Source organism: Pseudomonas sp. PA-7-1E, assembly GCF_021605325.1.
Taxonomy (GTDB): domain Bacteria; phylum Pseudomonadota; class Gammaproteobacteria; order Pseudomonadales; family Pseudomonadaceae; genus Aquipseudomonas; species Aquipseudomonas fluorescens_BV.
The window spans coordinates 1-112903 of sequence record NZ_WKFA01000002.1; the positions used below are offsets into that span (position 1 = coordinate 1).

The window sequence follows — 112903 nt, forward strand, 5'->3', positions numbered from 1 at the left end:
ACGTAAAAAGACGGAAGAAGAAGCGGCATCGTGACCGATGCGGTTAGAATTTAGACCCCGCGCAATCGGGTGGAGAAACCGGTCACGTTGTTAGCGAAATGACCGGTCACGATGAGCGAAATACGCACATTAGTCCGCATCCGTCGATCAGATGCAATTTTCAAATAATGAGACTCAAGCTCCCGGCGAGTCATCCCGTTACCATCGTCGCGTATAACAATAGGGCCATTGGTCAATGGCTCAGGTAGTTCGATAACCACCTCTTCTGCATCCGCATCCCATGCGTTATCAACCAACTCTTTAAGAGCTTTTTCTGTCGTCGAGTAATCTTGGCTGAGCAACGTTGCCAGTCGGGAGTCAACCTGAAAATTTGCTTGCTGCATCTCGCATTCCATCATGGAAGGTTGTCGGCCCCGAGCACATCAACGATTTGCACGAATGGCTGTTTCGGCTCATTCTACACGGGGATGGCCTAATAATGGCTCGCCGCGTAGGGAAAGAAGTCCCTGCAATGTCGCCCCCTCCCGAGCCCCTCCCCCCGCCCGATGCATATCAACGCTGAAAGCGATTGAATTACTACGCTGCCGGCCTTCATGCTTTGCGCTGTAAAGGCGTCTGCGTTGGTTTAGAACTGAATGACCCGTTGATTCAGAAACGAGGAAGGAACCTACCCGAGGCAGGAGCCGTATGCGGTAGTTCCGCATGTACGGATCTGTGCGGGGGGCGGCAGGTAACTGCCGTCCCTACCGCGACCAACAATGTGCACGGACGAGGCGTACTTCAGATGGCAAAAATCAGGCGGGATGCTACTCGGCTGCGTCGTAGTCAAAGGCACATGCGAATAGGGCCTCTGTAGCCGCATAGTTCCCATAGCGACCTTGGGGACGTCCGCTCTCAGAAATCAGGTGTAGATGTTTGCGGGCACGGGAACCTACGACGTAGAGCAGTTTGTTAGCGGAATCCAAGCTTGCTGCCTCAGTGAAATGAGGCACCATCCCCTCAAGAAGGCCGAACGCGATGACCACATCGTACTCGGCACCTTTTACACCGTGGATCGTCGAAACGGTGATACCTGTCCGCTCGCGAAATACCTTCCTGAAGAAAGAGATGTCGTTGATGTACGGGGCTCCGTCCTTTTGGAGCCTGTCGATCCGAGATTGTGAGCTGCGAAAGAACGCATCGCGATGCTCCACCAATGCGGGGAAACTATTCAAGGCTACACCGAGTCGTTCAAGCAGTGCGGTGAAGGCTTGGTCAAGGTAGGCAATCCCATCCATCTCGGAGATTGAAATTGCGTTGCATTCCCTCAACAGGAGCCGCTGCGTCAGACGCGATGTATCAACGCCAAGATCAACCAAGTCGCTGATCACATCTCTTGCCCATCGCATGCGGCGAACAAGCATCTTCGGCGATGACTCAGTCAGGATGATTTTCGAAACTTTGAACCAGAAATTGTCTATATCGTTGCTAAAGGGGACTAAACCAGGGCCGTCAAACTGTTGATCCGGAAGCATCCGTACTAATTGACGCGTCGTCGATGCCAATAAAATCCACCATGGGGCTAGCACGCAGATCTCCTCAGGTGGATACCCTGCAGCGAGGCTTGCCTGGATCAGTCGTACTAGCTCGTCATGCAAATCGGGGAGTGTTACGTGCTGGTTGTACGAAACCTTGCTCGGAAACGACGCATTCGATCCTGCGCTCTCGATTGATGTCGGATAAACGTTGAAATTCAAGAAATGGGAAATGATCCTCTTGCTCGAACGGTAATTTCGGGTAAGTGCCATTTCTCTTATCGGGATGCCAGCTTTAGCACGAAAATCAGCCACCGGAATTGCGTAGCCACCGAGCGAGCCGTAGATAGCTTGGTTCGGATCGCCGACGATGAAGGTCTTCGTTCGCCCTGCTCCGGCACGCAAAATAGCAGTAAGAAGACCATACTGAATTTGCTTCGTGTCCTGATACTCGTCTACCAGAACATATGAGAAGACCGAAGCGAGAATCGATGCAATTTGCTTTTGATCGCGCATTAGTATCTGCGCATACCAAAGGATCAGCTCGAAATCGATCTGACGCGCGTCCGTGAGTTCGCGAAAATACTCGCCAAGAATTTTATGGAGTGTCTCATGCTTCCAAACATCTTTGCAGCCTAGGTGATAGCCCGTTTCGCTGAAGTAGTAATCGCAATCCCAGTGGGTGATCTTTGCGTAGGGCGCGCATAGCCGATCAAGCATGAGTTCGCGGTCGTGCTTGTCTAAAACTCGATAGCCGCGGGAAAGTTCTGGAAGGTAGATGCCATATGGCTTAATGATCCACTCGAGGCAAAATGAGTGAATGGTCCCGATCCACAGCTTTGACGTGTCAACGCCGAGATCTTCTATGCGCTCCTGGATTTCATCTGCAGCGCGGTGCGTATAAGTAATCGCCACGACAATCCGCTTGTCCATGCTCCGCGAAAGCTCATAAGCGATCTTATAGGTCAAAGTCCGAGTTTTTCCGCTACCAGGACATGCGATGAGGAATACGCTCGAAGGTTCTTCCACTGCGGCTGACTGCTCCGCGTTCAATTCACGGGGATCCCAGGCAAACATTAGGCAATGCCCGCCATGAACGAATTAATGGCATCGCCTGGTAACGCAAGGGCGACCGCAGCTTTTAGGAACATCAGATCGATTTCGCCGCGTTGGAAGCGCTCAACCTGCCCCCCGAGGAGTGCTAGTCGTGGTTGCCCTGAGGGATCGGCATGGATTTGGCGGGCAACTCGATAGTGTAGGATTCTGGTGAGCAGCAGAGGGGATATGTGCCCATGTGCGAAGTGAATGGCCTGCAGGATGTAGGGAGGGATCGCTACCTGATGGTCCAGTTCTTCGGCGAGCATGATTGCAAACCAGCCTTTCCCTTCATGCTCAGCCATCAACAGTGCACGAAAACCTACCAGATGAGGCTGACCTGATCGAAGGGCCTCCACCGCTTCATTGATAGTGTGCGGCGCTTTATAGATCTTACTCACTGCTCGAACAAACGCTTCCTCGTTGCCCGCTGACACGAGGTCAACTTCAAAGGTGTGTGGTGCATAGTAGACCGAGATCCAAGGGTTTCCAGCGACAAAGGCATCGAGGCCAACCTTGCGTTCGGCGCCAGCTTTTTGGGAACCTATCGCCTTGCGCTTCTTGCTTGCCAGAAATTCAAGGTCAGTTGGCTGCGGCGTCACATCAAAGAAGGTGGTATCAAGGTCAGTGACTATCGCACAGCGCTTGCGGATTCGGAGGTCGTGAAAAAGGACCGCGACGTTTTTGAACCCCGTGCTGCGTATGTTGATGACGCTAATACCCAACTCATCAACGCTCAGCCCTAGCAGCTTCTTCACCAAGACTGGGATCAGTATCTCCTCCGCATCGCCTTCAACGAGCAGCACGCTTTTAGCGAACAGCAAATTGCTACGAACGGCATCCAGATATCTCTGGATGCTTCTCACCTCTGATGGCTCGAGCCCCGTAGCGGGTTGATAAGCCTCGCAATATGAGCCTTGCCGTCCCAGAATGTTGACGTTACTCACATTGCTCACTTCGGAGATGTGGGCCGAATGCGTCGTGTAGATGATCTGGGCATCGCTGTAGGAAATACGGTCGAACAGAGTTTTCTGGATGTGGGTGTGGATGTGCGCTTCGGGCTCCTCTATTAGCAGAAAATTGGCAATGGCAAGCTTCTCGCGCTGATACTTGAACTCAAGGAGTTTCAGCGTCAGGTAGATAAGGTTCGCTCCGCCCAAGCTCAGCTCATGGATACCACCCTCATACCCGTCATCGGTCTCGCCGACGAAGAGGCGCAGCGACTGAAATAATTTTTCTGCTTCGTCTGGTAGGTCAGATTTGATCGAAAGCGAAGCAGGCGAATAGGTTTCTCCGGCCGCATCCTTGATGGTTTCCCGAATGTGGTTACGAACCGACTGCACGTCTTCGAGGCCTTCGATAGAGGCATTCAGGTTCCTGACCATCTCGGTTATGGGAAGCATCGACACTGGATCGATCTCGCCGCTCTTGCTTTTAAGAAGCGTAAACAACGGGTTCGTTCGGTTGTTGTGAAACTCGGCCACGACATCCCGAAGGGCCTGGATGAAGGTCAGTGACACTTCTTTCGTAACCGAGAGAAATCCGGGGACTTTAGCCCCTATCTCAGGAAATTCAGTCTCGGCACTGAAAATACACGTATCGAAATCGCCCACGATCGATTGGTAGACGGAGGGGTCACTGAAATCGGCACCGCTTCTTCCTGTGAACACAGTTTCGTAGTCGTCAATCGTGATGGCATTACGTATTCTCGTAAGCTCTTCATCATCAAAAACATCGAGAGCAGCCAGCTTGAGCCGGATCTCCTTTTTCGGACGGAAGATGAGGTTATAGGTGGCCTTCGCCAGCGGTCCGCCTTCGAGCGCAGCCGTGCCATGAAGGAATAGCGCCTGCACGGCTTCGTCAGCGCTGATCTCTTCGAACTCAACACTGATGATGATCCAGTGGCCTCGCCATTCGCCGAGCGATCGGCAGAAGTCCGATTCCTCCAGTCGATAGGCGGCACGCACCATGGTGTCATCCAGTAGTAGACGGATTGCGCGTAGGATATTGGACTTACCTGCGCCATTCTCGCCGATGATGGTGTTGACGCCCCGCTGAAACTTCAGCGTTGTATTGCTGAAGTTTCGGTAGTTGACCAAAGTCATTTTGGAAATGTGCATAATTCTCCAGAGCGCCAACACTCATAAACAGCCTTGTTCGTTTGTGAGCGATGGTAGCGTGAGGGGGAATGATTTTCCCACAGAAACCGCTTGCAGGCGCCAGCAGTAGGCGCAGCGATTGCGCTGCTTCGCAATAGCTTTATCACATGATTGCAAGTGTTGGGGCGCAGGCCAAAACGTGCTCCAGCTGACGTCATCGTATTCGTCAGGGTTGACGGACATGAAGATTTCCACCGACTCGCCTAGCCCTTGCAAGTGTTTTTCTATTTCCTAAAGAAATTTGCTCGTCCCACAGGAGAAGCTTAATTAGGGCCTCCTGGATAACATTGGGCGGCCATAAAGCCAGGACGCTGACTACTGCAACTCGCATCTTTATATACGCACTGATGTCATCTGCCGAACACTCAACGCTCTGTTCAGTTCCATGGTCATTCTGGCTAGACACCATATAGGTTCTTTGATTCGGTGATGGAACTTGCGAAAAGAAAACTGATGATGCTCGAAAAGCCAGACAGGCCAGGCTAATCTTGAGTTCCTCCAGATTGCGGATCAAGAATGTCGAGTAGCATATTGTCGTGCGATGCGCGTGTTGCCCTGTAGAACATGCACCGAGCTAGAAGGATCCTTTTCATGCTTCGGGCGGAGGCAAGGTGCCTGGGCTCCACAGAGATTGTCGCGGTACTGCCACTCCTGATATCGGTCACCTTTAGGTGGTAGCGCCCAATCAAGCCGTCCTCACGCATGGTGTGGCCTAGGCATTTGAAAGTGAGAGAGGTTTCTGACAAGTTGGTCTCCGATAGCCTAGGCATGGCTAGGGTAGTAGCGGGTACACAGGGCCTTAGTTGATCGAAAAATCTTCAGGGTTACAGCTGTTGTCTACCTGACATTTATTGGCCGGTACCCAAGGACCCTTTGGCTCTACTGCGTCAAGGCGATGTATTGTCAGAACGCCGGCGTAATAACTGCCGGGTACTCCCGGGAAGCCAGCTTTCTCACCGTCTTTGAAGTGGCCTTCATAAATTGGAACGATCTGGCCGTTTTGTGGAGCAAGGCTTACCGAAACACGCCCCGAGGGACTGCAATGAATGATCATTACGGCGTTCGTGCGATGAGCGTTTGCTGACTCGTCAAATACGCGAACGATGTCATGTCCACCAGACTTGCGACAGCTTCTTCCTGGGATGGACGCTGAGACGCCTTCAGCGCTGGTTTCACTGCCCAGGGTCGAAGGCATGTAGAAGTCCAAACTTAGTCCGATCAACGCGTGTTCTGGAAGGGGCGAGAGTCGATCCTCAAAGCTGTTTCGTACGCTGATCAACGCGGGCTCGAGGTTTTTCTTGATTATGTCGGTAGTGGCTTCAAGGCAGGCGCCACCAACTGAGGCGATTACGGCTATGAGGCTTTTCGAAAGACTTTTCTTGAGCACGGGCATTGCTCGCATCCTTGCGTATGTGTGAAAAAGCTCGGTGGGTCAGCCTTAGTACATATCACTCGTGGACGGGGCAATTCGTCGAGTCAACAGTGAGCTTGTTGGTCGCTGAGTTGAACTGAAAGGTACGCCCCTCAACGTAAAGGCCGTTCTTGATAGCATCAATTTCTTCTGCCTGACGCGGCTTCAAGGTGAGGGTCGTAACCTCCCCTTGGTAACCAATCTCTAGGCGAATGTTGTCCAGAAGTAGATTGAGTTCGTCGGCAGTCATGGTTTCGCTCATCGTAATAATTCCTTATGAAAAGGCTGGCGTACTGGGCTCTTAGCTACCTATGAATGGGCATGTTACGGAAGTATTCGCCGATAGCGCTGACAGATCCGGGCTTCAGACCTACATCATCAGTCCAAAAAGATGCCTTCAATGGGATGTCCACATCAAATAGGCAGACGAATTGTTCCTCATCCAAGTCGTAGATGACCTGCTCAACAGATGGAGCAAGCTCCGAGCCAGTCATCGTTTCCCACAACGTGCAACTGGTTCCTTGCTCAAAACGAAGGCCTGGGAACGGTGCGAAGGGAAGGGTGAGTTGATGGCTGTAATAGCCGAACACATCACCTTTCTGGATGGCTCTGACGGCAAGCAAAACCTTGTGCATTGACTCTCCTGTTGAAGTGCATCGTCGAAAAAAACTACGGTACCGAGCTTAACTGAATTGAAGAAAAATAGTCGATTGGCTGGCAGCCTCATTCGGATGTATATCTTATTGATACTGCATGCTTGCAGCAGCCGCTGGTCATGGGGCGTGAAGCCGCCACTTCCCAATCAACTAGCTTGATGCTTGAGGCTGTATTTGACGTTTGAGATTTTGCTTTTCCCGCCAAACCCTCCGATCCAGCGATCTTTGATCGCGCCGGTTGGAGGGTTCAGCCGTTTTTTTCGAGCCACTTCGTTCCACAATCTCATTTTGAATTTCAATAAGCATCAAGCCTTCGTTACCCATCAGTAATCACTTTTCGAGTGCCGCCACATTGTAAGAACGGATCTTGCCGTGGTCATGGCTAGAGCAGTGGCGACACCGGCGACACCGGCGACAACCCACGTCGGACATGCCCTGCAGCGTGGCGACAAAAGTGGCGACAGTCGCCACTTTTTGCACGCTTTGGCCGTGACGCTTGACCGTCTTTTCGAGTGGGTATAAAAATTGGCGCATGGATCGCTGTCGTTGACAGCACCTGCCCAGGTAGCCAGAACCTTCAAGGCTACGCCACTTGCGTGATGGTTCTTCCCCAAGTGCGATTAGCGTCCGGCGGTTCGCACGGTCACTCCCCAAGAGTGATGGATGCCTACTCGACTGATCTGTCCACTGCGGCAGACGATGGACCTACCTCGCTGCGCTGCAGCAACCTCACCTCTCTGCACACCTCGCTGCGCCAGACTGCGCCCGTCTCTTTCTCCTGGAAAGAGACGGGCGCTCGTACCACTGCTGCAAGCCACGTCGTACAAGGCATTGCCGCAACTCTCCTCGTGACAATCGGCCTGACAAATCCGATTCGTCGCCATCCACAACGACACAGCCACTGGTGCCGCAACCTATGGAAAGGCTGCACCTGACTGACAGTCAGGCATGCGCCAGATGTCGATGTTGTTGCCTTCTCTCACCCAGGATCTCTAGGTGCCGAACTCGTCAGTCGGCACAGCCTCCACCCGCCCGCATCTTCGGATGCGTCTAAGGAGGCCAGATTCATGGGTTTATGCCCTCGCTCCCGGTCGTAAGGAGCCGTGCGTTCCGCGTCAGTGAACACCTCACAGGCCGCAGGGGCCTTGATCCCTGATAACACTCAACATCCGTGGCGGGACTACGTGAGGGCAACCAGCAATGAACGAGGAGAGGGCCCATGCAGCAGTTAGATCCGAAGCTTGAACAACCACGACGACCTCGACCGCTGATTGAGTCGAATCCCGTCGCCCAGGCTTATCCGGTGCAGGCACTGGGTGGAATTCTTGGGCCTGCGGTAGAGCGCATGGCCGAGGTCATCGGCGTGCCCCAAGCACTGGCCGCACAATCGATGTTGGCTGCCTCGGCTCTGGCCACTCAAGGTCATGCGGGCTTACAGCTCGACGGGCGCAGTTATCCGCTGTCGCTGTACCTGATCACGGTGGCCGCGTCAGGGGATCGTAAAACGGCGGCAGATCGATGTGCATTGCTGCCAGCACGGCAATGGGAGCGTGAGCAGTGGCAGCGCTATCGCGAACAACTTACCCGGTACCGTGCCGCACAGCGACAGGCGCAGCGTATCAAGCCTGCCGATCCTGAGTCCGCGAACGGAATGTCACTCGAAGCGGAGCCCTCAGCCCCTCGGCTGATCACCACGGACCCGACTATCGAGGCCCTAGTGAAGGGGCTTTGTCATGACCTGCCTAGCATGGGGCTGTTCTGTGATGAGGGTGGACAATTCCTCGGTAGCAGCACCATGAGTCGGGATAACCGCTTGAAAGCGGTAACAACCTTGTCGTCACTCTGGGATGGCAGTCCGATAGATCGCGCGCGCTCCATGGCAGGTGAAAGCCTGCGAGCCTATGACCGACGCGTGAGCCTGCACCTGATGTTGCAACCGTACTTGGCCATACAGTTACTAAGTGATCCGTTGCTCCAGGGGCAAGGCATCCTCGGACGCTGCCTGATGACCTGGCCCACCAGCCTGGCTGGACAACGTAGCTATCAGGCTGTCGACTTGTCGAAAGACGCCGTCCTAAAGCGATATCACCACCGCCTTTCGGCCCTGTTTCATAAGCCTTGGTCACTTTCCGCTGACGGTGCTCTGCAGCTGTCACCGCTGACCCTCAGTCCGTTGGCCCGCCGTCGCTGGATTGATTTGCATGATGCTATCGAAGCTCAGCTGGGGGAGTTTGGCGAGCTGGCCAGCGTACGGCCCAGCGGATCAAAGGCCGCCGATAACCTGCTGCGCGTCGCCGGCATTCTTGCAGTTGTGGAGGAGAGCAGCGCCGTGGAGGTCGACCATATCCAGCGTGCCTCCGCTTTAGTCGGCTACTACCTCACCGAGATCCAGCGCCTGACTGAGCAGGAGCCAGTGTGTCGAGTAAAAGAGGAGGCAGACCGGCTGCTGCGATGGCTACAGGTCAAAGATTGGAAGCGTTTCAGTATTCGTGAATTGAATCGCAACGGTCCCCGCTTTGCCCGCAAGAGCAGTCGTCATGCCGCCAAGCTGCTGGTCGAGTTGATTGATCATCAGTGGCTCATCACCGACGGCCACACCTTCGAGGTGCGCCATGTTCAATCTTGATGAAGCGCTGCGCAACCATCTGGCTCAGCGCGAAAAGGAGCCGAAAGCGCAATTTGTCGCCGCTACTGTCGCCACTTTGTCGCCACGCTCAAAGCCAAGCAGGGCAAGGGATGTCGCCGCTGTCGCCGGTGTCGCCACCACCCGTAAAACTATCACCTCGACGACAGCCATCATTCAGTTGTTGAAAGAGCAGGGCGTGCATCTCTACGTCACTGACAACACGCTGTGTTTTCGCCCGACTGATTGGGCTCAGTTCGCGATTGTAAGTGCGCACTGGCGAGCCCTTTTGCATGATCTCGCGGCAGTCGATCAGGAACAGAAAAATGGCTCGGGTCGGTAAGCGAGCGGGGCGCAATTTCGGCTTCGGTCGCCAGCTTAGCTATGCTGGACCGCAAGCACTGAAAGACCTGTTTGGCGACGGCCATTTTGCTACCGTCAAAGCCCATAGTGATCGCTGGCAGGCGTTCGTGCATTGGTGTCGATCCGATGAAGGGCCGAGGGTCAACGACGCGCGCCAGATAGACCGCGAGATCCTCATGCGGTACGCCGTCCACGTGCGGGAGCAGGTTGATCAGGGCAACGTCGGCATTGCCACCGCGCAGAACCGACTGTCCAGCGTGAACCGAACGATGGCCGCGCTGCGCGGTGATCAGTACGTCAAAATCCCGAGTCCGAGTAAGGCGCTTGGCTTGCAGCGCTCAAGCGTGCGTAGTGAGGCTCCGCAAGGCCAAGACCGTGCGCAGGTCGAGTTGATCGCGCGGACTCTGTCAGATCGTCAGCAATCGAGGGTGAGTGCCATTGTGCTCCTCGCCCGTGAGACTGGTATGCGCCTGCGCGAAGCGATCCTGGCCGATCTGCCCCGACTGCAACGTGAGGGTCGGCAACTGGGCAAGATCAACATCCAGGATGGCACCAAAGGCGGTCGATCAGGCGCATCGGCACCGCGCTGGATTACGGTAACGGATCAAGTTCGCGATGCCCTGGATTGGGCCAGCGCGAACTCACCCAATGGCAGCCGGAATTTGTTGGCGCCCGACGAAAGCTACAAAGACTTTATGCAGGTAGTTGTGCGACCGGCACGGGACATTCTGCATGAGCATGGATTGAAAGGTTTTCATGAGCTGCGGGCGGCTTACGCCTGTGAGCGCTATGAGCAACTGACCGGCTTCTCCGCGCCCATCAATGGCGGTCGTTGTCATCGAGAGGATCGAGCACTCGATCAGTGTGCACGCCAGCAGATCAGCCACGAGTTGGGGCATAACCGCATCGACGTTGTGAGTGCCTACATCGGAGGTCATCGATGAAGTCCGAGTTCGATATGGAGTTGTTTTTGAGCCCTCTGCTTAAAGGTGCGCATGCCACGCGGCAGCGGCACATCAGGCAAGCAGAAAGGATGCACGAGGCGATTCGTGAGCGTTGGGGTTGCGCGACGCCCTGGTCCTGGAGAGAAAAGCACGTGAGATGGTTTCTGAAGCACTACCTGCGATGCTCAGCTCCAGCTACCGTCTACTATTACGAGTTAACAACAGCGCTAATTCGTAGGCGGTGTGAAAGTATTAAAGCTGACAGTCAGCTCAATTTGGATAAATGCTCACCAAGCTGTGGCATCCCGCAACCTAAATGGTCGACTTCAAGCTAAGCCTATCAGGACGCTCTGCGGACTCTCTTCACTGGGCAAGAAGCTAAGAGGCCGTAGTTTTATACGGCTCTGATATTTCCTGTTCAAGCCCGTCAAGATAATCGGCGTACCACTGCATCATTGTCGTACGTTGCTCCAGGTACTGAGCCTTGTTATAGATCCCTCGGACACCTGACGGCTTGTGACTGAGCTGGGCTTCAATGTGGTCCGCTGGAAAACCGTGCTCGTTGAGTACGGTGCTTGCAATATGACGGAAGCCATGTCCGGTCTGTCGTCCTTCGTAACCAAGGCGCCTTAGCGCCATCAGAAAAACGGTATCGCTGCGAGGCTTGGTTCGATCACTTCGACCAGGGAACAGCAATGGGTACGCTCCCGTGATTTTCCTTAGTTCAGTAAGAGCGCTTAGTGCCTGCTTGCAGAGTGGTACAAGGTGTTCACGCCCTTTTTTACGGCCTTTGCGTTCAACGGGGATGGTCCAAAGCCGTTTGTCAAAGTCGAACTCAGCCCAGTATGCCTCTCGAAGCTCGCTGGGGCGGACAGCCATGAGAGTAAGCAGTTGGAGGCCAAGCTGGATATCCCTGGCGTGTGGGTATGATCGTATTGCTCTGAGCAGTGCGGGAAGTTCTTCCAGGGAGACATGGGCGTAGTTCTCGGCCTTTCCCGATGACAGAAATTTATGAACCCCCTCTAAGGGGTTGTTCATCGCCCTGCCGGTTACGCGAGCCAGGTCGTAGATGTCTTTGCAGTAAGCCCTCACGCGACTCATCTGCTCGAGGATTCCCTGACGTTCGAGCCCTCTCAAAAGCTCCATCCATTCCATCGACATGATGGAGACATAAGGACGTTTTCCGACAAGAGGGAACACGTGGCGTTCCAAGGCTCCAAGGACTCTTTTTGCTGTGCCGACATCCCAGCCAGCCAAGCGAGACGTATGCCATTCACGAGCCAAGACTTCAAAGGTTTCGTTTGTTGCTGCTATCTCCGCAGCTTTTCTAGCTTTCTTGGAGGCTATCGGATTTTTGCCTTCTGCTGCATCCGATCTCAATTCAGCAGCTTTTTGCCGAGCAAGGGCGCCGCTGACTTCTGGGTAACCGCCAAGCCCGAGCCACGACCATTTGCCGTCGGGCTTCTTATAGCGCAACTCCCACGACTTCTGCCCGTTAGGCTTTACTCTGAAATACAGCCCCGAGCTGTCTAGCTCACGGTAGGCCCCCGCTTCGGGAGCGAGATTGACTAGTGCGGTATCGGAGAGAGGACGGCGTTTAATATCGCTGCGTTTCACTCGTGTATGCCTCCAGTTCAATTTTTATTGAAGCATACATGGAGGCATACAAGATGTGAAGGATGTAGGTGGACCAGCTTGGACGTCCAGATACAAGAAAGCCCGCACGAGGCGGGCTTCTTGAGGTAATTTATAGACATCCTTGGATCTCTATAAATCGGTACTTGGTGGCTACACAGGGACTTGAACCCCGGACCCCAGCATTATGAATGCTATGCTCTAACCAACTGAGCTATGTAGCCAAGTGGCGCGCATTATTCGCTTGGAACGGCAATGCGTCAAGCGTTTTTGTAGAATTTTTTTCTACGCTTTCAACTGTTTAAGCCAAAGCGCTGGTTTTGGCGACGGGCGGTGACGAATGCGTTGTGGATGAGGGGAGTGGAAGCGCTTGGCGTCTTCGAAGGTTTACTCGCAGGCCATGTCCGACAATGTTGGGCAGATATCCCTGTCGCCCAACACGTGACTGGCTAACTCAACTTACCGATGCAGTGGGGGGTGGGTGACGCGCTTGAGCTGTTCGCGGGCCCGTGACAAGCGCGAGCGCACGGTGCCGATAGGAATGTCCAGTACATCGGCGGTGTCCTGGTAACTGCCGTCGGTTTCCAGCGAGGCGTACAGTGTTCTGCGCATCTCGGTCGGCAAGTGGTCAATCGCACTCAGGGTATTTTCCAAGCGCCGGTTGACTTCGAACTCCCAGTCCAGGCTGTGGTTTTCTTCATGGCCATGCCACAGCGACTCGTCGAATTCGCAATGTGCAGGCTTGGCATACAGGCGCCGGAAGTGATTGCGGATCAGGTTCTGCGCGATGCCGCACATCCAGGTACTGAGTGTCGCGGTACCACTGAAACGTTCGCGATTGCGCCAGGCCTCCAGGTAAGTCAATTGCAAAAGATCATCCGCGTCTTCCGGGTTCAGGACCCGTTTGTGAATGAAACGGCGAAGTTTTTTCTGTTGATCGTCTGTCAGATGGAGCATGAATTGAGGCGAACTGCCACCAAGGTGAACGAGGGCTTCAATAGGGATATTCATGATTTTTCCTTAAGGTAGACGCAGTCGAAATAGTTTCGGCGGTTACCTCTTTTGCACTGCCTGTGCCAAAGGAGAATCATTGTGTAACCATATGATTTATATAAATAAATACGTTATGGTCGTGGTGGTTTTGTGCAGTAATTTGCAAAAGGCACCAGGGACCTGTGCGGGTTTTTTCATCTTGTTGGATGAGTGAGTTTCAGTGGAACCATCTGGGCGGGCCTGACCACATATGGACACTCTCTTCCTGTACTGGCCTGCCCATGAAAGTCGAATCTACCAACGAAGTGCCAATGACCCCGCGGGTGGAACTCCCCACCGCTAGCCCGGCCGCCAAACCTGAGCCAGGCCAAGGTGTCGATGATCTTTCTCTGCACTTCAGTCAGGAGGTGGAATCCAGCAGTCGTACGTTGGATAAGCGTGTAATTGACGTGCGTGTGCCTCCTGTCCAGGTGCTCGCGCAGCTCTATGAGCAGTTGGGGCATCCGGCCCAGGAAAGCTTTGCCGCGGTAGTACGTCGAATCAGGCAGAAATTACTCACGCAACCCAGCATCGATACATTGCTGGAGCTCACTGGCGGTGATCCGGCGCGCACCTTCGTGGTACTCAAGGCGGTGTGCGGGCAGGCCGAGGCCGACGTGCGCAACTCCGAAGCCGACCTGGCGCGGGATGCAATTGCCAAGCTGGAGATCCGCTTCAAAGGGGAGATCCAGGCGGGCCTGAATATTGCCATGGCCTTGCATAAGAAGAGTGGCGATCCAGAAGAGCTCCAGGCGCTGCGCGCGCTCTATTACGCCAGTGTGGTGACACGGCAATCCCTGGCGACCATGATGCACGCGCTGCTCGGCATCTACAGTGACGACCGTTTTGCACATGGGTTGAAAATGATGTCCAGCGCCCTGACGGCCGACATTGCCGCCCATGTGTCCTCCGTCCCTACGGCAATGTTGCGCACCTTGCTGACAGGACTGGGCAAATGTGGCGCATTGAGCGGGGTGTTATGCAGCTGTCGTGAGCTGATTCAGAACCTTGCAATCGAAATGCATGCGGTAAGCCTGCTGCGACGCATGCTGGGTTATGCAGACACCGGCATCGTGACAAATGAAGTCATGCGCCTGGCTGAAGATATGGGGGCCAGCACATCAAAACTCGTGTCTCTCAATGCGCTTTATAAGCTGTTTCAAAAGTTGCCCGAGGCCTTGTGGCCGGATAGCAAATCACGCCAAGAGGCGCTGCACAATTTTCTGCTGGTGATGGACGAGCTTGCTCGCCTCGAACGCATACGCCCTGGTTTTCCTAATTCGACTATCCTGGCGTGAGCGTGCTGTCCACCCTCAACGGTGTACTGCTCAAGGTGGCGCAGCGTGCCGAGGTCTTGGGCGCGGTGGTGATCATGGCCATTGTGTTCATTTTCATCGTGCCGCTGCCTACCTGGCTGGTGGACATTCTGATTGCGCTGAATATCTGTATTGCCTGCCTGCTGATCATGCTGGCGCTTTACTTGCCCGGGCCTTTGGCGTTCTCTTCCTTCCCGTCGATTTTGTTGCTGACCACCATGTTCCGCCTGGCGTTGTCGATCGCAACGACGCGCTTGATCCTGCTCGAACAGGACGCCGGCGATATCGTTGAGGCCTTCGGTAATTTCGTAGTGGGCGGCAACCTGGCTGTTGGGATGGTGATCTTTCTGATCCTGACTCTGGTCAACTTTCTGGTGATCACCAAGGGCTCTGAGCGGGTTGCCGAAGTGGCGGCGCGCTTCAGCCTGGACGCAATGCCGGGCAAGCAGATGTCCATCGACAGTGACTTGCGTGCCGGCTTGATTGACGGCGTGCAAGCGCGGGACAAGCGTGAGCAGTTGTCCCGCGAGAGTCAGCTGTTCGGGGCCATGGATGGTGCCATGAAATTCGTCAAGGGGGATGCCATCGCGGGGTTGATCATCGTTGTGGTCAACCTGTTGGGCGGCTTCTCCACAGGTATGTTCCAGCACGGCTTGAGCGCCGCCGATTCAATGGCGCTGTATTCGGTGCTGACGATTGGCGATGGTCTGATTGCGCAGATACCGGCGCTGTTGATCTCTCTCACCGCCGGCATGATCATTACCCGCGTGGCGCCGGAAGGGCGCAAGGGCATCACGAACATGGGCGCCGAGATCGCACGCCAGATGACCAGTGAGCCCAAGAGCTGGATGATCGCCTCGGTGGCCATGCTGGTGTTTGCGATCGTGCCTGGTATGCCGACCCTGGTGTTTATTCTGCTGGCGATGATGACCGGCGCCTTGGGTTATTACCTCGACCGTCGGCGCCGACGTGAAGCGCAGCCAGAAGCCGAAGCCGTCGAAGCCGTGCGGCCTGAAGAAAATGGCAAAGAGGATCTGCGCGGGTTTGATCCGTCCCGGCCCTATCTGCTGCAATTTCCCTCGGCTTTGCGCGGTACGCCTGAGGTGACCGATCTTATTCACGGAATCCGTCAGGTTCGAAACTCCCTGGTTGCCAATATTGGCCTGACGTTGCCGCCGTTTGAAGTCGAGATCGATGACTCGCTGGACGATGATGAAATGCGCTTCTGCGTCCATGAGGTACCCATGGTCAAGGCGTCGGTGGTCCAGCACGTTGCCGTGGAGCGCAGCGCCCTGACGGTTGAGCCTGAGCATGGCGTACCGGGATTGGCCGAGCGCAATGAACAGGATTGGCTCTGGCTGCCACCCGACGACCCACTGCTCAATGACACGCAGTTGGAGCGCTTCACGGCGACGAGCCTGATCGTCGACCGCATGAAGAAGGCGATGATGCTCAGCGGGCCGCAGTTCCTGGGGATTCAAGAGAGCAAGTCGATCCTCAGTTGGCTTGAGAACAACCAACCCGAGCTGGTGCAGGAACTGCAACGCATCATGCCGATCTCGCGCTTTTCGGCGGTGCTGCAACGCCTGGCCAGCGAAGGGGTTCCGCTGCGCGCCGTGAGGTTGATTGTCGAATCGCTGATCGAATACGGCCAGCACGAACGCGAGCCGGAAGCACTGGCTGACTATGCGCGCATTGCCCTCAAGTCGCAGATCTACCACCAGTACAGCGAGGCCGATGGGCTGCATGCCTGGCTGTTGTCACCGCATACCGAAAACATCCTGCGCGAGGCGCTGCGCCAGACCCAGACCGGGGTGTTCTTTGCACTCGACGGCGATAATAGCGCTGCGCTGGTCAACCTGCTCAACCAGGCCTTCAGCGCACGGGCAAAAATAAAAAGTGTGTTGTTGGTGGCGCAGGATTTGCGCAGCCCCTTGCGCACCTTGTTGCTTGAGGAGTTCAACCATGTGCCGGTGTTGTCTTTCGCCGAGCTGGGGAGCACTTCCAAGGTCAAGGTGCTGGGGCGTTTTGACCTTGGCCAGGATGAGTTGATGCACGGGACATTGGCATGAACACAGCGCTACTTGCAGAGTACGGGGGGACGTACTGATGTTCGAACTCCGAGTGTTGGATGGTTTGCATCAAGGGGCCGCGCTGCCTCTGTTTGGTGAGCAGTGGAGCCTTGGCGCCAACGCGGACGCTGATCTCTTGCTGGATGATCCCGGTATCGCCGAGCACCACGCGCGCCTGCTATTGCTCGAAGGGCGCTGGTCGGTGCAGGCTGAAGCGGGGCTGCTGAAAAACGGCGATGGGCAAATGTTGGCGCAGATCGGCGATCTGGCACTCAACACGCCGTTTATGATTGGCCCCGTCAGCTTGTGTGTATGCCCTGCCGATCATCCTTGGCGGCAGGCATCGGTGCTCAAGCCGCCCCGGCCGGCAACGGAGCCCTTGCCCCAGGCGCCATTGCCGCTGACGCTGTCTTCCATTCCCTTGTTGCAGCAAAAACGCTTGGTCAGCCTGGTTCTGCTATGCGCCGTGATCATCGCTGCGGTCGGCATTATCTTCAGCGGTGAGCGTGAGGCCCAGGCATCGCTGATGCCGGCGGTCATTCAGAAACCCGGGTTGGACTCACCCGTTGAGGTGCGTCAGCAACTCATGAAGATGCTCAACGAACGTGAATTGCTCCAGCGCGTCAGCTTGCAGATCGTCAATGGTCAGATTGCCCTCAATGGTGTTGTTTCCCAGGATGAAGTGGAACTGATTGCGCGCATGCTCGACCGTTTTGCCGAGCAATTCGACACTGTGGTGCCGGTGCTCAGTCGCGTACGGGTACGCGAAGGCAGGCTACCGTTCAAGATCTCGCAGATAGTGGGTGGCCCGAATGGCCACGTGGTGCTGGAGGAAGGAAGCCGCTTATTCGTGGGTGATGAAGTGGATGGCCTGCGCCTGGTTCTGATCGATAACAGCAAAGTGGTTTTTGACGGCGAGCAACGCTATGAGGTGGGCTGGTGAAGGGGTCGCTGCAGGAGCGTCTGGAGGCCTGGCAACTGAACCAGTCACAGGCGTTGAGCAGTTTCGCGCCGGTGACAATGCTCGGTCGTATCCAGCGCGTGAACGGCATGCTGCTGCAGTGCCGGTTGCCGCAGGCACGTATTGGTGACCTATGCAAAGTCGAAAAAGGGCCGGGCGACTACATGCTCGCCGAGATCATCGGGTTCGATCAGCGCGATGCGGTGCTCAGTGCCCTGGGCAACCTTGAAGGCGTGCGCGTAGGCGCCAGCGTCGAGCGGTTGGGGGTTCCGCATCAGGTCCGGGTCGGTGATGAGTTGTTGGGGCAGGTGCTGGATGGTTTTGGCCGCCCGATTGCGGGCGATGGTGTGAGCGCGTTCGTGGAAGCGGACACCCCTGGGGCGACCACAGTGTTATGCGAGGCGCCTCTTCCTACCGAACGGCCGCGGATCAACCGCGCACTGGCTACGGGGGTGCGCTCGATTGATGGCCTGATGACTCTGGGGGAGGGCCAGCGTGTCGGGCTGTTTGCCGGAGCCGGTTGTGGCAAGACCACCTTGTTGGCCGAAATCGCCCGTAACGTGGAGTGCGATGTGATCGTATTCGGTCTCATCGGGGAGCGGGGCCGGGAACTGCGCGAGTTTCTCGATCATGAACTGGATGAGCAGTTGCGTGCCAAGGCCGTGTTGGTGTGTGCAACCTCCGACCGCTCAAGCATGGAGCGCGCGCGTGCTGCGTTCACGGCAACTGCGCTGGCCGAAGGTTTCCGGCGCAAGGGCCAGAGGGTGCTGTTGCTGATCGACTCTCTGACCCGTTTTGCCAGGGCCCAACGTGAAATCGGCTTGGCTGCCGGTGAACCCTTGGGGCGCGGTGGTCTGCCGCCGTCGGTCTACAGTTTGCTGCCACGTCTGGTGGAGCGTGCCGGCTTGACCCGTGAAGGCGTGATCACGGCCATCTATACAGTGTTGATCGAACAGGACTCCATGAACGATCCGGTAGCGGATGAGGTGCGCTCTCTGCTCGACGGTCATATCGTCCTGTCGCGCAAGCTGGCCGAGCGCGGCCATTACCCGGCGGTCGATGTCCTGGCCAGCCTTTCGCGGATTCTAAGCAATGTTGCCGAGCCCGTGCATATCCGTGCCGGCACGGCGCTACGACGCTTGCTGTCGGCTTACCAGCAGATCGAGCTGATGCTCAAGTTGGGGGAATATCAGCCCGGCAACGATGCACTCACCGACCTGGCTGTTGACAGTCGGCAGGCGGTAGATGGCTTTCTGCGCCAGGACTTGCGCGAACCTTCGCCGCTTGCCGCCACCATGGACCAATTGGCTGAGCTGACCGCCCATGTCCCATTCTGAAGTGTTACCGGCTGAAATCGATACCCTGCGACGTTTGCGCCGACACCGTGCAGACCGCGCCGAGCGTGCGCTGCGTGAGGCAAAAAGGGCGCAGCAAGCGCTGGTCGCGCATATCCGGGAAGCGCAGGAAATCCTCGAGCAAACCCGCCTGGAAGAGGCCCGGCAATGCGCGCAGCTGTTGAGTCAGCACCAGGGGCAGGTGGTGACGTTCAAGGCGCTGAAAAACTGGAGTGCCAAGGAGCGGCAATTATCGGCGGGTACCCGGCGTGAAGAAGGCCAATTGTTGCAACTCCAAGAGCAGCAGCAAGAGCGGGCTGCACGGGTCGGCCAGGCGCAGAAACACGTCACCTTGTGCTTGCGCCAGGTAGAAAAAATACAAGAGTTATCTGAGTTACTGAGGCAGGAGCCGATATGAAACAGGTTTCAGTTAGTCCGCCTGAACGTCAGCGTCCGCGCGAGTCTCGCGATGATCGTGCACCTGAATTCGGTACCCTGGTGCCTTGGGAGCAAGGGCGATTGTTCGCCCGGTTGTTTGACGATGGGGGCCAGGACAGCGGGGGATATGGAGCGTCTCTGAATGGAATCAAAGCCTCGGGCGATGTCGCCATGATCGGGGCACTGACCGAGCAGTTGGCGCCGCGAATGCTCGTTGGTTCGCAATGGCCGTTGATGGCTGTTTTTCACCTGGGCCGCCTGGGGCGGATCAACGCCAGTATCCGCCGGGAGCAGGGGGGCTGGAACGTCGAGCTGCATGCAGAGCAAGACAATACGGTGCACTGGCTCAGTGGTGTACGCCAACAATGTGAGCAACGGTTGGCGCAGAGCCTGCGCCAGCCTGTCAGTTTGTATCTGGCAAAATCGACGTAGGCATGATGCTGCCACCTTTGATACTTCCCAGATTCAAAACCGATATTGCGGTTGCCCGGCAGCGCTTGGGGCAAGGGTTGTGTATGCCGTTCGAGGTCGCTGGGTCGAGTGGCGAGTTGAGAATGGAGCCTGGTACTGCTCCTGTGGGCATCCAGCCGCTCTGCTTCGAAACCGCCTGTGGCGTCTTGGCCTTCAGTGAGCCAGGACCACAGTTCAGCTTGATGGGTGAATGCCCCGTGACGCTCGAGCCGGCCGGGAATGATCCGGACGCCTGGTTCTGGGAGTTGTTCCAGCATCATCTGAGCCCTGAGGTGCAGGCGTTGTTTGGGTACCTGCGTTTGCTGCCAGGCGCTCGCCCCATGAACTTTGGTTGTCGACTCTGCGTGACGCTTGGGGCCTCTCGCGTGGCGGGCTATCTGTGGCTGTCTGTCGAGAGCTTTCTGGCGCTATGCAAGGCGGGGCCGTGGCGATCCAGGGCTGAGCCGATGCCGGCGCAGTTTCGGCTGGCGGTTGACGTAACGCTTGGGCACCTGCGGTTGTCCATGCACCAGCTGCGCGGCTTGCGGGCTGGTGACGTGCTGGTGCTTGAGCGAGCCTTTTTCAGTGCGTCGGGAACCGGCCACGTGCAGGTTGGCAAACAGCGCCTGGTGGGCTGGATCGACGCTGAATCCGGGCCGATGCGTCTGACCCTTACTTCTATCGAGGATATGTTTGTGGATGAGGATTTTGCAACACAGCCCTACTCAGAGCATGAGGATGAAACAGCGGTGATGGATGTGTTCGGGCATGAACCATTCGACGAGCTGAGCATGGCGCTCAATGTACGGTGCGGTACGCTGAACCTGACCCTCGGCGAATTACGCAACCTTGCGCCCGGCGCGGTGTTGGGGGTTGCCGGCTATGCCCCCGGCACTGCCGGTCTCTATTACGGCGACCGCCCCCTCGGCCTGGGCCAGTTGGTTGAAGTGGACGGGCGACTGGGGCTGCAGATGTCTCGCGTGATCTTTTCTCGATGAATAGTTTCCAGGGAATAGATCCGGTCGTCCTGGCAATATTTCTTGGGGCACTGTCGTTGATGCCCATGCTGTTGGTCGTCTGCACGGCGTTCCTGAAGATCGTGATTGTGCTGATGATCACCCGCAATGCCATCGGTGTGCAGCAGGTGCCTCCGGGCATGGCCATCAATGGTATTGCCCTGGCGGCAACCCTGTTCATCATGGCGCCTGTAGGCTATGAGATGGCCGAGATCGTCAAGGTGTCGCCCCTGGACCTGACCAGCGTAGGCGCACTCCAACAGACGGGAATGGAGGCGATCAAACCATTGCGCACCTTCATGCTGCGCAACAGTGACCCGGATATTCTTACCCACCTGTTGGAAAATGCCATGCGCATGTGGCCGGCGCAGATGGCGCAGGAGGTCCAACGTGAGGACCTGATCCTGCTGGCGCCGGCCTTTGTGCTGTCACAGTTGCAGGCGGGGTTCGAAATCGGCTTCCTGATCTATATCCCTTTCATCGTGATTGACCTGATCGTTTCCAATCTCCTCTTGGCTTTGGGTATGCAAATGGTCTCGCCCATGACCATTTCCCTGCCGCTCAAATTGCTCTTGTTCGTGATGGTCTCCGGGTGGTCGCGGTTGCTCGACAGCCTGTTCTTTTCCTATCTCTGAGTGACCTATGGAACCCATCGTACTGTTCAAGCAGGGCATGTTGCTGGTAGTCATGCTGACGGCGCCGCCGCTGATCGTGGCGGTGGTGGTGGGGGTCATGACCTCCCTGGTGCAGGCGCTGATGCAGGTACAGGACCAGACGTTGCCCTTCGGTATCAAGCTGGTGGCAGTGGGGATCACCCTGATCATGACCGGTCGCTGGATCGGTGTGGAGTTGATCCAGTTGATGAACTTGACCTTTGACATGATCGGTCGATCGGCCCTGCACTGAGGTCTGCCTGTGCTGTTATATCTTGAGTATTTGCCCTCCCTGCTGGTCGCCATGGCGCGTATCTACCCCTGCGCTTTCCTCGTGGCGGCATTCTGTTTTCAACATATACGCGGCATGCTGCGGCATACCATTGTGGTGGTCATGGCACTGCTGCCTGCACCTGCCATTCATGTCATGCTGGAGGGCCAGGAACACTCGGCGCTGATGCTCGGAGGGCTGGTCCTCAAAGAGTTGGCCCTGGGGTTATTGCTGGGCGTGTTGCTGTCGATGCCGTTCTGGCTGTTCGAGTCGGTCGGGGCGTTGTTGGATAACCAGCGGGGAGCTTTGGCCGGTGGTCAGCTCAACCCCTCGCTTGGGCCAGACGCGACGCCGGCCGGGCATCTGTTCAAACAATTGGCGATTTTTTTGCTGATGGCCAGTATGGGCCTCGGAGCGTTGACGCAGGTGATCTGGGACAGCTATCTGCTCTGGCCACCGACGGTGTGGTTTCCACTGCCCGCTGCCGATGGGTTCGATGTATTTGTCGGCCTGCTTGGCGATACCTTCACGCACATGATGCTCTACGCTGCCCCCTTTATTGCGGTGCTGCTGTTGCTGGAGTTCGGCATCGCGCTGCTGGGGGTCTACAGTCAGCAATTGCAAGTGAGTACGCTGGCGCCGCCCCTCAAGAGCCTGGCGGGTATCGGTGTGCTGTTGTTGTATTTTGCGTTGCTGCAGGATCTGATCGTCGGGCGCATGGGCTTGCTTAAAGACCTCAAGCACTCCCTGGGCGTGTTCTTCAAGGTCTCGCTGTCATGAGTGATTCGGGGGAAAAGAAGCACCCCGCATCAGCCAAGAAGCTGCGTGATCAGCGTAAGAAAGGCCAAGTCGCCCAAAGCCAGGATGTGGGTAAGCTACTGGTGCTGACAGCCATCAGCGAAATCGCCTTGTTCACCGCCGAGAGCAGCCTGCAACGTTTCCAGCAGTTGATGCTGCTGCCGATCACGCGTCTGTCCTTGCCTTTCCCGCAGGCGCTGGAAGAAGTGATGGTCGAAGGTTTGATGTTGTTTTTCTCCTTCGCCCTGTTGATGGCCGCGGTGGCGATTATCACGAAGCTGGTCAGCAGTTGGATGCAGTTCGGGATTCTGTTCGCGCCGGACGCCTTGAAGCTCGACTTCAATCGTCTCAACCCGCTCAGCCAACTCAAGCAAATGTTTTCTGCCCAGTCGGTAATGAACCTGTTGATGAGCATCGTCAAGGCCACACTGCTGGGCCTGATCCTGTACGTGGTGATCTGGCCTTCCCTGGGGGCGTTGATCAATATGGCCACCAGCGATCTGCAAAGCTACCTCCTGGGATTGATCGCCCTGTTCCGCTATCTGCTGCATGCCTGTCTCGGGTTATTGCTGGTGCTGGCGCTTATCGACCTGGCGATGCAGAAATACTTCTTTGCCAAGCGCATGCGCATGACCCAGGTCGAGGTCATGAAAGAGTACAAGGACATGGAGGGCGATCCCCACGTGAAGGGGCAGCGCCGCGCCCTGGCGCAGCAATTGGCCCAGGAGGAGCCGAAGGTCAAGCTGCCCAAGCTGGAGGAGTCCGATATGCTGGTGGTCAACCCGACGCACTTTGCCGTGGCCTTGTATTACCGCCCCGGCAAAACGCCGCTGCCCCTGCTGGTGAGCAAAGGGACTGATGATGACGCCCGTGCGTTGATCGCTCGCGCCAAAGCGGCTGATGTACCGGTGATCCAGTGCGTGTGGCTGGCCCGTACGCTGTATACGAACAAGCTGGGGGCGACAATTCCTCGTGAAACCCTGCAGGCCGTGGCATTGATCTACCGCACCCTGCGCGAGCTTGATGATGAGGCCAAGCGTGAAACCCTGGAATTGCCGGAGCTTGATCTGCGTTGATCAGCGCCGGGTACGCGCATCCAGGGTTTCAAGGTTGGCCAACGACAACATTCGGCTGAGGAGCCTGTCGAGCAGGTTGGGCTGTGGGGGCAGTGCATGCCAGATCACCAGCGCGTCCTGGGCGTCAATGTAGATAAAGCAGCCATCGAATGCCACGGCCTGCTCGAAACGCCGCTCCAGCGCGTTCTGCAATTGTGAAGCTTGCAGCGCCTCGCGAGCCACGTGCAGGGCCAGACCCTGACGGGTTCCGGCTTGCATGTTGCTGGCTGTTACCCCCGGGCCAAGCGTCAGGTGGGCGGCAGAGCCGCCCACCAGGCTGTCGAGGAAGACCTGGCGTTCATCGGCCGGGGTTCCCTGGGCGCTCATCGTTCCAGCGACACCGTCTGATAGTCCGGACGCTCTCCGGCAGGGCCGGGTTCGACGCGCGTTTGTGAAGGCCACCAAATCACCAGCTTGTCCTTGGACGATTGCGGACGTGAGCAGGAGTCGCCCTTGCAGGTGGGCGTACAACCGGCGACGAGCAGCGCCGCGCCGATCAGGGTGACGTACAGCGAGCGATGTTTCATGGCTTGGCCTTTTGAGTTGGAGTGATCAGGGAGGGACGGGGCACGCTGATGTGTTCATCCTTGACCACCGGGCGCATGGCGATAAACACTTCTGCTTCCTCGCCCGGCTTGAGCCAGGCGCGGGGCCAGACACTCACGGCCAGGGTTTGCGAAGTACTGCATTCCTTTTCGTCGATGCGCACATTGCGATTGAACTGGTTGCGCAGCACCACCACGGCTACGTTGTACTGCGGGCCGGCGTACCACTGGCTGCGCTCGGTGTTCAGCGCCAGCAAGTTGCGGGTACTGCACAAGGTGTTCAGCCCCAGGGGCATCGGCGCTACCTTGAAGGCTTTGGGCACTTGCCCGGTGACCAGGTGCGCCAGGGTACTGATAATGTCGCTGCGCTTGATCACTGGCTGGTGAGGGTCGTAGCGCCTGGCCAGGGGGGTGAGAGCGGCTTGCAATTCGACCTGGTCTGCCTGGGGCAGGTAGCGTGACGGGTCGGTCTGGTCGCCGATAACGCGTGGCGTGAGGATAAATAGACGTTCGCGCCGATTGTTCTGTCGTTCAGTGGAGGAAAACAACGCCTTGCCCAACAGCGGAATATCCCCCAGCAGGGGTACTTTGCTGTGCTTGTCGGTGCTTTCGGTGACGTGGAAACCACCGACCACGAGCGAACGTTTTTCGGCCATGATGGCTTGGGTGCTGACTTTGCCTCGGCGTACATCGAAGCTACCGGGAGTAGGGTTGGCCTCTTCGAAGTTACCGTCCTCGATATCTACCAACAGCTGAATCTGATGGCCACCACGGCTCGTGATGACGCGGGGCACGACCTGGAAGCTGGTACCCACGGTGATCGGTAAAATCGTAGCGTTCTGCCGACCGCGAGTCAGGTATTGGGTCCGGTTGAAATCAATTACCGCTGGCTGGTTTTCCAGTGTCAGGACTGACGGATTGGACACCATGGTTGCCAGGCCCTTGGCTTCCAGCGCGCGTATCTCCGCGTCGAAACGACCGCGGTTTTCAATTGTCAGCTGAGCGTTGCCGGAAATCATGTTGGCTGCGCCACTGAAGCGACTGTTCTGAAAGCCCCATCTCACCCCGAATTCGCGCAGTTGCGTGCGCTCGATGTCGAGGATGATGGCATCGATTTCCACCAGTTTGCGTGCCACGTCGAGCTGGGTGATCAGTTCGCGATACATTGCCTGCCGTTCCGGCACGTCATAAATCAGGATGGCGTTATTGCGCAAGTCGGCTTCGACGCGGATACGGGCAGGGCTGAGGGGGACCCGCCGGGTGATTGACATGCCCGTATCGGTCGAGTCGTTCAACCCGGTTGTCGGCGTGGAGCCGAGCATTTGCCCCAGCAACGGGTTGCTCAAGCGTGGCACCACCGGTGTGATGAACGGGGGCTGGGTGATGGAGCGTTGAGACTGCGCCGAAGACGATGAGGGTGAGCGCGGTTCCAGGAGCCCTCTTAGCATGGTGGCTACACCGGGGATGATGATTTTTTCGTTGCGATATTCCATTTGGCGATCCGCCGCGCTGGCGAATTTCAGTGGATAGCTCAGCACGCTCTGTTTTTCATCCGTAGAACGGCGCTGGCTGCTGAAGCGCTTGATCTGTTCGATATAAACCTTCGGGCCGGAGACCAGCACAACACCGTCTTCCGGCAACTCGCCCCAGCCGAAACGACTGTCGAGCAAGCCTATATCGGTCAGCGCTTGTTTGAGGTCCGCGATGGTCTCGGAGGAGACTTCCAGGCGCGCGGATTCTTGCTGGTCCAGGGTGCTGATATAGAGGGTGTTGTTATACATATACCATTGGAAACGGTGTTCGACCCCCAACCGGTCGAGCAATGATTGCGGCGTATTTGCGCGTATCTTGCCGTTGACGTTACCTTCGAGCAGGCCCTCGACCTGGAGCTGAGTACCAAATGTCTGGGCAAAATCCTCCAGCACTTCGCGCACTGGCTTGTGCTGGGCTTCATAAGCGTAGGCCGTGTTCTTCCACTCAGGAGGTATTGCGGCCAGCGCGCTATCCAGTGGTAGCAGCCACCCAGGCAGCATAATGAGCCAACACCAGGCGGCGCGGGGAGTAAAAGCAGGTACGTGAGGGCGCAAGCGTTTGTGCTTGTCGTTTTTATCAGGCATGGGAAAGTCTCTGGTTAGTACGGTGTCGAGCGCAGCGACGTGGATATGAATGTGCGTACAGGCCGCGCCTGGCGCGCGACGACGGCGCGCCAGGTGTCGCGTTGGTTGAGGAGGGACTCGAGACACTTCGCCAGTGCTTCGCCGTGCCCCCTCTCCACGCATTGAATAAGCCAAAGCGCACCGGTGGTCGGCGCCAATGCAACTGCACCGTGAAAATAGCTCAGGCTAGGGCCTCCCAAGCGCATCCAGGTGCGCAACTGGGCTTTGTGGTCACCCGCCTGGGTCAACTGGACCTTTACCAGCAGTCTGTTCGAAACGCGTTGAAAGATGATTTCGTCGTCGCTCTCAAACAAGGTGAGCTGCTCTTCGTGGCCATTCAGCCAACCGGCAAGGAGTGCTTGCAACTTATTGCACGCCATCCAGCGCTGTTTTGAGCAGTGTATGTCTGGAGCGCGTGTGTTCGTTGAACGCGATGACAGAGAGCTTCTGTTGTTTCATGAGGTTGCTGAAGTAATCGATATCTGCATCGAGCGCTTCCGGATCTTTATAGGCCGTATTCACCCGCTTGATATCAGCCTGAACTTGCCTCAATAGATGGTTTTTCAGGTTTCCGTGAAAGTCCATGATTTTTACTCCAGATGTGTCTGAACTGTGTGGCGGGTTGATTGCCACCAGTTCCATCGGAAGAAATTTTTTTAAAGATATCGCCTGCCTCTACCGCTATGTTCCTACACGTTTGTAAACAATATTTCTCGCATCGAGGCCCAGTCGATCCGAAAATCGCCTTCATCTGTTTCCAGTAACAGCGATTGAGGTTTGACCTGGTCATCGGGGCGAAGCTTCCAAGGTGTAGAGCCCAGCTGGACCAAGGCTTGGGCTATCTGCTCATGCTCGAGCGGGTTGCAAACCAGGGTGGCCTTCATAGGTGGAATTTGCGTCGTTACCAACTGTTTGACCAATGCCGAAAGGCGCTTTGGGGGAGGCACTTCCTCCAACAGGCAGTGGAAGGCTCGGTTGGCGATGGATGTTGCGTAGTGTTCGAGGTTGTCACACATCGCCTTGCGTTGGCGCTCCCACGCACTGAGTTGCGCGTGGGCGCGTGACCAGAAGTCGAGGCGGGCCTGCTCAAGCATTTCTTCACGATGCTCAACCGCCTGGCGCAGCAGCTCTTCAGCTTGGGCCCGTGCGCTATCTAGCAACTGCGCGGACTGAAAGCAATCGGCGAGCATCTCCCGGGTAATCAGTACTTTTGGCTGCCCGGAAGCGCCGTCGTGCAATTCGATTTTGCGTTGGGTCAACATAGACAATGCTCTGGTGTGTTGCCGTTAACGACGAGTTGTTTCACTACCCGTTGCGTCGATACGCCAGACAATCGCCTGCCACAGCGTATTGAGCCGGCCATGCGCATCGTCAAATGGCAGGTGTGTGGTTTCAAGTGCCTGCACCCGGTCAGGCGGCAAGCGCAGACGAAGGCGTTGCCAGACAGCAGGCTCGACCCAGGCCCTCAGCAATTGCATTGGATCATCCTCCGGCTGCAACAGGGCGTCAGGGTGTAGCGCCTTGGCAAGGCGCTCACACCACTTGCGGTGTTCATCGCACAAGGGGCTGTCGAGGTTGGGATGGCACGTAAGCTCCAGCAGTGCTATCGCCAGATCGAACTGCTCCCGTGAAGCCAGGGCCAAACCAAGCACCGTTGCACAGGGAGGGGGAGGCAGGCATGGCTCGATGCCCAACGCTGCGCACGCCAGCGCGGGTTGGCTGCGGCACAAGGCGGGTACTGCGTGGTAGGCGTGAGCGCTGGTCGCGTCCGGGTGCGAAAACTGCCACGGACTGGCCCACCATTGGGCCCAGGCCAGATGATCACTCATTCGCTAGAGGCGCTGGGGCGACAGGTTCCTGCCTGGATCGTTGGCTTCGTATGCGCCAGAACAGCGCCAAGGCGAGTGTCAGTATCGCGCCGATAACCAGAGCGCTCATAGCGGTACGCCAAAAACCGACGTCTTCCTCAGGGATCAGGAACGGACCGAAGTAGCTCAGGCGTTGTTGTTCCTGGTAAGCCGTTGCCGGTACAAAAACCACCGTGAGCTTCTGCGCGTTATCCAGTGCAGTGGTCATGCCAGGAATACTACTGGATACCATCCTGCGTACGCGCGCGCGGATGCTGTCGGGCTCCAGTCGTGGGTCATGTTTGATGAACACTGAGGCGGAGGCGGGTTGGACGGGCTCACCGGGAGCCACGCGTTCGGGCAGCACCACGTGCACACGAGCGACGATGACCCCATCGATGTTTGACAGGGTCGCCTCCAACTCCTGGGACAGGGCATAGATATACCGGGCACGCTCTTCCAGTGGCGTAGAGATGACGCCCTCCTTGCGGAAGGTGTCCCCCATCGTGGCACGGGCGACCTTGGGCAATCCGACCGCTTCCAGTGTGCGAACGGCGCGGCTGATATCGGCTGCATTGACACGCACCACGACGCCGTCCTTGGCAGGCACTTTTTGTGCGCGTATGTGTTTGTCAGCCAGTTCCGCGATGACCTCATTGGCATCCTGCTCGGAGAGTTGGCGATGCAGTTCGACACTTTCGCCGCAGCCGCCCAGCATCAGCGCCAGCGAGAAAACTAATCCGACGGATAGAAAACGAGTCATTTTTTCCTACTGCAGGTTGCTGATTTTTTCTAGGCATTGCGCGCCCTTGCCGACGCACTTCACCAGGGTTTGGGTCAGTAGAATGGAGTCTGAAAGATTGGGGGTGTAGTTGAGCCGATTTTTTTCTTTGAACTCATTGTTGAAGTCCTTGAGACCTCGACTCATACCACTTTTAGCCTTGTCCAAATACTGCAAAGCGTCGGTCAGTGCGTTCGCGGATGGCGTGGCGGTAACCCGTTGCATCGAGGGGGCCAATAACGCGCTGAAAAAGCTCGCATCTTCGCTGTGGTGCGTAGGTTGGGTAGGGGACCTGTGGGCTGTAAGGCCGTTTTGATATTCGCGTAATACGTCGACTTCTTCTATTTGCATATGGACCTCTAAGGGGAAACCCGCCCTTTGATGACCAAGGGCGGTGAAGCTATTTAACGCAGCGCGTCGTTGTTCTTTTTCTGCTCACTGATCCTGAACGCCTCATTGCTTTCTTTCATGGATTCGCGAAGCAGTTGCTTCCTTTCTGCCTTAAGGTCTGCGTTCTCGCCACCGGTGACCGGGGGGTGGTAGCTTTGCGGGTTGATGCCAGAAATACTCATAGTGATGCTCCGCTATCTAAGAAATGACATTTGAGCCTTGATGCGTAGTTGCAATAGTGTTGCTGCCGATAGGCACTAAATATATCAGGCTCATCCTTGTGTGGTTCAGGCTCGAATATGGTTCCCGCTTTTACTTAAAGGGTGTGTCTGAAGGTGTCTTCGGTGTGGGCTGAGCAGCGGGCTACTGTATATCTAGTTGTTTCATTCGGTAGTAAAGCGTTCTCTTTGCCATGCCCAACTCTACAGCCACCTCGTCCACACAGTAGGTATGACGCCGCAGCGACTCTTCAATCAGAGCTTTCTCGATTTGTTGCAGGCGTTCTTTCAGGTTGGTGGGTTGGTTTGTAGCGTTCGAGGGCGAGCTTGATAATGGCGCCAGACCCAGCACGAAACGTTTGGCAGTCGAGCGCAGTTCACGCACATTCCCCAGCCATGGATGGCACAGCAACTGTTGGACTAGCTCACTGCAAGGGTTTGGGGCGAGACACTTATAGTGCTCGGCTTCCTCTTGAATCATACTCAGGAACAACGGGACGATTCGGTCACGGCGATTGCGCAGCGCAGGCAGATTGATATTTACGACGTTCAGGCGGAAATACAGGTCGCGCCTGAACTTTCCCTGCTCGACCATCTCATGCAGGGATTGTTGCGCAGAGGCGATGACTCGCATGTCCACCGGGATAAACCGGGTTGAGCCCAGGCGTTCGACGCCACGTGACTCCAGCACACGTAGCAGTTTGGCCTGCATGGAAAGCGGCATGCTGTCGATTTCATCCAGATACAAGGTGCCCAGGTGTGCGGTTTCGATAAAACCCGCACGTGATTGCACTGCTCCTGTATAGGCGCCGCTGTTGACGCCGAACAGTTGGCTCTCTGCGAGGCTTTCCGGGATGGCGGCGCAGTTCACTGCGACAAAATGACCTCGTCGCCTCGACAAACGATGGATTCGTTGGGCCAGGGTATCCTTGCCAGTACCCGTCTCCCCCAACAACAAAATATCGATATCGAGCGCTGCGGTACTCTTGAGCGTACGTTCAATATCCAAGGTTTCAACAGAAGGGAAGTATGTCTCATTTGTTGTCTTGTAAGAGGCTGACATAGTCAGGGTGCTCCACTATCGCTATCACTTCACTGTTGATAGAACGCTGTTGGCGTGCGGTCAGTAGAGCGCAAATAATCAAAAATGTCATCGTGCTTATTAGTATGAAAATACTGCGCGAGAGCGTGTCAAATATTAACTATGTCAGGGCGCTGTATTGTTCAAGTGCATTCTTGATGGTTGTTGAATCTTTAGTGTAGGAGAAGACTTAAGGGTTGAAGGATTCATCGTTTAAATCGATCAAGGGTTATGAGTGATTAAGTTTTCTATGTGTGGGGCTTTTAGTTGGGTGGCAGGTAGAAACAGGAGGCAATAAAAAACCGACGCAATGCGTCGGTTTTTTTGTATCGGGCAGAGGTTCAGCTAACGCTTACACGTTGAAACGGAAGTGCATCACATCGCCATCTTTGACAATGTAATCCTTACCTTCCAGGCGCCACTTACCGGCTTCCTTGGCACCGGCTTCACCCTTGAACTGGATGAAGTCGTTGTAAGCGATCACCTCAGCGCGGATAAAGCCTTTCTCAAAGTCGGTGTGGATCACGCCAGCCGCCTGTGGCGCGGTAGCACCGACCTTGACGGTCCAGGCGCGGACTTCTTCGACACCGGCGGTGAAGTAGGTCTGCAGGTTGAGCATTTCGTAGCCGGCGCGGATCACGCGGTTCAGGCCCGGCTCTTCCAGGCCCAGGGCCTCGAGGAACATGTCCTTTTCTTCGCCGTCATCAAGCTCGGCGATTTCCGCTTCGATCTTGTTACACACCGGAACAACGATGGCGCCTTCTTCGTCGGCAATGGCCTTGACCACGTCGAGCAGCGGGTTGTTCTCAAAGCCGTCTTCGGCAACGTTGGCGATGTACATCACAGGCTTGGTGGTCAGCAGGTGGAAGCCCTTGATCACGGCCTTCTCATCGGCCCCCATATTCTTCATCAGGCTGCGCGCCGGTTTGCCTTCGGTAAAGTGCGCGATCAACTGCTCCAGCAGGCCCTTCTGGACCACTGCATCCTTGTCGCCGCCCTTGGCGTTACGCGCGACTTTCTGCAGTTGCTTTTCGCAGCTGTCGAGGTCGGCGAAGATCAGTTCCAGGTCGATGATCTCGATGTCGCGCTTGGGGTCTACGCTGTTGGAGACGTGAATCACATTCTCGTCTTCAAAGCAGCGGACCACGTGGGCGATAGCATCGGTTTCGCGGATGTTGGCCAGGAACTTGTTGCCCAGGCCTTCACCTTTCGAGGCGCCGGCGACGAGGCCCGCGATGTCGACGAACTCCATGGTGGTCGGCAGGATGCGCTTGGGATTGACGATGGCCGCCAGTGCGTCAAGACGCGGGTCCGGCATTGGTACGATGCCGCTGTTGGGTTCGATGGTGCAGAAGGGGAAGTTCTCCGCCGCAATACCGGACTTGGTCAGGGCGTTGAACAGGGTGGACTTGCCGACGTTGGGCAGGCCGACGATGCCGCAATTGAATCCCATGGTGTTTCCCCTCGGATAAGAGTCAAGCCTTCTGGCTGTGCAGGTTTTTCATCGCACGGTTCCATTCACCGGCGAAGATATCCGGCAGCACGCCGAGGGCAAAATCGATGCTGGCATCGAGTTTTTCCTGTTCGGCGCGTGGCGCACGACCCAGGACGAAATTTGAAACCATACTGGCAACGCCTGGGTGGCCAATGCCGAGCCGCAGACGGTAAAAATTATTCTGATTGCCCAACTGCGCGATGATGTCACGCAGGCCATTGTGCCCACCATGCCCGCCGCCGAGCTTGAGCTTGGCTACGCCGGGTGGCAGGTCCAGTTCGTCATGGGCCACCAGGATTTCTTCGGGTTTGATCCGGAAGAAACCCGCAAGCGCCGCGACAGCCTGGCCGCTGCGGTTCATGTAGGTGGTGGGAATCAACAGACGAACATCCTGACCCTGATGCGAGAAGCGCCCGGTCAGGCCAAAATATTTGCGATCGGCCACCAGATTGATGCCTTGGGCGTGGGCGATACGCTCAACAAAAAGGGCCCCCGCGTTATGCCGGGTCTGTTCGTATTCGGCGCCTGGATTTCCCAGGCCAACGATCAGTTTAATGGCAGTCACGACAGGGGCCCTTCCTTTGGAGTTGTGGATAACATCGCCGTACCCAGGTGCGGCGAAAGTGGACGACACTACATCATTTACTCAAGAGTAAACGCCGCGTTATCGCCCGCTTTCTCGCTACGTTTCGGTCCGCGATGTTTCCTCAAGCTCCGGCAATACAGAGTGAATTACTCTGCAGCGCCTTCTTCAGCTTCTTCTGGAGCAACGCGTGGAGCGTGAACGTTGGCAACAGCTTTGTCATCACCGTGAGCCAGTGCAACAAACTCAACGCCTTTAGGGGCCTTGAGGTCGGACAGGTGAACGATGGCGCCGATTTCCAGAGCCGACAGGTCGACTTCGATGAACTCAGGCAGGTCTTTCGGCAGGCAGGTCACTTCGATTTCGTTCAGGACGTGAGAGATCTCGCCGCCTTTCTTGACCGGAGCTTCTTCACCCACAAAGTGCACAGGCACGATGGCGGTCAGTTTCTGGCCAGCTACAACGCGAACGAAGTCAGCGTGCATGATGAACTGCTTGGAAGGGTGACGCTGCATTGCTTTAACGATGACGTTCTGCTTGGCGCCGTCGACGTTCAGCTCGATAACGTGGCTGTAGGCAGCTTCGTTTTCGAACAGCTTGGCGATTTCCTTGGCCAGGATGGTCACGGATTCAGCAGGCTTGTTACCACCGTAGACAACGGCTGGGATGTTGGCGGCGTGACGCAGGCGGCGGCTCGCACCTTTCCCCAGGTCAGTACGCGCTTGGGCGTTCAGAGTAAATTCGTTCATGTTGTATCTCCAAAATAGCCATCATCGAGGGGCGTTTGCGACCAGCGCCGAACTCGATATGGGCAAAAAAGCCCCGCCCCAGCGGAATGCTGGGGCGGGGCGCTTTTCGTCAGTGAGGTGATCCGTTGGTTTGACCCTTAACGGAACATCGCGCTGATCGATTCTTCATTGCTGATGCGGCGAACCGCTTCGGCAACGACCGGTGCAATATCCAGTTGGCGGATACGTGCACAGGCTTGAGCTGCGGCGGACAACGGGATGGTGTTGGTCACCACCAGTTCGTCCAGCACGGAGTTCTCGATGTTCTCGATCGCTCGGCCCGACAGCACAGGGTGTGTGCAGTAGGCGAAGACTTTTGCTGCACCGTGCTCTTTCAAGGCTTTCGCCGCGTGGCACAGGGTGCCGGCGGTGTCGACCATGTCATCAACCAGAATACAGGTGCGCCCTTCGACATCACCGATGATATGCATCACTTCAGAGTGATTGGCTTTCTCACGGCGTTTGTCGATGATCCCGAGGTCCACGCCCAGGGATTTGGCAACAGCCCGTGCACGCACGACGCCACCAATGTCCGGGGACACGATCATCAGGTTTTCAAAGCGCTGGTCTTCGATGTCATCCACCAGGACGGGGGAGCCGTAGATGTTATCTACTGGAATATCGAAGAACCCCTGGATTTGGTCAGCGTGCAGGTCAACCGTGAGCACACGGTCGATACCTACCACGGTCAGCATGTCAGCAACGACTTTCGCGCTGATAGCTACACGTGCGGAGCGCGGACGGCGATCCTGACGGGCATAACCAAAGTAAGGGATTACAGCTGTGATTCGAGTCGCTGAGGAGCGGCGGAAGGCATCAGCCATCACGACGAGTTCCATCAGGTTATCGTTGGTCGGAGCGCAGGTCGGCTGAATAATGAAGACGTCTTTACCGCGGACATTTTCATTGATCTCGGCTGTAATTTCGCCGTCGGAGAATTTACCGACAGAGATGTCACCGAGAGGGATATGCAGCTGACGTACGACACGTCGAGCCAGATCGGGGTTGGCATTCCCCGTAAAGACCATCATCTTGGACACGCGCAGTACCTAGAGGCTGAGGGTAACCTGGATGAGTATTAGAAAATGGCAGGGGCGGCTGGATTCGAACCAACGCATGGCAGGATCAAAACCTGCTGCCTTACCGCTTGGCGACGCCCCTGTATCTGTTGCAACGAGTGCCTAACACTCGGTTCCTTTTAGAGCAGACTTTGCAGCTTGCGATGCAACATCGAAACGTTGCTTCCTTTTGCTACAAACCCTGTAAGGGTCTCTGTAAGAAGGGCCGAGACTTTATCAGCTTCAGCTTTGCTTGGGAAGCCCCCAAACACACAACTTCCAGTTCCGGTTAATTTTGCTTCGGTAAATTTACCTAACAAATTCAAAGCGTTACGTACCTCTGGATAACGCCTTGCTACAACCGGTAAGCAGTCATTTCGACTGTTTCCCTTGGGAACGGGGCGCACTTTAATGGGAGAAGAGTTACGTGTCAACAACGGATCTGAAAAAATTTCTGCTGTACTTACAGATACTTGCGGCACCAGCACGACATACCAAGGTTCTTCGGGCTCTACAGGGGTGAGTTTTTCCCCGACGCCTTCAGCAAATGCGGCGTGCCCCCGCACGAAAACCGGGACGTCGGCGCCCAGCGTGAGGCCCAGCGCAGCAAGGCGATCGTGGTCCCAGCCCAGTTGCCATAAGTGATTGAGGCCCAACAAAGTGGTCGCGGCATTTGAGCTGCCGCCACCGATACCACCGCCCATGGGCAGGATTTTGTCGATCCAGATATCAATGCCAAGTGGGCAGCCGGATTGTTCCTGAAGTTTTTTGGCCGCCCGCACAATCAGATTGCTGTCGTGGGGCACACCGTCGAATTCGGTGTGCAACTGAACCACGCCATCGTCACGCACGGCAAAGCTGAGCTCATCGCCGTAGTCGAGAAACTGAAACAGCGTCTGCAACTCGTGGTAGCCATCTTCACGGCGGCCAAGGATGTGCAGCATCAGGTTGAGCTTGGCCGGGGAGGGCAGGGTCAATTTTTGTACGGACACGTTATTGCCCCAGCTTGCGCGGTTGCCAGTCCTTGATCACCAGCGTGACATCAAGGTCGGTGCCATGCAGCTTGATACGTTCGGGCAGCCAATACCCGCTTTGCTCCACGTAGCTCAAATATTCGACCTGCCAGCCATCCTGCTCCAAGGTGGCGAGGCGGCTGTCGCCATTGAGGCTCAGACGGCTCTTGCTGTCAGGTGCCGGCAAGCCGCGCACCCACCAGACCAGATGCGAGACGGGCAACTTCCAGCCAATCTGCTGCTCCAGCAGTTCTTCCGGGGAGGTTGCCTCGTAGCGGCCCTGATTGGCCACTTCCAGGCTCACTTGCCCTGGCCTGCCAGTCAGGCGGGCCGCGCCACGGCCCAGGGGCCCCGAGAGGCGAATGTCGTAATAGTCCTGGCGCTGCAGCCAGAACAGCGTGCCGCTGCCAGAGTCTTTCGGCGCACGCACCCCGACCTTGCCCTCGATCTGCCAGCCATCAATGCTGCTGAGCTGGTCCTTGTGTTGTTTCCATTGTGCCGGGTTGCCCTGGCCTTCAACGGATTCACGGCTGCCGATGCCCGCGCAACCGGCGAGCAGGGCGATGAAGCTGAAAACGATAACGTGGCGCAAGAACATAAGCTTAAAGGGTCTCGGATCCGGTCAGGCGCTTGATGGTGCTGCGCAGGATGGGGCTGTCGGGTTGTTCCTTGAGGAATTTTTCCCAGATTTGTCGGGCTTCGCGCTGCTTGCCATTGGCCCAGAGCACTTCGCCCAGGTGTGCGGCAACTTCCTGGTCCGGGAAACGCTCCAAGGCCTGGCGCAGCAAGCGCTCGGCCTCGTCGAGGTTGCCCAGGCGGTAATTCACCCAGCCCAGACTGTCGAGCACGGCAGGGTCTTCCGGGTTGAGCGCATGGGCTTGTTCAATCAGCGCCTTGGCTTCGGCGTAGCGCGTGGTGCGGTCGGACAAGGTGTAGCCCAGGGCGTTAAGTGCCATGGCGTTGTCCGGGTCGCGCTTGATGATCAGCCGCAGGTCTTTTTCCAACTGCGCCAGGTCATTGCGTTTTTCTGCCTGCATGGCGCGGGTGTACAGCAGGTTCAAATCGTCGGGGTATTGCAGCAACGCCTGTTGCAACAGTTTCCAGGCGCGTTCGCCCTGTTTGTTGGCCGATAAGGTCTCGGCCTGGATCAGGTACAGCTGGATGGCGTAATCCGGCTCGGCATCGCGGGCCGCGGCCAGGCGTTTTTCCGCTTCGTCGGTGCGGCCGTTGCTCATCAGGATATCGGCCTGGCGCAATTGCGCTGGCAGATAATCATTGCCGGGGCCGACCTGGGCGTATTCAAGCAGGGCCGCCTGCGGGTCGTTGCGCTCTTCAGCGATGCGGCCCAGGTTCAGGTGCGCCGAGTCCACGTGGCTGTCACGTTCGATCAGCTCTTGCAGGTAGCCCTTGGCCTCGTCCCAGGCTTTGGCTTCCAGGCACACCAATGCCAGGGAATAACGCAGTTCGTCGTCGTCCGGGTATTGCTGGACCAGGTTGGCGAACTGCACTTTGGCGTCTTCCATACGGTCCTGCTCAACCAGCATACGTGCATAGGTCAGGAGCAGGCGCTTGTCGCCGGGGTATTTCTTGATGCTTTTTTCCAGCAGCGGAATCGCTTCCTTGCCGCGGTTAAGGCTTTGCAGCAGGCGTGCACGCAACAGGATGGGCGCGATTTCACCTTCTTCCGGCGGGTTCTGCTCCAGCAGCTTGAGCGCGGCGTCGGCTTCATCGTCCTGTTGCAGCAGCAGGGCCTTGCCGAAAATCAACTGGCTGTTCTTCGGGTGCTTTTGCAGCAGGCGATCGAAACTCTTCATCAGGCCGTTGCGCGTGTCCTGGTCGGTGTCGGCGGCCGACAGCGCAAGAAAGTCAAAATGTGTGTCGCCTTTGCCCTGCAGGACCTTCTCCATATAAACCATGGAGTCGTCATAGCGCCCGGCACGCGCCAGTTGCACGGCTGCGGCGCGCTGGGCTTCCAGATCATCCGGGGCATTTTTGGCCCAGATCAGCGAGGTGTCCAGCGCTGCCTGGTCGGCGCCCAGGTATTCGGCGATGCGAAACGCTCGCTCGGAAATCCCCGGGTCCTGGGTGTTGATGGCCTGGGTCACGTAATTATCCAGCGCAATATCAAAGCGATTGCGTTGGCCGGCCAGCTCAGCTGTCAGCAGGCTGTAGATCGTTTCTTCACTGAACGAGGAATAAACCTTGGGTTTTTCAGGGGCGGGAGTGCTGTCTTCCACCGGCGACGTAGCGTCCGGCGACACGGGTGCCATGGCCTGGCAGCCGCTGAGGAAGACAAAAGCGAGGAGCAACGCGGAAGATCTATTCATATAGGAAGAGGACGACTAACCTGCGGTCGGATCATCATGACACAAGCCTTCGGCCAAACATAACCGGGGCACTCGGAATACGACTATTGCTGCCTTTTGCCTTTCCTTTGTAGGAGCGAGCTTGCTGGCGAAAAACCTGAGAGCGCCGCTGGGCGCCCGGCTTGCCGCGTTATCGTTGACGATTTTCGCGAGCAAGCTCGCTCCTGCAAAAGTGCATTGATAGGCATAAGGTATAGGGACAATAGACGACGGTGGTTGTTCTGAATCTTTCGAAGTAGGACAATTGTCGGCTTCCCGACATCATCAGCGATATTGAATGGCCTTCCTCGCACTCGGTATTAACCACAAGACTGCCTCCGTAGACGTGCGCGAGCGCGTGGCGTTTACGCCAGAGCAGTTGGTTGAGGCCTTGCAGCAGCTCTGCCGGCTTACCGACAGCCGCGAAGCTGCGATCCTTTCGACCTGCAATCGCAGCGAGCTCTATATAGAGCAGGAACATCTCTCGGCGGATGTGGTGCTGCGCTGGCTGGCCGATTATCACCATTTGAGCCTCGATGACCTGCGTGCCAGCGCTTATGTGCATGAAGAGGATGCGGCAGTTCGTCACATGATGCGCGTGGCGGCCGGTCTCGACTCGCTGGTGTTGGGTGAACCGCAGATTCTCGGCCAGATGAAGTCTGCCTACGCCGTGGCGCGTGAGGCCGGCACCGTCGGCCCATTGCTGGGCCGCCTGTTCCAGGCCACCTTTAATTCCGCCAAGCAAGTGCGTACCGATACGGCCATCGGCGAAAACCCGGTGTCCGTGGCCTTTGCCGCAGTGAGCCTGGCCAAGCAGATTTTCAGCGACTTGCAGCGCAGCCAGGCCCTGCTGATCGGCGCTGGTGAAACCATCACCCTGGTGGCCCGTCACCTGCACGATCTTGGCGTGAAGCGCATCGTGGTCGCCAACCGCACCCTGGAGCGCGCCAGCATTCTGGCCGAGCAGTTCGGTGCCCATGCGGTGCTGCTGTCGGACATTCCCGCTGAACTGGTGCGCAGTGATATCGTCATCAGTTCTACCGCCAGCCAATTGCCGATTCTGGGCAAGGGCGCGGTCGAGAGCGCGTTGAAGCTGCGCAAGCACAAGCCGATCTTCATGGTAGATATCGCCGTTCCACGGGATATCGAGCCCGAAGTCGGCGAGTTGGACGACGTTTACCTTTATAGCGTCGATGATCTGCATGAAGTGGTCGCTGAAAACCTCAAGAGTCGTCAGGGTGCCGCCCAGGCCGCCGAGGAAATGGTCAGCACCGGCGCCGAAGATTTCATGGTGCGCCTGCGTGAGCTGGCGGCAGTGGATGTGCTCAAGGCGTATCGTCAGCAGGGTGAACGCCTGCGTGATGAAGAGTTGCTCAAGGCCCAGCGCATGCTGGCCAACGGCAGCGGCGCCGAGGAAGTGCTGATGCAATTGGCCCGTGGCCTGACCAACAAACTGCTCCACGCTCCTAGCGTCCAGTTGAAAAAGCTTACCGCCGAAGGCCGCCTCGATGCGCTGGCCATGGCCCAGGAACTCTTTGCCCTCGGTGAGGGCGCGTCAGACAGCTCTTCGGATAAAAAACCGCAATGAAAGCGTCACTGCTCAATAAACTGGACGTGCTCCAGGACCGTTTCGAAGAACTGACCGCCTTGCTCGGCGATGGCGAGGTCATTTCCGATCAAACCAAATTCCGTGCTTATTCCAAGGAATACGCCGAAGTTGAGCCCATTGTGGCCACTTATAAACACCTGCTGAAAGTCCAGGCCGACCTCGAAGGCGCCCAGGCCCTGCTCAAGGACAGCGACCCGGACATGCGCGAAATGGCCGTGGAAGAAGTCCGCGAAGCCAAGGAAAAACTCGCTGAGCTTGAGGGTGACCTGCAACGCATGCTGCTGCCCAAGGACCCTAACGACGGACGCAACGTTTTCCTCGAAATCCGCGCTGGTACCGGTGGCGACGAGGCGGCGATTTTTTCCGGTGACCTGTTCCGCATGTATTCGCGCTATGCCGAGCGTCGCGGCTGGCGCGTGGAGATCCTCTCCGAGAACGAGGGCGAGCACGGCGGTTATAAAGAAGTCATCGCCCGGGTTGAAGGCGACAATGTCTACGGCAAGCTGAAGTTCGAATCCGGTGCGCACCGCGTACAGCGGGTGCCTGCGACGGAATCCCAGGGCCGCATCCACACCTCGGCGTGCACCGTCGCCGTGTTGCCTGAGCCGGACGAACAGGAAGCCATCGAGATCAACCCGGCGGATTTGCGCGTGGACACTTACCGCTCATCCGGCGCGGGTGGCCAGCACGTTAACAAGACCGACTCGGCGATCCGTATCACACACTTGCCGTCGGGCATTGTGGTGGAGTGCCAGGAAGAACGTTCCCAGCACAAGAACCGTGCGCGGGCCATGTCCTGGTTGTCGGCCAAGTTGAACGACCAGCAGACCAGCGCCGCGGCCAACGCAATTGCCAGCGAACGCAAGCTGCTGGTGGGCTCCGGCGACCGCTCCGAGCGTATCCGTACCTACAACTTTGCCCAGGGCCGGGTCACGGACCATCGGGTCAACCTCACCCTGTATTCTCTCGACGAAATTCTCGCCGGGGGCGTGGATGCGGTGATCGAGCCGTTGCTCGCCGAATACCAGGCCGACCAACTGGCGGCGATAGGTGACTAAATGACCATCATCGCCAGCCTGCTGCGCGCCGCTGACCTGCCCGACTCGCCGACGGCGCGCCTGGACGTGGAGTTGCTGCTGGCCGCTGCCCTGGGCAAATCACGCAGCTATCTGCATACCTGGCCGGAAAAGATCGTCAGCAGCGAAGACGCGCTGACCTTTTCCGGCTACCTGCAGCGCCGCCGCAGCGGCGAGCCGGTGGCCTATATCCTCGGCCAGCAAGGCTTCTGGAAACTCGACCTGGAAGTAGCACCGCACACTTTGATCCCCCGCCCGGAAACTGAGTTGCTGGTGGAAGCTGCCCTGGAATTGCTGCCCGCCACGCCCGCCCAGGTCCTGGACCTGGGCACCGGTAGCGGCGCCATCGCCTTGGCCTTGGCCAGCGAACGTCCGGCCTGGCAGGTCACGGCGGTCGACCGTGTGCTGGAGGCCGTGGCCCTGGCCGAGCGCAATCGTCAACGCCTGCACCTCACTAACGCCACGGTGCTCAACAGCCACTGGTTCAGCGCCCTGCAAGGCCAGCGCTTCGACCTGATCATCAGCAACCCGCCCTACATTGCCGACAATGACCCGCACCTGGTGGCCGGCGATGTGCGCTTCGAACCGGCCAGTGCGCTGGTGGCGGGGCACGATGGCCTGGACGATTTGCGCCTGATCATTGCAAAGTCTCCTGCTCACCTGAACAACGGCGGCTGGCTGTTGCTCGAACACGGTTACGACCAGGCCCAGGCCGTGCGCGACTTGTTGCTGAACCAGGGCTTTGACGGCGTACACAGCCGCATCGACCTTGGCGGTCACGAACGCATCACCTTGGGGCGCCACCCGTGCTGACCGACCAGGAGCTGTTGCGCTATAGCCGGCAGATTCTGTTGCAGCATGTCGACATTGATGGCCAATTACGCCTGAAACAGAGCCGCGCGTTGATCGTCGGCCTGGGTGGCCTGGGCGCTCCGGTGGCGCTTTACCTGGCCGCTGCTGGGGTGGGCGAATTGCACCTGGCGGATTTCGATACGGTCGATTTGACCAACCTGCAACGCCAGATCATCCATGACACTAACAGCGTGGGGCAGACCAAGGTCGATTCGGCCATGGGGCGCCTGAGAGCGATCAACCCTGAAGTCGCCCTGGTCGCCCATCGTGCTGCGCTGGATGCCGACTCGCTGGCTGCTGCGGTCAACGCAGTGGATCTGGTGCTCGATTGCAGCGATAACTTCTCTACCCGCGAGGCGGTCAACGTAGCCTGCGTTGCCGCCGGCAAACCGTTGGTCAGTGGCGCGGCCATTCGCCTTGAGGGGCAATTGTCGGTATTCGACCCTCGTCGCGCTGACAGTCCCTGCTACCACTGTTTGTATGGGCACGGCAGCGACACTGAACTGACCTGCAGCGAAGCCGGCGTTGTCGGGCCGTTGGTCGGTGTGGTTGGCAGCCTGCAAGCGCTGGAAGCCTTGAAGCTGCTGGCCGGTTTTGGTGAGTCGTTGGTAGGGCGCCTGTTGTTGATCGATGCGCTGACCACGCGTTTTCGCGAGTTGCGCGTCAAGCGTGACCCAGGCTGCAGCGTCTGCGGGGCAAAGCATGGTTAAGGGCGCGCCTGTTGGTGTGTTCGATTCCGGTATCGGCGGCCTGACGGTGCTGGAAGAAATCCAGCAGTTGTTGCCCCACGAGTCACTGCTGTACGTGGCGGACTGCGGGCACATTCCCTATGGTGAGAAAACGCCGGCGTTCATTCTTGAACGTTCTCGCTCGGTCGCTGAGTTTTTCCGCGAGCGGGGCGCCAAGGCCTTTGTGATTGCCTGCAACACGGCGACGGTCGCCGCGGTGGCCGATTTGCGCCAGGACTACCCCGACTGGCCGCTGGTAGGCATGGAGCCTGCGGTCAAACCTGCTGCCGCGGCCACGCGCAGTGGTGTGGTGGGTGTGCTCGCCACTACGGGCACACTGCAAAGCGCCAAGTTCGCCGCCTTGCTCGACCGTTTTGCCACCGATGTGCGGGTGATTACCCAGCCGTGCCCGGGCCTGGTGGAGCTGATTGAAGCCGGCGACCTCAACAGCCCCGCCTTGCACTCCCTGCTGCAAGGCTATATTGAGCCGCTGCTTAGCGCCGGTTGCGACACCATCATCCTGGGTTGCACTCATTATCCCTTCCTCAAGCCACTCCTGGCGCAGATGCTGCCCCCCAGCATCATCCTCATTGATACCGGCGCCGCCGTGGCGCGCCAGCTCAAGCGCTTGCTGGGTGAGCGCGACCTGCTGGCCATTGGCGAACCTGAACCTGCACAGTTCTGGACCAGCGGCGATCTGTGTCACCTAAGAAACATCCTACCGACACTTTGGAAACATCCTGGAGTTGTGCGAAGCTTTGGCTCGTGAAAATTTCGTGAAATCAGCCTGAAAAAAGCTGAACTTCTGGCTATGCGTCGGCTTCTATAGCCCGTTAGCCTGTACACAACCCAATTATCTCGTTTGCAAAGGATGTTTCACATGAAGCGCTTGTTCTGTTTGGCTGCGATTGCGGCCGCTATGTTGGGACACTCTGTTTCAGCCCAGGCCGCCGGCCTGGAGTTCGGCTTGGGGAGCACCAGCGATTCGACGCTGACCTACCGCCTGGGCCTGACTTCCGATTGGGACAAGAGCTGGATGCAGAGCAATGTCGGCCGACTGACCGGCTACTGGAGCGGCGCCTATACCTATTGGGAAGGGGATGATCGTGCGGGCGCCAGCAGCCTGTCGTTCTCGCCGGTGTTTGTGTATGAGTTTGCCGGCGAGTCGGTCAAACCCTACATCGAAGCCGGTATCGGCGTGGCGTTGTTCTCTCGCACTCGGCTGGAAGACAACAACATCGGCCAGTCCTTCCAGTTCGAAGACCGCCTGGGTTTCGGCCTGCGGTTCAACGGCGGGCATGAAGTGGGCATTCGTGCCACGCATTATTCCAACGCCGGCATTAGCAGCAATAACGATGGTGTAGAGAGTTACTCGCTGCACTACACCATGCCGCTGTAATGCACTGTAGGAGCGAGCTTGCTCGCGAAGAACCTCAACGATAACGCAGCGAATCAGGTTTAACGCGGCGTTCTCAGGTTTTTCGCGAGCAAGCTCGCTCCTACAGAATCAGCGGTAGGCCGTGGTAATGCCTTCACGCTCTTCAAGGCATTCCGGCGCCCCCATCTCGAACTCCCGGCAAATCAACGGCCGAAGCTCATAGATCGTGCACATCATCGTGTCGCGGTCCAGCGCTGCGCACCAGCCGTCGTCCAGGCGCAGCATCACCTCGCCCCCCCAATCGTCGGTATCGATAAAGCGTTGTGGTACGCCGGTGTCGGTGATCAGCATGACTTCCAGCTGGCAGCAACAAGCCGCGCACGTCGAGCACGTGACGGGTTCGGTGATTTGAATGTGAGGGATGTTGGTCATAGGCGCGCAGTGTAAGGCAAGTGCGTCAGATGCGTATGAATGCTCGGACGGGCGTCAGTGTTCCAGCCTCTGCGCAACCCCGTGTAACAGCGGAAAGAGCATGGCCCATAACAGCGCCAGGCCGATCAGTGTTGGGGCGGTGCCGTACGCAAAACTCACGCCTGCCAATTGACTGCCGGCGTAATAAGACAACGGCCCGCCCACCGCGCCTAGCAGGCTGGCGAGCCACCAGGGCCGTGCGCTCCAGGCCAGGCAATGGCGCAAGGTGGTGGCCAGCAAGGCCCATAACAGTATCAGCCACAGCGGAATCAGTGGCCCCGGCGTATTGAACTCAAACACGCCGAGCCCACGCAGTGCCGTATCGACCAGTGTTCCCAGCACCGTCACGGCCAGAATCACTTGCCCCTCTCTTGCCCAAGAACTTATCCACAGCAAGTGTGCGCCCAGTACCGCGACGCCGATCAGCAACCAACGGCTATCGCCGCCGAGTACGCAGGCAAACCAGCCGCACTGAAACAGCACGGCGTTGGCCAGGGATTTAAGCACTGAAACGCCCGAGCAGCGGCGGATTGATGGCCGCCGGTTTGGCCAGCAGCAACTGCGCGGTGCCGATGGTGCGCTCCATAAAGCCACCTTCGCAGTAGCACAGGTAAAACTCCCACAGGCGCAGGAAGTATTCGTCATAACCGAGTTCGGCAAGACGGCCATGGGCGCGGCGAAAGTTTTCATGCCACAGGCGCAGGGTGCGGGCGTAGTGCAGGCCGAAGTCTTCCATGTGCAGCAGGTTCATGTCGGTGTCACGGCTGACGATCTGCAGCATGTTTTGTACACAGGGCAGCGCGCCACCAGGGAAGATGTAGCGCTGGATAAAGTCGACGCTGCGTTTGGCCTGCTCAAAGCGTTGTTCACGAATAGTGATGGCTTGCAGCAGCATCAGGCCGTCGGGCTTGAGCAACTGGGCGCATTGTTTGAAATAGGTGGGCAGGAAACGATGGCCCACCGCTTCAATCATTTCGATCGACACCAGCTTGTCGTACTCACCGGTGAGGTCGCGGTAATCGCTCAGCAGCACGGTCACACGATCTTGCAGGCCCGCCGCCTGGATACGCTGGGCGGTGTAGGCGAACTGCTCCTTGGACAGGGTCGTGGTGGTGACCCGACAGCCGTAATGCTGCGCCGCATACAGCGCCATGCTGCCCCAGCCGGTACCGATTTCCAGCAGATGGTCGCTGGGCTTGAGCGCCAGTTTCTGGCAGATGCGCGCTAATTTGTTCAGTTGTGCCTGTTCCAGGGTGTCATCGGGGGTCAGGAACTGCGCCGCCGAGTACATCATGGTGGGGTCGAGAAATTCTTCGAACAGGTCGTTGCCCAGGTCGTAATGGGCGGCGATGTTTTTTTGCGAGCCTTTGCGTGTGTTGCGGTTGAGCCAGTGCAGTCCCTGAGTGAACGGCCGGGCCAGGCGAGCCAAGCCACCCTCCATGGCGTCGAGCACCTCCAGGTTGCTGACCATCACCCGCACCACGGCGGTGAGGTCGGGGCTGGTCCAATAACCATGGATAAACGCTTCGCCGGCGCCGATCGAGCCATTGGCCGCCACCAGCCCCCATACCGCCGCGTCGAGAATCTGGATCTCGCCCAGCAGGTGCGCTTCCCGCGCGCCGAAGACTTGCCGCTCGCCATCCTCGATGATCACCAACTGGCCGTGGCGCAATTGGCTGAGCTGGCGCAACACGCCTTTGCGCAATAGCGCAGCGGTCATGCCGTTGACGTTCAGGCGGTTAGCCTTGACCGATAAGCTAGGGGATTTCATGGTGGCGATCCTTGGTATACCCGACTGCGGTGCGAGAGGCGCCATCGGCGGCCTGGTGGGAAAAAATCGGTGTGCGTTTGAGCAGCAGGCGCAAGGCTTGCCAGTAGATCGCAAGGCCGGTCTTGGCGGTCATCCAGGGAAAGCGCCGCAAATAGCGATGCAGGCTGGCGCGGCTCAGTGCCTGTTTTTCCAGGCTCAAGGTGGCGTCGAAGACTTTTTGCGTGCCCTGCCAATCGGCCATATGCACGCCGAGCCTGGCGGCGGGCTGGCTGAAACTCATGCGGTATTCCAGCTCGCGAGGCAAAAACGGCGACACATGGAAGGCCTTGGCCACGGCGAAATGCTGGTGCTCATCGGCGCCCAGTGCCTGGGCGGGCAGCACGTAGTGATAGCGCTCGCGCCATGGGGTGTTGGTCACTTCACACAGGATCGCGGCCAGTTGCCCGTCAGCCTCGAAGCAGTAGAAGAAACTCACCGGGTTAAAAGCCAGGCCCCAACTGCGGGCCTGGGTCAGCAGGCAGATAGCGCCCTGGGGTGTTTGCCCCAGGGCCTTGCCGACTTCCTGGCGCACGGCATCGCTCAGGCTCATGCCGTGGCGCGTGAATTCACGCAGGTAATCCTGCTGGCGGAAACCGAAAGGCGCCAGGCGACCCGTGCCGGCCAGCGGCGAGAGCCCCAGTACTTCATCCTCTTCACTGAGGTCCAGGTACAACAGGCCGATGCGGTAGCGAAAGGCGTGGGCTTTGGGCGTAAACCGGCGATGGGCGATCCAGCCGCTGTACAAGGCGCTGTTCACAGGGGTTCCCCAAACGCCTGGGCCACGCGCAGAGCGCTGACCACGCCGTCTTCGTGAAAGCCGTTGGCCCAGTAGGCCCCGCAGTAAAAGGTATTGCGCACGCCGTTCAATTCTTCCCAGCGTGCCTGTGCGGCGACTGCGGCCAGGCTGTATTGCGGATGGGCGTAGGTGTAGCGCGCCAGGATCTTCAGCGGGTTGATCATCGGCGTCTGATTGAGGCTGACGCAAAAGGTAGTGGCGCTGTCGATGCCTTGCAGGATGTTCATGTCATAGGTGACGGCGGCCTGTTGTTGCACGTTGCCCGTCAGCCGATAGTTCCAGCTGGCCCAGGCCAGTTTGCGGTCGGGCAGCAGGCGTGTGTCGGTGTGCAGCACCACGTCGTTTTCGGCGTAGGGCAGGGCGCCGAGGATCTGCTGTTCGGCCTGGCTGGGGTCATCGAGCAAGGCCAGGGCCTGATCGCTGTGGCAGGCGAATACCACGCGGTCGAAGGTTTCGCTGCCGGCCGGGCTGTGGATAACTACACCTTCGTCGCTGCGTTGCACCTTATGCACAGGGCAGTTGAGCCGTATCTGTTCGCGAAAGCTGCGGGTCAGCGGCTCGATATAACAGCTGGAGCCGCCCTCGATCACACACCATTGCGGGCGGTTGCTCACCGAGAGCAAGCCGTGGTTCTTGAAGAAGCGCACAAAAAACTGCAGCGGAAACTTGAGCATATCGGCCAGGGACATCGACCAGATGGCAGCGCCCATCGGCACGATGTAATGCCGGATAAACCTGGGGCCATAGCCGCCAGCGGTGAGGTAATCGCCCAGGGTCATGTCGGCGCTGATGCGCTGCTCTTGCAAGTCCAGGGGCGCCTGGCGATTGAAGCGCAGGATATCGCGCAACATGCCCCAGAACCCCGGCGACAGAATATTGCGGCGCTGGGCAAACAGGCTGTTGAGGTTGTTGCCGTTGTACTCGAAGCCTGTGCTTTGGTCGCACACCGAAAAACTCATCTCGGTGGGTTTGAACCTGACCCCGATCTGCTCCAGCAGACGGATGAAGTTCGGGTAGGTCCAGTCGTTGAACACAATGAAGCCCGTGTCCACCGCATAGTTTTTGCCGTCGACCGTCACGTTGGCCGTGTGTGTATGCCCGCCAATGCAGTCATTGGCCTCGAACAGCGTAATGTCGTGGCGACGGCTGAGCAGGTAGGCGCTGGTCAGCCCGGCGATGCCGCTGCCGATAATGGCGATCTTCACAGGTCGTCCTTCTTCGGTGGCGGGCTGCGCAGCATGCGTTTGCCGATGATCAGTTGCGCGCGGTTGGGCAGCTTCGACAGCGGCCACAAGGTGGCAATGAACAGTGCCGGAAAGGCGATTTCCAGCGGGCGTTTTTCCAGCTTGGCGAAAATGTGTTTCGCGGCTTTGTCGGCCGGCCAGCTCAGGGGCATCGGGAAATCATTGCGCTCGGTCAGCGGCGTGTCGACGAAGCCTGGGCTGATCACCGTGACATCGATGTTTTCCGGCGATAGGCCGATACGCAGGGATTCGAACAAGTAACGCAGGCCGGCCTTGGACGCGCCGTAGGCTTCGGCGCGGGGCATGGGCAGGTAGGTCACGGCACTGGCCACGCCCACCAGGTGCGGGGTGCGCCCTGCGCGCAACAGTGGCAGCGCGGCCTCGATGCAATAACTGCTGGCCAGCAGATTGGTACGCACCACGTGCTCGATGATCGAGGCGTCAAATTGCCGGGCGTCGACGTATTCACAAGTGCCGGCGTTGAGGATCACCGTGTCCAGCGAACCCCAGACCTCGCTGATACGCTCGCCGATCTCGCGCACGGTCTGGCTGTTGGTCAGGTCGCCGGCCACCACCAGAACCTGGCCTGGATATCGAAGGGCGAGGGCATCCAGCGGGCCTTGGGTGCGGGAACTCAGGGCCACTTGGGCGCCGCTCTCGAGCAACTCCACGGCCAGCGCCGCACCGATACCACTGCTGGCGCCGGTCAGCCAATAACGACGGGGCGGTGTAAGGCTCATCCCATTCTCCTTTTCAGCCAACGAATAACGCGACCCAGTAGGGGGACATGTTCATAGAGCAGGGCGCCGGCATCGAAATAGTCGCGATGGCGGTAAACCTTGTCGTGCCACAACAAATGGGAACAGCCTGGCACCTCGATCACCTGCCCACCGGCCAGGCGTGGGTGACGAAAACGCATAGTCCAGCGCAGGTAGCCCTCGCCTTCGGCCACGGTATCGAAGCCGTGGAAGTCAAAATGCAGCTCGCTGACGTTGCTGTACAAGTCGGCAAAGTAACGCCGCAACGCTGGCAGGCCCTGGACTTCATGCAGGGGGTCGGCAAAGGCGGTGTCCTCGCTGTACAGGCGGCCGAGCAGGTGCAGGTTGTGCTTGTCCAGCGTGGCGAAGGTGTGGGCAAACTGGTGCAGGAAGTCACTCATGTTCGGCCATCTCCTGACGCGAAGGCAGCCGGCGAAATGCGGCCAAGGCGCGCTCGCGAGACTGTTTCAAATCGACGATGGCACGCGGGTAATCCGCCACGCCGAACAGGCCCCCAGCCGCTTCGGGGTTGTGCACTTGTTTTTTATTCAGCGCGGCCAGTTCCGGGAGCCAGCGTTTGATGAACACGCCGTCACCGTCGAATTTTTCCGATTGGCTCAGCGGGCTGAATATCCGGAAATACGGCGCCGAGTCGGTGCCCGTGGACGAACTCCATTGCCAGCCGCCGTTGTTGGCCGCCAGATCACCGTCGATCAGGTGGCGCATAAAGAAGCGCTCGCCCTCGCGCCAGTCGATCAGCAGGTTTTTGGTCAGGAACATCGCCACCACCATGCGCAGGCGGTTGTGCATCCAGCCGGTTTCCAGCAGTTGGCGCATGGCCGCGTCGATGATCGGCAAGCCGGTGCGCGCCTGTTGCCAGGCGGCCAGGTCTTCGGGCGCCTTGCGCCAGGCCAGCGCTTCGGTTTCCGGGCGAAACGCGCGGTGGCGGGAAACCCGTGGGTAGCCGACCAGGATGTGCTTGTAGAACTCGCGCCACAGCAGCTCGTTGATCCAGGTGATGGCGCCGATGTCGCCGCTTTCGAACTCGCCCTGGTTGGTTTGCAGCGCGGCGTGCAAGCACTGGCGCGGCGAAACCACTCCGGCGGCCAGGTAGGCAGAAAGCTGACTGGTGCCGGGCTTGGCCGGGAAGTCGCGTTCGTCCTTGTAATAGCTGATCTGCTGATCAGCGAAGGCATCGAGGCGACGGCGCGCCTCGTCTTCGCCAGCGGGCCAGAGGGCACGCAAGGTTTCGCTGGGTGTCGGGAACCCTTCGACTGCCGTTGGCACAGGGTCGCTTTTCACGCCAGGCTCGGCCTGGGCCTTTGGCGTCGGCACCACGCGGGGCAGGGCGCTGTGCAGGCGGCTGTAGCAGACCTTGCGGAACTGGCTGAACACCTGGAAGTAGGTGCCGGTCTTGGTCAGCACACTACCCGGCTGGAAAAACAGTTGGTCCAGGTAGCTGTGGAAGGTCACGCCGTCAGCTTCCAGGGCCTGGGCCACGGCGCGGTCGCGGCGGCTCTCGTGAACGCCATATTCCTCGTTGACGTGTACCGACTCCACCGACAGCTCGCGGCACAGTTGGCTCAGTACCGTCGGCGCCTGGTCCCAGGTCGCGGCGTGGCGGATTAACAGCGGAATGTTGAGGTTGCCCAGTGCCTGGCTCAGGTGCTGCAAGTTGCGCAGCCAGAAATCGACTTTGCACGGCGCGTCATCATGCGCCTGCCATTGCTCGGGCGTGATCAGGTAAACAGCCGCGACGGGGCCGCGCTGGCACGCGGCCGCCAGGGCAGTGTTGTCGTGCAGGCGCAAGTCGGTGCGCAGCCAGATCAGATGCATTTAGACAATTCCACGCTGGATCAATAATTGATGGGCCGCCAACAGGTCCTCGGCCACGAACAACTCAGGGATGTCCTGGGTTAATACGCCCAACTCGGCGTGGTGGATGCACACCGTTGGTCCGGCAATCACCGTTGGGCAATGGATGCCGCCCAGCAGTTTGCTGAGTGCCGACACTTGCAACGCCTTGCTTGAGTACAGCAGCACCGCACGGGGTTGCAGGTGTTCCACCGCCAGGGCCAGTTCGCCGACAGGCAGTGGCCAATCGAATACTTCCACCGGGCAATCGGCACTGCTGGCCAGCCAGGCGCTGAGCCACAGGTGCGGTTCCAGGGGCAGGTCGGAATGATTGACCAGCAACAGGGGCGCGCCGTGGAGTTGACGATTGTTGTGATAGATCCGTGCGCCAAACTTGCTGCGCAGCCAGGACAGGAAGAACACCCGCTCCATCTGCGCGCCGAACTGGCCCTGCCAGCGTTGTTCCAGCTCGTTGAGCAGCGGTAGCATCAATTGCTCGCACAAGGTGCGTGGCGGGTAAAGCGCCATGGCCTGGTTGAAGGCGTCATCGACCCGGCGCTCGGCCAGTTCACTGATGGCACTCACCAAATGCTGGCGCAGGCTCTGCCACTCGTTTTCCATCGGCTCCGGGCTACCTTGGGCGGAGTCGATCAGCCCTTTGACCTGGCTGACCGGCACGCCGCGATTGAGCCAGGTGAGGATGGCCTGGATGCGTTGCACATGTTCGGCGCTGAACAACCGATGCCCTTTGGGCGTGCGCTGGGGCACGATGAGGCCGTAGCGGCGCTCCCACGCGCGCAGCGTCACCGCATTCACGCCGGTCTGGCGCGCCACCTCGCGGATCGGCAGCCAGCCGTTTTCCAGGGCCAGGGCGAGGTCTTCGCCGGGTTCGTCGAGCAGGGCAGGTTTCATGGGTTAGATCGCATTACGCAGGCTGAGGTTTTCCGGGTGCGGTTGCAAGTAGGCCTGCTGCGCGATGTAGCGGTCCGGATGTTGGCGAAAGTGGTGTTTGAGCAGGGTCAGCGGCACCACCAGTGGCACGATGCCGTGGCGGTATTGGCCGATGACGGTCTGCATTTCCTGTTTGTCATCGGCACTGATGGCTTGCTTGAGATAGCCACTGATGTGTTGCAGCACATTGGTATGGGTAGCGCGAGTCGCGCATTTTTTCAGGCCCGCCATCAGTTCGCTGAAATAGCCGTCGGCCAAAGCTTGCAGGTCAATGCCCTTGCCCATGCTGCCGAGCAAGTGGCCCAGGCTTTTGTAATGCGCCGGGCTGTGGGCCATCAGCAGGTACTTGTAGCGCGAGTGAAACGTCAGCAAGCGGTGACGGGTAAGGCCGTCGGCCAACAGTTGCTGCCAACTGGCGTACACGAATACGCGGGTGAGGAAGTTTTCCCGCAGCACCGGGTCGTTCAGGCGACCGTCTTCCTCCACCGGCAGGTTGGGGTGTCGAGCACAAAACGCCTGGGCGTAAATGCCGCGCCCGCCACCGTCGACGGGCGTGCCGTTGTCGCGGTACACCTTGACCCGCTCCAGGCCGCAGGACGGTGACTTTTGCATGAAGATGTAGCCGCACAGGTCGGTATGTTCCCGGGCCATTTGCTGGCCGTAATCATCCAGTGGCTGAGTGACATTGAGCGCAGGGTTTACGCTGCCCACGGCCTGCGGGTGGTTGGGGTCCCCGACCAGGCGGATCGCTTGCCGAGGAATGCCCAGGCCGATGGCAACTTCAGGGCACAACGGGACGAAATCGAAATAGTCACTGAGGGTCTGACTGCATAGCAGGGACTGTTTATGACCGCCATTGAAGCGCACGTTCTCACCCAGAAGGCAGGCGCTGATGGCGATCTTCGGTTTCACACGGCTGGACATAAGCAAACCTCTGCAAGAATCCTGTACAAGCTACAAAACTTGTACAACTAAATCTCATCATAGGCTCGATGTTGTACAAGTCAAATATTTTGTACAGGGTTGTGCCGCCGCTTTATTTCCAGCCGATTGTCCAGTCCTCAGCGTTTTTCAGGGTCTGCCAGGGCAGGCGTTCGGCGCGCCGAGTAAGGATGGCCTGCAGTTCGATGTCCAGCACCGTGCCCTCGTCGTCACGGAACAATTCGGTGACCAGGAAGTGTTTTTCCTTGTGGCGGGGATGAGCTGCCGTCCATTTTGACAGCAGCAGTTTGGCGGGGTTGATGCGGTTCATTGCAAGTGCTCGATCAAGCGTCGCGCCGCTTCCTGGCCACTCAACCAGGCACCTTCCACCCGGCCGGAGAGGCACCAGTCACCACAGACGAACAGGCCCAGGTCGGCGTCGGCCAGCACGCCGAATTCATGGCTGCTCGATGGGCGCGCGTAGAGCCAACGGTGCGCCAGGCTGAACGACGGCGCAGGCATGGCGCTGTGCAGCAATTCGGCAAAGGCGCCGTGCAGGTGTTCGATCACCGCTTCCTTGGGCAGGTCCAGGTGGGCCTTGCTCCAGGCGCTGGTGGCGTGCAGCACCCAGGTGTCGAGGGTGGTATCGCGCCCGGGCTTGCTGCGGTTGCGCGCCAGCCAGTCGAGGGGGCTGTCTTGCACGAAGCAGCCCTCCATCGGCGTATCCAGGGGCTTGTCGAACGCCAGGGCGATGGCCCAGGTCGGGTCCATTTTTACCCCGGCGGCGGCGCTCGCCAGCTTGGGCGCGGCGGCCAGCAGGGCGGTGGCTTGGGGCGCCGGCGTGGCAATGATCACGTGACTGAAAGGGCCGTGATTGCCGCCGTCCGCGTCGAGCAGGTTCCAGTGCTGCGTGCCCTGGAAGACTTCGGTGATGCGGCAACCGAACTCCACCGGCAAGTCGTCGAGCAGGGCGCGAGTGATGGCGCTCATGCGCGGCGTGCCCACCCAGCGGATCTGCTCATCGGGGGAGGGCGTCAATTGCCCGGACTTGAAGTTATACAGCTGGGGCTTCCACTGCTCGGCCCAGCCGTTGCTTTGCCAGCGCTGCACTTCGTTGACGAAGCGCCGGTCGCGAGCGGTGAAGTATTGCGCGCCCATATCCAGCGCGCCGGCGTCGCTGCGCTTGCTGGACATGCGGCCACCGCTGCCGCGGCTTTTATCGAAGAGTTGCACTGCATGCCCAGCGTCTTGTAACGCTCGGGCGGCGGAGAGACCGGCGATGCCGGTACCAATGATCGCGATGGGAACAGTCATGGGAGGCCTCGTTTTACCGTTGGGTACAGACTACGCCGACACCAATAGCTGTACAATATTGTTTTTTGGTATAAGTTTTGGCGTGCCTGATTGTGTGGCGTGACCTATGGTTAAGCTAAGGCTTGAACCCCCGTCACGCTCAATTATCAAATTGATCCCTGCTTATAAAATAGACCAGTGAGCGGCGGCGAACGTTACATGAGGAGAGTCCCATGCATATTTTGCTGACCGGCGGTACCGGCTTGATCGGCCGTCAACTCTGCAAGCACTGGCTCGCGCAAGGCCACCGCCTGACGGTGTGGAGCCGGCAACCGGAAACGGTCGCCCGGGTGTGCGGTGCGCAGGTGCTCGGAGTGGCTCGCCTACAAGAGGTGATTGGCACGGTGGACGCGGTGGTCAACCTGGCAGGCGCGCCTATCGCGGACCGGCCTTGGACCCACAAGCGCAAGGCATTGCTGTGGAACAGTCGCATTCACCTCACCGAAACCTTGCTGGCCTGGATGGAAAGCCTGGAGCAAAAACCGGCGGTGCTGATCTCCGGCTCTGCGGTGGGTTGGTACGGCGACGGCGGCGAGCGCGAACTGACCGAAGCCAGCGGCCCGGTGCTGGATGACTTCCCCAGCCAGTTGTGTATCGCCTGGGAGGAAACCGCCCAGCGTGCCGAAGCCTTGGGCATTCGCGTGGTGCTGGTGCGTACGGGGTTGGTGCTGTCTGCCGAGGGCGGCTTTTTGTCGCGCCTGCTGCTGCCGTTCAAACTGGCGCTGGGCGGGCCGATTGGCAATGGACGGCAGTGGATGCCCTGGGTGCATATCAAGGATCAAATCGCCCTGATTGATTTTCTTCTGCACAAGCAAGACGCCAACGGTCCTTATAATGCCTGCGCGCCGCACCCGGTGCGCAACCGCGAATTTGCCAAGACCCTGGGCCAGGTGCTGCACCGCCCGGCGTTCATGCCGATGCCGGCATTTGCGTTGAAGGTTGGCCTGGGTGAGTTGTCCGGCTTGTTGCTGGGCGGGCAAAAGGCTTTGCCTGAACGGCTGCAGGCCGCAGGTTTCACTTTCCAGTTCACTGAGTTGCGTGCGGCTCTGGACGACTTGTCCAGCCGCCTCTAAAGATAGGATGTTGCATGACCGATCACGCGTTGTTACTGGTCAACCTGGGTTCGCCAAAGTCCACTTCAGTGGCCGATGTGCGCAGCTACCTCAATCAGTTCCTGATGGACCCTTATGTGATCGACTTGCCGTGGCCGGTGCGGCGCTTGCTGGTATCGCTGATCCTGATCAAGCGCCCCGAGCAATCGGCCCATGCCTATGCGTCGATCTGGTGGGATGAGGGTTCGCCGTTGGTGGTGCTGAGCCGCCGCCTGCAGCAGCAGATGACCGCGCAGTGGACCCAGGGCCCGGTGGAACTGGCGATGCGTTATGGCGAGCCGTCCCTGGAAACGGTCCTGACACGCCTGGCCGCCCAGGGTATTCAAAAAATCACACTGGCGCCGTTGTACCCGCAGTTTGCCGACAGCACCGTCACCACGGTGATAGAGGAAGCCAAGCGAGTGGTGCGCGACAAGCAACTGAATGTGCAGTTTTCGATCCTGCAACCGTTCTACGATCAGCCTGAGTACCTCGATGCGCTGGCGGCGAGTGTGCGCTCTTATGTGGAGCAGGATTACGATCACTTGCTGCTCAGTTTCCATGGCTTGCCTGAGCGTCATCTGACCAAGCTCGACCCCACGGGCCAGCACTGCTTCAAGGATGCCGACTGCTGCAAGAACGCATCCCCTGAAGTGCTTGCCACCTGTTACCGCGCGCAGTGCTTCAGCGTGGCGCGGGATGTGGCCGAGCGGCTGGGTTTGCCGGAGGGCAAATGGTCGGTGGCGTTCCAGTCCCGCCTGGGCCGGGCCAAGTGGATCGAACCCTACACCGAGGCACGCCTTGAGGCATTGGCCCAGCAAGGGGTGAAGAAGCTGCTGGTGATGTGCCCGGCGTTCGTCGCCGACTGTATTGAGACGTTGGAGGAAATTGGCGATCGCGGTCGCGAGCAATTTCGTGAAGCGGGGGGCGAGGAGTTGGTGTTGGTGCCTTGCCTGAATGATGAGCCGCAGTGGGCGGCAGCGCTTAATACCCTGTGCGAACGGGCGCCGACGACGCTGTAACCCGGACCGGATTAAGATCAAAATGTGGGAGGGGGCTTGCCCCCGATAGCGGTGGGTCAGTGACAGATATGCTGACTGACACACTGCAATCGGGGGCAAGCCCCCTCCCACATTTAGTTCTATGTTTGTCAGAGGTTGAGGGTCAAGCTAACCGTGAAGTTGCGCGGCTCACCCGGGTTGACCCAATAGTTGCTGTAGGATCGCTCGTAGTACCTTTCATTGAACAGGTTGTTGAGGTTCAGCCCCACCGTCACGTTCTGCGTGGCCTTGTAATGGGCCAGCAAATCCACGGTGTGGTAGGCGGGCAGTTCGAAGCCTGTGCCGGCTTCGCCTGACCGGTCACCTACATAGGTGAACGCTGCGCCCAGGTCTGAGCCACGCAATGCGCCGTCCTGGAATTCATACACGCCCAACACGCTGCCACTGCGCTTGGCCACGCCCAGAATGCGGCTGCCCGTAGGAATGGTTTTGTCGCCCTTGGTCACATCAGCGTCGATGTAGGCCAAGGCGCCGGTCACGCGGACTGCGTCGGTCACTTGCCCGGTTACTTGCAGGTCGAACCCTTGGCTGCGGGCCTTGCCCATGGCGCGGTTGAGGTTGGTCGCCGGGTCCAGGGTCAGCACGTTTTCCTTTTCGATATGAAAGGCCGCCAAGGTAGCGCTGAGGCGGTCATCAAACAGCTCGCTCTTGACCCCCACCTCATAACCCACGCCTTCTTCAGGCTTGAAGGACTTGCCACCGGCATCCAGGCCACTATTGGGCTTGAACGACGTGGAGGCGTTGGCAAACACGCCGACTTCCGGCGTGAGCTGGTAGAGCAGGCCGGCGCGCTGAGTGAAGGCGTCGTGGGTTTGGCGGCCATTGGCGTGGTTGCGGGTGAAGTCGTCGGTGCTTTGTTCGAAGTGTTCGAAGCGCGCACCGATCATGCCGCGCAGGCGGTCGGTGAAGATGATCTGGTCTTGCAGGTTGAGTGCGTGGCTTTTGGTCTGTTCGAAGAAGTCGGTACCGGAGCGTTTGCCGTTGGGTTTGGGCTGGCCGTACACCGGCTTGTAGATGTCGATGGGATAGTCGCCAGCGATCGCCGTCACACGCTCTTTCTTACGGTAATCCTCGTACTCGGTACCGATCAACAGTTCATGTTGCCAACTGCCCATATCGAACACCCCGCGCAGTTCCAGCTGGGTGATGCTGTCATGCCAACCGGTGGAGCGTTCACGGTAGCGGCGATTGACGCTGTGGCCGTCTGCGTTCAACGCTCGGCTTTCCGAAGCATCGCCCCACAGGCTGCCTTGCTTGTAATGGCTGGCCAGGCGCAGTTTCCAGGCGTCGTTGAGGTGGTGTTCCAACGCCGCCTGAATGCGGTTGTTGTGGTTGCGGATATTGCCGTCGTTGGGCTCGCCGAGGAAGGTGGAATGGGACATGCCGGTATTGGCGACGATGCCTCGGTCGAAGGTGGAGCTGTGGCGCACGAACTCACTTTCCACCAGCAGGGTGGTGTCCGGGTCCAGTTGCCAACTGAAGGAGGGCGCGACAAACACACGCTTGGCGTCCACGTGATCGCGAAAGCTGTGGTTGTCTTCAACGGCCAGGTTCACTCGCGTCAGCACGCGCCCCTCGCTGTCCAGCGGCGTATTCACATCCAGCGCCGTGCGGTAGCGGTCCCAACTGCCGGCGCTGGTTTGCAGCGTGGTGAAGGCCTCGGGCTGGGGTTTCTTGGTGACGATATTCACCGTGCCGCCGGGATCGCCACGCCCATAGAGGCTGGCGGCGGGGCCCTTGAGCACTTCGATGCGCTCGATATTCGCTGCGTCCGGGGTGCTGGGGTAACCACGGTTGGCGCTGAAACCATCCTGGTAGAACTCGGACGTGGTGAAGCCGCGCACGCTGTATTCGTAGAGGGTCAGGCCGCCGAAGTTGTTTTGCTTGGATACGCCGCCAGCGAATTCCAGGGCGCGCTCCACGCTGGTACTGCCCAGGTCTTTGAGTACCGTGGCAGGAATCACGCTGATCGATTGCGGGATGTCGCGCAAGGCCGTGTCGGTCTTGGTCGCACTGGCAGAGCGGGTGGCGCGGTAGCCGTCGACCGGGCCGGTGGCGGATTCATAGGCGTCGGAAGTGACGCTGATGGTGTCCAGTTCCAGGGTGTTTTCTTCGGCGTAGGCAGGGTCGAGCAGCAAACCCAGGGCCAGGCCGGCCAAGGGCACAAACTTTCGAGACGACATGATAGAGCGTTCCAATAGCGATATTGAAATAATATAACATGACTAATGAGAATGAATCGCTAAGAAATATGGCCTTACAAGCGCCCGCGAACGGGCGCTTGGGTCGCGACGGTTATTGCTCTTCTTTCACTGGCGCGGTCGCCGGTGGTGGGCGCAGGCCGATTTCCGCCGACAGTTTGATCTCCTTGCCGTTGCGCATCACCAGGATCGCCACCTTGTCGGTCGGCTTGATCCGCGCCACCTGGTTCATCGACTTGCGGCCATCACCCGCCGGCGCGCCGTCGATGCTGAGGATCACATCGCCCAGTTGCAGGCCGGCTTTCTGCGCCGGGCCGTCGCGGAAGATCCCCGCTACCACGATGCCTGGACGCCCGGTCAGGCCAAATGACTCGGCCAGTTCCTTGGTCAAGGGCTGTACTTCAATGCCCAGCCAGCCGCGAATCACCTGGCCGTGCTCGATGATCGACTTCATCACTTCCATCGCCAGCTTTACCGGGATGGCAAAACCAATGCCCTGTGAACCGCCAGACTTGGAAAAAATCGCGGTGTTGATGCCAGTCAGGTTGCCATTGGCGTCCACCAGCGCACCGCCCGAGTTGCCGGGGTTGATCGCGGCGTCGGTCTGGATGAAATCTTCGTAGCTGTTAAGGCCCAACTGGTTACGCCCGGTGGCGCTGATGATGCCCATGGTCACCGTTTGCCCCACCCCGAAAGGGTTGCCGATGGCCAGCGCTACATCGCCCACGCGCAAACCGTCGGAGCGGCCGAGGGTGATGGCCGGCAGGTTCTTCAGATCAATCTTGAGTACCGCCAGATCCGTTTCCGGGTCGCTGCCCACCACACGGGCCAGGGTTTCGCGGCCGTCACGCAGGGCCACCACGATCTGGTCGGCGCCCGTGGTCACGTGGTTGTTGGTGAGGATGTAGCCTTCGGGGCTCATGATTACGCCGGAGCCGAGGCTGGATTCCATGCGGCGCTGCTTGGGGCCGTTGTCACCGAAATAGCGGCGAAATTGCGGGTCTTCAAACAACGGATGCGCAGGTTTGTTGATGACCTTGGTGGTGTACAGGTTGACCACCGCCGGAGCGGCGATGACCACGGCATCGGCATAGGTCACCGGCCCTTGCACCACTGTGTTGGTCTGCGGCGCCTGTTGCAGGTTCACATCCAGTGTGGGCAGGCCCACCCACTGGGGATAACGCTGGATAATCAGCATCGCGATCAGCACGCCAGCCAACAATGGCCATCCAAAAAAACGCAGTGCCTTGAGCATCAAGTAAGTCCTGACAGGTTGCAGGGGGCGGGAGAGCGCCCATAATGTCGCGCATTATACGAGGCTGTGACGCCTGCGAACGGGATATTTAGGAGTCTTTTATGGCCGTGCCCCTTACTACCCTCGTCGAGGAAGCCGACCGCTACCTCGGCAGCGCCAAAATTGCCGATTACTGCCCCAATGGCCTGCAGGTCGAGGGCCGGCCCCAAGTGATGCGCATCGTCAGCGGCGTGACCGCCAGCCAAGCCCTGCTGGACGCCGCCATCGAAGCCAAGGCCGACCTGGTGCTGGTGCACCACGGTTACTTCTGGAAGGGCGAAAACCCGTGCATCACCGGCATGAAGCAGCGCCGTCTCAAAACCCTGCTCAAGCATGACATCAGCCTTCTGGCCTACCACTTGCCCCTGGACCTGCACGCCGATGTCGGCAACAACGTGCAACTGGCTCGCCACCTGGATATCACCGTCGAAGGCCCGCTGGACCCCGGCAACCCAAAAATCGTCGGCCTGGTCGGCTCCCTGGCCGAGCCCTTGTCACCTCGTGACTTCGCCCGTCGCGTGCAGGACGTGATGGGTCGCGAACCGCTGCTGATCGAAGGCAGCGAGATGATTCGCCGCGTCGGCTGGTGTACCGGTGGCGGCCAGGGCTACATCGACCAGGCGATTGCCGCGGGTGTCGATTTGTACCTGAGCGGTGAAGCGTCTGAACAGACCTTCCACAGCGCCCGGGAAAACGACATCAGCTTCATCGCCGCCGGCCATCACGCCACCGAACGCTACGGCGTGCAGGCCTTGGGCGACTACCTGGCGCGGCGCTTTGCCCTGGAGCATCTGTTCATCGACTGCCCCAATCCGATCTAAAGCACAGCATTGAACACTGTGGGAGCTGGCTTGCCTGCGATACAGGCACCGCAGCCATTCAGGCTCACCGAGGTGAGGCCATCGCAGGCAAGCCAGCTCCCACACTTACAGTGTTGAAGCCCAAACTGGGCGGCATATTCATATATCGTTTCGGTCTAGCTGGCGCCCTAAATAGAAGAAGTTGCTGTGCTAGCATGCCTCGCTCGAACACGGCCCGCTGGCCGTCCATAAGATCGTTTTTCCGTGAGTAACCATGGTCGACAAACTGACGCATCTGAAACAGCTGGAGGCGGAAAGCATCCACATCATCCGCGAGGTCGCCGCCGAGTTCGATAACCCGGTGATGCTCTACTCGATCGGTAAAGACTCCGCCGTGATGCTGCACCTGGCACGCAAGGCCTTCTTCCCGGGCAAACTGCCATTTCCGGTGATGCACGTCGACACTCGCTGGAAATTCCAGGAGATGTACAAGTTCCGCGACAAGATGGTCGAGGAGCTGGGCCTGGACCTGATCACCCACATCAACCCCGATGGCGTGGCGCAGAACATCAACCCGTTCACCCACGGCAGTGCCAAGCACACCGATATCATGAAGACCGAAGGCCTCAAGCAGGCGCTGGACAAGCATGGTTTCGACGCAGCATTCGGCGGCGCCCGTCGCGATGAAGAGAAATCCCGTGCCAAAGAGCGCGTGTACTCGTTCCGCGACAGCAAGCACCGTTGGGACCCGAAGAACCAACGCCCGGAGCTGTGGAACGTCTACAACGGCAACGTCAACAAGGGCGAGTCGATCCGCGTGTTCCCGCTGTCCAACTGGACCGAGCTGGACATCTGGCAGTACATCTACCTGGAAGGCATCCCGATCGTGCCGCTGTACTTCGCCGCCGAGCGCGACGTGATCGAGAAGAACGGCACGTTGATCATGATCGACGACGATCGCATCCTCGAGCACCTGTCCGAGGAAGACAAAGCCCGCATCGTCAAAAAGAAAGTACGTTTCCGCACCCTTGGCTGCTACCCGTTGACGGGCGCGGTGGAGTCCGAAGCCGAGACGCTGACGGACATCATTCAGGAAATGCTCCTGACGCGAACTTCCGAGCGCCAGGGCCGTGTCATCGACCACGATGGTGCAGGCTCGATGGAAGATAAAAAACGTCAAGGCTATTTCTAAGGGGCTGTCATGTCGCATCAATCTGATTTGATCAGCGAGGACATCCTCGCCTACCTGGGCCAGCACGAGCGCAAAGAAATGTTGCGCTTCCTGACCTGCGGCAACGTCGACGACGGCAAGAGCACCCTGATCGGGCGCCTGCTGCACGACTCCAAGATGATCTACGAGGATCACCTGGAAGCCATTACCCGCGACTCGAAAAAGTCCGGCACCACCGGTGACGATATCGATCTGGCGTTGCTGGTCGATGGCCTGCAGGCCGAGCGTGAGCAGGGCATCACTATTGATGTTGCCTATCGCTATTTCTCCACCGCCAAGCGCAAATTCATCATCGCCGACACCCCCGGCCATGAGCAGTACACCCGCAACATGGCCACTGGTGCGTCCACCTGTGACCTGGCGATCATCCTGATCGACGCCCGCTACGGCGTGCAGACCCAGACCCGTCGCCACAGCTATATCGCCTCGTTGCTGGGTATCAAACACATCGTTGTGGCCATCAACAAGATGGACATCAACGGCTTTGACCAAAGCGTATTCGAGTCGATCAAAGCCGATTACCTGAAGTTCGCCGAAGGTATCGCATTCAAGCCAAGCACCCTGGCCTTTGTGCCGATGTCGGCGCTCAAGGGCCACAACGTGGTGAACAAGAGCGAGCGTTCGCCCTGGTACACCGGGCAGTCGCTGATGGAGATCTTAGAGACTGTCGAGATCGCCAATGATCGCAACTACACCGACCTGCGTTTCCCGGTGCAGTACGTCAACCGCCCGAACCTGAACTTCCGTGGGTTTGCCGGCACCCTGGCGAGTGGCATCGTGCACAAGGGCGACGAAGTGGTGGTATTGCCGTCGGGCAAGAGCAGCCGCGTCAAATCCATCGTCACCTTTGAAGGTGAGCTGGAACACGCAGGCCCAGGCCAGGCCGTGACCTTGACCATGGAAGACGAGATCGACATCTCCCGTGGCGACCTGTTGGTGCATGCTGACAACGTGCCGCAAGTGACCGACGCCTTCGACGCCATGCTGGTGTGGATGGGCGAAGAACCGATGCTGCCGGGCAAGAAATACGACATCAAGCGCGCCACCAGCTACGTGCCGGGTTCCATCACCAGCATCGTGCACCGCGTGGACGTAAACACCCTGGCCGAAGGCCCGGCGAGTTCGCTGCAGCTCAACGAGATTGGCCGGGTCAAGGTCAGCCTGGACGCCGCCATCGCCCTGGACGGTTACGACAGCAACCGCACCACTGGCGCGTTCATCGTGATCGACCGCTTGACCAACGGCACGGTGGCCGCGGGCATGATCATCGCGCCACCGGTGGGTCATGGCGGCGCTGCGCAGCACGGCAGCCTGGCGCATGTGGCCACCGAAGAGCGCGCCCTGCGTTTCGGCCAGCAGCCGGCCACGGTGTTGTTCAGCGGCTTGTCGGGCGCTGGCAAGAGCACTCTGGCCTATGCGGTCGAGCGCAAGCTGTTCGACATGGGCCGGGCGGTGTTCGTGCTGGACGGCCAGAACCTGCGTCACGATCTGAACAAAGGGTTGCCGCAAGACCGTGCCGGGCGTACCGAGAACTGGCGTCGTGCGGCTCATGTGGCGCGTCAGTTCAACGAAGCCGGCCTGCTGACCCTGGCGGCTTTCGTTGCGCCGGATGCCGAAGGCCGTGAACAGGCCAAGGCGCTGATTGGTGCGGACCGACTGCTGACCGTCTACGTGCAGGCATCGCCGTTGGTGTGCGCCGAGCGTGACCCGCAAGGTTTGTACGCGGCCGGTGGGGATAACATCCCTGGCGAATCCTTCCCCTATGACGTGCCGTTGAATGCCGACCTTGTGATCGACACCCAGGCGTTGTCGCTGGAAGACAGCGTCAAGCAAGTGCTGGAGCTGTTGCGTCAGCGCGGCGCGATTTAAACCTCGCGGCCATTAAAAAGCCCGTCATCGATCACTCGGTGGCGGGCTTTTTACATATTCTCAAATGTGAACTCGATCACGGTGGGTGCTGGCTTGCCTGCGATGGCGGACTGTCAGTTTATTTATCCTTAGCTGATCCACCGCTATCGCAGGCAAGCCAGCCCCCACATTAAATTGCATCCACATGTTGATCAGCGGCTGGCCGGAAAGTCTTTGTGCAGCTGTTCCAACAATGCATCCTTGTCTTGCCACAACTGGTTGATCCAGCCCTGGAACGCCAGTCGATATTCCCCATCCTGCTCATAATTCTTGCCGATGAATTCGGCCGGTATCTGCACCTCTTCAAAGTGCACCACCACGTCCTTCACGTTACCGCACAGCAAATCCCAATAACCTGGGCGCCCGGCGGGGTAGTGGATGGTCACATTGATCAGTGACTTGAGCTGCTCGCCCATGGCATCCAACACAAACGCAATTCCGCCCGCCTTGGGTTTAAGCAGGTAGCGAAACGGTGACTGCTGCTGCGCATGCTTGCCCGGCGTAAAGCGTGTGCCTTCGGCAAAGTTGAAAATCCCCACGGGATTGTCGCGAAACTTCGCACAGGTCTTGCGCGTGGTTTCCAGGTCTTTGCCTTTCTTCTCCGGGTGCTTCTCCAAATAAGCCTTGCTGTAGCGCTTCATGAAGGGAAAACCCAGCGCCCACCACGCCAGGCCAATCACCGGTACCCATATCAGCTCTTGCTTGAGGAAGAACTTCAGGGGGCGAATGCGCCGATTGAGCACGTACTGCAACACCATGATGTCGACCCAGCTCTGATGGTTGCTGGTCACCAGGTACGAGTGCTGGTAGTCCAGGCCCTCAAGGCCAGTCAGGTGCCAGCGCGTACGGCGCACCAGGTTCATCCAACCCTTGTTGTTGGTGACCCAGGCTTCATGGGTGTGGTTCATCAGCCATTCGCTCAGGCGCTTGGCGAACGGCAGCGCCTTGAACAGCGCCACGATAAACAGGAACGAACACAGCAGGATCGTGTTCAGCGCCAGCAACAGCGAAGCGATCACCCCGCGCACGGCGGCAGGTAGAAAATCCAGCATTTAGATATCCATGGGTCGGTTGGCGGCTTGGATCGCCGTCAGGGCGATGGTGTACACGATGTCGTCCACCTGGGCGCCTCGTGGCAGGTCATTGACCGGTTTGCGCAGGCCCTGGAGCATCGGCCCCAGGCTCACGCAATCGGCGCTGCGTTGTACGGCTTTGTGGGTGGTGTTGCCGGTGTTCAGGTCCGGGAATACAAAGACGGTGGCCTTGCCTGCCACCTGGCTGTTGGGCGCCAGTTGTCGGGCGACGTTTTCGTTGGCGGCGGCGTCGTATTGCAACGGGCCGTCGATCAGCAGCGAGCTTTGTTGTTCGTGGGCGAGCAGGGTGGCTTCGCGGACTTTTTCCACCTCCTCGCCGCTGGCCGAGTCACCGCTGGAATAGCTGATCATCGCCACCCGTGGCGTGATGCCGAACGCGGCCGCCGAGTCGGCGCTTTGCAGGGCGATTTCCGCCAGTTCCGCAGCGCTTGGGTGCGGGTTCATCACGCAGTCGCCGTACACCAGTACCTGCTCGGGGAACAGCATGAAGAACACCGACGACACCAGGGTGCAGCCCGGCGCGGTCTTGATCAGCTGCAGCGCCGGGCGAATGGTGTTGGCGGTGGAGTGAATCACGCCGGAGACCAGGCCATCCACTTCGTCGAGGGCGAGCATCATGGTGGCGATCACCACGGTGTCTTCCAGTTGCTGCTCGGCCATGGGCGCGTTGAGGCTTTTGCTCTTGCGCAAGGCGACCATTGGCTCCACGTAGCGTTGGCGAATCAGGTCGGGGTCGAGAATCTCCAGGCCTTCGGGCAGGTCGATACCTTGGGCGCGGGCGACTGCCTCCACATCCGCAGGCTTGGCCAACAGCACGCAACGGGCAATGCCGCGGGCCTGGCAGATCGCGGCGGCCTGTACGGTCAGCGGCTCGCTACCTTCGGGCAACACGATGCGTTTGTTGGCGGCCTGGGCGCGTTGGATCAACTGGTAACGGAACACTGCCGGCGACAGGCGCATCTCCCTTGGCGTGCCGCAGCGCTGGTGCAGCCAGCGCGCATCGAGGTGGCTGGCGACGAAGTCGGTGATGATTTCCGCACGCTCGCGGTCATCGATAGGGATTTCCTTGTTGAGGCTATTGAGCTGGTTGGCGGTGTCATAGGAGCCGGTGCTCACCGACAACACCGGCAACCCGGCCTGGAAGGCGCCTCGGCACAGGTCCATGATGCGTGGGTCGGGCAGGGTGTCGCTGGTCAGCAGCAGCCCGGCCAGCGGCACGCCATTGATGGCGGCCAGGCTGACGGCGAGGATGATGTCATCGCGATCTCCCGGGGTTACCACCAACACACCGGGTTTGAGCAGCTCGACAGTGTTACGCATGGTGCGCGCGCAAATGATGATCTTGGTCATGCGCCGGCTTTCGTAGTCGCCGGCGTTGAGGATCTGCGCGCCCATCAGGTCGGCCACGTCGCGGGTGCGCGGGGCATTCAGCTCGGGTTGGTAGGGGATGCAGCCGAGCAGCCGGAAATCACCGCTGCGCAACAGCGGCGAATGCTCTTTGAGGCGCGCCGAGAAGGCTTCCATGCTTTCGTCGGTGCGTACCTTGTTGAGAATTACGCCCAGCACTTTCGGGTCTTTGGGGCCGCCAAACAGTTGGGCCTGCAATTCCACACGGCCGGAAAGCTCGGTGAGCACTTCATTTTCCGGCGCCGAGACCAGGATCACTTCCGCGTCCAGGCTCTTGGCCAGGTGCAGGTTGACCCGTGCCGCGTAGCTGGCGCTGCGGGTCGGCACCATCCCTTCGACGATCAGCACGTCTTTGCCTACGGCTGCCTGTTGGTAAAGGGTGATGATCTCTTCGAGCAACTCATCGAGCTGGCCGTCGCCGAGCATGCGCTCTACGTGAGCCAGGCCCAGGGGCTGCGGCGGTTTCAGGCCGTGGGTGCGCGCCACCAGCTCGGTAGAGCGTTCCGGCCCGGTATCGCCAGGGTGTGGCTGGGCAATGGGTTTGAAAAAGCCGACTTTCAGGCCGGCCCGTTCCAGTGTGCGCACCAGCCCAAGGCTGATGGAGGTCAGACCCACACCAAAATCGGTGGGCGCGATAAAAAAAGTCTGCATGCGAATTCTCTGGAGGTGCATGGCTTGGGTGGCGCTCTATGGGTGAGTGCCTACCGCGAATCAGACGCCAAGGTTATCGTTATTCGTGCCCTTGCGCACACCAGCCGCACGCAAAGGCCTGGCCTATTTTTTCAAGGCGTTGCGCGGGGTCGAGCACCCAGGCGCGTGACTGCCAGGGCGGCTGGTGGCGCAGGTGCTGGGTGTGGCCGCAAGACAGCTCGGCCACCCAGTGCCCATCGTCGTCCTGATGAAAACCTGTGATCGTGACCGTTGATCGGCCCCGTCCGTCCGGGTTCCGTTCGCTTTCGGGCAAATCCTTGTTTAGACTTGTCCGTTCTTCATTCTTATGCAAAAGGTCTCGCCCCATGACGATCGCCGCTAACAAGGCTGTCTCCATCGACTATACCCTGACCAACGACGCTGGTGAGGTCATCGACAGCTCCGCCGGCGGCGCGCCGCTGGTTTACCTGCAAGGCGCAGGTAACATCATCCCGGGCCTGGAAAAGGCTCTGGAAGGCAAGAACGTCGGTGACGAACTGACTGTCGCCGTAGAACCTGAAGATGCCTACGGCGAATACTCCGCCGAACTGGTCAGCACCTTGAGCCGCAGCATGTTCGAAGGTGTCGATGAGCTGGAAGTGGGCATGCAGTTCCACGCTTCCGCGCCGGACGGCCAAATGCAGATCGTCACCATCCGCGACCTGGACGGCGACGACGTTACTGTTGACGGCAACCACCCTCTGGCTGGCCAGCGCCTGAACTTCCAAGTGAAGATCGTGGCCATCCGCGACGCTTCCCAGGAAGAAGTGGCTCACGGCCACGTCCACGGTGAAGGCGGTCATCACCATTGATTGATGTTTTGATCAGGTGGTAGCAAAAACGCCCCGACTGGTTCGGGGCGTTTTTTTTGCCTTGAGAATATTCCCGGTCAACTTTCTGTAGGAGCGAGCTTGCTCGCGAAAAACCTGAGAGCCCCGCCGGGCGCCAGGCTTCCCGCGTCATCGTTAACGATCTTCGCGAGCAAGCTCGCTCCTACAGTTTTCAGGGGCAAACAAAAATGCCCCGGACCTTTCGGTACGGGGCATTTCTTAACTGTTACACAGCCTGGGCTGCGTTGCAGTTGTTACCACTTAGGCTGCAGCAGGAACGCTCAGAGCCTTGATGTGGCCATTCAGGCGGCTCTTATGGCGAGCGGCCTTGTTCTTGTGGATGATGCCTTTATCGGCCATACGGTCGATAACAGGCACAGCCAGAACGTAAGCTGCTTGAGCTTTTTCAGCGTCTTTGGTGTCGATGGCTTTGACTACATTCTTGATGTAGGTGCGAACCATGGAACGCAGGCTGGCGTTGTGGCTGCGACGCTTCTCAGCCTGTTTTGCACGTTTTTTGGCGGAAGGTGTGTTGGCCACCGTCGAGCTCCTCGAAAGACTTTTTAGGAAATAGCAAACAAAATAGGCCGCGAATCATGCCGATGACTTGACGGGTTGTCAAGGGCGGCTGATGCGAACTGCTGAGTGGTCGATCTGAAGAGGCGGGTGATTTATTTCCGGCGCTTGACCTGTAAACTCGCGAGCTTTGGCTCTGTGCTGTTGCAGGCGCGCAGTATCGCATAAGTGGGCGCGTAGTTCGCCTGCTCTTTATCTATAGGCGCAAACTCTTTCAATGAATCTGCTCAAATCGTTGGCTGCCGTCAGCTCTATCACGATGATTTCCCGGGTATTGGGGTTCGTGCGCGACACCCTGCTGGCCCGCATCTTTGGCGCCAGCATGGCCACCGATGCCTTCTTTATTGCCTTTAAACTGCCCAACCTGTTGCGGCGGATCTTTGCCGAAGGCGCGTTTTCCCAGGCGTTCGTGCCGATTCTGGCCGAATACAAGACCCAGCATGGCGAGGAGGCGACTCGTACGTTCATCGCCTACGTCTCGGGTTTGCTGACGCTGGTGCTGATGCTGGTAACCATCGTCGGGATGCTCGCCGCGCCCTGGGTGATCTGGGCCACGGCGCCCGGTTTTGCCAACACGCCGGAAAAGTTCGCGCTGACCACTGATCTGCTGCGGGTGACCTTTCCTTATATATTGCTGATTTCCCTGTCTTCGCTCGCCGGGGCGATCCTCAATACCTGGAATCGTTTCTCGGTACCGGCCTTTGTGCCGACCTTGCTGAACGTCAGCATGATTATTTTTGCGCTGTTCCTCACGCCGTATTTCGACCCTCCGGTCATGGCCCTGGGTTGGGCGGTGCTGGCCGGCGGCCTGGCGCAGTTGTTGTACCAACTGCCGCACCTGAAAAAAATCGGCATGCTCGTACTGCCGCGCCTGAACCTCAAGGACACCGGCGTCTGGCGCGTGATGCGCAATATGCTGCCGGCGATCCTCGGGGTGTCGGTCAGTCAGATTTCGCTGATCATCAACACCGCGTTTGCCTCGTTGCTGGTGTCCGGGTCGGTATCGTGGATGTATTACGCCGACCGTCTGATGGAGTTGCCATCCGGTGTGCTTGGCGTGGCATTGGGCACGATCCTGCTGCCGACCCTGGCGCGCACCTATGCCAGCAAGGATCGTCAGGAGTATTCGCGCATTCTCGATTGGGGCCTGCGTCTGTGCTTTCTATTGGTGTTGCCATGCGCGCTGGCCTTGGGAATCCTCGCCGAACCGCTGACGGTCTCGCTGTTTCAATACGGGCAATTCGATGCACATGACGCCTTGATGACTCAGCACGCGCTGGTTGCCTACTCTGTCGGCCTGCTCGGTATTATCGTGATCAAGGTGCTGGCGCCGGGCTTCTACGCACAGCAAAACATCCGCACGCCGGTGAAGATCGCGATTTTCACGCTGATCGTCACACAGTTGCTCAACCTGCTGTTTATCGGTCCGTTGGCCCATGCCGGGCTGGCGCTGGCGATCAGTGCCGGTGCCTGTATCAATGCCGGCCTGTTGTTTTATCAGCTGCGCAAGCAGCAGATGTACCAGCCGCAGCCGGGTTGGGGAATGTTCACGCTCAAGTTGCTTGTGGCGGTGGCCGCAATGTCCGCGGTGCTGGTGGGGCTGATGCAGGTGATGCCGGCCTGGGGTGATGGCGATATGCTGGAGCGCTTCATGCGCCTGGGCGCGTTGGTAGTGGCGGGCGTGGTGGTGTACTTCGGGATGTTGCTGTTGCAGGGCTTCCGCCTGCGCGATTTCAATCGCAAGTCGCTGGGATAGCGAGTTTGCCGCGATAAAACAGTTGTTTTATCGATTCGACCCATTTGGCCTGCGCTGTTGCCTGTCGTCCGGGGCTGGGTGTGGTTATAATCGACCACTTTATGAGCAAGAAGCGCGTTATGCAGCTGGTTCGAGGTCTCCACAACCTGCGCCCCGAGCATCGGGGCTGCGTCGCCACTATTGGCAACTTTGACGGTGTTCACCGTGGCCACCAGGCTATCCTGGCTCGGCTGCGCGAGCGTGCGGTCGAGTTGGGCGTGCCCAGCTGCGTGGTGATTTTTGAGCCACAACCGCGGGAGTTCTTTACCCCGGAAACGGCGCCGGCACGCTTGGCGCGCTTGCGGGACAAGTTGCAGCTGTTGGCGGAGGAGGGCGTGGACCGTGTCCTCTGCCTGGCATTCAACCAGCGTTTGCGCAGCCTCAGCGCCGCCGAGTTCGTCGACCGCATCCTGGTGGACGGCTTGGGTGTGCAGCACCTGGAGGTCGGCGACGACTTCCATTTCGGTTGTGACCGGGTCGGGGATTTCGATTTCCTGCAACATGCCGGTGTGAATCAGGGTTTCACTGTCGAGGCCGCGCAAACCGTCGAACTGGACGGCCTGCGCGTGAGCAGCACCCAGGTGCGTAACGCCCTGGCCGCCGCCGACTTCGACCTGGCCGAGCGTTTGCTCGGCCGCCCGTTCCGCATTGCCGGACGGGTATTGCACGGCCAGAAGCTGGCGCGCCAATTGGGCACGCCAACCGCAAACGTGCAACTCAAGCGCCGTCGTGTGCCGCTGACCGGGGTTTACCTGGTAAGTGTCGACATCGATGGCCAATCGTGGCCGGGAGTCGCCAATATAGGCGTCAGACCCACGGTTGCAGGTGATGGCAAGGCCCACCTGGAAGTTCACCTTTTGGATTTTGCCGGTGATTTATACGACCGGCGTTTGACGGTGGTTTTCCACCAGAAGCTGCGTGAAGAGCAGCGTTTCGCCTCCCTGGAGGCGTTGAAAACGGCGATCAATGCGGATGTCGCCGCCGCCCGTGCACTAGCCGCACCTAGCGCCCATCGCTAACCGAAGAGCCTTAAATGACCGACTATAAAGCCACGCTAAACCTTCCGGACACCGCCTTCCCAATGAAGGCCGGCCTGCCACAGCGCGAACCGCAGATCCTGCAGCGCTGGGACAGTATTGGCCTGTACGGAAAGTTGCGCGAAATTGGCAAGGATCGTCCGAAGTTCGTCCTGCACGACGGCCCTCCTTATGCCAACGGCACGATTCACATCGGTCACGCGCTGAACAAGATTCTCAAGGACATGATCCTGCGCTCCAAGACCCTGTCGGGCTTCGACGCGCCGTATGTCCCGGGTTGGGACTGCCACGGCCTGCCGATCGAGCACAAAGTCGAAGTGACTTACGGCAAGAACCTGGGCGCGGACAAGACCCGCGAACTGTGCCGTGCCTACGCCGCCGAGCAGATCGAAGGGCAGAAGTCTGAATTCATCCGCCTGGGTGTGCTCGGCGAGTGGGACAACCCCTACAAGACCATGAACTTCAAGAACGAGGCCGGTGAAATCCGCGCCTTGGCCGAAATCGTCAAAGGCGGTTTCGTGTTCAAGGGCCTCAAGCCCGTGAACTGGTGCTTCGACTGCGGTTCGGCCTTGGCCGAAGCGGAAGTGGAGTACGAAGACAAGAAGTCCTCGACCATCGACGTAGCCTTCCCGATCGCCGACGACGCCAAGCTGGCCGAGGCTTTCGGCCTGGCAAGCCTGAGCAAGCCAGCGGCCATCGTGATCTGGACCACCACCCCGTGGACCATCCCGGCCAACCAGGCGCTGAACGTGCACCCGGAATTCACCTACGCCCTGGTGGACGTTGGTGATCGCCTGCTGGTGCTGGCCGAGGAAATGGTCGAGTCGTGCCTGGCGCGTTACGAGCTGCAAGGTTCGGTGATCGCTACCACCACGGGTTCCGCGCTGGAGCTGATCAACTTCCGTCACCCGTTCTATGACCGTCTGTCGCCGGTGTACCTGGCGGACTACGTGGAGCTGGGCGCCGGCACTGGCATTGTTCACTCTGCGCCCGCCTATGGCGTAGACGACTTCGTGACCTGCAAAGCCTATGGCATGGTCAACGACGACATTCTGAATCCAGTGCAAAGCAATGGCGTGTACGCGCCGTCCCTGGAGTTCTTCGGCGGCCAGTTCATCTTCAAGGCCAACCAGCCGATCATCGACAAGCTCTCGGAAGTCGGCGCGCTGTTGCACACCGAAACCATCAAGCACAGCTACATGCACTGCTGGCGCCACAAGACCCCGCTGATCTACCGCGCCACTGCGCAGTGGTTTATCGGTATGGACAAAGAGCCGACCAGCGGCGATACCCTGCGTAACCGCGCGATCAAGGCCATCGAAGACACCACGTTCGTTCCGGCCTGGGGCCAGGCGCGCCTGCATTCGATGATCGCCAATCGTCCGGACTGGTGCATCTCCCGCCAACGTAACTGGGGCGTGCCGATTCCGTTCTTCCTGAACAAGGAAAGCGGCGAGCTGCATCCTCGCACCGTCGAACTGATGGAGCTTGTGGCCCAGCGCGTTGAGCAGGAAGGTATCGAAGCCTGGTTCAAGCTGGACGCCGCCGAGCTGTTGGGCGATGAAGCGCCGCTGTACGACAAGATCAGCGACACCCTCGACGTGTGGTTCGATTCGGGCACCACTCACTGGCACGTGCTGCGTGGCTCGCATCCGATGGGTCACGAGGCCGGCCCGCGCGCCGACCTGTACCTGGAAGGTTCGGACCAACACCGTGGCTGGTTCCACTCGTCGCTGCTGACCGGTTGCGCCATCGACGACCACGCACCGTACCGCGAACTGCTGACCCACGGTTTCACCGTCGACGAGAACGGCCGCAAGATGTCCAAATCCCTGGGCAACGTGATTGCGCCGCAAAAGGTCAATGACACCCTGGGCGCCGACATCATGCGTCTGTGGGTGGCCTCGACTGACTATTCGGGTGAGATGGCTGTTTCGGAGCAGATCCTGCAACGCAGCGCCGACGCCTATCGTCGTATCCGCAATACCGCGCGCTTCATGCTGTCGAACCTGACCGGTTTCAACCCGGCCACCGACCTGCTGCCGGCCGAAGACATGCTCGCGCTGGACCGTTGGGCCGTGGACCGTACCCTGTTGCTGCAGCGTGAGTTGCAAGAGCACTACGGCGAATACCGCTTCTGGAATGTCTACTCCAAGATCCACAACTTCTGCGTGCAGGAGCTGGGCGGTTTCTACCTCGACATCATCAAGGACCGCCAGTACACCACCGGCGCCAACAGCAAAGCTCGCCGTTCGGCGCAGACCGCGCTGTACCACATCAGCGAAGCGCTGGTGCGCTGGATCGCACCGATCCTGGCGTTCACCGCCGACGAGCTGTGGGAATACCTGCCGGGCGAGCGTAACGAGTCCGTCATGCTCAACACCTGGTACGAAGGCTTGACCGAACTGCCGGCCGACTTCGAACTGGGCCGCGAGTACTGGGCGGGCGTCATGGCCGTCAAGGTTGCGGTGAACAAGGAACTGGAAGTCCAGCGTGCGGCCAAGGCCGTGGGTGGCAACCTGCAAGCCGAAGTCACCCTGTTTGCCGAGGATGGCCTGACTGCTGACCTGGCCAAGCTGAGCAACGAACTGCGCTTCGTACTGATCACCTCCACCGCGAGCCTGGCACCTTTCGCCCAGGCCCCGGCAGATGCCGTGGTCACCGAGGTACCGGGCCTGAAGCTCAAGGTGGTGAAATCGGCCTTCCCTAAATGCGCCCGTTGCTGGCACTGCCGTGAAGATGTCGGTGTGAACCCTGAGCACCCGGAAATCTGCGGTCGTTGTGTCGATAACATCAGCGGTGAAGGCGAGGTTCGCCACTATGCCTAATGCAGCCAGTCGTTTCGGACGTCTGGGCTGGCTCGTACTGAGCCTGCTGGTGCTGGTTATTGACCAGGTCAGCAAGGCTCACTTCGAGGGCTCCCTGGAAATGTTCCAGCAAATCGTGGTGATTCCGGATTACTTCAGCTGGACCCTGGCCTACAACACTGGCGCCGCCTTCAGCTTCCTCGCTGACGGCGGCGGCTGGCAGCGCTGGCTGTTCGCGGTGATCGCCCTTGTGGTCAGTGCCGTGCTGGTGGTGTGGCTAAAGCGCCTGGGTCGCGACGACACCTGGCTGGCTATCGCGCTGGCCCTGGTGTTGGGCGGCGCGCTGGGTAACCTGTATGACCGCATCGCCCTGGGCCATGTGATCGACTTCATCCTGGTGCACTGGCAGAACCGCCACTACTTCCCTGCGTTCAACTTTGCCGACAGCGCCATCACCGTTGGTGCAATCATGCTGGCGCTGGATATGTTCAAGAGCAAGAAAACCGGAGAAACCGTCAATGACTGATCAGGTATTGGCTGAGCAACGCATCGGCCAGAACACGGAAGTCACTTTGCATTTCGCATTGCGCCTGGAGAATGGCGACACGGTAGACAGCACCTTCGACAAAGCCCCGGCGACCTTCAAGGTTGGTGACGGTAACCTGCTGCCTGGTTTTGAAGCGGCATTGTTCGGGTTCAAGGCGGGCGACAAGCGCAACCTGCAGATCCTGCCGGAAAACGCCTTCGGCCAACCCAACCCGCAAAACGTGCAGATCATCCCGCGTTCGCAGTTCGAGGGTATGGACCTGTCGGAAGGTTTGCTGGTGATCTTCAATGATGCGGCGAATACTGAACTGCCCGGCGTGGTAAAAGCTTTCGATGACACGCAAGTGACCATCGACTTCAACCATCCGTTGGCCGGTAAAACCTTGACGTTTGATGTTGAAATCATCGACGTTAAAGCGCTCTAACTGACGAAACCGGTTCCTGTGGGGCTGGCTTGTGTGGGAGCTGGCTTGCCTGCGATAGCATCACCTCGGTGTACCTGATACATCGAGACGTTTGCATCGCGGGCAAGCCCGCTCATACAGACGCTTATTCTATAGAGCTGAGTTGATCCAATTTCTTGGCCTGCAAGGCACGAGGCACAGCATGCAAATCAAACTCGCCAACCCCCGTGGCTTCTGCGCTGGCGTGGACCGGGCGATCGAAATCGTCAACCGCGCCTTGGAAGTCTTCGGGCCGCCGATTTATGTGCGCCACGAAGTCGTGCATAACAAGTTCGTGGTCGAAGACCTGCGCGCACGCGGTGCGATCTTTGTCGAAGAGCTCGACCAGGTACCCGACGACGTTATCGTCATCTTCAGTGCCCATGGCGTGTCCCAGGCCGTACGTACCGAAGCGGCCGGCCGTGGCCTAAAAGTGTTCGATGCCACCTGTCCGCTGGTGACCAAGGTGCACATCGAAGTGGCGCGCTATAGCCGCGACGGTCGCGAATGCATCCTGATCGGCCATGCCGGTCACCCGGAAGTCGAAGGCACCATGGGCCAGTACGACGCCAGCAACGGCGGCGCCATCTACCTGGTTGAAGACGAAAAAGACGTCGCCAACTTGCAGGTGCACAATCCCGACCGCCTGGCTTTCGTTACCCAGACCACCTTGTCCATGGACGATACCAGCCGCGTCATCGATGCCCTGCGCACGCGTTTCCCGGTCATTGGCGGCCCACGCAAGGATGACATCTGCTACGCCACGCAAAACCGTCAGGATGCGGTCAAGCAACTGGCGAATGAGTGTGATGTTGTGCTGGTGGTCGGCAGCCCTAACAGTTCCAACTCCAACCGCTTGCGTGAGCTGGCCGAACGCATGGCCACGCCGGCGTACTTGATCGACGGTGCCGAAGACATGCAGCGCAGCTGGTTCGATGGCGTTGAGCGTATCGGCATCACGGCGGGTGCCTCCGCTCCGGAAGTGCTGGTGCGCGGTGTGATCCAACAGTTGCAAGCCTGGGGTGCTACCGGCGCCGATGAGCTGGCGGGTCGTGAAGAAAACATCACGTTCTCGATGCCCAAGGAACTGCGGGTCCGCTCGCTGCTCTGACGGCCAGGGTGCTGGAATAGCCTCGGCATAAGGCCTGTTCGGTCTTGTCACTGCGCAGGCTGACGCGCCCGCTGGGGGCCAGCACGATCTGATACAGGCTCTGTGCCTGGTCCTTGCCACACACATGCACGGTGCCGGCACGAAATCCCCCGCCGGCGAACACTGGCTCCCCCAGGCCGCTGAAGCGCACCTGGCTCGTAACCGGGCCATTACCGGCGACCGGCACGCGCCCATTGCTCTCGCGCTCCAGCAATACCGGATTGTCGTCATCCAGGTGGCCGCGCCCACTCACATCCAGTATCACGCGCCATCCCAGGCTCCAGTCCTCGTCCTTTGCATGAATGACCACCGCCCGGTTACGCGCGATGGCCTCGGTGCGTGCGTAGCGCAGCCCGGAGGCAAGTGCTTGGGCCACGTTTTGTCGTTGCTGCGATTCATGTAAACCCTTGAAACCGGGTACGGCCAGTTGCGCGAGGAAACTGGTGACGATCAGCCCCAGCAACATCTCAATCAGGGTGAAACCTTCTTGTTTCATGTGCGTTCCCTCCTTGGGCACGAGTAGGTTTTTTAGGTATAGCGCTTGGTCGTTGGCGCTGGATGATGGCCTTTATGTCCAAAGTATTTCCCTTTGTTCCGGGAGCAGCGCCGCTCGAAAACCGACGCTAGTCTTGGGTCGCACAGCAGGTCTTGCCTGCTTTTTTTCACCGGCCTTCGACATGGATGACGACGCAAATGCCAGCCTGCCAGAACCGATTCCTGCGCGTTGCGCACTCGCGCCAATCCGGCATGACGCTGGTCGAGGTGCTGGTAGCGCTGTTGATTTTGGCGATCGGCCTGATGGGCGCTGCGGTGCTGCAACTCAACGCGCTCAAGTACACCAACAGCGCCAGGATGACCAGCAAAGCCAGTTTTATTGCCTATGACATGCTCGACCGCATTCGCACCAATGCTGGCGCCGATTACACATGGGGCAGGGCGGAGTTGGCGCCGCCCAACACTGCCACCGCCAGCGTGCGTGACCTCGACCTGCACGATTTCGAGGCCAATATCACGGGTTTTGCCGGCGAGGATGCCAAAGGTTCAGTGGTGGTGAACGGGCAAGAGGTCACCATCAGCATCAGTTGGGCGGATGCCCGAGCAGCAAACCGCCCAGGGGCGCGGGAAACCTTCACCCTGACCAGTCGAATCAGTAATGAACAGGGAGTGTCGCAATGAAGCGTCTTGGGCGAGGTTTCAGTCTGGTGGAAGTGTTGCTGGCGCTTGCCATCGGGTTGATCTTGATACTGGGGGCGAGCCAGATACTGATCAGTTCGCGGTTGACCCATGCCAGCCAGCAGGCCGCCATGCTGCTGCAGGATGATGCGCGGTTTGTGCTGAGCAAGATCACCCAGGATATTCGCCAGGCAGGCATGCTGGGGTGTTTGGCCGTGGCCGCTATCGACAATGCTCCGGCTGCCTTTGATCGGCCGATAAGCTGGGAAGCTGCGGGGAGTGCGAAGTCACTGACGCTGGTGACCGCGAATGTCGGCGATGGCGTCGGCAAGACTGACTGGACAGTGTTGTCCGACTGCAAGGAGGCGGCCAGGGCTTATGCAGGCACACCACCCGGAGCCGAACCCGGCCAACTTCGCTTTGGCATACGCCAACTTACCTACACCTACGAATCGGGTCAGTTGAAGATCAGTACCCCGGCAGCACCGGCCAAGGCAGTATTGATGGATAACGTGCGGGCATTCGACGTCAGCTTCGGCATGGCGGCCACCTCGGTATCGACAGTTGTGGTGCGCTATGACAGCCATCCGGCCGATGAGTCGCTGATACGCAGCGTGCGCATTCTCATGACCCTTCAAGATCCCTCTGGGCGGGTGAAGGACCAGACCTACAGTGTCGTGGCGGCACTGCGAAATCGGCTGGGGTAGGGGCAATGACCATGCAGGGCGGTATCCATATGCGGCAGGCCGGGACGGTGCTGCTGATCAGTCTGGTGTTCCTGTTGGTGCTGTCGCAGGTGGGGCTGTCCTCGATACAGGCTGCGGTCTCCCAGCAAAAAGTCGCGAGCAGCCTCTGGCATCGCAATCAATCGTTTCAATCTGCCGAAAGCGGCCTGAGGTTGGGGGAATCGGCCGTGCAAAAGGTTGGCCAGGCGATGCCTGTCTGCCACTCGATCACCCGTTGTGCGCCGCCTGCTGAAGCGTTTTCCTTGACGGCGGCCGGGACGAACCCTGTCTCGGCGATCACCTGGCTTGCCTTGAAGAATGGGTTTTATGGCATTCAATCCCTCGGCGAGGGTGAAGGGCTGGCTCATTTGCCGTCCCATTCCCTGGCCACGCTTTTTCGAGTCACTTCGGTCGGTCTCGCGGGGCAATCGCGCACGGTGCTGGAGACGGTCTATGCCCGTGTAGAGGAGGGCGGCCGCGTCAGGTTTCGACGGGTCTTATGGCGGCAACTTCAATAAGGAGCAATCGGATGGGCAAGGAGAGCCAGGGTTTTACCCTGATTGAGTTACTGATCGTCGTGGCGATCATCGCGTTGCTGGCCGGGATTGCGTATCCCGGGTACCTCAGCCAGGTGAAGAAGGCGTATCGGGCGCAGATCGTCGCGTTGTTGAGCGAACAGGCCCAGCAACTGGAGCGTTCTTATACGAGGAATGGCACTTTTATTGATGCAGGCGACGTCAGCGCGGGCAATGATCATTATAGAATCAGTGCCGTCCTCAACCCTCAGGATTTTGACCTGCTCGCCACACCCGCTGCGGACTCGGTCATGGCGAACGACGAGTGCGCAGCATTCAGCTTGACCAGCACCGGTATGCGCGGCAACCCGGGAGCAGGGCCTGAAATGTCGCCCAAGGTCTGCTGGGGGCAAGGATGAGCGTACTTGAAGCGTGGGCGCCGGGCGCGCCTTTCCCTGTTTATCGGCTGGATCAAATGATGGCTAAGCAACAGCAAGTAGTGATTGTCGGCGGCGGAGTAATCGGTCTGTTGACGGCGTACAACCTCGCCAGTGAGGGCCAGGCGGTCACGCTGCTGGAGCGCGGTGGGCTTGGGCAAGAGGCTTCCTGGGCGGGCGGTGGGATTGTCTCGCCGTTGTACCCGTGGCGCTATAGCCAGGCGGTCACTGCCTTGGCCCATTGGTCCCAGGATTTTTACCCTCAACTGGCGCAACGGCTATTTGCTGCTACCGGCGTCGATCCGGAGGTACATACCACGGGTTTGTATTGGCTCGACCTGGATGACGAAGCGCAAGCACTGGCCTGGGCTGCCCGTGAAGGGCGACCGTTGAGCAAGGTGGATGTATCGGCGGCCCATGACGCGGTGCCGGTGCTGGGGGGTGGCTACTCCCAGGCGATCTACATGGCCAACGTGGCCAATATTCGCAACCCGCGCCTGGTCAAATCATTGAAGGCGGCGCTGCTGGCGTTGCCGAACGTGACGATTCGCGAGCAATGCGATGTGTCGGGCTTTGTACTCGGCGGCGGCAGGGTGGTGGGTGTGAATACCGCTACGGGCCACGTTTTGGGGGATCACGTGGTGCTCGCGGCCGGCGCCTGGAGCGGGCAACTGCTGGATACGCTGGGCTTGGGGCTACCCGTGGAGCCGGTTAAAGGCCAGATGATCCTGTACAAATGCGCGTCCGATTTTTTATCCAGCATGGTCCTGGCCAAGGGGCGTTATGCGATCCCGCGGCGGGATGGGCACATCCTGATCGGCAGCACGTTGGAGTATGAGGGATTCGACAAGACGCCGACCGACACCGCGCTTGAAAGCCTCAAGGCATCTGCGCAGGAACTGATTCCCGCCTTGACGGACGCCGAAGTGGTCGGGCATTGGGCCGGTTTGCGGCCTGGCTCACCCGAAGGTATACCGTTTATCGGTGAGGTCCCTGGCTTCAGGGGGCTGTGGCTCAATTGTGGGCATTACCGCAATGGTCTGGTACTCGCACCGGCATCTTGCCAGTTGTTCACCGATTTGCTGCTGGCGCGGGCTCCGATCATCGATCCAGCGCCTTACGCCCCCGCAGGTCGCCTCAACGCTGGATAGACTTTGGCCCTTGTTCCAGGTGCGCCTGGGTGCAGTACCATTCCTGACGTGAGCTCAGTGCGCGGTCCTGCGGCAGGTGCACGCCACAGTGAGCGCAACGCACCATCAGGGCTGCATCCGGCTCGGCAGGCCGTTGCTGACGGGAGGCAGGGTTTTTGAATTTGCGCCAGAACCATACCGCGGCAGCAATGACGGCAATCCAGAACAGTAGACGAAGCATGATGGGCAGTTTCTCGACAAGGAATGCGCCAGTTTAGCCAAGGTGGTCACGGGCGCACAGGGCAATAAATACTCGCTCATAAAAAAGGGAGCTCCTTCAGAGCTCCCTTTTGCGTTGCGTCGAACAATCAGTCGAACACACCGAAGGTCATGTAGCTGAACCACGAACGGTCCTGGTTGTCGCCCAGGGCTTGCGGCTCTTCTTCTTCGATCACATCGCCGTTCTCGTCGTGCGGCTTGAGCTCCGAAGGAATGGCGTCCTTGGCGTCCTGGTACTGCTTGATCACGTCCTGGTTGGCGCGGGTTTCACCCGGCGGCAGCGGTGGACGGGACTCGATCAGGCCTAGGGTGTACTTGCTCAGCCACGAACGGTTGTCCGCTTCGTCAACCTGAGGCACGAACTGGCCGTCTTTCAGGCTAGGGTGGTCAGGGTAGTTGAGCTTCAGGGTTTCCAGGCTGGTAGTCGCGAGGGTGTCCAGGTGCAGACGCTGGTAAGCCTCGGTCATCACGGCCAGGCCGTCACCCACGGACGGGGTTTCCTGGAAGTTTTCCACCACGTAGCGGCCACGGTTGGCTGCGGCCACATAAGCCTGTCGGGTCAGGTAGTAGTGGGCCACGTGGATCTCGTACGAAGCCAGCAGGTTGCGCAGGTAGATCATGCGCTGCTTGGCGTCCGGCGCATAGCGGCTGTTGGGGTAGCGGCTGGTCAGCTGGGCGAACTCGTTATAGGAGTCGCGGGCAGCACCCGGGTCGCGCTTGGTCATGTCCAGCGGCAGGAAGCGCGCCAGCAGGCCAACATCCTGGTCGAACGAGGTCAGGCCCTTCATGTAGTAGGCGTAGTCCACGTTCGGGTGCTGCGGGTGCAGGCGGATGAAACGCTCGGCAGCGGACTTGGCAGCTTCCGGCTCGGCGTTCTTGTAGTTGGCGTAGATCAGCTCAAGCTGGGCCTGGTCGGCATAGCGGCCGAACGGGTAACGCGACTCCAATGCCTTCAGCTTCGCTGTGGCGCTGGTGAAGCTATTATTGTCCAAGTCTGTCTGAGCTTGCTGGTACAGCTCGACTTCGCTCAGGTTTTCGTCGACGACGTCCTTTGTTGACGAGCAAGCAGCAGTCATGGCGAGGATGGCGATCAGCAGCAGGTGTTTCACTTGCATGGCGGCTTGCGTCCCTATGACGGCCGCTGTCTTGGGCGGGGCCGTCCTGTTATGATGAGCGCCCCGTTGGAAGCCTCGGGGCAAAAGACGCCGTATTTAACCACAAGCGCGCAGCCGAAACCAAAGGCTACGCCACGCCTAGTCTGAGCATGTCCGATAAAATTGAACTTCGCGCAGAGGTGCCGTCCGAATTGGGCGGCCAACGCCTCGATCAAGTCGCCGCACAATTATTCGCTGAGCACTCGCGCTCGCGCCTTTCCGCCTGGATCAAAGACGGCCGCCTGACTGTGGATGGAGCGGTTATCCGCCCGCGAGACATAGTCCATGGCGGTGCGATTCTTGAGCTGACTGCCGAGCAGGAAGCCCAGGGAGAATGGGTTGCCCAGGACATCGAGCTGGATATCGTCTATGAAGACGACGACATCCTGGTCATCAACAAACCCGCGGGCCTGGTGGTTCACCCGGCCGCCGGGCACGCTGATGGCACCTTGCTCAATGCCCTGTTGCACCACGTGCCGGACATCATCAATGTGCCGCGCTGCGGCATCGTGCACCGTCTGGACAAGGACACCACCGGCCTTATGGTGGTAGCCAAGACCATTCAGGCGCAGACGCAACTGGTTACGCAATTGCAGAGCCGTAGCGTCAGCCGCATCTATGAGTGCATTGTGATCGGCGTCGTTGTGGCCGGTGGCAAAATCAACGCGCCCATTGGTCGTCACGGCCAGCAGCGCCAGCGTATGGCGGTGATGGAGGGCGGCAAGCAGGCCGTCAGCCACTACCGTGTGCTGGAGCGTTTCCGCTCCCACACCCATGTGCGGGTCAAGCTGGAAACCGGGCGTACCCACCAGATTCGCGTGCACATGGCGCACATCAACTTTCCGTTGGTCGGCGACCCAGCCTACGGTGGCCGCTTCCGTATTCCGCCGGCGGCCAGCCAGACCATGGTTGAGTCGCTCAAGACGTTCCCGCGCCAGGCACTGCATGCACGCTTCCTGGAACTGGATCATCCGACGAGCGGTAAGCGCATGAGCTGGGAATCGCCACTTCCAGACGATCTGGTCTGGCTGCTTTCGCTTCTCAAGCAGGATCGCGAGGCGTTTGTCGGATGAATGACTGGCTGATACCTGACTGGCCCGCGCCGGCCCGGGTAAAAGCCTGCGTCACCACCCGTGCGGGCGGCGTCAGCCTGGCGCCGTTCGACAGCCTCAACCTGGGCGATCATGTCGAGGACAGCCTTGAGGCCGTCCTTGAAAATCGTCGTCGCCTGAGTGACGCCTTCGATATCCAGCCTGCCTGGTTGCGTCAAGTCCATGGCACTCAGGTGGTTGAGGCCGATCCGGGCCGTACTGTCGAGGCAGACGGCAGTTGGACCAGCACCGCTGGCATCGCCTGCACATCCATGACCGCCGATTGCCTGCCTGCGCTGTTCTGTAATCGAGCGGGCACCCGCGTTGCTGCAGCCCATGCCGGTTGGCGTGGCTTGGCCGCTGGGGTGCTGGAGGCCGCGTTCGAAAGCCTGGATAGCGCTCCCGCAGACGTTCTGGTCTGGCTCGGCCCTGCCATTGGCCCGCAAGCCTTCGAAGTTGGCCCGGAGGTGCGTGAAGTGTTCATGCAGCAACTGCCGGCCACCGCTGAAGCCTTTGTTCCCAGCCACAACGCTGGCAAGTTCATGGCCGACATCTACCAGCTGGCGCGTCTGCGTCTGGGAGTGCGCGGTGTTTCCGCTGTGTATGGTGGCGGTTTGTGCACTGTGACCGACCCGCGTTTCTTTTCTTATCGCCGCAGCCCGCGTACGGGCCGATTCGCCTCCCTTATCTGGCTTGAACGCTAGACTGTCCTGACCTGTATCAACCGTCCGCCGCTTGAAACGCCCAGAATCCACCCCATCTATAAGGGTATCTGGCAGGTTTCTTCATTCAGGATGTGTTTGTTCATAGCTCCGGCCTGCTCAAAAGGAAGGTGACTAATGCGTATTGATCGTTTAACCAGCAAATTACAGTTGGCCTTGTCCGACTCTCAATCCTTGGCGGTGGGCCTCGACCACCCGGCCATTGAACCTGCGCACTTGATGCAGGCACTCCTGGAACAGCAAGGTGGTTCTATCAAACCCTTGCTGATGCAGGTGGGCTTTGACGTTAACAGCCTGCGCAAGGAGTTGAGCAAAGAGCTCGACCAACTGCCGAAAATCCAGAATCCCACCGGTGACGTGAATATGTCCCAGGATCTGGCGCGCCTGCTCAACCAGGCCGACCGCCTGGCCCAGCAGAAAGGTGACCAGTTCATCTCCAGCGAACTGGTGCTGCTCGCCGCCATGGACGACAACAGCAAGCTCGGCAAATTGTTGCTGGGCCAGGGCGTGAGCAAGAAAGCCCTGGAAAACGCCATCAACAACCTGCGTGGCGGCGAGGCGGTGAACGACCCTAACCATGAGGAGTCGCGCCAGGCCTTGGACAAATACACCGTAGACCTGACCAAGCGTGCCGAAGAAGGCAAGCTGGACCCGGTGATCGGCCGTGACGACGAGATTCGTCGCACCATCCAGGTGTTGCAACGTCGCACCAAGAACAACCCGGTGTTGATCGGTGAACCTGGCGTGGGTAAAACCGCGATTGCCGAGGGCTTGGCCCAGCGCATCATTAATGGTGAAGTGCCAGACGGCCTCAAAGGCAAGCGCCTGCTGTCTCTGGATATGGGCTCGCTGATTGCCGGTGCCAAGTTCCGGGGTGAGTTCGAAGAGCGCCTCAAATCCTTGCTTAACGAATTGTCGAAGCAGGAAGGGCAGATCATTCTGTTTATCGACGAATTGCACACCATGGTCGGCGCCGGTAAGGGCGAAGGCTCCATGGACGCCGGCAACATGCTCAAGCCCGCCTTGGCGCGGGGTGAGTTGCACTGCGTCGGCGCTACTACGCTCAACGAATACCGTCAGTACATCGAAAAGGACGCAGCCCTTGAGCGTCGCTTCCAGAAAGTGCTGGTGGAAGAACCGAGCGAAGAAGACACCATCGCGATCCTGCGTGGCCTGAAAGAGCGCTATGAGGTCCACCATAAGGTGGCGATCACCGACGGTGCGATCATTGCGGCGGCCAAATTGAGCCATCGCTATATCACCGATCGCCAGTTGCCGGACAAGGCTATCGACCTGATCGACGAAGCGGCCAGCCGCATCCGTATGGAGATCGATTCCAAGCCGGAAGTGCTGGATCGCCTGGATCGGCGCCTGATTCAACTGAAAGTCGAATCCCAGGCGTTGAAGAAAGAAGAAGACGAAGCGGCCAAGAAGCGCCTGGAAAAACTCCAGGAAGAAATTGTCCGCCTGGAACGTGAGTATTCGGACCTCGAAGAAATCTGGACCTCGGAAAAAGCCGAAGTACAGGGTTCGGCGCAGATCCAGCAAAAGATCGAGCAGTCTCGCCAGGAACTTGAAGCGGCGCGCCGCAAAGGCGACCTGAACCGCATGGCCGAGTTGCAGTATGGGGTGATCCCGGACCTGGAACGCAGCCTGCAGATGGTCGACCAGCACGGCAAGCCTGAAAACCAGTTGCTGCGCAGCAAGGTGACGGAGGAAGAAATTGCCGAAGTAGTCTCCAAGTGGACCGGTATTCCTGTGTCTAAGATGCTCGAAGGCGAGCGCGACAAGTTGCTGAAGATGGAAAGCCTGTTGCATCAGCGCGTCATCGGCCAGGAAGAGGCCGTGGTGGCGGTGTCCAACGCGGTACGGCGTTCCCGGGCAGGTTTGTCCGACCCGAACCGTCCAAGCGGCTCGTTCATGTTCCTCGGCCCGACCGGTGTGGGTAAGACCGAGTTGTGCAAGGCCCTGGCCGAGTTCCTCTTTGATACTGAAGAGGCCATGGTGCGGATCGATATGTCCGAATTCATGGAGAAACACTCGGTGGCTCGCCTTATCGGCGCACCGCCAGGCTATGTAGGCTATGAAGAGGGCGGTTATCTGACCGAAGCCGTGCGGCGCAAGCCTTACTCGGTGATCCTGCTGGATGAGGTCGAGAAGGCGCACCCGGATGTGTTCAACATCTTGCTGCAGGTGCTGGAGGATGGTCGCTTGACGGACAGCCACGGGCGTACGGTGGACTTCCGCAATACGGTGATCGTGATGACTTCCAACCTGGGGTCGGCACAGATCCAGGAATTGGTGGGTGATCGTGAAGCTCAGCGTGCGGCGGTGATGGACGCGTTGACCACGCACTTCCGTCCGGAATTCATCAACCGGGTCGATGAAGTGGTGATCTTCGAGCCTCTGGCGCGGGATCAGATCGCGGGCATCACCGAGATCCAGTTGGGCCGCCTGCGTAGCCGTCTGGCTGAGCGCGAACTGGACCTTGAGCTGAGCGGCGAAGCGTTGGACAAGCTGATCGCGGTCGGTTACGACCCGGTGTATGGCGCACGGCCACTCAAACGTGCGATCCAGCGCTGGATCGAGAACCCACTGGCGCAGCTGATTCTGTCGGGCAGCTTTATGCCTGGCACCCGCGTCACGGCGACGGTGAAAGACGACGAAATCGTCTTCCATTAAGCCCTGCGCTTGGCGCAACCATAGAAGGCCCCGCATTGCGGGGCCTTTTTTTTCGATAGGGCGTTGAACTGTAAGGCAAAGGCTTGTAAAGTGCGCCCCGCAGCAACGTCAGCCCACGGGTTTCTTCTCCCCAAGAAGAAATCAGAAAGAAGCGCAAATCATTGTCTTAAAAGCAATTTAAAGGGTTGACAGGGGTTTTTAAGATTGTAGAATAGCGCGCCTCAGAGACGCTAACGTAGCGATACGGACAGGGTCGAAGAGGAAGCAACACAGCAGTAACTTTGAAATATGTAGTTCCGTGATAGCTCAGTCGGTAGAGCAAATGACTGTTAATCATTGGGTCCCAGGTTCGAGTCCTGGTCACGGAGCCAATTTCAAACCGGGGTATAGCGCAGTCCGGTAGCGCGCCTGCTTTGGGAGCAGGATGTCGGGAGTTCGAATCCCCCTACCCCGACCATATTTGGGTCGTTAGCTCAGTTGGTAGAGCAGTTGGCTTTTAACCAATTGGTCGTAGGTTCGAATCCCACACGACCCACCATTTTTGAGACCAGTTAACGCTGGAATCGAATCTTAAGATCAGAGGCCAAAAGCGCTGATCGAAGAAGGCGACTGAAAGGTCGCCTTTTTATTACCGGGGTATAGCGCAGTCCGGTAGCGCGCCTGCTTTGGGAGCAGGATGTCGGGAGTTCGAATCCCCCTACCCCGACCATATTAAAAATCCTCGTATCGAAAGATACGGGGATTTTTTTTGTGCTCGCGAATCCTGAATTCTCCGCAAAACAAATGTGGGAGCAAGCCCGCTCCCACATTTGCCAGGCCTCCTTCGAGACCAGGTTGTTAGTGCAATTTAAGGCGTGGCTCGGTGCCGCGGCCGATCTTGCTGCCCAGCATCAGCATCGCCGTGCGGAAGAACCCATACAGCGCCATCTGGTGCATGCGGTACAGCGACACGTAGAACATCCGCGCCAGCCAGCCTTCCAGCATCACACTGCCCGTCAAGTTGCCCATCAGGTTACCCACCGCGGAAAAGCGCGACAGCGAGATCAGCGAGCCGTAGTCGGTGTACGTGTAGGTCGGCAGCTCCTTGCCTTCAATCCGCAGCTTGAGCGATTTGGCCAGCAGCGACGCCTGTTGGTGAGCCGCTTGGGCCCGTGGCGGCACATTGCGGTCGGTGCCCGGTTGCGGGCAGGCGGCGCAATCACCAAAGGCGAAGATATTTTCGTCGCGGGTGGTTTGCAGAGTTTGCAGGACTTGCAGTTGGTTGATGCGGTTGGTTTCCAGACCGTCGATGTCCTTGAGGAAACCGGGTGCGCGGATACCGGCCGCCCAGACCTTGAGGCTGGCCGGAATCACCTGGCCGCTGCTAGTGATCAAGGCATCGGCAGTTACTTCACTGACCGCCGAGTTGGTCAGTACCGTCACCCCTAGTTTTTCCAGGGTCTTGTGCACTGGCCCACCGATCCGCTCCGGCAGTGCAGGCAATACCCGCGGGCCGGCTTCGATCAGGGTGATGTGCATGTTTTCCGGCTTGATACGATCCAGGCCATAGGCGGCCAGTTCATGGGCGGCGTTATGCAGCTCGGCGGCCAGCTCGACCCCGGTGGCACCGGCACCCACGATGGCGACGCTAATCTGTTCAACGGCGTCGGTCTGCCCGGCATGGGCGCGCAGGTAGTGGTTGAGCAGTTGCTGATGGAAGCGCTCGGCCTGCTTGCGGGTATCGAGGAACAGGCAGTGTTGCGCTGCGCCCTCAGTGCCGAAGTCGTTGGTAGTGCTGCCTACCGCAATCACCAGGCTGTCATAGCCCAGCACGCGGGCAGGCACCAGTTCGCGGCCTTCTTCGTCGAGAGTGGCGGCCAGCTGGATTTTCTTCTGCTCACGGTCAAGCCCGCTCATGCGCCCCAGCTGGAACTCGAAGTGGTTCCATTTCGCCTGGGCAACATAGTTGAGTTCGTCTTCAGATGAGTTCAGTGAGCCGGCCGCGACTTCGTGCAGTAACGGCTTCCAGATGTGGGTCAGGTTGGTGTCGACCAGCGTGATGCTGGCCTTGCCACGCTTGCCCAGAGTCTTACCCAGGCGGGTAGCCAACTCCAGGCCGCCGGCACCGCCGCCGACGATGATAATACGATGGGTCATGGGGATATCTCGCAAGGCTAAAAGAAATCGGAGCAGTTACCCTCGCGAGCGCCAGGCGGCTCATAGCGTCAGGTAACTCAATAGGCGGCTCAGCGCACCGAGCCCGATTACCACGACCAGCACCACGCAGAGGAGCAGCCACGGCCGGAAAGGCTTGCGCTCGACTCTGTGCTGGGAAAGTCGCAGGTACTCTTCGACACGCTCTTGGTCATCGGGTTTCAGGCGGCTGGTCATAAAGGCCTCGTCAGGTAGACGTTGCAAAGGGGCGCCACGTTACAGCCAGGGGCATCAAAGGCTGATGCCGACATCAAACACTATGCTGCGGCCCAGGTTGTTGCGCAAGAAATCCGGTGCGTCCGGGTGCGCGAACAACACGCGGGCGAAGGTTGGACCCACCAGTGACAGCGAGCGCCAGCCCTGGCGCAGGTATTCGGTCGGCGGCGGAAAATGGCTGTTGAGGTCCAGTACTTCGCGCTTGAGGCTGGTAAACGCAATGAGGTCCAGCTCCCCCAAGTCCATCCCGCGCTCTTTATAGTTGTGGGCTTTTTTACGCAGTGTGGGGGCCAGGCGCAGGAGGAATTCATGGGCGGGGATTCGCCGTGGCTTGGCTTCGCGCCGTACCAGTTGGCTCAAGGAGAAAGCACTGCGTCTGCGCAGCAACTCATCGCGCCACTCGTCGTTCAGGCGGCGGCCCTCATCCAACACAAAAAAGACCTCGAAGCTGGCGTCGCGAAACAGCACGTCGGGCGGCTCCTGGCCCGCTGCGTGGAATTCTTCGACACGGTAGGGCACATTCAAGCCTTGTAACAGGCGCTGGCAGACCCAACGCTCACGCTCCCACTTGCGGGCATTGGACAGAAACGCATTGGCTTGTTCGGCTGCTACGGTGAGCAGGCGCAAATAATCTGAGTCATCCATAGTCGCAGCTTAGCGTTCAAATGATGACCACAGGAAGTCTTGCCTTAAAACCCGGGTGTAGAATGCTTGCGTGAAACAGGCCCAGGGACGAGGTGTGTGATGAGGTTTTTGGTAAAGGCAGAGCATCCGTGATCAGTGCAGCGGTTCTGGCACCCCAGACGCTCGGCCTCGGCTGGCTGGTATATGCGCCCGTGGTGATGTGGGCGACTCTGCGCTCGCCATGGGTGGAGCTGTTTGCCGACCGTCGGCGCCAGCATTTGCTGTTCGGTACGGTGTTCGCGCTGTTCATGCTGTGGCTGGTGCGACGGGATTTCGATACCGGCGTGTCCTACCACTTTATCGGCATGACCGCCGTGACCTTGCTGCTGGATTGGCCGCTGGCAATCGTCGGAGGCTTTGCCGCCCAGCTTGGCTTGATGTTGCTGGGGCGCCAGGACTTGGCCGCGCTTGGCATCAATGGCCTGCTGCTGATCGTGCTGCCAGTGCTGGTCACCGAAGGGTGCGCGCTGCTGGTAGAACGGGCGCAGCCGAGAAACCCCTTTGTGTATATCTTCTGTTCGGGCTTTTTTGCTGCCGCACTGTCGGCATTGCTGTGCCTGTTGGCCGGCCTGGGCCTGTTGTGGTTGGACGGTCTTTTTGCGATGCCTGAGTGGTTGGAAGATTTTGTCGGTTACCTATGGCTGATCATCTTTCCCGAAGCCTTCATCAACGGCATGGTCATCAGCGCGCTGGTGGTGTTTTGCCCGGAATGGCTGGAGACGTTCAACCGTACCCGCTACCTCTCGGCGCCGTGGAAGGACGACGATTCGCGGCGTTGATCCAGGTCAAATGCCAGGCAGCGGCGCGGGTCCATGCTCTGCAAAATTTTCAGGAGCACGGATCATGAGTGTGTACGAGTGGGCACGGCAGGAGTTGCGCAGAAGCCAGGATGCAGCGCAGGAAATCGGTTTTGACCCCGGGTTGACCTTGCGCGCCATGCTCAGTGCGGTGGTGCAGCAAAGCAAGGGTGTACGCAGTTTTGAAGACCTGGCCGACGAGTTGCAATACCTTGCAGAAAACCTCGACGACCAGCAGGAATATGCCTTTATGCGGCCTTAGTGGCGCGGCGGCAGGTCTTCGGAAAACAGTTCATCTTCGGCGTCGGGGGCCACGGGAATCTTGTGTTCTTCAGCGGCCCAGGCGCCCAGGTCGATAAGCTTGCAACGGTCCGAGCAGAACGGTCGGTTGAGGTTGGTCGCTTTCCATTCCACGGGAGCACCGCAGGTTGGGCAGTCGACGGTCAAGGGTTGGCTCATGATCGGCCTCCACGCAAAGTAAGGTAAAAGTGGTGCAGTCGCTCGACCTCGCCGTGCAGCCAGGCGAGGTCCTTATCGTTGACCAGCACGTCATCGGCATGGTTCAGGCGGTCTTCGCGGCTGGACTGGGCCTTGAGAATCGCCTGCACCTGTTGTTCGCTGATGCCGTCGCGCTGCAGGGTACGCTGAATCTGCAGCGATTGCGGCACGTCGATCACCAGGATGCGCTGGGTCATGCTGTACTGTCCGGACTCGATCAGCAGCGGCGACACCAGGATCGCGTAGGGCGATTGGGCGCGTGCCAGGTGGCTGCAAATTTCCTCGGCGATCAGCGGGTGCAGCAAGGCTTCCAGCCACAGACGCTCTTTTGGGATCTCAAAGATCAGTTTGCGCAGCGCGGCACGGTCCAGCTGGCCGTCGGGTTGCAGCACGCTGGCACCGAAATGTTCGGCGATGCGTGCCAGGGCAGGGCGGCCAGGCTCGACCACCCAGCGCGCGGCATGATCGGCATCCACCAGGTCGATGCCCAGCTTGATAAAGTGCTCGGCCGCAGCGCTTTTGCCGCTGCCAATGCCGCCCGTGAGCCCAAGAATCCAGGGTGTTGCAACAGAAGTGGTCATCTGAAACCGACAGACTGCAAATAGAAGTCGGTTATTTGACCACCCCAGAGCAATGCAATCCAGCCGGCAATTGCCAGGCAGGGGCCAAACGGCATTGGCGCTGACACCTGGGCCTTACGCAAACGCAGCAGGATCAGCCCGGCAAATACGCCCAGCAGCGAGGCCATCAGCAGGGTCATCGGCAGAATCTGCCAGCCGCCCCAGGCTCCCAGCAAGGCCAATAACTTGAAGTCGCCATGGCCCATGCCGTCTTTGCCGGTGGCCAGCTTGAACAGCCAGAACAGGCACCACAAGCTCATGTAGCCGATGACCGCGCCCCACACTGCATCGGGCAGTGGCGTCAGCAGGTCAGCACTGTTGAGGATCAGCCCCAGCCATAGCAGCGGCAGCACCAGCACATCCGGCAGCAGTTGGTGGTCCAGATCAATCAGGCTCATGCCCAGCAAGCCCCAACTCAACAGCATCACCGCGCCGGCTTGCCAGCCGAAGCCGAAGTGCCAGGCGACAGCGGTTGAGATCAGCGCGCACGCGAGTTCGGTGAGGGGGTAACGCAGGCCGATGGGCTCGCGGCAGTGGGCACAACGCCCCCGGAGCAGCAGGTAGCTGAGCACCGGGATATTTTCCCAAGGCCGAATCGGTTGATTGCAGTACGGGCAGCAGGAGTTCGGGTGCATCAGGTTATAGGTCGGCCCACCGGGCTCGGCTGGCAAGTCGAGAATCTCGTGGGCCTGGGCACGCCATTCCCGCTCGAGCATTTTGGGCAGGCGCCACGCCAGCACATTGAGGAAGCTGCCGACGATCATGCCCAACACCAGCGCCAGGCCAACAAACGCCCAGGGATGTTCGCTCAGCAGCAGGCTCAAAACGCCGTCCCCAATTGGAACACCGGCAGGTACATGGCGACTACCAGCGCGCCGACAACCCCTCCCAATACGACCATGATCAGCGGCTCCATCAGGCTAGTGAGGTTGTCGACCAAGGTATCCACGTCTGACTCGTAGTGGTTCGCGACTTTTTCCAGCATGCGGTCCAGGGTGCCGGACTCCTCCCCGATTGCGGTCATCTGGATCGCCATGCCTGGGAACAGGCCGCTGTTATGCATCGATTGATTCAACTGCATGCCTGTGGATACATCGTGGCGCATACGTTCGATTGCCTGTTTGAAGGGGCCATTGCCGACGGCGCCGGCCACCGAACCCAATGCCTGTACCAGAGGGACGCCCGCCGCAAAGGTGGTGGAAAGTGTGCGAGCGTAGCGAGCAACCGCAGATTTGTGCAGCAGTTTGCCTGCCACGGGTACTTTCAACAAACCTGCCGCCAACCAATGGCGAAAGCCCGAGTAAGTTCGATAAGCGTGATGCCCAGCGACCATTATGGCGCCCACGGCCAGCGCCAGCATCCACCACGCGTGTTGCAACAGCTCCGACAGTGCAATGACCGCCAGGGTAAACCCGGGCAATTGGCCGTTGACCCCGGCGAACAAGTTCTGGAACTGCGGCACAACGTGAATCAACAGGACTGTGCTCACCCCTGTGGCAATTACCAGTACCGCGACAGGGTAGGTCATGGCTTTCTTGATCCTGGTTTTGAGCCGTTGGCTTTTTTCCAGATGAATCGCCACGCGCTCGAGCAAGGTTTCCAGGGCGCCGGCTATTTCGCCAGCTGCTACCAGATTGCAATACAACTCATCGAAGTAGCGGGGATATTGACGCAGGGCAGCGGCCAAGGGGTGGCCGCTGGCAATGTGCTGTTTCAACGCCTTCACCAGTTCGCGCAGCTGTAGGTTTTCGACGCCTTCGCTGATGATGTCGAAGGCTTGCAGCAGCGGGATGCCGGCTTTGAGCAAGGTGGCTAACTGGCGAGTGAACAGGGCAATATCTGCGGGCGTTATTCGCGTCTTGAAGATGTGTAAACCGTAAGATTTCTTGCGCACACGCTCAGGGCAGATCCCTTGCTGGCGCAGTTGTACCTTGATCAGCGCAAGGTTATGCCCGGCGATTTGCCCGGAAACCCGGCGGCCTTTGCGGTTGATGCCTTCCCAGGCATAGATTGTCGACGTGTCGTTCATGTGAGGTTGGCGCACCCAGGTCGTGAAGATTTTATAGCTTAGTCAGGTGGCGAATTCGGGCAGGCTGGCGCTGGGCGATAAAATGTCAGATTGTGCGTCTTGCAGGCGAACGGCTGCGTGGGGATGAGTACACTGGCGCCGTTGCACACTACGGGGCGCAGGATGCGCCTTGTCATGGTTCTATTCTGGAGAGTGAAAGAGATGCGTCAAAAAGGTTTTACCTTGATCGAATTATTGATCGTCGTGGCAATCATCGGCATTTTGGCCACCATCGGTCTGCCCATGTACACCAAGCACCAGGCCAAGGCCAAGTTCACGGCGGGGTTGGCTGAAATCAGCGCGCTAAAGGCCGGCTATGAGGACGCCATCAACCAGGGCACCGTGCCAACCCTGGCCCTCATCGGTGGCGCCAGCCCTACCGCCAACTGCGTGATCGAAGCGACAGGCGATGTGGCCTCGGGCGCAGGCTCCATCCGTTGTGAAATCTTGGACGCGCCCGCGCCCGTGCTCGGCAAGACCATCACCTTGACCCGCAGCGCCACCACCGGCTGGAGCTGTGCCACCACGGTAGAGCCGCAGTACGCTGCCAAGGGCTGCGGCGCCAACGGCGCGTGACAGTCGCCGGGCGGTGAGCGAGTTGGTTGCTGCATGCCCAATGCAGTGCTAGCTTTAGCCCACCGCCCGTGTAGCTCAGCCGGTAGAGCAGCGCACTCGTAACGCGAAGGTCGCAGGTTCGATTCCTGTCTCGGGCACCACAGGCACCACTGTTTCAACGGCAATGTTTTCAGATGATCCCAGAATGGTTCTGAAGGCCAGGTGAGCCGGGCATTTGCCCCCGCTCTTTTGTATCTGCGCAACCTTGAAGACCCAGATGCATTCCCATTCCTCGATCTAAGAGAACGACATGACCACGACTGAGATGACCCAGGAAACACGGCACGAACAAGCGCTCAAGCATTACCTTGAAGCGACGCCGCAGCTTAAAGAAGAGATCAAGGACCTGAGTGCCGACGATCAGCGCGACCAGATTCAGTGGGCATTCGAAGATGAGGCCGAGAGTCAGGGCTACCAGCCTTGGGAGTTGACCCTCAAGTACACCTCGACGCCGGAAGAGTTCGAAGCCGCGCGGTTGGCCTTGCACAAAGAGGCGGCCGAGGTGCTGGGTGTCGATTGGGACGAGTACTGCGAGATGAATAATCTGGTGGTCTAGGCACGGCGGGCTTGTTGTGGCGAGGGAGCTTGCTCCCGCTGGGCTGCGAAGCAGCCCCAAATTGGGTGATCGAAATACATCAGGTGTACGTCGATGAACGGTTTGGGAGCGCTGCGCACTCCAGCGGGAGCAAGCTCCCTCGCCACAATCGCCCGGCCCTGCATGGTTTCTCAGATGCTCAGGCGCATCGACAGATCCACCGCCTTCACATCCTTGGTCATCGCGCCGATGGAGATGTAGTCCACGCCGGTTTCAGCGATAGGCAGCAAGGTGGTTTCATTGATCCCGCCGCTGGCTTCCAGCTTGGCCTTGCCTGCGTTCAGGCGCACGGCTTCGCGCATGTCTTCCAGGCTCAGTTCATCCAGCATGATGATGTCGGCACCCGCCGCCAGGGCCTCGCGTAATTCCTCCAGGCTTTCCACTTCGATTTCCACCGGCTTGCCCGGGGCAATCTTGTGGGCGGCGGTGATCGCTTGGGCAATACCACCGCAGGCGGCGATGTGGTTTTCCTTGATCAGGAACGCGTCATACAGCCCGATACGGTGGTTGTGGCAACCGCCGCAGGTCACCGCATATTTCTGCGCTAAACGCAGGCCGGGCAATGTCTTGCGGGTGTCCAGCAGCTTGACCTGGGTGCTGGCGACAAAGTCCGCCAAAAATTGCGCACGGGTGGCAACCCCTGACAGCAATTGCAGAAAATTCAACGCGCTACGTTCACCACTGAGCAGCGAGCGGGCCGGGCCCTCAAGGTGGAACAACGCCTGGTTGGGGCTCACCCGTTCACCATCAGCCACCTGCCAGTGCACAGCAACCCGTGGGTCCAGTTGACGAAACACCGCATCCACCCACGCCGTGCCGGCGATAACAGCCGCCTCACGGGTAATGATCGTGGCCTTGGCCAGCCGTTCGGCCGGGATCAACTGCGCGGTGATGTCGCCACTGCCGATGTCTTCCAGCAGTGCGCGGCGCACGTTGGCTTCGATTTCGGCGGTGAGGTCGGCAAGACGGAGGTTCGGCATAACAGGCTCCACAAACAAAGTGCCTCGATTATAGGGCCAGCGTGCGTTCTAACCCAGGCTAGCCACTCATTTACCGCACAAAGTCAGAGTGTGCTGGCGCAACTGCCCTCGTTTGCAAGATAATCTCGCGCCTTGCAATTGGCGTCATAGCTTTGACGTCCTGGTGGTGATCGGGTGTTTGCAGTGCCTGCCGGGCCTGCGCTCCGTCTCTCCACCGCTCAAAACCGCCGTTTCAGGAGGCCAGGATGCACAATGACGGGAAGGTGGTGCCTATCAACAGGGCACAGGCCACGCCATCGCCGCTCGCGCGCCTGCCGGTGGTGTTGCTGCAGGTGCGTGACAAGGCTGCGCAACAGCTGCAGCAAGGCTTGCAGGAACTGTTCGATAACGCCGACGACACCCTGTTCGAAATGGCCGAAAAGGCCCGTAGCACCGTCGACCATCATATTTTTTTCGAGGCCATGCGCGACCTGCGCCTCAAGCGCAAGAACTTCGAGCGCGTGTTCATGGAGCAGCTGTTTGTGGCGTTCGCCAACCTGGGCCAGGCCCGGTGCAGCGGTGCACACCTGGTGCCGCTGGTGTCTTATGAGGCGGCACCCGGCACCAGCGCGGATGACGTGGAAAAAGCCGTGGCTCTGGAGGCGATGCTCGGTCGGGTGCGGCATCGTGATGGCTTGGCCCTGGGGCAGTTGGACGCACGCTTGAGTGAACTGCTCGGCAGGCGCCTGGAGGACCCTGAAAACCCCTTGGGCCCTGCGCGGCTTTGTGAGTTTTTCCTGCAAGCAGGGCGCAGCCTGGGGGTGGAGATTCGCGTCAAGCTGGTCATGCTCAAGCTGTTTGAGAAATACGTGCTCAGTGATGCCGACCTGTTGTATGGCGAGGCCAACCAATTGCTGATCGCCACCGGCGTATTGCCGCAACTCAAGACGGTCCCGTCCCGTCGAGCTGGGGGGCGCGAGGCCCGGGAGCACCAGCATTACACCAGCCAAGCGGTGGCCGATCGGCCGCTGGACAAAAGCGGCCAGCAAGCGTTCAGTGCCTTGCAAAAGTTACTGGTAGCCGTGCGTGGCAGCGTGGCCCCGACCCTTGAAGCCAGTGCCGAGCCGCAGCCGATTGCCACCCGCGATCTGCTACGGCTGTTGTCGCATTTGCAGCAATATGTCCCGGAGCCCGGTGGCGAGGACGATTTCGACCTGCGCAACCAGCTGGAACAGTTGCTGACCCGGGGCAGCGTCAAAAGCGGCAAGTCGAGGGTGTTAGAAGAGGCAGACGAAGATGTGACCAATCTGGTCGCCATGCTGTTTGAGTTCATGTTCGATGACAGCGGTGTGCCGGACGCTTTCAAGGCGCTGATCGCTCGCTTGCAGATCCCGCTGCTGAAAGTGGCGGTGCTGGACAAGAGCCTGTTCAGTTGCGCAGAGCATCCGGCGCGGCGCTTGCTCAATGACATGGCGAGCGCCGTCATCGGCTGGAGCCCGCCCCATGACCACCCACGGGACAACCTCTATCTGTGTATCGAGCAACTCGTACAGCGTGTGCTGAATGAGTTCGTCGAAGACCCGGCGATTTTCTCCCAGTTGCTCACCACGTTCAGCGCATTCATAGCCCAGGAGCGCAAGCGCAGCGAGCGACTTGAGCGACACACCCGTGACGCCGAGCAAGAGCGCCTGCAGGTCGAGGTGGCGCGCCAGCGTGTGGCGCACGTGCTCAATCGGCGGCTCGTGGGCAAAACCTTGCCGCCATCGGTGCTGCAATTTGTGCAGCAGGCCTGGAGCCAGGTGTTGTTAGTGGCCGTTCTCAAGCACGGTGAACAATCGCTGCAGTGGCAGGCGGCGCTGCGCACCGTGGATGAATTGATCTGGAGCGTCGGCCTGCGTGAAGACACCGAAGCGGGCCGGCGTTTGCTCGAGCAATTACCCGGGCTGCTCAAGGCCTTGCGTGACGGGTTGGCCGGTGCGGCCTTCGATCCTTTCAGTACCCGCGAGTTCTTCCTGCGGTTGCAGGCCATGCATGTTCAGCCGCTCGACGACGAGGTGCTGGTTGAAGTCCGTGAGCCTTTTATCCTGGGGGCTGGCCCGCCGGGTGCCGACGAACCACTGCCCCATGATGACCCCGACCTGCTCAAAGCCAAGCAGTTGCGAGCCGGTACCTGGGTAGCGCTGCAGCAACATGAAGCCGGTACCCTGCGCTGCAAATTGACCGCCATCATGCCGCCCGCCGATACCTATGTTTTTGTCAGCCGCGCGGGCCTCAAGGTGTTGGAGAAAAGCGCGGGCCAGTTAGCGCTGGCGTTCAAGCAGGGCGTCCTGCACGCCTTGGATGATGGCCCGCTGTTCGAGCGTGCGCTGGCAGCGGTGGTGGACAACCTGCGGCAACTCAATCGCGGCAAGTGATCGCAACCGCAGGGTGGAACGCGGCATACTGGTCACACCTCTTATCATTCAAGGAGCCTGTATGCAGTTGGACCCCGCCAGCGGTTGGTGCCAGGGCATTCGTCATTGCCCTTCGCCCAACTTCAACGAGCGCCCTGAAGGCGAAATCTCGCTGTTGGTGGTGCATAACATCAGTTTGCCCCCGGCGCAGTTCAACACGGGCAAGGTGCAGGAATTTTTCCAGAACCGCCTGGATATCTCAGAACATCCTTATTTTGAAGGGATTGCGAGCCTACGAGTGTCTGCGCATTTTCTGATTGAACGTGACGGCACTGTGACGCAATTTGTTTCGTGCCGCGACCGTGCCTGGCATGCCGGTATTTCCGTCTTTGAAGGGCGCGAGGTCTGCAACGATTTTTCTCTGGGAATCGAGCTGGAAGGCACGGATGACCTACCGTTTACCAATGCCCAGTATGCGGCGCTGATCGACCTGACACGCCAACTGCTGGCCGCATACCCAGACATCACTCGCCAACGTATTTGTGGTCACAGCGACATCGCTCCGGGGCGCAAGACCGACCCGGGCCCCGCTTTTGATTGGGCGCGCTTTCGCAGCGCCCTGCAGGATGGAGGACACGAACGATGAGTTTCCTGGTGTTGGTGCTGGCCGTGTGGATCGAGAAGTTCTCGGCCTTGCGCCTGCGGTTGCAGCGCGACGGTGGATGGCTGCGTGAGCTGGCCAAGCTGGAATCAAGCCCGCGCATGGGCAAGCGCCCCTGGTTGATCCTGCTGATATTGGTGCTGCTGCCGGTGGCATTGCTGGCATTGTTGTTGCTGGTCCTGGAGCCGGTGGCCTATGGCCTGTTGGCATTGCCGGTGCACTTGCTGGTGGTGATCTACAGCCTGGGCCGTGGCGATCTATTGGCGGGGCTGGGGCCGTTTCGCGATGCCTGGCGGCGCGGTGACCTGCAAGCGGCCGAGCATGTGGCCGAACGCGATCTCAAACTTGGCGCCGACAGTGGCGAGCAATTGCTGGAGCGCGTCCAGGGCTACCTGCTGTGGCAGGCGTATCAAAGCTTTTTCGCGGTGATTTTCTGGTATTTCCTGCTGGGCCCGGTGGCCGCCCTGGCCTACCGCCTGTTGGCGCTGGCCAGCGAAAACAGCCAGAACCCGTTGGTGGCCGAGCGCGCCACGCAACTGCGCCACGCGTTTGACTGGTTGCCGGTACGCCTGCTGGCGGCCAGCTTTGCCTTGGTGGGCAATTTCGTCGGGGTCAGCCGTGTGATGCTTCACGAACTGTTGAGCTGGGACATCAGCGCGGCACAGTTGGTGGAAAAAGTCGGCCTGGCCGCCGCGGAAATTCCTGCGCCAGTGGTGGGGGCCGATGGCATCAACAGCCTGGATCGCCTGTGGGAGCTGCTGCTGCGTGCGGCGGTGCTGTGGTATGCCGGGTTTGCCATCTGGACGGTGTTGCCCTGATGGTAGGAGCGAGCTTGCTCGCGAAAAACGTCAACGATAACGCGTGCGTCCTGAATAAACGCGGCGTCTGTGAGTCTTTCGCGAGCAAGCTCGCTCCTACATGGCGTTAGGGCTTTCCCCTTGCCACATTTGGCCTCCAGACACGCCGTTAACCTTACGTTACAAAACTCCCTTTCGAATTGAGCTATACAGATAGCGCGCCAAATAGTGGCTATCTGCCGCCGCCCTGCGCCTCAATAAAAATAAAAGAAGGGGAGGTCACCTGTGAAGAGCTTGCTCTATCCCGCCGTCGCGCTGATGAACCGCCTGAGCTTCGGCATGAAGTTCAGCCTGATCAGCGTGCTGTTCCTGCTGCCGATGCTGGCGACCAACTATTACCTGGTGCGCGATTCGTGGCGCGAATACCAGGGCACCCGGGTCGAACTGCAGAGTCTCGACCTGCTCGGCAGCAGCCTGGCGTTGCGCCGCGATCTGGAAACCCTCAACAACCAGGTAGAGATCAATGCCACCCTCGGCCAGTCCGGAAAAGCAGCAGACCTGGAGACTAGGATCAGCGCCTTGGAAGCCAGTGTGATGGAGCGCTTGCAGGGCCTGCACGCCATTGCGACCCAGCCCGAGCAAGTTGCCGTCTTCGACAGTAAGCGCGACGAGTTGATCGCCGCGTTCAAGGCCCAGCAGCAAGAAACCTCGTTGCTCAACAAAGCGGCGTTGATCGGCAAGTTACTCAACCAGGCCCAGATGTTCAGCCAGATCATTGCCAGCCAAGCCGGCTTGAGCCGTGATCCGCAAAGTGACCTGCGCCAGCTCAGCGACCTGATCACCACCGTCACCCCTCAAGTCACCCAGGCCTTGGGCGAAGGCCGTGCGATGGGCGCGTACTCCCTGGGGCAGGGCTTTATCAATTCATCCTCCAGCACCCGTTTTGACGAACTGCTGCAGCAGCTGGAAAAACTCCACGGGGAATATGGCTTGAAGCTGCAGGACGCGCTGGGCGCCAGCCAGGCCGCGCATGCGGCCCTTGAGGTTTCTGCGCAAGCCAGCCAGGCCAGCCTCAAGCAAGGCAGTGAGTTTTTTGAAGAGCAGGTGGTGATGGCCGAGACCCTCGATACGTCTTGGCAGGGTTTTTATGACGGCGTCAGCCAGTTGATGGCCAAGACCTATCAATTGGATGACGCCACCCTGGCGTTCCTCGGGCAGCAGTTGCAGCAGCGCCTGGCGCAAAACCGCCTACATATGGTGTTGCTGGTCACGGCCCTGGCGGCGGTGTTTGCGTTGATTTTCTATCTCTATGCCGGTTTCTTTGTCTCCACTCGCACCACCTTGCGCCGCCTGGGGGCGATGATGGACAAAGTGGCGGCAGGTGACATGACGGTCACCTTCGTTGCTCAAAGCCGCGACGAGCTGGGCGACTTGGGCCAGGTGTTCAATGGCACCGTGGCCAAGATTCATGACCTGATCGAGCGTGTTGGGCATACGGTCAGCCAGGTGGAGCTGCAGGCCGGCCAGGTGCAGGCGGTGTCGGCACAGAGTAACCAGGCGGTGTCCGGCCAGCGCAGCCAGATCGAACAAGTGGCGACCGCGATGAACCAGATGTCCGCCACTGCCCAAGAGGTGGCGCGCAGCGCGGCGGCGGCGGTCAGTAGTGCCCAGAGCGTCAATGATGAAACGGTCACCGGGCGTGCGCTGGTGCAATCCCAGCAAGGCGGCATCGCCCGCCTGGCGGCGGAGATTGACGAATCGGTGCGGGTGATCAACCAACTGGCTGCCGACAGCCAGTCCATCAGCAGCGTCCTGGAAGTGATCAAGAGCATTGCCGAGCAGACCAACCTGCTGGCGCTCAACGCGGCCATCGAAGCCGCGCGCGCCGGTGACCAAGGGCGTGGTTTTGCGGTGGTGGCCGACGAGGTGCGCACCCTGGCTCGGCGCACCCAGCACTCCACCGAGGAAATCGAGCAGATGATCAGCCGCTTGCACAGCGGCGTGGGCGCGGCGGTGAAGGCCATGGGCAGCAGCCATGAAATGGCGAATGGCACGGTGGGGCAGTCGGAAAAAGTCCAGCAAGCCCTGGAAAATATCCTGGGGGCAGTTGGGATGATCGTCGATCAGAACCAGCAAATCGCCGCCGCCGTGGAGCAGCAAACGGCGGTCGCCCAAGACATCGACCAGAACATTGTCGAAATCAACCGTGCTGGCGAGCATGCAGCGCAAGGCGCCCAGCACACGGAAGCGGCCAGTCGACAACTGGCAACCCAGGTGGTTGAGTTGAAGCAATTGATTGGTGCGTTTCGGGTGTAGGGCGGTTCTGAAGGGCTGAACCACGGGGCCTGTGGCCCATGTCTTGATTTACCGATGCGTGTTTTATCGGGGCGTGAATAGGTGAAAATTTATGTCATCCGTCACGGTCACGAGGGGACAAAACGATGGCCGCCGCAATCGGTATCAGGGGGCATTGCGCCCAGTGCAACATGACGTTTGAACTCAAGCCTTGGCAACTGAACGCCATTGCCATCGATGTGCCGTTTGACTGTACGTATTGCCACTGCGGGTTGCAGTTGGGCTGCGTCAAGCAGTTGCGCCAGTTCAGAGCCCTGGACCAATGGGCGCTGGTGCGGCCGAGCATGATCATGCTGACGTGCGCGACCTTGCTGGTGGCCTTGGTCGCCGAGTGGCTGGGGCTGCTCAGTGTCAACGCGCAGTTCAACATTTCACTGGTCGCGGTGTTGATCCATTTGCTGGTGGTGCGCTACGCCCGTCATCGCCAGACAATGACCTTGAACTTGCAGGCCATCAGTGCGCTACCAGTTGAACAGCTCGCACGCATTGCGTGTGCTCGCCTCAGCCAGCAATAGAGGGCTGATACCCATGCGCTCGGCCAGGGCCGTGCAGATGTCTGGCAGGTGTTGCGGGCTATTGCGCTGGTTGGGGTACATGGCCGGGGCCATATCCGGCGAGTCGGTTTCCAGCACCACGGCGTCGAGGGGCAATTGGGCCAGTACCCGGTGCATGCGCAGGGCCTGGGGCCAGGTGGCAGCGCCACCCAGGCCCAGTTTGAACCCGAGCTTGATGTACTCGCGTGCCTCTTCAACGCTGCCGGCGAACGCATGGATGATGCCGCCTCTGGGTAGGCGGATACGCTTTAAGGTGGCAATTACCGCGGCGTGGCTGCGGCGAACGTGGAGCAGGGCCGGCAGCTGGAAATCCACCGCGAGTTTCAGCTGGGTTTCAAATAGCGGTTGCTGGCGCTCGTGGTCCAACTGTTCAAGAAAGTAATCCAGGCCAATTTCGCCCACGGCGCACAGTTGCCGGTGGCCATGCAGGCGCGTCAACCAGTCGCCCAGCTCCAGCAGGTCGGCGGGGCGATGCTCATCGAGATACACCGGGTGCAAGCCAAAAGCGGCGAACAAGCCTTCGTCCTGTTGCACCAAGTCCCACAGCCGCTGCCAATTTTTCTGGTACACCCCCAGCACCACCAGGCGCCGAACGCCGAGGTCACGGCTGTGGGCGAGGACGTGCGTGCGATCCTGGTCGAAGTCCTCGAAGTCCAGGTGCGTGTGGGTGTCGATCAGCTCCACGCTCAGGCCTCGTGGATACGCTGCTTGAAGGTCCGGCCAATCGCATGCACGCCGGGTTGGTACTGTTCTTCTTCAACGGCGGCCAGCGCCAGGCGCAGGGCGGTCTCGGCGATCAATTGATGTTGTTGGGCCATGGCGTTGACCGGCAGCGGGAGGAAATCCAGCAACTGGGTATCGCCGAAGGTGCCCAGGCGCAGGGGGCGTGACTTGAGAGGGAAGTCATGCAGCGCATCAAACACGCCTTGCAGCAGTACGTAGGAGGTGGTTACCAGCGCGTCCGGCAGATGCCCCAGGCGTTGCAGCAATTGCTCCATCAGCTCTCGGCCGCAGTCACGACTGAAGGCTTCGCCCTGTTCGATGATCACTTCGCCCGTAAAGCCTTGCAGCGCATCGCGGAAACCGGCGGTACGCGCCTGGCTGATGCTCAGCTCGGGCCGTGCACCGATCAGCGCGATCTGCTTGGGCAACGGTTGCAGCAGGCTGCTAGTGAGTTGCTGGCAGGCCTGGTGGTCGTCGCTGACCACGGAGCAGAACTGGTTCGGCTCCATCTCCCGGTCGATGGCAATCACCGGCAGCCCCTTGGCCTGCAGCTCGCGATAGCTGTCATCGCTGGCCGGCAGGCAACTGGCGACGAACAACGCATCGCAACGCCGCGCCCGGAACAGTTGCAGCAGTTGGCGCTCGCTCTCCGCTTCGTCATCGGAGCTGGCGATCAGTAACTGATAGCCGCGCGCCCGTGCACCTTGTTCCAGCAGTTTGGCGATGCGTGCGTAGCTGGGGTTTTCCAGGTCTGGCAGGATGAACCCCAAGGTCCGCGTATGCCGGCTGCGCAGCCCCGCGGCTTGAGGGTTGGGGGTAAAGCCATGGGCTTGGACCACGGCACGCACACGCTCAACGGTGGCGTTGCTGATGCGCTGCTGTTCGGCCTTGCCATTGATGACATAGCTGGCGGTGGTAACGGACACACCGGCCAGACGTGCGATATCACTGAGTTTCAAACCGGGATTTCCTTGTTTTTTGGCGCTCGCCCCGACATTTTGTCCAATCGTAACCGATTCCAGCATTCGACCAATGTCCCACAGCAAGCGCCGAGTGGCCCTTCAAGCTTGCGTAATTAACGCGTAATCTGCCATAAATTCTAGATTAAACGTTTCAGCAAGCGTATTTTTACGATGTTCGCTACTGAGTGACCACTGCCAATTGACCGCTCAGTCAGTTAATTTTGATCATATTTACCTACAACAATACCTAGTGCGCCTGTCGCACTAACTAGGAGAACGGCATGCTTGAGCTCACTGTAGAGCAGATATCCATGGGCCAGGTGGCTGTGGATAAATCTGCTGCCTTGCACCTGCTCGCTGACAAATTAGTGGCCGATGGCCTGGTTGCCGAAGGTTATCTCAGTGGCTTGCAAGCCCGTGAAGCCCAAGGTTCGACCTTTCTCGGCCAAGGCATTGCTATCCCCCATGGCACGCCAGAAACCCGCGACCAAGTGTTTTCCACCGGTGTGCGCCTGCTGCAGTTCCCCGAAGGGGTGGACTGGGGCGATGGCCAGATCGTCTATCTGGCGATTGGCATCGCGGCTAAATCCGATGAACACCTGCGCCTGTTGCAACTGCTCACCCGTGCCCTCGGTGAAACCGACCTGGGCCAGGCGTTGCGCCGTGCCGGCAATGCCGAAGCGCTGTTGAAACTGTTGCAAGGCGCGCCCCAGGAACTGGCGCTGGATGCGCAGATGATCAGCCTGGGCGTGTCGGCCGATGATTTTGAAGAGTTGGTGTGGCGCGGTGCGCGCCTGCTGCGCCAGGCCGACTGCGTGAGCAATGGCTTTGCCGCCGTATTGCAGCAAGTCGACGCGCTGCCCCTGGGCGATGGCCTGTGGTGGTTGCACAGCGAGCAGACGGTCAAGCGCCCGGGCCTGGCCTTTGTGACGCCGGACAAACCTATGCGTTACCTCGGCCAGCCCTTGCACGGCCTGTTCTGCCTGGCGAGCCTCGGTGAAGCGCACCAGACCCTGCTTGAACGCCTGTGTGCCTTGCTGATTGAAGGGCGCGGCCACGAGTTGGGACGCGCCACCAGCAGCCGCGCGGTGCTGGAAGTGCTGGGCGGTGAACTGCCGCCGGACTGGCCCAGCGCCCGTATTACCCTGGCCAACGCCCACGGCCTGCACGCGCGCCCGGCCAAGATCCTGGCGCAATTGGCGAAAAGTTTTGACGGCGATATCCGCGTACGTATCGTCGATGGCGCGGTGGGCGCCGTGTCGGTCAAAAGCCTGAGCAAGTTGCTCAGCCTCGGCGCACGTCGTGGCCAGGTGCTGGAGTTTGTGGCCGAGCCGACGGTGGCCGGCGATGCACTGCCCGCCCTCTTGGCCGCCGTGCAAGAGGGCCTTGGCGAAGAGGTCGAGCCCTTGCCCACGGTGAGCGCACAGCCCGCACAGGTCGATATCGAACCGGTGCTCAGCGCGCCACTGAGCGGTAGCCAACTCCAGGCCATTGCCGCCGCGCCGGGTATCGCGATCGGCCCGGCTCATATCCAGGTGCCGCAGGTGTTCGATTACCCGCTACGGGGCGAATCCGCCGCCGCCGAACGCCAGCGCCTGCACACCGCTTTGAGCGACGTGCGCACGGATATCCAGGGCTTGATCGAGCGTAGCCAGGCCAAGGCCATCCGCGAGATTTTCATCACCCACCAGGAAATGCTCGACGACCCGGAACTGACCGACGAAGTCGACACCCGCCTCAAGCAGGGCGAAAGCGCCGAAGCCGCCTGGATGAGCGTGATCGAAGCCGCCGCCAAGCAACAGGAAGCTTTGCAGGATGCCTTGCTGGCCGAGCGTGCTGCCGACTTGCGTGACATCGGCCGCCGCGTGCTGGCCCAGTTGTGCGGCGTCCAGAGCGTGCAGGAACCGAGCGAGCCCTACATCCTGGTGATGGAAGAGGTCGGCCCTTCGGACGTGGCGCGCCTGGACCCGGCCCGCGTTGCCGGCATTCTCACCGCCCGGGGCGGCGCCACCGCTCACAGCGCCATTGTCGCTCGCGCCCTGGGCATTCCGGCCTTGGTCGGCGCTGGCGCTACGGTGTTATTGCTCAACGCCGGCACGCCACTGTTGCTCGATGGCCAGCGTGGTCGCCTGCATGTGGACCCCGACGCCGCTATCCTGCAACGGGCCACCGTGGAGCGCGACAGCCGCGAACAGCGCTTGCAAGCCGCATCGGCCCAGCGCCATGAAGCGGCGCTGACCCGTGACGGCCACGCCGTGGAAGTGTTCGCCAACATTGGCGAAAGCGCCGGGGTGGCCAGCGCAGTGGAGCAGGGCGCCGAAGGCATTGGCCTGCTGCGCACCGAACTGATTTTCATGGCCCACCCCCAGGCGCCGGACGAGGCCACTCAGGAGGCCGAATACCGTCGCGTACTCGACGGCCTCAACGGTCGCCCGTTGGTGGTGCGCACCCTGGATGTGGGCGGCGACAAGCCTTTGCCCTATTGGCCGATCGCCGAAGAGGAAAACCCCTTTCTGGGTGTGCGCGGCATTCGCCTGACGTTGCAACGCCCGCAGATCATGGAAGCGCAACTGCGCGCATTGCTGCGTGCAGCAGACAACCGCCCGCTGCGCATCATGTTCCCCATGGTCGGCAGCGTGGATGAGTGGCGCGCCGCCCGGGACATGACCGAGCGCCTGCGCCTGGAGATCCCAGTGGCAGACCTGCAACTGGGGATCATGATCGAAGTGCCCTCAGCCGCGCTGCTGGCGCCGGTCCTCGCCAAGGAAGTCGACTTCTTCAGCGTCGGCACCAACGACCTGACCCAATACACCCTGGCCATCGACCGCGGCCACCCGACCCTGTCGGCCCAGGCCGATGGCTTGCACCCGGCAGTCCTGCAACTGATCGACATCACCGTGCGCGCCGCCCATGCCCACGGCAAATGGGTAGGCGTGTGCGGCGAGTTGGCGGCGGACCCGCTGGCGGTGCCGGTGCTGGTCGGCCTGGGCGTGGATGAGTTGAGCGTGTCGGCCCGCAGCATTCCTGAAGTGAAGGCGCGGGTGCGTGAATTCAGTCTGAGCGAGGCCCAGGGCCTGGCGCAACAAGCACTGGCGGTGGGTTCGCCCGCCGAAGTGCGTGCCCTAGTGGAGGCCGTGTAGATGGCGAATATTCTGACCCTGACGCTGAACCCGGCGTTGGACCTCACGGTACGCCTGGCGCACCTGCAACCCGGTGAGGTCAATCGCAGTGAAGCGATGCTCACCCACGCCGCGGGCAAGGGCGTGAATGTGGCGCAAGTGCTGGCGGACCTAGGCCATTACGTCAGCGTGGGCGGGTTTCTCGGCAGTGCCAACCCCCAGGCTTTCAATGCGCTGATCAAGCGCCGTGGGTTTGGCGATGCCTTCATCCGGGTTCCCGGCGAAACCCGGAGCAACATCAAGATTGCCGAACAGGATGGGCGTGTCACCGACATCAATGCACCGGGGCCGCTGGTGACTGAAGAGGCGCTAAAAGCGCTGCTCAAGATGGTCGCGATCATTGGCCCGGAGTTCGATGCGGTCGTGGTGGCCGGTAGCTTGCCGCGCGGCGTCAGCCCGCAATGGTTTAAAGGTTTGCTGGAGGCGTTGAAGGACCTCGGTTTGAAAGTCGCCCTGGACACCAGCGGCGAAGCGCTGCGCCTGGGGTTGGAGGTTGGCCCGTGGCTGGTCAAACCCAATACCGAAGAGTTGGCCGAGGCCTTGGGTAACGCCACCGATGCCATCAGCCGCCTGCATCAGCAAGGCGTCGAACATGTGGTGGTCTCCGATGGGGCCGCAGGCGTGACCTGGTACCGCCCGGGTGCGGCGCTGCACGCCACGCCGCCCAAGGTGGCAGTGGCCAGTACCGTGGGCGCCGGCGACTCGCTGCTGGCCGGGATGCTCCACGGTTTGCTCAGTGGCGACACGCCAGAGCACACCTTGCGCCGGGCCACGGCGATTGCCGCGATGGCGGTGACACAGATCGGTTTTGGCATCAGCGATGACGCGCAGTTGGCGCATCTCGAAAGCGGCGTCGATGTGCGCACGCTGACAGAACAATAAGAGGGTTTGTGATGAAGTTAGCCATTGTTACCGCCTGCCCGAACGGCATGGTTACCAGTGTGCTGTGCGCCCGCTTGTTGGACGCCGCCGCCCAGCGCATGGGCTTGCACACCAGTGTTGAAGTCGTCGATGTGCAGCGCCCGGAGCGCCAGTTGTCCCAGGCGACGATTGATAATGCCGAGTGGGTGCTGCTGGTCAGCAGTACCTCGGTGGATATGCAGCGGTTTGTCGGCAAGCGTGTGTTCCAGAGCACACCGGCCCAGGCGTTGGCGGATGTCGAAGGCGTGCTGCGCCGGGGCGCCGAAGAAGCCCGGGTGTATGTCGCCGACGCCGCCCCGGTGGCGGCCAAGGCTGCGCCGCGTATCGTCGCGATTACCGCGTGCCCCACCGGTGTGGCCCACACGTTCATGGCCGCCGAAGCCTTGCAGCAGACGGCCCAGCGCCTGGGTTATGACCTGCAGGTCGAGACCCAAGGTTCGGTGGGCGCCCGCACGCCGTTGAGCCCGCAAGCGATTGCCGATGCCGATGTGGTGTTGCTGGCGGCCGATATCGAGGTGGCCACCGAGCGTTTCGCCGGCAAGAAGATTTACCGCTGTGGCACCGGCATTGCCCTCAAGCAATCCGAAGCCATCCTCAACAAAGCCCTGGCCGAAGGCGCGGTGGAAAGCGCGGCCGGCGGTGCACCGGCCAAGGCGGAGAAAACCGGCGTCTACAAACACCTGCTCACCGGCGTGTCGTATATGTTGCCGATGGTGGTGGCGGGGGGCTTGCTGATCGCCTTGTCGTTTGTGTTCGGCATCCATGCTTTCGAGCAGCCCGGCACCTTGGCGGCGGCGCTCAAATCCGTGGGTGACCAGGCGTTCCTGTTGATGGTGCCGTTGCTGGCGGGCTACATCGCCTACTCGATTGCCGACCGTCCTGGCCTTGCGCCCGGCATGATCGGCGGGCTGCTGGCTGGGACGCTGGGGGCTGGGTTTATCGGCGGCATCCTGGCCGGCTTCGTCGCCGGGTATTGCGTCAAACTGATCAGCCGCGCAGTGCAACTGCCCCAGAGCCTGGAAGCGCTCAAGCCGATCCTGATAATCCCCTTACTGGCGAGCCTGTTTACCGGCTTGGTGATGATCTACCTGGTGGGCCCACCGGTCGCCCGCTTGCTCACGGGCCTGACGGATTTCCTCAGCACCATGGGCACCACCAACGCGGTGCTGCTGGGCATTCTGCTCGGCGGCATGATGTGCGTGGACTTGGGTGGGCCGATCAACAAGGCGGCCTATGCGTTCTCGGTTGGCCTGCTGGCCGCGTCGAGCGGCGCGCCGATGGCCGCGACCATGGCCGCCGGCATGGTGCCGCCGATTGGCATGGGCATCGCCACGTTGCTGGCCCGGCGCAAGTTCGCCCAGACCGAGCGCGAGGCCGGCAAGGCGGCGATGATCCTGGGGCTGTGCTTTATCTCCGAAGGCGCGATTCCCTTCGCCGCCAAAGACCCGCTGCGCGTCATTCCGGCCAGCATCGCCGGTGGCGCGTTGACCGGTGCGCTGTCGATGTACTTCGGCTGCAAACTCGCCGCGCCCCATGGCGGGTTGTTTGTGCTGGTGATTCCGAATGCGATGAACCATGCGTTGTTGTACTTGTTGGCGATTGTGGCGGGCAGTGTGTTGACCGGTTTGGTGTATGCCGTGCTCAAGCGACCGGAAGCGGCCGAACTGGCCGTGACTGCCTGACACTGGCAGAAAATGTGGGAGCTGGCTTGCCTGCGATAGCCTCGACGGGGTTTGCCTGATACACCGAGGTGTTTGCATCGCAGGCAAGCCAGCTCCCACAGGTGAACTCGACCGTTCTGCTAATCGGTGTCACATGCGCTTCATCCCACCATGCTTTAGTGGCCCTTTTGATACTCAAGAGGGCACCTCCATGAGCCACTTCGATCTCGGTCGCCGCCGTGTGATGCAAGCTGTGGGCGCTGGCCTGCTGTTGCCGGGCCTGGCACCGGCGGTGATCGCTTCGGTGAAGGACCGACCGCAACTCACTGACGGCGTGCAATCGGGCGACCTGCAGGGCGATCGCGCAATGATCTGGAGCCGCAGTGACCGCCCGGCGAAGATGGTGGTGGAGTGGGATACCCGCAGCGTGTTCAGCAACCCGCGCCGATTCGTCTCGCCCCTGACCGACAGCCGCACCGACTTTACCGCCCGTGTCGAGCTCACCGGGCTGCCGGTCGACCAGGCGATTTTCTACCGCGTGCATTTCGAAGACGCCCAGACCGGCATTGCCAGTGAACCCTGGTTCGGGCACCTGCGTAGCGTGCCGCAACAGCGGCGTGATATCCGTTTTGTGTGGAGCGGCGACACCGTCGGCCAAGGCTTCGGCATCAACCCGGACATCGGTGGCATGCGCATCTATGAAGCCATGCGCCTGCGCCTGCCGGACTTTTTTATCCACAGCGGCGACACCATCTACGCCGACGGCCCGGTCCCCGCGCAGCTCACCACTGAAGGCGGGCGCATCTGGCGCAACATCACCACTGAAGCCAAAAGCAAAGTCGCGGAAACCCTCGATGAATATCGCGGCAATTACCGTTACAACCTGCTGGATGAAAACGTACGCCGCTTCAATGCCGAGGTGCCGCAGATCTGGCAGTGGGACGATCACGAGGTGATCAACAACTGGTCATCGAGCAAGCAGTTGGATGAGCGTTACCAGACCCGTGACATCAACACCCTGGTGGGCCGCGCCCGCCAGGCCTGGCTGGAATATTCGCCCATGCGCCGACAGAGCGCCGACGGTGGCGGGCGCATTTATCGCAAGCTCAGTTATGGGCCGCTGCTGGATGTGTTTGTGTTGGATATGCGCAGCTATCGCGGGCCGAATGACGACAACCTGGGCGCTGAAAAACCCTTTCTTGGGCGTGAACAGTTGGACTGGCTCAAGCGCGGGCTCAAGGCGTCGCAAGCGCAGTGGAAGGTGGTAGCCGCCGACATGCCCATCGGCCTGGGCGTGCCCGACGGTGAGGTCAGCCCCGGCGTGGCGCGTTGGGAAGCGATCGCCAATGGCGATCCTGGCCCGGCGCAAGGGCGTGAGCTGGAGATCGCCGAACTGCTGGGGTTCCTGCATGAGCACAAGGTGCGCAACCACCTGTGGCTGACGGCCGATGTGCATTACTGTGCGGCGCATCACTATCACCCTGACGGCGCGGCGTTCCAGGATTTCGAGCCGTTCTGGGAGTTTGTGGCGGGGCCGTTGAATGCCGGGAGTTTCGGGCCCAACCCACTGGATAAAACCTTTGGCCCGCAGGTGGTATTCCAGAAGGCGCCACCGGCACAGAATACCTCGCCGTTTGCGGGCTTTCAGTTTTTCGGTGAAGTGCAGATTGATGGGCAGACGGCGGAGTTGACGGTGATGCTGCGCGATCTCGATGGAGTCTCGGTGTTCGAGCAAAAGCTGCAACCGGCCTGATCGTTCCCACGCTGTGTGGGAACGCATCCTGTGACGCTCCGCGTCACGCCGTTAAGAGCGGACGCGGAGCGTCCAGGGCGGCATTCCCACGCGGAGCGTGGGAACGATCAAATATCAATAGACATCCCTGCGATAGCGACCCTGTTCGATCAGGCGCTCCAGCGCCTCATTGCCCAAGATGTCTTTCAGTGCCTGATCCACCCCCGTCGCCATCCCCTGCAAGCTGCCACACACATAAATCGCTGCGCCGTCCGCGAGCCATTTGCGCAGCACATCCGCTGACTCGCGCAGGCGATCCTGTACGTAGATCTTCTCCTCTTGATCGCGGGAAAATGCCAGGTCCAGCAGGGCCAGGTCTCCACTGGCGAGCCAGCCTTGCAGTTCGTCCTGGCACAGGTAGTCGTGGGCGATATTGCGCTCGCCGAACAGCAGCCAGTTTCGCTGCTGGCCGTCGGCAATGCGGGCTTTGAGCAAGCTGCGCAGGCCCGCAAGCCCGGTGCCGTTGCCCAGCAGAATCAGCGGCACAGGCGCGTCGGGCAAATGGAAGCCGCTGTTGCGCCGCAGACGCAGGCTGATGGCCGAGCCGAGGGCGGCGTGTTCAGTCAGCCAGCCGGAGCCAAGCCCCAGGCTGCCGTCGGGGTGGCGCTCCTGGCGCACAATCAGCTCCAGCACGCCGTCGCTGGCAATCGAGGCGATGGAGTATTCGCGCATGCCCAAGGGGACCAGCGCATCCACCAATGCCTGGGCGTGCAGGCCGACCAGGTGCGTGCGGTTTTCCGGCAGTTGGCGCGTGGCCAGGGCCTGATCAAGGGTGTGGGCGACGCCGTCGATCACCACACCGTCGCTGCCGACCAAGCCCAGGCCGGCCAGGAAGTGTTCGATGGCCCAGGGGCAATTGCGCGGCAGGACTTCCACCAGGTCGCCGGCCAGCCAGCTGTGCGCAGACGTGGATGTGAGGCCCAGCAGGTAGACGGACGAGCCGACACTGTCGGGGTTGAGCAGGGTGCGTTGGCTCAGGGTCCAGTTTTCGTACTGGGCCGTCGGCCATGCCGCTGCCGGGGCATGGCCGGTGAGCTGGCCCAGTTGCTGTTGCCAGGTCTGCAGCGCCAGTGTATCGCCGCTGTCGACTTCCACCGGGGTAAACAGCGGGGTGCCGCCCTGGTTGGTCAGCCAGAAATGCAGGCGCCGGGCAAAGCCGCAAAAATGTTCGTACTGCCGGTCACCCAGAGCCAGCATCGAGTAGTTCAAGCCTTTCAGGGGCAGCGCCTGGCCGAGCACGCTACGCTCGAACCCGCGGGCGCTGTCGGGCGCTTCGCCGTCGCCAAAAGTACTGACCACGAACAGCGCGTTCTGCGATTGGCTGAGGTCGTCGCGGCTGACACTGCCCAGGGGCTGCACCTTCACCGCCAGGCCCGCAGCCTGCAGTTGCCCGGCCGTTTGCCAGGCCAGTTGTTCGGCAAAGCCGCTCTGGCTGGCGAAGCCGATCAGCCAGGCCGGGGCATCGCTGTGGTTATCTGTCAGGCCTTTGCGGGCATCGCGGACCTGGCGCTTTTTGCGGCGTCGGTCCAGGTACAGCAGCCAGCCCGTGATGAAAAACAGCGGCATAAGCAGTGAGCTGACGGTGAGGACGATGCGCCCGACCAGGCCGAAATAGCTGCCGGTGTGCAGCGCATACACACTGGTCAGCAACTGCGCCTTGAGGCTTTTGCTGGCGTAGCGCTCGTGGGATTTGACCTCGCCGGTGGCCGGGTCCAGGTTGATCTGGTTCAGCGCACGGTCATGGGGCGATGAAGTGAGCAGGTAATACACGGTGGCCGGTTGCCCGGCGACCGCGGGCATCCGAATGTTGTAGGCGCTCAAGTCGGGGCCGGCG

The 112903-nt window shown here is 59.6% G+C and carries 111 protein-coding genes, 7 tRNA genes and 1 pseudogene (1 of these 119 cut by a window edge); 59 read left to right on the forward strand and 60 right to left on the reverse strand.

The window, feature by feature from the left end; translation table 11 throughout:
- Positions 1 to 50: 50 nt before the first annotated feature.
- From GIW79_RS01255 to GIW79_RS01280, 6 genes are all read right to left on the reverse strand, one after another.
- Entirely contained in the window at positions 51 to 383 is a 333-nt protein-coding gene (locus GIW79_RS01255; protein ID WP_056785433.1) for an ATP-binding protein, read from the reverse strand.
- Between the two features lie 423 nt (positions 384 to 806).
- Positions 807 to 2591, reverse strand: coding sequence for a UvrD-helicase domain-containing protein (locus GIW79_RS01260; RefSeq protein WP_032902225.1), 1785 nt, complete (start codon positions 2589 to 2591; stop codon positions 807 to 809).
- Complete coding sequence (locus GIW79_RS01265; RefSeq protein ID WP_032902226.1) at positions 2591 to 4729, reverse strand: ATP-dependent nuclease; 2139 nt, start codon at positions 4727 to 4729, stop codon at positions 2591 to 2593. Before GIW79_RS01265 ends, GIW79_RS01260 begins: the two co-directional genes overlap by 1 nt.
- 838 nt (positions 4730 to 5567) lie before the next feature.
- Positions 5568 to 6161, reverse strand: coding sequence for a hypothetical protein (locus tag GIW79_RS01270; protein ID WP_198717101.1), 594 nt, complete (start codon positions 6159 to 6161; stop codon positions 5568 to 5570).
- Between the two features lie 55 nt (positions 6162 to 6216).
- Positions 6217 to 6441 carry a hypothetical protein gene (locus tag GIW79_RS01275; protein ID WP_032902227.1) on the reverse strand — a complete coding sequence of 75 codons (225 nt, stop codon included), beginning with the start codon at positions 6439 to 6441 and terminating at the stop codon, positions 6217 to 6219.
- Between the two features lie 43 nt (positions 6442 to 6484).
- A complete protein-coding gene (locus tag GIW79_RS01280) occupies positions 6485 to 6814 on the reverse strand; it encodes a hypothetical protein (RefSeq protein WP_056785431.1) in 330 nt (109 codons plus the stop codon).
- Positions 6815 to 8054: 1240 nt separating this feature from the next.
- On the opposite strand from GIW79_RS01280, the gene GIW79_RS01285 reads away from it, so the two are divergent.
- The 4 genes and pseudogenes from GIW79_RS01285 to GIW79_RS01300 all read left to right on the forward strand — a co-directional run.
- Positions 8055 to 9461 (forward strand): YfjI family protein, encoded by a 1407-nt coding sequence (locus GIW79_RS01285; protein WP_032902229.1) that lies wholly within the window; start codon positions 8055 to 8057, stop codon positions 9459 to 9461.
- The gene (locus tag GIW79_RS01290) at positions 9448 to 9801 is read left to right on the forward strand and encodes a hypothetical protein (protein ID WP_033896927.1); all 354 of its coding nucleotides are present in this window, start codon (positions 9448 to 9450) and stop codon (positions 9799 to 9801) included. Before GIW79_RS01285 ends, GIW79_RS01290 begins: the two co-directional genes overlap by 14 nt.
- Positions 9785 to 10765, forward strand: a complete 981-nt coding sequence (locus GIW79_RS01295; RefSeq protein WP_033896929.1) for an integrase domain-containing protein — start codon at positions 9785 to 9787, stop codon at positions 10763 to 10765. Before GIW79_RS01290 ends, GIW79_RS01295 begins: the two co-directional genes overlap by 17 nt.
- Positions 10762 to 11007, forward strand: a pseudogene (locus tag GIW79_RS01300) (hypothetical protein); the annotation flags it as partial. The gene GIW79_RS01295 and the pseudogene GIW79_RS01300, both read left to right, overlap by 4 nt.
- Positions 11008 to 11143: 136 nt before the next feature.
- Here the strand turns inward: GIW79_RS01300 and GIW79_RS01305 are convergent.
- From GIW79_RS01305 to GIW79_RS01315, 3 genes are all read right to left on the reverse strand, one after another.
- A complete protein-coding gene (locus GIW79_RS01305) occupies positions 11144 to 12382 on the reverse strand; it encodes a tyrosine-type recombinase/integrase (protein ID WP_032903968.1) in 1239 nt (412 codons plus the stop codon).
- A gap of 165 nt (positions 12383 to 12547) precedes the next feature.
- A tRNA-Met gene (locus tag GIW79_RS01310) sits at positions 12548 to 12624 on the reverse strand.
- A gap of 235 nt (positions 12625 to 12859) precedes the next feature.
- Positions 12860 to 13411 carry an RNA polymerase sigma factor gene (locus tag GIW79_RS01315; RefSeq protein WP_054897146.1) on the reverse strand — a complete coding sequence of 184 codons (552 nt, stop codon included), beginning with the start codon at positions 13409 to 13411 and terminating at the stop codon, positions 12860 to 12862.
- 263 nt (positions 13412 to 13674) lie between these two features.
- Between GIW79_RS01315 and GIW79_RS01320 the strand changes: the two genes are divergently transcribed.
- Genes GIW79_RS01320 through sctU form a run of 11 tightly spaced genes read left to right on the forward strand, consistent with a single transcriptional unit; the run spans position 13675 to position 23817 of the window.
- On the forward strand, positions 13675 to 14730 hold the full coding sequence (locus GIW79_RS01320) for a TyeA family type III secretion system gatekeeper subunit (RefSeq protein WP_054921795.1): 1056 nt from the start codon (positions 13675 to 13677) through the stop codon (positions 14728 to 14730).
- Positions 14727 to 16820, forward strand: a complete 2094-nt coding sequence (gene sctV, locus GIW79_RS01325) for a type III secretion system export apparatus subunit SctV (RefSeq protein WP_072446975.1) — start codon at positions 14727 to 14729, stop codon at positions 16818 to 16820. Before GIW79_RS01320 ends, sctV begins: the two co-directional genes overlap by 4 nt.
- A gap of 37 nt (positions 16821 to 16857) precedes the next feature.
- Positions 16858 to 17763 (forward strand): FHA domain-containing protein, encoded by a 906-nt coding sequence (locus GIW79_RS01330; RefSeq protein WP_181125408.1) that lies wholly within the window; start codon positions 16858 to 16860, stop codon positions 17761 to 17763.
- Entirely contained in the window at positions 17760 to 19118 is a 1359-nt protein-coding gene (locus GIW79_RS01335) for a FliI/YscN family ATPase (protein WP_034128102.1), read from the forward strand. Before GIW79_RS01330 ends, GIW79_RS01335 begins: the two co-directional genes overlap by 4 nt.
- A complete protein-coding gene (gene sctO / locus GIW79_RS01340) occupies positions 19105 to 19533 on the forward strand; it encodes a type III secretion system stalk subunit SctO (RefSeq protein ID WP_054921802.1) in 429 nt (142 codons plus the stop codon). The genes GIW79_RS01335 and sctO overlap by 14 nt, the downstream gene beginning before the upstream one ends.
- Positions 19530 to 19985 carry a type III secretion system HrpP C-terminal domain-containing protein gene (locus GIW79_RS01345; RefSeq protein WP_054897141.1) on the forward strand — a complete coding sequence of 152 codons (456 nt, stop codon included), beginning with the start codon at positions 19530 to 19532 and terminating at the stop codon, positions 19983 to 19985. The genes sctO and GIW79_RS01345 overlap by 4 nt, the downstream gene beginning before the upstream one ends.
- Positions 19986 to 19987: 2 nt before the next feature.
- Positions 19988 to 21001 (forward strand): FliM/FliN family flagellar motor switch protein, encoded by a 1014-nt coding sequence (locus GIW79_RS01350; RefSeq protein ID WP_089041408.1) that lies wholly within the window; start codon positions 19988 to 19990, stop codon positions 20999 to 21001.
- Positions 20998 to 21654: a type III secretion system export apparatus subunit SctR gene (gene sctR / locus GIW79_RS01355; protein ID WP_034128098.1), complete on the forward strand. Its 657-nt coding sequence runs from the start codon at positions 20998 to 21000 to the stop codon at positions 21652 to 21654. The genes GIW79_RS01350 and sctR overlap by 4 nt, the downstream gene beginning before the upstream one ends.
- A 7-nt stretch (positions 21655 to 21661) precedes the next feature.
- Complete coding sequence (gene sctS, locus GIW79_RS01360; RefSeq protein ID WP_034128097.1) at positions 21662 to 21925, forward strand: type III secretion system export apparatus subunit SctS; 264 nt, start codon at positions 21662 to 21664, stop codon at positions 21923 to 21925.
- A 9-nt stretch (positions 21926 to 21934) separates the two neighbouring features.
- The gene (sctT, locus tag GIW79_RS01365) at positions 21935 to 22723 is read left to right on the forward strand and encodes a type III secretion system export apparatus subunit SctT (protein WP_054897140.1); all 789 of its coding nucleotides are present in this window, start codon (positions 21935 to 21937) and stop codon (positions 22721 to 22723) included.
- Positions 22720 to 23817, forward strand: a complete 1098-nt coding sequence (gene sctU / locus GIW79_RS01370) for a type III secretion system export apparatus subunit SctU (RefSeq protein ID WP_034128095.1) — start codon at positions 22720 to 22722, stop codon at positions 23815 to 23817. Before sctT ends, sctU begins: the two co-directional genes overlap by 4 nt.
- Here sctU and GIW79_RS01375 read toward each other — a convergent pair whose 3' ends face one another.
- The 19 genes from GIW79_RS01375 to GIW79_RS01465 all read right to left on the reverse strand — a co-directional run bounded on the left by GIW79_RS01375 (position 23818) and on the right by GIW79_RS01465 (position 38138).
- Positions 23818 to 24183: a hypothetical protein gene (locus GIW79_RS01375; RefSeq protein ID WP_034128094.1), complete on the reverse strand. Its 366-nt coding sequence runs from the start codon at positions 24181 to 24183 to the stop codon at positions 23818 to 23820. It lies immediately after the preceding gene.
- Positions 24180 to 24383, reverse strand: coding sequence for an HrpT family type III secretion system protein (gene hrpT, locus GIW79_RS01380; protein ID WP_054897139.1), 204 nt, complete (start codon positions 24381 to 24383; stop codon positions 24180 to 24182). Before hrpT ends, GIW79_RS01375 begins: the two co-directional genes overlap by 4 nt.
- Positions 24380 to 26518, reverse strand: coding sequence for a type III secretion system outer membrane ring subunit SctC (sctC, locus tag GIW79_RS01385; RefSeq protein WP_054921807.1), 2139 nt, complete (start codon positions 26516 to 26518; stop codon positions 24380 to 24382). The genes hrpT and sctC overlap by 4 nt, the downstream gene beginning before the upstream one ends.
- A gap of 14 nt (positions 26519 to 26532) precedes the next feature.
- Entirely contained in the window at positions 26533 to 26922 is a 390-nt protein-coding gene (locus GIW79_RS01390; protein ID WP_034128091.1) for a type III secretion system chaperone, read from the reverse strand.
- 1 nt (position 26923) lies between these two features.
- Entirely contained in the window at positions 26924 to 27142 is a 219-nt protein-coding gene (locus GIW79_RS01395) for a hypothetical protein (RefSeq protein WP_034128090.1), read from the reverse strand.
- Positions 27143 to 27246: 104 nt separating this feature from the next.
- Positions 27247 to 27819, reverse strand: a complete 573-nt coding sequence (gene sctL / locus GIW79_RS01400; protein ID WP_034128089.1) for a type III secretion system stator protein SctL — start codon at positions 27817 to 27819, stop codon at positions 27247 to 27249.
- A gap of 24 nt (positions 27820 to 27843) precedes the next feature.
- Entirely contained in the window at positions 27844 to 28386 is a 543-nt protein-coding gene (locus GIW79_RS01405) for a hypothetical protein (RefSeq protein WP_034128088.1), read from the reverse strand.
- On the reverse strand, positions 28379 to 29167 hold the full coding sequence (sctJ, locus tag GIW79_RS01410; RefSeq protein WP_054897135.1) for a type III secretion system inner membrane ring lipoprotein SctJ: 789 nt from the start codon (positions 29165 to 29167) through the stop codon (positions 28379 to 28381). Before sctJ ends, GIW79_RS01405 begins: the two co-directional genes overlap by 8 nt.
- Before the next feature lie 6 nt (positions 29168 to 29173).
- On the reverse strand, positions 29174 to 29536 hold the full coding sequence (locus GIW79_RS01415; protein WP_057977397.1) for a hypothetical protein: 363 nt from the start codon (positions 29534 to 29536) through the stop codon (positions 29174 to 29176).
- Between the two features lie 53 nt (positions 29537 to 29589).
- Entirely contained in the window at positions 29590 to 29757 is a 168-nt protein-coding gene (locus GIW79_RS01420; protein ID WP_034128085.1) for a hypothetical protein, read from the reverse strand.
- Between the two features lie 181 nt (positions 29758 to 29938).
- Complete coding sequence (locus tag GIW79_RS01425; RefSeq protein WP_054921811.1) at positions 29939 to 30856, reverse strand: sigma 54-interacting transcriptional regulator; 918 nt, start codon at positions 30854 to 30856, stop codon at positions 29939 to 29941.
- 370 nt (positions 30857 to 31226) lie between these two features.
- On the reverse strand, positions 31227 to 32327 hold the full coding sequence (gene ychF / locus GIW79_RS01430; protein WP_014716830.1) for a redox-regulated ATPase YchF: 1101 nt from the start codon (positions 32325 to 32327) through the stop codon (positions 31227 to 31229).
- Positions 32328 to 32349: 22 nt separating this feature from the next.
- On the reverse strand, positions 32350 to 32934 hold the full coding sequence (pth, locus tag GIW79_RS01435) for an aminoacyl-tRNA hydrolase (RefSeq protein ID WP_003188350.1): 585 nt from the start codon (positions 32932 to 32934) through the stop codon (positions 32350 to 32352).
- A gap of 167 nt (positions 32935 to 33101) precedes the next feature.
- The gene (locus tag GIW79_RS01440; RefSeq protein WP_003188351.1) at positions 33102 to 33701 is read right to left on the reverse strand and encodes a 50S ribosomal protein L25/general stress protein Ctc; all 600 of its coding nucleotides are present in this window, start codon (positions 33699 to 33701) and stop codon (positions 33102 to 33104) included.
- Positions 33702 to 33838: 137 nt separating this feature from the next.
- Positions 33839 to 34780, reverse strand: coding sequence for a ribose-phosphate pyrophosphokinase (locus GIW79_RS01445; protein WP_003171603.1), 942 nt, complete (start codon positions 34778 to 34780; stop codon positions 33839 to 33841).
- A gap of 46 nt (positions 34781 to 34826) precedes the next feature.
- Positions 34827 to 34901: transfer RNA gene (locus GIW79_RS01450), tRNA-Gln, on the reverse strand.
- 37 nt (positions 34902 to 34938) lie between these two features.
- Complete coding sequence (gene ispE, locus GIW79_RS01455) at positions 34939 to 35790, reverse strand: 4-(cytidine 5'-diphospho)-2-C-methyl-D-erythritol kinase (RefSeq protein WP_057977393.1); 852 nt, start codon at positions 35788 to 35790, stop codon at positions 34939 to 34941.
- A gap of 1 nt (position 35791) precedes the next feature.
- Positions 35792 to 36409, reverse strand: a complete 618-nt coding sequence (gene lolB / locus GIW79_RS01460; protein ID WP_032893661.1) for a lipoprotein insertase outer membrane protein LolB — start codon at positions 36407 to 36409, stop codon at positions 35792 to 35794.
- A 4-nt stretch (positions 36410 to 36413) separates the two neighbouring features.
- A complete protein-coding gene (locus GIW79_RS01465) occupies positions 36414 to 38138 on the reverse strand; it encodes a tetratricopeptide repeat protein (RefSeq protein WP_034128082.1) in 1725 nt (574 codons plus the stop codon).
- Between the two features lie 316 nt (positions 38139 to 38454).
- On the opposite strand from GIW79_RS01465, the gene hemA reads away from it, so the two are divergent.
- From hemA to GIW79_RS01500, 6 genes are all read left to right on the forward strand, one after another.
- Positions 38455 to 39744, forward strand: a complete 1290-nt coding sequence (hemA, locus tag GIW79_RS01475) for a glutamyl-tRNA reductase (RefSeq protein ID WP_003188356.1) — start codon at positions 38455 to 38457, stop codon at positions 39742 to 39744.
- The gene (prfA, locus tag GIW79_RS01480; RefSeq protein WP_054896862.1) at positions 39741 to 40823 is read left to right on the forward strand and encodes a peptide chain release factor 1; all 1083 of its coding nucleotides are present in this window, start codon (positions 39741 to 39743) and stop codon (positions 40821 to 40823) included. The genes hemA and prfA overlap by 4 nt, the downstream gene beginning before the upstream one ends.
- Complete coding sequence (gene prmC / locus GIW79_RS01485; protein ID WP_236452351.1) at positions 40824 to 41654, forward strand: peptide chain release factor N(5)-glutamine methyltransferase; 831 nt, start codon at positions 40824 to 40826, stop codon at positions 41652 to 41654.
- Positions 41648 to 42403, forward strand: coding sequence for a molybdopterin-synthase adenylyltransferase MoeB (locus tag GIW79_RS01490; RefSeq protein WP_034128079.1), 756 nt, complete (start codon positions 41648 to 41650; stop codon positions 42401 to 42403). Before prmC ends, GIW79_RS01490 begins: the two co-directional genes overlap by 7 nt.
- A complete protein-coding gene (gene murI, locus GIW79_RS01495) occupies positions 42396 to 43190 on the forward strand; it encodes a glutamate racemase (protein WP_034128078.1) in 795 nt (264 codons plus the stop codon). Before GIW79_RS01490 ends, murI begins: the two co-directional genes overlap by 8 nt.
- Before the next feature lie 111 nt (positions 43191 to 43301).
- Complete coding sequence (locus tag GIW79_RS01500) at positions 43302 to 43820, forward strand: acyloxyacyl hydrolase (protein ID WP_014716838.1); 519 nt, start codon at positions 43302 to 43304, stop codon at positions 43818 to 43820.
- Positions 43821 to 43928: 108 nt separating this feature from the next.
- On the opposite strand, the gene GIW79_RS01505 is transcribed toward GIW79_RS01500, so the two are convergent.
- The 12 genes from GIW79_RS01505 to GIW79_RS01560 form a co-directional block, all read right to left on the reverse strand.
- Complete coding sequence (locus tag GIW79_RS01505; RefSeq protein ID WP_003188364.1) at positions 43929 to 44231, reverse strand: YkgJ family cysteine cluster protein; 303 nt, start codon at positions 44229 to 44231, stop codon at positions 43929 to 43931.
- Between the two features lie 54 nt (positions 44232 to 44285).
- Positions 44286 to 44777: a DUF2878 domain-containing protein gene (locus tag GIW79_RS01510; protein WP_054896865.1), complete on the reverse strand. Its 492-nt coding sequence runs from the start codon at positions 44775 to 44777 to the stop codon at positions 44286 to 44288.
- Positions 44770 to 46041, reverse strand: coding sequence for an SAM-dependent methyltransferase (locus tag GIW79_RS01515; protein ID WP_054896866.1), 1272 nt, complete (start codon positions 46039 to 46041; stop codon positions 44770 to 44772). Before GIW79_RS01515 ends, GIW79_RS01510 begins: the two co-directional genes overlap by 8 nt.
- The gene (locus GIW79_RS01520) at positions 46028 to 46837 is read right to left on the reverse strand and encodes a DUF1365 domain-containing protein (RefSeq protein ID WP_054922544.1); all 810 of its coding nucleotides are present in this window, start codon (positions 46835 to 46837) and stop codon (positions 46028 to 46030) included. The genes GIW79_RS01515 and GIW79_RS01520 overlap by 14 nt, the downstream gene beginning before the upstream one ends.
- Entirely contained in the window at positions 46834 to 48081 is a 1248-nt protein-coding gene (locus GIW79_RS01525; RefSeq protein WP_236452350.1) for an NAD(P)/FAD-dependent oxidoreductase, read from the reverse strand. Before GIW79_RS01525 ends, GIW79_RS01520 begins: the two co-directional genes overlap by 4 nt.
- Entirely contained in the window at positions 48078 to 48860 is a 783-nt protein-coding gene (locus GIW79_RS01530) for an SDR family NAD(P)-dependent oxidoreductase (protein ID WP_054922540.1), read from the reverse strand. The genes GIW79_RS01525 and GIW79_RS01530 overlap by 4 nt, the downstream gene beginning before the upstream one ends.
- Positions 48857 to 49279, reverse strand: a complete 423-nt coding sequence (locus GIW79_RS01535) for a nuclear transport factor 2 family protein (RefSeq protein ID WP_057977388.1) — start codon at positions 49277 to 49279, stop codon at positions 48857 to 48859. The genes GIW79_RS01530 and GIW79_RS01535 overlap by 4 nt, the downstream gene beginning before the upstream one ends.
- Positions 49272 to 50714, reverse strand: a complete 1443-nt coding sequence (gene phrB / locus GIW79_RS01540; RefSeq protein ID WP_057977386.1) for a deoxyribodipyrimidine photo-lyase — start codon at positions 50712 to 50714, stop codon at positions 49272 to 49274. Before phrB ends, GIW79_RS01535 begins: the two co-directional genes overlap by 8 nt.
- The gene (locus tag GIW79_RS01545; RefSeq protein ID WP_034128070.1) at positions 50715 to 51644 is read right to left on the reverse strand and encodes a MerR family transcriptional regulator; all 930 of its coding nucleotides are present in this window, start codon (positions 51642 to 51644) and stop codon (positions 50715 to 50717) included. It abuts the gene before it with no gap.
- Positions 51645 to 51647: 3 nt separating this feature from the next.
- Complete coding sequence (locus GIW79_RS01550) at positions 51648 to 52607, reverse strand: YbgA family protein (RefSeq protein WP_054896872.1); 960 nt, start codon at positions 52605 to 52607, stop codon at positions 51648 to 51650.
- 112 nt (positions 52608 to 52719) lie between these two features.
- Positions 52720 to 52935: a TIGR02450 family Trp-rich protein gene (locus GIW79_RS01555; protein WP_054896873.1), complete on the reverse strand. Its 216-nt coding sequence runs from the start codon at positions 52933 to 52935 to the stop codon at positions 52720 to 52722.
- Positions 52932 to 53918, reverse strand: a complete 987-nt coding sequence (locus tag GIW79_RS01560; RefSeq protein ID WP_014716849.1) for an NAD(P)/FAD-dependent oxidoreductase — start codon at positions 53916 to 53918, stop codon at positions 52932 to 52934. Before GIW79_RS01560 ends, GIW79_RS01555 begins: the two co-directional genes overlap by 4 nt.
- A gap of 212 nt (positions 53919 to 54130) precedes the next feature.
- Between GIW79_RS01560 and GIW79_RS01565 the strand changes: the two genes are divergently transcribed.
- Together GIW79_RS01565 and hemH are read left to right on the forward strand one after the other, a co-directional pair.
- Positions 54131 to 55030 (forward strand): TIGR01777 family oxidoreductase, encoded by a 900-nt coding sequence (locus tag GIW79_RS01565; protein WP_054896874.1) that lies wholly within the window; start codon positions 54131 to 54133, stop codon positions 55028 to 55030.
- A gap of 14 nt (positions 55031 to 55044) precedes the next feature.
- Positions 55045 to 56070 (forward strand): ferrochelatase, encoded by a 1026-nt coding sequence (gene hemH, locus GIW79_RS01570; protein WP_057977384.1) that lies wholly within the window; start codon positions 55045 to 55047, stop codon positions 56068 to 56070.
- Between the two features lie 128 nt (positions 56071 to 56198).
- Here hemH and GIW79_RS01575 read toward each other — a convergent pair whose 3' ends face one another.
- Positions 56199 to 58292, reverse strand: coding sequence for a TonB-dependent siderophore receptor (locus tag GIW79_RS01575; RefSeq protein ID WP_236452349.1), 2094 nt, complete (start codon positions 58290 to 58292; stop codon positions 56199 to 56201).
- A gap of 112 nt (positions 58293 to 58404) precedes the next feature.
- Positions 58405 to 59565, reverse strand: coding sequence for a Do family serine endopeptidase AlgW (algW, locus tag GIW79_RS01580; protein ID WP_003188388.1), 1161 nt, complete (start codon positions 59563 to 59565; stop codon positions 58405 to 58407).
- 101 nt (positions 59566 to 59666) lie between these two features.
- On the opposite strand from algW, the gene GIW79_RS01585 reads away from it, so the two are divergent.
- The 3 genes from GIW79_RS01585 (at position 59667) to cysN (ending at position 63504) form a co-directional block, all read left to right on the forward strand.
- The gene (locus GIW79_RS01585; RefSeq protein ID WP_054896878.1) at positions 59667 to 60425 is read left to right on the forward strand and encodes a Nif3-like dinuclear metal center hexameric protein; all 759 of its coding nucleotides are present in this window, start codon (positions 59667 to 59669) and stop codon (positions 60423 to 60425) included.
- 253 nt (positions 60426 to 60678) lie between these two features.
- Complete coding sequence (cysD, locus tag GIW79_RS01590) at positions 60679 to 61596, forward strand: sulfate adenylyltransferase subunit CysD (RefSeq protein WP_054896879.1); 918 nt, start codon at positions 60679 to 60681, stop codon at positions 61594 to 61596.
- A gap of 9 nt (positions 61597 to 61605) precedes the next feature.
- Positions 61606 to 63504, forward strand: a complete 1899-nt coding sequence (gene cysN / locus GIW79_RS01595; RefSeq protein WP_236452348.1) for a sulfate adenylyltransferase subunit CysN — start codon at positions 61606 to 61608, stop codon at positions 63502 to 63504.
- Positions 63505 to 63695: 191 nt separating this feature from the next.
- On the opposite strand, the gene GIW79_RS01600 is transcribed toward cysN, so the two are convergent.
- From GIW79_RS01600 to GIW79_RS01610, 3 genes are all read right to left on the reverse strand, one after another.
- Complete coding sequence (locus tag GIW79_RS01600; RefSeq protein WP_014716856.1) at positions 63696 to 64595, reverse strand: acyltransferase; 900 nt, start codon at positions 64593 to 64595, stop codon at positions 63696 to 63698.
- Entirely contained in the window at positions 64596 to 66695 is a 2100-nt protein-coding gene (pta, locus tag GIW79_RS01605; RefSeq protein WP_003188396.1) for a phosphate acetyltransferase, read from the reverse strand.
- A 79-nt stretch (positions 66696 to 66774) separates the two neighbouring features.
- Positions 66775 to 67062, reverse strand: coding sequence for a DUF3565 domain-containing protein (locus GIW79_RS01610; RefSeq protein ID WP_102666761.1), 288 nt, complete (start codon positions 67060 to 67062; stop codon positions 66775 to 66777).
- Between GIW79_RS01610 and GIW79_RS01615 the strand changes: the two genes are divergently transcribed.
- Entirely contained in the window at positions 67061 to 67546 is a 486-nt protein-coding gene (locus tag GIW79_RS01615; protein WP_003188398.1) for an FKBP-type peptidyl-prolyl cis-trans isomerase, read from the forward strand. The two genes, GIW79_RS01610 and GIW79_RS01615, sit on opposite strands and share 2 nt — an antisense overlap.
- 279 nt (positions 67547 to 67825) lie before the next feature.
- On the opposite strand, the gene rpsT is transcribed toward GIW79_RS01615, so the two are convergent.
- Entirely contained in the window at positions 67826 to 68104 is a 279-nt protein-coding gene (rpsT, locus tag GIW79_RS01625) for a 30S ribosomal protein S20 (protein ID WP_003188401.1), read from the reverse strand.
- 253 nt (positions 68105 to 68357) lie between these two features.
- Between rpsT and murJ the strand changes: the two genes are divergently transcribed.
- The 6 genes from murJ to ispH all read left to right on the forward strand — a co-directional run bounded on the left by murJ (position 68358) and on the right by ispH (position 75879).
- Positions 68358 to 69896 carry a murein biosynthesis integral membrane protein MurJ gene (gene murJ, locus GIW79_RS01630; RefSeq protein WP_034128060.1) on the forward strand — a complete coding sequence of 513 codons (1539 nt, stop codon included), beginning with the start codon at positions 68358 to 68360 and terminating at the stop codon, positions 69894 to 69896.
- A 119-nt stretch (positions 69897 to 70015) separates the two neighbouring features.
- Positions 70016 to 70954, forward strand: coding sequence for a bifunctional riboflavin kinase/FAD synthetase (gene ribF, locus GIW79_RS01635; RefSeq protein ID WP_003188404.1), 939 nt, complete (start codon positions 70016 to 70018; stop codon positions 70952 to 70954).
- A 14-nt stretch (positions 70955 to 70968) separates the two neighbouring features.
- Entirely contained in the window at positions 70969 to 73800 is a 2832-nt protein-coding gene (gene ileS, locus GIW79_RS01640; RefSeq protein ID WP_034128059.1) for an isoleucine--tRNA ligase, read from the forward strand.
- A complete protein-coding gene (gene lspA, locus GIW79_RS01645) occupies positions 73793 to 74305 on the forward strand; it encodes a signal peptidase II (RefSeq protein ID WP_034128058.1) in 513 nt (170 codons plus the stop codon). Before ileS ends, lspA begins: the two co-directional genes overlap by 8 nt.
- 7 nt (positions 74306 to 74312) lie before the next feature.
- Positions 74313 to 74750, forward strand: a complete 438-nt coding sequence (locus GIW79_RS01650; RefSeq protein WP_169918885.1) for an FKBP-type peptidyl-prolyl cis-trans isomerase — start codon at positions 74313 to 74315, stop codon at positions 74748 to 74750.
- A gap of 181 nt (positions 74751 to 74931) precedes the next feature.
- Entirely contained in the window at positions 74932 to 75879 is a 948-nt protein-coding gene (gene ispH, locus GIW79_RS01655; protein WP_236452347.1) for a 4-hydroxy-3-methylbut-2-enyl diphosphate reductase, read from the forward strand.
- Here ispH and GIW79_RS01660 read toward each other — a convergent pair.
- On the reverse strand, positions 75833 to 76414 hold the full coding sequence (locus GIW79_RS01660) for a GspH/FimT family pseudopilin (RefSeq protein ID WP_034128057.1): 582 nt from the start codon (positions 76412 to 76414) through the stop codon (positions 75833 to 75835). The genes ispH and GIW79_RS01660 overlap by 47 nt on opposite strands.
- 197 nt (positions 76415 to 76611) lie before the next feature.
- Here GIW79_RS01660 and pilV point away from each other — a divergent pair, with 197 nt between their 5' ends.
- Genes pilV through thiO form a run of 5 tightly spaced genes read left to right on the forward strand, consistent with a single transcriptional unit; the run spans position 76612 to position 79919 of the window.
- Positions 76612 to 77094 (forward strand): type IV pilus modification protein PilV, encoded by a 483-nt coding sequence (gene pilV / locus GIW79_RS01665; protein ID WP_236452346.1) that lies wholly within the window; start codon positions 76612 to 76614, stop codon positions 77092 to 77094.
- A complete protein-coding gene (locus GIW79_RS01670; RefSeq protein WP_072447008.1) occupies positions 77091 to 77798 on the forward strand; it encodes a PilW family protein in 708 nt (235 codons plus the stop codon). The genes pilV and GIW79_RS01670 overlap by 4 nt, the downstream gene beginning before the upstream one ends.
- Positions 77799 to 77803: 5 nt before the next feature.
- Complete coding sequence (locus tag GIW79_RS01675) at positions 77804 to 78334, forward strand: pilus assembly PilX family protein (protein ID WP_236452345.1); 531 nt, start codon at positions 77804 to 77806, stop codon at positions 78332 to 78334.
- 11 nt (positions 78335 to 78345) lie between these two features.
- Complete coding sequence (locus tag GIW79_RS01680; protein ID WP_034128053.1) at positions 78346 to 78750, forward strand: type IV pilin protein; 405 nt, start codon at positions 78346 to 78348, stop codon at positions 78748 to 78750.
- A gap of 59 nt (positions 78751 to 78809) precedes the next feature.
- On the forward strand, positions 78810 to 79919 hold the full coding sequence (thiO, locus tag GIW79_RS01685) for a glycine oxidase ThiO (RefSeq protein WP_054896886.1): 1110 nt from the start codon (positions 78810 to 78812) through the stop codon (positions 79917 to 79919).
- Here the strand turns inward: thiO and GIW79_RS01690 are convergent.
- Both GIW79_RS01690 and GIW79_RS01695 read right to left on the reverse strand, forming a co-directional pair.
- A complete protein-coding gene (locus GIW79_RS01690) occupies positions 79906 to 80139 on the reverse strand; it encodes a PP0621 family protein (protein ID WP_034128051.1) in 234 nt (77 codons plus the stop codon). The genes thiO and GIW79_RS01690 overlap by 14 nt on opposite strands.
- A 127-nt stretch (positions 80140 to 80266) precedes the next feature.
- A complete protein-coding gene (locus tag GIW79_RS01695) occupies positions 80267 to 81292 on the reverse strand; it encodes an outer membrane protein assembly factor BamD (protein ID WP_034128050.1) in 1026 nt (341 codons plus the stop codon).
- Positions 81293 to 81441: 149 nt separating this feature from the next.
- On the opposite strand from GIW79_RS01695, the gene rluD reads away from it, so the two are divergent.
- From rluD to GIW79_RS01730, 7 genes are all read left to right on the forward strand, one after another.
- Positions 81442 to 82404, forward strand: a complete 963-nt coding sequence (gene rluD, locus GIW79_RS01700; RefSeq protein WP_003188422.1) for a 23S rRNA pseudouridine(1911/1915/1917) synthase RluD — start codon at positions 81442 to 81444, stop codon at positions 82402 to 82404.
- Positions 82401 to 83126, forward strand: coding sequence for a peptidoglycan editing factor PgeF (pgeF, locus tag GIW79_RS01705; protein WP_034128049.1), 726 nt, complete (start codon positions 82401 to 82403; stop codon positions 83124 to 83126). Before rluD ends, pgeF begins: the two co-directional genes overlap by 4 nt.
- A 135-nt stretch (positions 83127 to 83261) precedes the next feature.
- Positions 83262 to 85826: an ATP-dependent chaperone ClpB gene (clpB, locus tag GIW79_RS01710; RefSeq protein ID WP_003188426.1), complete on the forward strand. Its 2565-nt coding sequence runs from the start codon at positions 83262 to 83264 to the stop codon at positions 85824 to 85826.
- 295 nt (positions 85827 to 86121) lie between these two features.
- Positions 86122 to 86197: transfer RNA gene (locus GIW79_RS01715), tRNA-Asn, on the forward strand.
- A gap of 9 nt (positions 86198 to 86206) precedes the next feature.
- Positions 86207 to 86283: transfer RNA gene (locus tag GIW79_RS01720), tRNA-Pro, on the forward strand.
- A gap of 5 nt (positions 86284 to 86288) precedes the next feature.
- Positions 86289 to 86364: transfer RNA gene (locus GIW79_RS01725), tRNA-Lys, on the forward strand.
- A 94-nt stretch (positions 86365 to 86458) separates the two neighbouring features.
- Positions 86459 to 86535, forward strand: a tRNA-Pro gene (locus GIW79_RS01730).
- Positions 86536 to 86663: 128 nt separating this feature from the next.
- Here GIW79_RS01730 and GIW79_RS01735 read toward each other — a convergent pair.
- The 3 genes from GIW79_RS01735 to GIW79_RS01745 are packed head-to-tail and all read right to left on the reverse strand — an operon-like array spanning position 86664 to position 88880.
- Positions 86664 to 87962, reverse strand: a complete 1299-nt coding sequence (locus tag GIW79_RS01735) for an NAD(P)/FAD-dependent oxidoreductase (protein WP_032903990.1) — start codon at positions 87960 to 87962, stop codon at positions 86664 to 86666.
- Between the two features lie 60 nt (positions 87963 to 88022).
- Complete coding sequence (locus GIW79_RS01740; RefSeq protein ID WP_034126248.1) at positions 88023 to 88196, reverse strand: DUF3094 family protein; 174 nt, start codon at positions 88194 to 88196, stop codon at positions 88023 to 88025.
- Positions 88197 to 88250: 54 nt separating this feature from the next.
- A complete protein-coding gene (locus GIW79_RS01745) occupies positions 88251 to 88880 on the reverse strand; it encodes a DUF1780 domain-containing protein (RefSeq protein WP_003188431.1) in 630 nt (209 codons plus the stop codon).
- Positions 88881 to 89008: 128 nt separating this feature from the next.
- Between GIW79_RS01745 and GIW79_RS01750 the strand changes: the two genes are divergently transcribed.
- Together GIW79_RS01750 and GIW79_RS01755 are read left to right on the forward strand one after the other, a co-directional pair.
- The gene (locus GIW79_RS01750) at positions 89009 to 89698 is read left to right on the forward strand and encodes an energy-coupling factor ABC transporter permease (RefSeq protein WP_236452343.1); all 690 of its coding nucleotides are present in this window, start codon (positions 89009 to 89011) and stop codon (positions 89696 to 89698) included.
- Between the two features lie 64 nt (positions 89699 to 89762).
- Positions 89763 to 89978, forward strand: a complete 216-nt coding sequence (locus tag GIW79_RS01755) for a hypothetical protein (protein WP_003171680.1) — start codon at positions 89763 to 89765, stop codon at positions 89976 to 89978.
- Here the strand turns inward: GIW79_RS01755 and yacG are convergent.
- Genes yacG through GIW79_RS01775 form a run of 4 tightly spaced genes read right to left on the reverse strand, consistent with a single transcriptional unit; the run spans position 89975 to position 92863 of the window.
- The gene (yacG, locus tag GIW79_RS01760; RefSeq protein ID WP_003188437.1) at positions 89975 to 90175 is read right to left on the reverse strand and encodes a DNA gyrase inhibitor YacG; all 201 of its coding nucleotides are present in this window, start codon (positions 90173 to 90175) and stop codon (positions 89975 to 89977) included. The genes GIW79_RS01755 and yacG overlap by 4 nt on opposite strands.
- Positions 90172 to 90795, reverse strand: coding sequence for a dephospho-CoA kinase (coaE, locus tag GIW79_RS01765; RefSeq protein ID WP_236452339.1), 624 nt, complete (start codon positions 90793 to 90795; stop codon positions 90172 to 90174). Before coaE ends, yacG begins: the two co-directional genes overlap by 4 nt.
- Positions 90792 to 91658 (reverse strand): prepilin peptidase, encoded by an 867-nt coding sequence (locus GIW79_RS01770; RefSeq protein WP_236452336.1) that lies wholly within the window; start codon positions 91656 to 91658, stop codon positions 90792 to 90794. Before GIW79_RS01770 ends, coaE begins: the two co-directional genes overlap by 4 nt.
- A complete protein-coding gene (locus GIW79_RS01775) occupies positions 91655 to 92863 on the reverse strand; it encodes a type II secretion system F family protein (RefSeq protein WP_181123710.1) in 1209 nt (402 codons plus the stop codon). The genes GIW79_RS01770 and GIW79_RS01775 overlap by 4 nt, the downstream gene beginning before the upstream one ends.
- A gap of 201 nt (positions 92864 to 93064) precedes the next feature.
- Between GIW79_RS01775 and GIW79_RS01780 the strand changes: the two genes are divergently transcribed.
- The 3 genes from GIW79_RS01780 (at position 93065) to GIW79_RS01790 (ending at position 94073) form a co-directional block, all read left to right on the forward strand.
- Positions 93065 to 93478, forward strand: a complete 414-nt coding sequence (locus GIW79_RS01780; protein ID WP_054919391.1) for a pilin — start codon at positions 93065 to 93067, stop codon at positions 93476 to 93478.
- Between the two features lie 64 nt (positions 93479 to 93542).
- Positions 93543 to 93618, forward strand: a tRNA-Thr gene (locus tag GIW79_RS01785).
- A gap of 149 nt (positions 93619 to 93767) precedes the next feature.
- Entirely contained in the window at positions 93768 to 94073 is a 306-nt protein-coding gene (locus GIW79_RS01790) for a DUF6388 family protein (RefSeq protein WP_054919390.1), read from the forward strand.
- A gap of 170 nt (positions 94074 to 94243) precedes the next feature.
- Here the strand turns inward: GIW79_RS01790 and nadC are convergent, their stop codons facing one another.
- On the reverse strand, positions 94244 to 95092 hold the full coding sequence (nadC, locus tag GIW79_RS01795; RefSeq protein ID WP_034126256.1) for a carboxylating nicotinate-nucleotide diphosphorylase: 849 nt from the start codon (positions 95090 to 95092) through the stop codon (positions 94244 to 94246).
- 245 nt (positions 95093 to 95337) lie between these two features.
- Between nadC and GIW79_RS01800 the strand changes: the two genes are divergently transcribed.
- The 5 genes from GIW79_RS01800 (at position 95338) to GIW79_RS01820 (ending at position 101792) form a co-directional block, all read left to right on the forward strand.
- Positions 95338 to 97485, forward strand: a complete 2148-nt coding sequence (locus GIW79_RS01800; RefSeq protein ID WP_054919388.1) for a DUF1631 domain-containing protein — start codon at positions 95338 to 95340, stop codon at positions 97483 to 97485.
- A 61-nt stretch (positions 97486 to 97546) separates the two neighbouring features.
- Complete coding sequence (gene ampD, locus GIW79_RS01805; RefSeq protein WP_054896894.1) at positions 97547 to 98110, forward strand: 1,6-anhydro-N-acetylmuramyl-L-alanine amidase AmpD; 564 nt, start codon at positions 97547 to 97549, stop codon at positions 98108 to 98110.
- Entirely contained in the window at positions 98107 to 98943 is an 837-nt protein-coding gene (gene ampE / locus GIW79_RS01810) for a regulatory signaling modulator protein AmpE (RefSeq protein WP_054919386.1), read from the forward strand. The genes ampD and ampE overlap by 4 nt, the downstream gene beginning before the upstream one ends.
- 1590 nt (positions 98944 to 100533) lie before the next feature.
- A complete protein-coding gene (locus GIW79_RS29725; protein ID WP_374225686.1) occupies positions 100534 to 101238 on the forward strand; it encodes a methyl-accepting chemotaxis protein in 705 nt (234 codons plus the stop codon).
- A 125-nt stretch (positions 101239 to 101363) separates the two neighbouring features.
- On the forward strand, positions 101364 to 101792 hold the full coding sequence (locus GIW79_RS01820; protein ID WP_072447021.1) for a hypothetical protein: 429 nt from the start codon (positions 101364 to 101366) through the stop codon (positions 101790 to 101792).
- Here the strand turns inward: GIW79_RS01820 and GIW79_RS01825 are convergent.
- Both GIW79_RS01825 and cra read right to left on the reverse strand, forming a co-directional pair.
- A complete protein-coding gene (locus GIW79_RS01825) occupies positions 101739 to 102515 on the reverse strand; it encodes a TatD family hydrolase (protein ID WP_034126262.1) in 777 nt (258 codons plus the stop codon). The genes GIW79_RS01820 and GIW79_RS01825 overlap by 54 nt on opposite strands.
- A gap of 2 nt (positions 102516 to 102517) precedes the next feature.
- Complete coding sequence (gene cra / locus GIW79_RS01830) at positions 102518 to 103513, reverse strand: catabolite repressor/activator (RefSeq protein WP_057976816.1); 996 nt, start codon at positions 103511 to 103513, stop codon at positions 102518 to 102520.
- A 284-nt stretch (positions 103514 to 103797) separates the two neighbouring features.
- Between cra and ptsP the strand changes: the two genes are divergently transcribed.
- The 4 genes from ptsP to GIW79_RS01850 all read left to right on the forward strand — a co-directional run bounded on the left by ptsP (position 103798) and on the right by GIW79_RS01850 (position 111030).
- Positions 103798 to 106656, forward strand: coding sequence for a phosphoenolpyruvate--protein phosphotransferase (gene ptsP / locus GIW79_RS01835; RefSeq protein WP_198791019.1), 2859 nt, complete (start codon positions 103798 to 103800; stop codon positions 106654 to 106656).
- The gene (pfkB, locus tag GIW79_RS01840) at positions 106657 to 107577 is read left to right on the forward strand and encodes a 1-phosphofructokinase (RefSeq protein ID WP_054896898.1); all 921 of its coding nucleotides are present in this window, start codon (positions 106657 to 106659) and stop codon (positions 107575 to 107577) included.
- A gap of 11 nt (positions 107578 to 107588) precedes the next feature.
- The gene (locus GIW79_RS01845; protein ID WP_236452332.1) at positions 107589 to 109298 is read left to right on the forward strand and encodes a PTS fructose-like transporter subunit IIB; all 1710 of its coding nucleotides are present in this window, start codon (positions 107589 to 107591) and stop codon (positions 109296 to 109298) included.
- Positions 109299 to 109488: 190 nt separating this feature from the next.
- On the forward strand, positions 109489 to 111030 hold the full coding sequence (locus GIW79_RS01850) for an alkaline phosphatase D family protein (RefSeq protein WP_236452329.1): 1542 nt from the start codon (positions 109489 to 109491) through the stop codon (positions 111028 to 111030).
- 114 nt (positions 111031 to 111144) lie between these two features.
- Here the strand turns inward: GIW79_RS01850 and GIW79_RS01855 are convergent, their stop codons facing one another.
- Positions 111145 to 112903, reverse strand: the 3' portion of a protein-coding gene (locus GIW79_RS01855; protein ID WP_236452327.1) for a PepSY domain-containing protein. 767 nt of this gene lie beyond the right edge of the window; 1759 of the gene's 2526 nt are visible here — the last part of the coding sequence; its start codon lies off the right edge, out of view — the gene reads right to left on this strand; it ends in the stop codon at positions 111145 to 111147.

Bases quoted from the DNA above. Each gene is read 5' to 3' on its own strand.
- GIW79_RS01255 (WP_056785433.1), bottom strand. From the start codon at position 383: ATGCAGCAAGCAAATTTTCAGGTTGACTCCCGACTGGCAACGTTGCTC.
- GIW79_RS01260 (WP_032902225.1), bottom strand. From the start codon at position 2,591: ATGTTTGCCTGGGATCCCCGTGAATTGAACGCGGAGCAGTCAGCCGCA.
- GIW79_RS01265 (WP_032902226.1), bottom strand. From the start codon at position 4,729: ATGCACATTTCCAAAATGACTTTGGTCAACTACCGAAACTTCAGCAAT.
- GIW79_RS01270 (WP_198717101.1), bottom strand. From the start codon at position 6,161: ATGCCCGTGCTCAAGAAAAGTCTTTCGAAAAGCCTCATAGCCGTAATC.
- GIW79_RS01275 (WP_032902227.1), bottom strand. From the start codon at position 6,441: ATGAGCGAAACCATGACTGCCGACGAACTCAATCTACTTCTGGACAAC.
- GIW79_RS01280 (WP_056785431.1), bottom strand. From the start codon at position 6,814: ATGCACAAGGTTTTGCTTGCCGTCAGAGCCATCCAGAAAGGTGATGTG.
- GIW79_RS01285 (WP_032902229.1), top strand. From the start codon at position 8,055: ATGCAGCAGTTAGATCCGAAGCTTGAACAACCACGACGACCTCGACCG.
- GIW79_RS01290 (WP_033896927.1), top strand. From the start codon at position 9,448: ATGTTCAATCTTGATGAAGCGCTGCGCAACCATCTGGCTCAGCGCGAA.
- GIW79_RS01295 (WP_033896929.1), top strand. From the start codon at position 9,785: ATGGCTCGGGTCGGTAAGCGAGCGGGGCGCAATTTCGGCTTCGGTCGC.
- GIW79_RS01315 (WP_054897146.1), bottom strand. From the start codon at position 13,411: ATGAATATCCCTATTGAAGCCCTCGTTCACCTTGGTGGCAGTTCGCCT.
- GIW79_RS01320 (WP_054921795.1), top strand. From the start codon at position 13,675: ATGAAAGTCGAATCTACCAACGAAGTGCCAATGACCCCGCGGGTGGAA.
- GIW79_RS01330 (WP_181125408.1), top strand. From the start codon at position 16,858: ATGTTCGAACTCCGAGTGTTGGATGGTTTGCATCAAGGGGCCGCGCTG.
- sctO (WP_054921802.1), top strand. From the start codon at position 19,105: ATGTCCCATTCTGAAGTGTTACCGGCTGAAATCGATACCCTGCGACGT.
- GIW79_RS01345 (WP_054897141.1), top strand. From the start codon at position 19,530: ATGAAACAGGTTTCAGTTAGTCCGCCTGAACGTCAGCGTCCGCGCGAG.
- GIW79_RS01350 (WP_089041408.1), top strand. From the start codon at position 19,988: ATGATGCTGCCACCTTTGATACTTCCCAGATTCAAAACCGATATTGCG.
- sctR (WP_034128098.1), top strand. From the start codon at position 20,998: ATGAATAGTTTCCAGGGAATAGATCCGGTCGTCCTGGCAATATTTCTT.
- sctS (WP_034128097.1), top strand. From the start codon at position 21,662: ATGGAACCCATCGTACTGTTCAAGCAGGGCATGTTGCTGGTAGTCATG.
- sctU (WP_034128095.1), top strand. From the start codon at position 22,720: ATGAGTGATTCGGGGGAAAAGAAGCACCCCGCATCAGCCAAGAAGCTG.
- GIW79_RS01375 (WP_034128094.1), bottom strand. From the start codon at position 24,183: ATGAGCGCCCAGGGAACCCCGGCCGATGAACGCCAGGTCTTCCTCGAC.
- hrpT (WP_054897139.1), bottom strand. From the start codon at position 24,383: ATGAAACATCGCTCGCTGTACGTCACCCTGATCGGCGCGGCGCTGCTC.
- sctC (WP_054921807.1), bottom strand. From the start codon at position 26,518: ATGCCTGATAAAAACGACAAGCACAAACGCTTGCGCCCTCACGTACCT.
- GIW79_RS01395 (WP_034128090.1), bottom strand. From the start codon at position 27,142: ATGGACTTTCACGGAAACCTGAAAAACCATCTATTGAGGCAAGTTCAG.
- sctL (WP_034128089.1), bottom strand. From the start codon at position 27,819: ATGTTGACCCAACGCAAAATCGAATTGCACGACGGCGCTTCCGGGCAG.
- GIW79_RS01405 (WP_034128088.1), bottom strand. From the start codon at position 28,386: ATGAGTGATCATCTGGCCTGGGCCCAATGGTGGGCCAGTCCGTGGCAG.
- sctJ (WP_054897135.1), bottom strand. From the start codon at position 29,167: ATGACTCGTTTTCTATCCGTCGGATTAGTTTTCTCGCTGGCGCTGATG.
- GIW79_RS01415 (WP_057977397.1), bottom strand. From the start codon at position 29,536: ATGCAAATAGAAGAAGTCGACGTATTACGCGAATATCAAAACGGCCTT.
- GIW79_RS01420 (WP_034128085.1), bottom strand. From the start codon at position 29,757: ATGAGTATTTCTGGCATCAACCCGCAAAGCTACCACCCCCCGGTCACC.
- GIW79_RS01425 (WP_054921811.1), bottom strand. From the start codon at position 30,856: ATGTCAGCCTCTTACAAGACAACAAATGAGACATACTTCCCTTCTGTT.
- ychF (WP_014716830.1), bottom strand. From the start codon at position 32,327: ATGGGATTCAATTGCGGCATCGTCGGCCTGCCCAACGTCGGCAAGTCC.
- GIW79_RS01440 (WP_003188351.1), bottom strand. From the start codon at position 33,701: ATGAACGAATTTACTCTGAACGCCCAAGCGCGTACTGACCTGGGGAAA.
- lolB (WP_032893661.1), bottom strand. From the start codon at position 36,409: ATGTTCTTGCGCCACGTTATCGTTTTCAGCTTCATCGCCCTGCTCGCC.
- GIW79_RS01465 (WP_034128082.1), bottom strand. From the start codon at position 38,138: ATGAATAGATCTTCCGCGTTGCTCCTCGCTTTTGTCTTCCTCAGCGGC.
- hemA (WP_003188356.1), top strand. From the start codon at position 38,455: ATGGCCTTCCTCGCACTCGGTATTAACCACAAGACTGCCTCCGTAGAC.
- prfA (WP_054896862.1), top strand. From the start codon at position 39,741: ATGAAAGCGTCACTGCTCAATAAACTGGACGTGCTCCAGGACCGTTTC.
- prmC (WP_236452351.1), top strand. From the start codon at position 40,824: ATGACCATCATCGCCAGCCTGCTGCGCGCCGCTGACCTGCCCGACTCG.
- murI (WP_034128078.1), top strand. From the start codon at position 42,396: ATGGTTAAGGGCGCGCCTGTTGGTGTGTTCGATTCCGGTATCGGCGGC.
- GIW79_RS01500 (WP_014716838.1), top strand. From the start codon at position 43,302: ATGAAGCGCTTGTTCTGTTTGGCTGCGATTGCGGCCGCTATGTTGGGA.
- GIW79_RS01505 (WP_003188364.1), bottom strand. From the start codon at position 44,231: ATGACCAACATCCCTCACATTCAAATCACCGAACCCGTCACGTGCTCG.
- GIW79_RS01515 (WP_054896866.1), bottom strand. From the start codon at position 46,041: ATGAAATCCCCTAGCTTATCGGTCAAGGCTAACCGCCTGAACGTCAAC.
- GIW79_RS01530 (WP_054922540.1), bottom strand. From the start codon at position 48,860: ATGAGCCTTACACCGCCCCGTCGTTATTGGCTGACCGGCGCCAGCAGT.
- GIW79_RS01535 (WP_057977388.1), bottom strand. From the start codon at position 49,279: ATGAGTGACTTCCTGCACCAGTTTGCCCACACCTTCGCCACGCTGGAC.
- phrB (WP_057977386.1), bottom strand. From the start codon at position 50,714: ATGCATCTGATCTGGCTGCGCACCGACTTGCGCCTGCACGACAACACT.
- GIW79_RS01545 (WP_034128070.1), bottom strand. From the start codon at position 51,644: ATGAAACCTGCCCTGCTCGACGAACCCGGCGAAGACCTCGCCCTGGCC.
- GIW79_RS01550 (WP_054896872.1), bottom strand. From the start codon at position 52,607: ATGTCCAGCCGTGTGAAACCGAAGATCGCCATCAGCGCCTGCCTTCTG.
- GIW79_RS01555 (WP_054896873.1), bottom strand. From the start codon at position 52,935: ATGAACCGCATCAACCCCGCCAAACTGCTGCTGTCAAAATGGACGGCA.
- GIW79_RS01560 (WP_014716849.1), bottom strand. From the start codon at position 53,918: ATGACTGTTCCCATCGCGATCATTGGTACCGGCATCGCCGGTCTCTCC.
- GIW79_RS01565 (WP_054896874.1), top strand. From the start codon at position 54,131: ATGCATATTTTGCTGACCGGCGGTACCGGCTTGATCGGCCGTCAACTC.
- hemH (WP_057977384.1), top strand. From the start codon at position 55,045: ATGACCGATCACGCGTTGTTACTGGTCAACCTGGGTTCGCCAAAGTCC.
- GIW79_RS01575 (WP_236452349.1), bottom strand. From the start codon at position 58,292: ATGTCGTCTCGAAAGTTTGTGCCCTTGGCCGGCCTGGCCCTGGGTTTG.
- algW (WP_003188388.1), bottom strand. From the start codon at position 59,565: ATGCTCAAGGCACTGCGTTTTTTTGGATGGCCATTGTTGGCTGGCGTG.
- GIW79_RS01585 (WP_054896878.1), top strand. From the start codon at position 59,667: ATGGCCGTGCCCCTTACTACCCTCGTCGAGGAAGCCGACCGCTACCTC.
- cysD (WP_054896879.1), top strand. From the start codon at position 60,679: ATGGTCGACAAACTGACGCATCTGAAACAGCTGGAGGCGGAAAGCATC.
- cysN (WP_236452348.1), top strand. From the start codon at position 61,606: ATGTCGCATCAATCTGATTTGATCAGCGAGGACATCCTCGCCTACCTG.
- GIW79_RS01600 (WP_014716856.1), bottom strand. From the start codon at position 64,595: ATGCTGGATTTTCTACCTGCCGCCGTGCGCGGGGTGATCGCTTCGCTG.
- pta (WP_003188396.1), bottom strand. From the start codon at position 66,695: ATGCAGACTTTTTTTATCGCGCCCACCGATTTTGGTGTGGGTCTGACC.
- GIW79_RS01615 (WP_003188398.1), top strand. From the start codon at position 67,061: ATGACGATCGCCGCTAACAAGGCTGTCTCCATCGACTATACCCTGACC.
- GIW79_RS01610 (WP_102666761.1), bottom strand. From the start codon at position 67,062: ATGGGGCGAGACCTTTTGCATAAGAATGAAGAACGGACAAGTCTAAAC.
- murJ (WP_034128060.1), top strand. From the start codon at position 68,358: ATGAATCTGCTCAAATCGTTGGCTGCCGTCAGCTCTATCACGATGATT.
- ribF (WP_003188404.1), top strand. From the start codon at position 70,016: ATGCAGCTGGTTCGAGGTCTCCACAACCTGCGCCCCGAGCATCGGGGC.
- ileS (WP_034128059.1), top strand. From the start codon at position 70,969: ATGACCGACTATAAAGCCACGCTAAACCTTCCGGACACCGCCTTCCCA.
- lspA (WP_034128058.1), top strand. From the start codon at position 73,793: ATGCCTAATGCAGCCAGTCGTTTCGGACGTCTGGGCTGGCTCGTACTG.
- ispH (WP_236452347.1), top strand. From the start codon at position 74,932: ATGCAAATCAAACTCGCCAACCCCCGTGGCTTCTGCGCTGGCGTGGAC.
- GIW79_RS01660 (WP_034128057.1), bottom strand. From the start codon at position 76,414: ATGAAACAAGAAGGTTTCACCCTGATTGAGATGTTGCTGGGGCTGATC.
- pilV (WP_236452346.1), top strand. From the start codon at position 76,612: ATGCCAGCCTGCCAGAACCGATTCCTGCGCGTTGCGCACTCGCGCCAA.
- GIW79_RS01670 (WP_072447008.1), top strand. From the start codon at position 77,091: ATGAAGCGTCTTGGGCGAGGTTTCAGTCTGGTGGAAGTGTTGCTGGCG.
- GIW79_RS01675 (WP_236452345.1), top strand. From the start codon at position 77,804: ATGACCATGCAGGGCGGTATCCATATGCGGCAGGCCGGGACGGTGCTG.
- GIW79_RS01680 (WP_034128053.1), top strand. From the start codon at position 78,346: ATGGGCAAGGAGAGCCAGGGTTTTACCCTGATTGAGTTACTGATCGTC.
- thiO (WP_054896886.1), top strand. From the start codon at position 78,810: ATGGCTAAGCAACAGCAAGTAGTGATTGTCGGCGGCGGAGTAATCGGT.
- GIW79_RS01690 (WP_034128051.1), bottom strand. From the start codon at position 80,139: ATGCTTCGTCTACTGTTCTGGATTGCCGTCATTGCTGCCGCGGTATGG.
- GIW79_RS01695 (WP_034128050.1), bottom strand. From the start codon at position 81,292: ATGCAAGTGAAACACCTGCTGCTGATCGCCATCCTCGCCATGACTGCT.
- rluD (WP_003188422.1), top strand. From the start codon at position 81,442: ATGTCCGATAAAATTGAACTTCGCGCAGAGGTGCCGTCCGAATTGGGC.
- pgeF (WP_034128049.1), top strand. From the start codon at position 82,401: ATGAATGACTGGCTGATACCTGACTGGCCCGCGCCGGCCCGGGTAAAA.
- clpB (WP_003188426.1), top strand. From the start codon at position 83,262: ATGCGTATTGATCGTTTAACCAGCAAATTACAGTTGGCCTTGTCCGAC.
- GIW79_RS01735 (WP_032903990.1), bottom strand. From the start codon at position 87,962: ATGACCCATCGTATTATCATCGTCGGCGGCGGTGCCGGCGGCCTGGAG.
- GIW79_RS01740 (WP_034126248.1), bottom strand. From the start codon at position 88,196: ATGACCAGCCGCCTGAAACCCGATGACCAAGAGCGTGTCGAAGAGTAC.
- GIW79_RS01745 (WP_003188431.1), bottom strand. From the start codon at position 88,880: ATGGATGACTCAGATTATTTGCGCCTGCTCACCGTAGCAGCCGAACAA.
- GIW79_RS01755 (WP_003171680.1), top strand. From the start codon at position 89,763: ATGAGTGTGTACGAGTGGGCACGGCAGGAGTTGCGCAGAAGCCAGGAT.
- yacG (WP_003188437.1), bottom strand. From the start codon at position 90,175: ATGAGCCAACCCTTGACCGTCGACTGCCCAACCTGCGGTGCTCCCGTG.
- coaE (WP_236452339.1), bottom strand. From the start codon at position 90,795: ATGACCACTTCTGTTGCAACACCCTGGATTCTTGGGCTCACGGGCGGC.
- GIW79_RS01775 (WP_181123710.1), bottom strand. From the start codon at position 92,863: ATGAACGACACGTCGACAATCTATGCCTGGGAAGGCATCAACCGCAAA.
- GIW79_RS01780 (WP_054919391.1), top strand. From the start codon at position 93,065: ATGCGTCAAAAAGGTTTTACCTTGATCGAATTATTGATCGTCGTGGCA.
- GIW79_RS01790 (WP_054919390.1), top strand. From the start codon at position 93,768: ATGACCACGACTGAGATGACCCAGGAAACACGGCACGAACAAGCGCTC.
- nadC (WP_034126256.1), bottom strand. From the start codon at position 95,092: ATGCCGAACCTCCGTCTTGCCGACCTCACCGCCGAAATCGAAGCCAAC.
- GIW79_RS01800 (WP_054919388.1), top strand. From the start codon at position 95,338: ATGCACAATGACGGGAAGGTGGTGCCTATCAACAGGGCACAGGCCACG.
- ampD (WP_054896894.1), top strand. From the start codon at position 97,547: ATGCAGTTGGACCCCGCCAGCGGTTGGTGCCAGGGCATTCGTCATTGC.
- ampE (WP_054919386.1), top strand. From the start codon at position 98,107: ATGAGTTTCCTGGTGTTGGTGCTGGCCGTGTGGATCGAGAAGTTCTCG.
- GIW79_RS29725 (WP_374225686.1), top strand. From the start codon at position 100,534: ATGTCCGCCACTGCCCAAGAGGTGGCGCGCAGCGCGGCGGCGGCGGTC.
- GIW79_RS01820 (WP_072447021.1), top strand. From the start codon at position 101,364: ATGGCCGCCGCAATCGGTATCAGGGGGCATTGCGCCCAGTGCAACATG.
- ptsP (WP_198791019.1), top strand. From the start codon at position 103,798: ATGCTTGAGCTCACTGTAGAGCAGATATCCATGGGCCAGGTGGCTGTG.
- pfkB (WP_054896898.1), top strand. From the start codon at position 106,657: ATGGCGAATATTCTGACCCTGACGCTGAACCCGGCGTTGGACCTCACG.
- GIW79_RS01845 (WP_236452332.1), top strand. From the start codon at position 107,589: ATGAAGTTAGCCATTGTTACCGCCTGCCCGAACGGCATGGTTACCAGT.
- GIW79_RS01850 (WP_236452329.1), top strand. From the start codon at position 109,489: ATGAGCCACTTCGATCTCGGTCGCCGCCGTGTGATGCAAGCTGTGGGC.